Origin of the sequence: Pseudomonas sp. QTF5, from assembly GCF_000512695.2 — a bacterium.
GTDB lineage: Bacteria > Pseudomonadota > Gammaproteobacteria > Pseudomonadales > Pseudomonadaceae > Aquipseudomonas.
The window spans coordinates 1-115343 of the sequence record NZ_AZRW02000007.1 but is presented as its reverse complement, the minus strand read 5'-3'; the positions used below and the strand labels follow the sequence as shown (position 1 = coordinate 115343).

Genomic DNA, 115343 nt, shown 5'->3' with positions numbered 1-115343 from the left:
AGGCGTTCTGGAGAAGTTCGGCGTAGAGATGATCGGCGCCAACGCGGACACCATCGACAAGGCTGAAGACCGTTCGCGCTTCGACAAGGCGATGAAATCCATCGGTCTGGACTGCCCGCGTTCGGGTATCGCCCATAGCATGGAAGAGGCCAACGCCGTTCTCGAACGCCTGGGCTTCCCGTGCATCATCCGTCCGTCCTTCACCATGGGCGGCACGGGTGGCGGTATCGCTTACAACCGTGAAGAGTTCGAAGAGATCTGCGCTCGCGGTCTGGATTTGTCGCCGACCAAAGAGCTGCTGATCGACGAATCGCTGATCGGCTGGAAAGAGTACGAGATGGAGGTTGTCCGCGATAAGAAGGACAACTGCATCATCGTCTGCTCCATCGAAAACTTCGACCCGATGGGCGTGCACACCGGTGACTCGATCACCGTTGCGCCGGCGCAAACCCTGACGGACAAGGAATACCAGATCATGCGTAACGCCTCGTTGGCGGTACTGCGTGAGATCGGCGTGGAAACCGGCGGCTCCAACGTTCAGTTTGGCATCTGCCCGGACACTGGCCGTATGGTCGTGATCGAGATGAACCCGCGTGTATCCCGCTCTTCGGCACTGGCCTCGAAAGCCACTGGTTTCCCGATTGCGCGTATCGCTGCCAAACTGGCGATCGGCTACACCCTGGACGAGCTGCAGAACGAAATCACCGGCGGCGCTACTCCTGCATCCTTCGAGCCGTCCATCGACTACGTCGTCACCAAGCTGCCACGCTTCGCCTTCGAGAAATTCCCGAAAGCCGACGCGCGCCTGACCACTCAAATGAAGTCGGTCGGTGAAGTCATGGCCATCGGCCGGACCTTCCAGGAATCCCTGCAGAAAGCCCTGCGCGGTCTGGAAGTGGGCGTTTGCGGCCTGGACGAGAAGCTCGACCTGAGCAACCCGGAAAGCATGAGCATCCTCAAGCGCGAACTGACCGTGCCTGGCGCCGAGCGTATCTGGTACGTCGCTGACGCGTTCCGCGCCGGCCTGTCGGTCGAAGATATTTTCGGCATGAACATGATCGACCCGTGGTTCCTGGTGCAGATCGAAGATCTGATCAAGGAAGAAGAGAAGGTCAAAACCTTGGGTCTGGCCAGCATCGACCACGACTTGATGTTCCGCCTCAAGCGCAAGGGTTTCTCCGACATGCGTCTGGCCAAGCTGCTGGGCGTGACCGAGAAGGCTCTGCGTCGCCACCGTCACAAGCTGGAAATCTTCCCGGTCTACAAGCGCGTTGACACCTGCGCGGCCGAGTTCGCCACCGACACCGCTTACCTCTACTCGACGTACGAGGAAGAGTGCGAAGCCGCTCCGTCGGGCCGCGACAAGATCATGATCCTCGGCGGCGGTCCAAACCGTATCGGCCAGGGTATCGAGTTCGACTATTGCTGCGTGCACGCGGCACTGGCCCTGCGCGAAGACGGTTATGAGACCATCATGGTCAACTGCAACCCGGAAACCGTTTCCACCGACTACGACACCTCCGATCGCCTGTACTTCGAACCAGTGACCCTGGAAGACGTGCTGGAAATCGTCCGTGTCGAGAAGCCGAAAGGCGTGATCGTCCAGTACGGCGGCCAAACCCCGCTGAAACTGGCGCGTGCCCTGGAAGAAGCCGGCGTGCCAATCATCGGCACCAGCCCTGACGCCATCGACCGTGCCGAAGACCGTGAGCGCTTCCAGCAAATGGTTGAGCGTCTGAACCTGCGTCAGCCGCCAAACGCCACCGTGCGCAGCGAAGACGAAGCGATTCGTGCCGCCGCCAAGATCGGTTATCCGCTGGTGGTTCGTCCGTCCTACGTACTGGGCGGCCGCGCGATGGAAATCGTCTACGAAGAAGAAGAACTCAAGCGCTACCTGCGTGATGCGGTGAAAGTGTCCAACGACAGCCCGGTGTTGCTCGATCACTTCCTCAATTGCGCCATCGAAATGGACGTGGATGCGGTCTGCGACGGCACCGACGTGGTGATCGGCGCGATCATGCAGCACATCGAGCAGGCCGGTGTTCACTCCGGTGACTCCGCGTGCTCCCTGCCGCCGTACTCGCTGCCTGCTCACATCCAGGACGAGATGCGCGAACAGGTCAAGAAAATGGCCCTGGAACTGGGCGTTGTCGGCCTGATGAACGTTCAGTTGGCGCTGCAAGGCGAAGACATCTACGTCATCGAAGTCAACCCGCGCGCTTCCCGTACCGTACCGTTCGTGTCCAAGTGCATCGGTGTTTCCCTGGCAATGATCGCGGCTCGCGTGATGGCCGGTAAAACCCTGAAGGAAATCGGCTTCACCAAAGAAATCATTCCGAACTTCTACAGCGTGAAAGAGGCGGTGTTCCCATTCGCCAAATTCCCTGGCGTGGACCCGATCCTGGGCCCTGAGATGAAGTCCACCGGTGAAGTGATGGGCGTGGGCGACACCTTCGGCGAAGCCTTTGCCAAAGCCCAGATGGGTGCCAGCGAAGTGCTGCCGACTGGCGGCACCGCGTTCATCAGCGTGCGTGACGATGACAAGCCACTGGTTGCAGGCGTGGCCCGTGATCTGATCAACTTGGGCTTCGAAGTGGTCGCCACTGCCGGTACTGCCAAGCTGATCGAAGCCGCAGGCCTGAAAGTGCGTCGTGTGAACAAGGTGACCGAGGGGCGTCCGCACGTGGTCGACATGATCAAGAATGACGAAGTCACCCTGATTATCAACACCACCGAAGGTCGCCAGTCGATCGCCGATTCCTACTCCATTCGTCGTAATGCCTTGCAGCACAAGATCTACTGCACCACTACCATTGCTGCTGGCGAAGCTATCTGTGAAGCGCTGAAGTTCGGTCCCGAGAAGACCGTGCGCCGCTTGCAGGATCTACACGCAGGATTGAAGGCATGATCAAATACCCAATGACCGTCCAGGGCGCGAAAGCCCTGGAAGAAGAGCACGCTCATCTGACCAAGGTCGTCCGTCCGAAGCTCAGCCAGGACATCGGTACGGCCCGCGAGTTGGGTGATTTGAAAGAAAACGCCGAATACCACGCTGCTCGCGAGCAGCAGGGTATGGTCGAGGCGCGGATTCGTGATATCGAGGGCCGGATTCAGAATCAGGTGATCATCGATGTCACGACCATTCCTCACACCGGCAAAGTGATTTTCGGCACCACCGTTGAAATTGCCAACGTCGAGACTGATGAAAGCGTCACTTACCACATCGTGGGTGAGGATGAGGCTGACTTCAAACTCGGCAAGATTTCGGTGGGTTCGCCACTAGCCCGCGCCTTGATTGCCAAGGAAGAGGGTGATGTGGTCGCCGTGAAAACGCCAGGTGGCGTTATCGAGTATGAGATTGTCGAAGTTCGCCACATCTGAAAGAAGGCGCCCGCTACGTGCGGGCGCCATGCTTTGGCAGCTGACCCAAATGTTGTGGGTTGGCGGCCTGTGGCTGTTGCATATCGGTCTGCTGCCGGTGCTAGGGCGAATAGGCCTGGCGCCGCTGCTGATCGACGAAATTGCAGGCATGCTGAATACACTGATGGTGGGATTTGCCGCGGTGTGTGTGATTTTTCAGGCTTTGGTGCTGGTTCAGGCCGAGGGCCGTGCCAGTCTATGGCGCGATATTCGCGGGCAACTGCTGATGATGGCGCTGTATGGGGGCGCGATGTATTTCGCGGTCCGCGTCGGCTGGCCGCAGGCGGCGCATTGGCAGCTGTTCAGCTATCTTGTTCTGGGATTTTCCGGGCTGGTGTTGGTGATGCAACCGGTACCGGGATGGAGTGTCAGGGCGCGCGAAGCACACCCTTGACCCTTGTCATCACTTGAAGCGATGGACGTTCGACAGCTGCTTGTTGACGCTGAAGTTCTTGCGGTAAATCAGTGCCATCTTGCCGATGACCTGAACCAGATCGGCTTTGCCGGCCTTGCAGAGTTCTGCAATGGCTGCCAGGCGCGATTCGCGATCGAGGATGTTGAGCTTGATTTTGATCAGCTCGTGATCCGCCAACGCGCGTTCAAGTTCGGCTAACACACCTTCAGTCAAACCGTTGTCAGCCACAATCAAAACTGGTTTCAGATGGTGGCCAATGGATTTGTACTGTTTCTTCTGCTCTTGAGTGAGCGGCATAATCTGACCCCTGCGTCTGATCTTGTAAAAAGCGGCGGCCAGTTTACCCGAGCGAGTCCGGGACCGCCCAGTTAATCACGACCCGTTTTATTTTCGAGGTGGCCCGTGGCCCGTTCCAAGACAAGTCTTAAATGGCTCCAAGAGCATTTCAACGACCCATTCGTGAAAATGGCGCAAAAAGACGGGTATCGCTCCCGTGCCAGCTACAAACTGCTGGAGATTCAGGAAAGGGATCGTTTGATCCGTCCAGGCATGAGCGTGATCGACTTGGGCGCCGCCCCGGGTGGCTGGTCCCAGGTGACCAGTCGTCTGATTGGTGGGCAAGGCACGCTGATCGCTTCCGACATTCTGGAAATGGACAGCATCCCGGATGTGACCTTCATTCAGGGCGACTTCACCGAGGACGCGGTACTGGCGCAGATCCTTGAAGCGGTCGGAAAAAACGAGGTGGACCTTGTGATTTCCGATATGGCCCCCAATATGAGTGGATTGGCGTCTGTTGATATGCCGCGATCGATGTTCCTGTGCGAGTTGGCACTGGATCTTGCGACTCGGGTGTTGAAGCCAGGTGGTGATTTTTTGATCAAGGTCTTCCAGGGTGAAGGTTTCGACGAATACCACAAGAGCGTGCGCAAGCAGTTCGAGAAGGTGACGACGCGCAAGCCGAAATCGTCGCGCGATCGCTCCCGTGAGCAGTACTTGCTGGGCCGTGGTTTCCGCGGCCGCAGTGAGGAATAAGAGGTTTTTCGACCGGGGCGATAGGTTTTTCGTATTTCGTCCCGCGAGCATTAGCGAATACTGTGTAGAAAGTGTTTCACAAAGGGTTACAGACGGCGCCTGCCAGAGCCGTAGGTAATGTAGTAAGTTAGGCCGGTGAATATCATGCGAAGCACGCGCCATTAGCGGAGCTTGCTTCAGAGGGTAGTTAATTGAACGATATGGCAAAGAATCTGATCCTGTGGTTGATCATCGCGGCTGTCCTGGTGACGGTGATGAACAACTTCTCCAGCCCTAACGAGCCGCAGACCCTCAACTATTCCGACTTCATCCAGCAGGTCAAGGATGGCAAGGTCGAGCGCGTAGCGGTTGATGGCTACGTGATTACCGGCAAGCGCAACGATGGCGACAGCTTTAAGACCATTCGTCCGGCAATCCAGGACAATGGCCTGATCGGCGACCTCGTGGATAACCACGTGGTAGTTGAAGGCAAGCAGCCTGAGCAGCAAAGCATCTGGACTCAACTCCTGGTCGCAAGCTTCCCGATCTTGGTGATCATCGCTGTCTTCATGTTCTTCATGCGGCAGATGCAGGGTGGTGCCGGTGGCAAGGGTGGGCCGATGAGCTTCGGCAAGAGCAAGGCGCGCCTGCTCTCCGAAGATCAGGTGAAAACCACTTTGGCTGACGTTGCCGGTTGCGACGAAGCCAAGGAGGAAGTTGGCGAGCTGGTCGAATTCCTGCGTGATCCGGGCAAGTTCCAGCGTTTGGGCGGTCGCATTCCTCGTGGCGTGCTGATGGTCGGTCCTCCTGGTACTGGTAAAACCTTGATTGCCAAGGCGATTGCCGGCGAAGCCAAAGTGCCGTTCTTCACCATTTCCGGTTCCGATTTCGTCGAAATGTTCGTCGGTGTCGGTGCCAGTCGTGTTCGTGACATGTTCGAGCAGGCGAAGAAACACGCGCCATGCATCATCTTCATCGATGAAATCGACGCCGTCGGTCGCCACCGTGGTGCCGGCATGGGCGGCGGTCATGACGAGCGCGAACAGACACTCAACCAGTTGCTGGTAGAGATGGACGGCTTCGAAATGAATGACGGCATCATCGTCATCGCAGCGACCAACCGTCCCGACGTGCTGGACCCTGCATTGCTGCGCCCGGGCCGTTTCGACCGTCAGGTCGTGGTCGGTCTGCCGGATATCCGTGGTCGCGAGCAAATTCTCAAAGTCCACATGCGCAAAGTGCCAATGGGTGACGACGTCGCTCCGGCCGTGATCGCACGTGGTACTCCTGGTTTCTCCGGTGCCGACCTGGCCAACCTGGTGAACGAAGCGTCGTTGTTCGCGGCTCGTGCTGGCAAGCGCATCGTCGAGATGAAAGAGTTCGAGTTGGCCAAAGACAAGATCATGATGGGTGCCGAGCGCAAATCCATGGTCATGTCCGAGAAAGAGAAGCAGAACACTGCTTATCACGAAGCTGGCCACGCTATTGTCGGTCGCGTCGTGCCTGAGCATGATCCGGTCTACAAAGTGTCGATCATCCCGCGCGGTCGCGCTCTCGGTGTGACCATGTTTCTGCCGGAAGAAGATCGCTATAGCCTGTCCAAGCGTGCGCTGATCAGTCAGATCTGCTCGCTGTACGGCGGTCGTATCGCTGAAGAGATGACCCTGGGCTTCGATGGTGTCACCACCGGTGCATCCAACGACATCATGCGTGCCAGCCAGATTGCACGAAACATGGTGACCAAGTGGGGTCTGTCGGAAAAACTTGGTCCGTTGATGTACGCCGAAGAAGAGGGCGAAGTGTTCCTTGGTCGTGGCGGCGGTGGTCAACATGCCAGCTTCTCCGGCGAGACAGCCAAGCTGATCGATTCCGAAGTGCGCAGCATCATTGACCAGTGCTACGGCACGGCCAAACAGATCCTCACGGATAACCGTGACAAGCTTGACGCCATGGCGGATGCCTTGATGAAGTACGAGACGATCGATGCTGATCAGATCGATGACATCATGGCAGGGCGTGCGCCTCGCGAACCTCGCGACTGGTCTGGCGGAAGTGATACTTCTGGTACGCCTCCGGCGGTGCAGGATGGGCGTCCGGAAACACCAATCGGTGGCCCGGCTGCTGATGTATAAGGTTTGAAATGACTTCTGTTCAGTCCTCGACCCGGTTGCCTTGCGGCAACCGGGTTCTTGATTTGGCCCAGACGCATGTCATGGGCATTCTCAATGTCACTCCCGACTCCTTTTCCGATGGCGGCCAATTCAGCCAGCTGGATGCGGCGCTGCGCCACGCCGAGGCGATGGTGGCGGCTGGCGCAACGCTGATCGACGTTGGTGGCGAATCGACCCGGCCCGGTGCCAGGGCGGTTTCGCCGCTTGAAGAGCTCGAGCGTGTAGCGCCTATCGTTGAGCGTATCAGTCGTGAACTCGATGTGATTATCTCGGTCGATACCTCCACACCGGCGGTCATGCGTGAAACCGCGAGGCTGGGGGCGGGTTTGATCAATGATGTGCGTTCGTTGCGTCGAGATGGCGCCCTGGATGCGGCGGCGGCCACCGGTTTGCCGGTGTGTCTGATGCATATGCTCGGTGAGCCGGGCGACATGCAGGACAATCCGCAGTACCAGAATGTAACTAAAGAGGTCGGCGAGTTTCTCGCTGAACGCATGGTTCAATGCGCGTCGGTGGGCATTCCCGCTGAGCGGATTATTCTCGATCCGGGCTTCGGCTTCGCGAAAACCTTGCAGCACAACCTGAGCTTGTTTAAGCATATGGAAGCCTTGCATGTCTTGGGACGACCCCTGTTGGTCGGGGTTTCGCGAAAGAGCATGATCGGGCAGGCCTTGAATCGGCCGGTGGGAGAGCGCCTGCATGGTGGTTTGGCGCTCGCGGCACTGGCTTCGGTCAAGGGGGCGCGTATATTGCGCGTCCATGATGTGGCTGAAACGGTCGACGTAGTGCGAATGATTGCCGCAGTAGAATCAGCCGAATAAGAATGATGGAGTACTTATGAGTAAAAAATACTTTGGCACCGACGGCATTCGTGGTCGGGTCGGTCAATACCCGATAACTCCTGATTTCATGCTCAAGCTTGGCTGGGCAGCAGGCATGGCATTTCGCAGCATGGGTGCCTGCAAGGTGCTGGTGGGCAAGGACACCCGGATCTCCGGTTACATGTTCGAGTCGGCGCTTGAGGCTGGGCTGACCTCGGCAGGTGCTGATGTGATGCTCCTGGGGCCGATGCCGACGCCGGCCATCGCCTATCTGACACGTACCTTTCATGCCGAAGCCGGCATCGTGATCAGCGCTTCGCACAACCCTCATGACGACAACGGCATCAAATTTTTCTCCGGGAAGGGCACCAAGCTTCCGGATGAAGTTGAGTTGATGATCGAAGAGTTGCTCGATACCCCGATGACCGTGGTTGAATCGAGCAAAATCGGCAAGGTATCGCGAATCAACGACGCCTCGGGTCGTTATATCGAATTCTGCAAGAGCAGCGTTCCGACCGGCACCAGTTTCGCTGGGCTGAAGATCGTGATCGACTGTGCCCACGGTGCGACCTATAAAGTGGCGCCTAGTGTGTTCCGTGAGTTGGGGGCCGATGTCGTTGTGCTTTCTGCTCATCCTAATGGCCTGAACATCAATGAGAATTGCGGTTCGACCCATATGGAGCCGCTGCAAGCTGCCGTATTGGCCGAGCAGGCCGATTTGGGTATCGCCTTTGACGGTGATGGTGATCGGGTCCAGATGGTTGATCACACTGGTGCTGTCGTCGACGGCGACGAGTTGTTGTTCATCATTGCTCGCGATCTGCAAGAGCGCGGCAAGTTGCAGGGCGGCGTGGTCGGTACGCTGATGAGTAACCTGGGGCTGGAATTGGCCCTGGCGGATCTGGCGATTCCTTTTGTGCGGGCTAACGTTGGCGACCGTTACGTGATCTCCGAGTTGCTGGAGCGCGATTGGCAGGTGGGTGGGGAGAACTCGGGGCACATTGTCTGCTTCAGTCATACCACCACTGGTGATGCGATCATTGCTGCGCTGCAGGTGTTGATGGCTCTAAAGAGACGCACAGAAGGCTTGGCTCAGTCCCGTCAGGCGCTGCGCAAGTGCCCTCAGGTGTTGATCAATGTCCGGTTTGGCGGTGGTGCGAATCCACTCGAGCATCCGACCGTCAAGGAGGCCCGCGACCGTGTTACTCAGGCGATGGCTGGTCGTGGGCGCGTGTTGTTGCGCAAGTCCGGGACAGAGCCGCTGGTGCGGGTCATGGTCGAGGGCGAGGACGAAACGCAGGTTCGCGGTTACGCCGAAGAGCTGGCAAAGCTGGTAACTGAAGTTTCTGTCTGATTTCGGCTTGCCAGCCATGATTGTGTTGGGTAACATCTGCGCCCACTTTGACCGACGAGGTACAGCATGCGTCGCCCTATGGTAGCTGGTAACTGGAAGATGCACGGTACCCGCGCCAGCGTCGCTGAGCTGATCAACGGCCTTAGTCATCTGGCCTTGCCGAGCGGTGTTGATGTCGCGGTATTCCCGCCTTGCTTGCATATCAGTCAAGTGATTGATGGCTTGAAAGGCAAGTCGGTTTCGGTCGGCGCGCAGAATTCTGCAGTGGAATCTATGCAAGGTGCATTGACCGGTGAAATTGCGCCGAGTCAGTTGGTGGATGCAGGTTGTTCCCTGGTGCTTGTCGGGCACTCCGAGCGCCGCCAGATAATGGGCGAGCAGGATGGAATGCTGATTCGCAAGTTCGCAGCGGCGCAGGCATGTGGCTTGATTCCGGTGTTGTGCGTAGGGGAGACCCTCGAAGAGCGCGAAGCCGGGAAAACTCTTGAGGTTGTCGGGCGTCAGCTGGGCAGTATCATCGAGGAGCTGGGTGTAGGCGTCTTTGCAAAGGCAGTAATCGCTTACGAGCCGGTCTGGGCCATTGGCACCGGGCTGACTGCTTCGCCGCAACAGGCGCAGGATGTGCATGCAGCCATTCGCGCTCAGTTGGCGGCAGAAAATTCTGAGGTTGCACGAGGTGTGCGGCTTCTATACGGCGGCAGCGTGAAGGCGGCCAATGCGGTCGAACTGTTCGGCATGCCGGATATCGATGGGGGGCTCATTGGTGGGGCTTCCCTGAATGCAGATGAGTTCGGTGCGATTTGTCGCGCCGCGGGAAACTGAAAAAATGCTGGAAACAGTCGTAGTCGTTTTTCATCTGCTGGGTGCATTGGGCGTAGTTGCTCTGGTTTTGCTGCAGCAGGGTAAAGGTGCGGATGCTGGCGCGTCTTTCGGAGCAGGTGCTTCAAATACTGTGTTCGGAAGCCAAGGTTCCTCTACCTTTCTTAGTAAGTTTACTGCTATACTTGCCGCCGGTTTCTTCATAACCAGCTTAGGGTTAGGTTACTTTGCTAAAGAGAAGGCTCATGAGCTGACTCAAGTAGGTTTGCCAAATCCAGCAGTGTTGGAAGTTCCAAAGCAACAACCGGCTTCTGATGATGTCCCGGTGCTTCAAGAGCAAAAGTCGGCTACTCCAGCGACTGACGTGCCTCCAGCTCAAGAGCAGAAGTAAGAAGGGTTTCAAACGTAGTATTGCCGAGGTGGTGGAATTGGTAGACACGCAACCTTGAGGTGGTTGTGCCCATAGGGTGTAGGGGTTCGAGTCCCCTTCTCGGTACCAATTATCAGGAGAGCCCGCTGTTGCGGGCTTTCTTGTAGGTGGAAGGTTACATTGACCCTGTCAGGGATCGGTCGTATACTTCCGCCCCAGCTTTGTCGCGGGGTGGAGCAGTCTGGTAGCTCGTCGGGCTCATAACCCGAAGGTCGTCGGTTCAAATCCGGCCCCCGCAACCAGTTTAAGGAGCCCCTTTTCAGGGGCTTTTTGTTAGCTGGACACTTTCAACGCCGCTGTTCAACGGCGTTTCAAGGATGGGCGTTTCGCCCATTTTTTTATTTTGCACAGCATGCACATACATGCACGAGGGGGTTCAGGTGTCGAGCAAGCTAGAAGAGTTGCAGGCCTTGCTGGCCCCGGTGGTCGTGGCCCTAGGCTATGAATGCTGGGGTATTGAGTTTTCGGCTCAAGGTCGCCACTCAATGTTGCGCGTTTATATTGATAAAGAGGGCGGCGTGCTGGTGGACGATTGTGCCATCGTCAGCCGTCAGATCAGCGGTGTATTGGATGTTGAAGATCCGATCGCCGTTGAATACACCCTTGAAGTTTCCTCGCCTGGCATGGAACGCCCACTGTTCACTATTGAGCAGTTTGCAAAATTTGCCGGTGAACAAGTGAAGATCAAGCTGCGCTCGCCTTTTGAAGGTCGGCGCAACTTTCAGGGCCTTCTGCGCGGTGTAGAAGAGCAGGACGTCGTGGTGCAGGTTGAAGACCATGAGTTCCTGTTGCCGATCGATATGATCGACAAGGCCAACATTATTCCCAGTTTTGACTGAGACGCGGATCCCGCGGATCCAATGGCTTGCGAAAGGCGAGGCGTACGATGAGCAAAGAAGTACTGCTGGTTGTTGAGTCGGTATCCAATGAAAAGGGCGTACCGGCAAACGTAATTTTTGAAGCGCTGGAGCTGGCTCTGGCCACTGCTACCAAAAAGCGTTTTGAGGACGAAGTCGATCTGCGTGTGGAAATCAATCGCCACACCGGTGCTTACGAGACATTCCGTCGCTGGACGGTCGTCGAAGAAGCAGATCTGGACGATCCGGCCATCGAAACCTGGCCGAGCAAGGTTGCAGAAACGCATCCTGGTGCCAAGGTCGGTGACGTTGTCGAAGAAAAGATCGAGTCCATCGAGTTCGGCCGCATTGCTGCACAGACTGCCAAGCAAGTCATCGTGCAGAAAGTTCGCGAAGCCGAGCGTGCTCAAGTCGTTGACGCCTATCGCGAGCGCCTGGGGGAAATCATCTCCGGCACCGTGAAGAAAGTCACCCGCGACAACGTGATCGTCGATCTGGGCAATAACGCTGAAGCGTTGCTGGCCCGTGAAGACATCATTTCTCGCGAAACCTTCCGGGTTGGCGTGCGTCTGCGTGCGCTGCTCAAGGAAATCCGCACCGAGAACCGCGGCCCTCAGCTGATCCTGTCGCGTACCGCGCCGGAAATGCTGATCGAGTTGTTCCGCATCGAAGTGCCGGAAATCGCTGAAGGCCTGATCGAAGTAATGGCTGCGTCCCGCGACCCGGGTTCGCGCGCCAAGATCGCGGTCCGCTCCAAGGACAAACGCATTGACCCGCAAGGCGCTTGCATCGGTATGCGCGGTTCGCGCGTCCAGGCAGTGTCCGGCGAGTTGGGCGGTGAGCGTGTGGACATCGTCCTGTGGGACGATAATCCGGCGCAGTTCGTGATCAATGCAATGTCGCCGGCTGAAGTGGCGGCAATTATCGTTGACGAAGATGCCCATGCAATGGACATCGCCGTTGGCGCAGACAATCTGGCTCAGGCCATCGGTCGCGGTGGTCAGAACGTGCGTCTGGCTAGCCAGTTGACTGGCTGGACCCTGAACGTGATGACCGAATCGGACATCCAGGCTAAGCAGCAAGCAGAAACCGGCGACATCCTGCGCAACTTCATCGACGAGCTGGAAGTCGACGAAGACCTGGCACAGGTGCTGGTAGATGAAGGCTTCACCAGCCTGGAAGAGATTGCCTACGTACCGTTGGAAGAAATGCTCAACATAGACGGCTTTGACGAAGAAACCGTCAACGAGCTTCGCGCTCGCGCCAAGGATCGTTTGTTGACCAAAGCCATCGCTACTGAGGAAAAGCTGGCAGACGCCCATCCGGCCGAAGACCTGCTCTCGCTTGAGGGTATGGACAAGGATTTGGCGATGGAACTGGCGGTGCGCGGCGTAATTACCCGCGAAGACCTGGCCGAGCAGTCTATTGACGATCTGCTCGACATCGACGGCATTGACGATGATCGTGCCGGCAAGTTGATCATGGCCGCCCGAGCCCATTGGTTCGAGTAATTAGGCGCGGCCTGAGGAGAGAAGTGCATGACGCAAGTCACGGTGAAACAACTGGCCGATGAGGTCAAAACACCGGTGGAGCGCCTGTTGCAGCAGATGCGTGAGGCAGGTCTGCCGCACACCGCCGCCGATGAAGGTGTGAGCGATAGTGAGAAGCAGTCTTTGCTGACTCACTTGAAGAGCAGCCACAAGGCGAAAGTGGAAGAACCGCGCAAGATTACATTGCAGCGCAAAACCACCAGCACCCTGCGTGTTGCTGGCAGCAAAAGCATCAGCGTTGAAGTACGCAAGAAGAAAGTCTTCGTACAGCGCAGCCCGGAAGAAATCGAAGCCGAGCGCAAGCGCGAACTGGAAGAACGCCGCGCAGTAGAAAATGCTGCACGTCAGAAGGCTGAAGAAGAAGCCAAGCGTCGCGCCGAAGAAGCAGCGCGTCGCCAGCCTGCTGCTGCGCAATCCGCTACTAACGACGCCGTTGCAGCACCTGCTGCAGTTGCCGAGCCAGTACGTGAAAGCGCGCCGGTTGTGGCTGCTGCACCAGCGCCGTCTGCCGATGTTCGCAACAAGCAGAACGAACAGCGTCGTCCGGACAAACCACGTGCCGACGATAGCAATCGTCGTGGCAGTGGCGATGGCGAGCGCAAAAACGCTCCGCATCGTGCGTCGGTCAAGGAAAAAGCGCCTGCTCCACGTGTTGCGCCACGTACTACCGACGAAGAAAGCGATGGCTTCCGTCGTGGTGGTCGCGGCAAGGCCAAGCTGAAAAAACGCAACGCCCACGGTTTCCAGAGCCCAACCGGCCCTGTCGTGCGTGATGTGCAGATCGGCGAGACCATCACTGTTGGCGATCTCGCCAATCAGATGTCGGTCAAGGCTGCTGAAATCATCAAGTTCATGTTCAAACTGGGTACTCCAGCGACCATCAACCAGGTGCTTGATCAGGAAACTGCTCAACTGGTAGCCGAAGAACTGGGCCACAAAGTGACCCTGGTCAGCGACACCGCCCTGGAAGATTCCCTGGCCGAGTCCCTGAAGTTTGAAGGTGAGACGTTCTCCCGTGCGCCAGTCGTAACCGTAATGGGCCACGTCGACCACGGTAAGACCTCGCTGCTCGACTATATCCGTCGTGCCAAGGTAGCTGCTGGCGAAGCCGGCGGTATCACCCAGCACATCGGTGCGTACCACGTTGAAACTGATCGCGGCATGGTCACTTTCCTCGATACTCCGGGTCACGCCGCGTTTACCGCAATGCGTGCCCGTGGTGCCAAGGCGACTGACATCGTGATCCTGGTCGTTGCAGCGGACGACGGCGTAATGCCGCAGACCATTGAAGCGGTCCAGCACGCCAAGGCTGCCGGTGTTCCGCTGGTTGTTGCAGTGAACAAAATCGACAAGCCGGGCGCTGATCTCGATCGCATCCGTAGCGAACTGTCGGTTCACGGCGTGACTTCGGAAGAGTGGGGCGGCGACACCCCGTTCGTATCGGTTTCGGCGAAAGTCGGTACTGGCGTGGACGAGTTGCTCGAAGCTGTTCTGCTGCAAGCTGAAGTTCTGGAACTGAAAGCGACCCCTTCGGCTCCTGGCCGCGGCGTTGTGGTTGAATCGCGTCTCGACAAAGGTCGTGGCCCGGTTGCAACCGTTCTGGTTCAAGACGGTACCCTGCGCCAAGGCGACATGGTGCTGGTCGGTTCGAACTATGGCCGCGTACGTGCCATGCTCGACGAGAACGGCAAGCCAATCAAGGAAGCCGGTCCTTCCATCCCTGTCGAGATCCTCGGCCTGGACGGTACCCCGGACGCTGGCGACGAGATGAGCGTGCTGTCGGACGAGAAGAAAGCCCGTGAAGTGGCTCTGTTCCGTCAAGGCAAGTTCCGCGAAGTCAAACTGGCTCGCGCTCACGCCGGCAAGCTGGAAAACATCTTCGAAAACATGGGTCAGGCAGAGAAGAAGACGCTCAACATCGTCCTCAAATCCGACGTCCGTGGTTCGTTGGAAGCGTTGAACGGTGCCTTGAACGGCCTGGGTAACGACGAAGTGCAAGTGCGTGTCGTCGGTGGCGGTGTCGGTGGTATCACCGAATCCGACGCCAACCTGGCACTGGCCTCCAACGCTGTACTGTTTGGCTTCAACGTGCGTGCCGATGCTGGCGCTCGCAAGATCGTCGAGCAGGAAGGTCTGGATATGCGTTACTACAACGTGATCTACGACATCATCGAAGACGTCAAGAAAGCCCTCACCGGTATGCTGGGCAGCGATGTTCGCGAGAACATCCTGGGTACCGCTGAAGTGCGGGACGTGTTCCGTTCGCCGAAGTTTGGCGCGATCGCCGGTTGCATGGTTATCGAAGGTGTTGTTCACCGTAACCGTCCAATCCGTGTACTGCGTGAAGACATCGTTATCTTCGAAGGCGAGCTGGAATCCCTGCGCCGCTTCAAGGATGACGCTTCTGAAGTACGTGCCGGCATGGAATGCGGTATTGGCGTGAAGAGCTACAACGACGTCAAAGTCGGCGACAAGATCGAAGTCTTCGAGAAGGTTCAGGTTGCTCGCAGCCTCTAACTCGCGCACTTCAAGGGCCACGATGAGCCGCAGCATGCAGATGCGCGGCGCAACGTCCGGACTCTAAACGCAACGCCCGGTCTGGCTTTTGTCAGGCCGGGCGTTTGCCGCTTTCAGACCCCTCGGGTTTCACCGTGGGGCAGTAACAGGTAACAAGACATGGCAAAAGAATACAGCCGTACCCAACGTATCGGCGATCAGATGCAGCGTGAGCTGGCACAGCTGATCCGTCGTGAAGTCAAAGATCCGCGCGTCGGTTTGGTCACCATTACCGCTGTTGAAGTCAGCCGTGACGTCGGTCACGCCAAGATATTCATCACCGTGATGGGGCAGGACAGCGCTGAAGATATCGCGCAAAGCATCAAGGTGCTCAACTCCGCCGCCGGTTTCCTGCGTATGCAGTTGGCTCGCGAAATGAAGTTGCGCAGCGTTCCGCAGTTGCACTTCCATTACGACGAAAGCGTCGTGCGTGGCGCGCACCTGTCGGCCCTGATCGAGCGTGCGGTGGCTGAAGACAATCAGCACCCGGTGGCGGCAGAACCCGAAGACGCCAAGGAGTAATCGGTGGCTCAGGTCAAACGTATCCGTCGTAACGTCAGCGGCATCATCCTGCTCGACAAGCCGCTGGGATTCACCTCCAACGCGGCGTTGCAGAAGGTCCGCTGGTTGCTCAATGCCGAGAAGGCCGGGCACACCGGCAGTCTCGATCCGCTGGCCACTGGCGTGCTGCCGTTGTGCTTCGGCGAGGCCACCAAGTTCTCGCAATACCTGCTCGATTCCGACAAGGCTTATGAAACCCTGGCGCAACTGGGCAAGACCACCACCACGGCCGATGCCGAAGGTGAAGTTTTGCTGGAGCGTCCGGTGACCGTTGGTCGCGTCGATATCGAAGCTGTGCTGCCGAAATTTCGTGGGCAAATCAGTCAGATACCGCCGATGTACTCGGCGCTCAAGCGTGATGGGCAGCCGCTGTACAAGCTGGCCCGTGCAGGCGAAGTAGTGGAGCGCGAACCGCGTTCTGTTACTATTGCGCGCTTGGAATTACTGGCCTTTGAGGGTGATACTGCGCGGCTTGCAGTGGATTGCAGCAAAGGCACCTATATCCGCACCCTGGTGGAGGATATCGGTGAGCAACTCGGTTGTGGCGCTTACGTGGCTGAATTGCGACGTACCCAGGCCGGGCCTTTCACGCTTGCACAGACCGTCACTCTGGAAGAGCTGGAAGCAGTACATGCCGAAGGCGGCAACGAAGCGGTCGACCGCTTCCTGATGCCATCGGACAGCGGCCTGCTGGACTGGCCACTGTTGCATTTCTCGGAACACAGTGCGTTCTACTGGCTTAACGGCCAACCGGTACGCGCCCCGGATGCACCGAAGTTCGGCATGGTACGGGTACAGGATCACAACGGTCGCTTCATCGGTATCGGTGAAGTGAGCGAAGACGGGCGTATCGCGCCGCGTCGACTGATTCGGTCAGAATGACCGGAACCGGCCTGTGTAACAGCAGGCCGGCGAGTGTGGCTGTTAACAGGCATGGTCACTACTCATTTATAGATACAGGGATTTGTCCCTGGCCTGTTGAAGCTGTTTCTTTGAAACAGTTTCCTGATAAAAGGATTGCCTCATGGCTCTCGACGTTCAAGAAAAAGCTCAAATCGTAGCTGACTACCAGCAAGCTGTTGGTGACACTGGTTCGCCAGAAGTGCAAGTTGCACTGCTGACCCACAACATCAACAAACTGCAAGGTCACTTCAAGGCCAACGGTAAAGATCACCACTCCCGTCGTGGTCTGATCCGCATGGTAAACCAGCGTCGTAAGCTGCTGGACTACCTGAAAGGCAAGGACGTGAGCCGTTACAGCGCTCTGATCGCTCGCCTGGGTCTGCGTCGCTAATAAGCGATTGCGCTAGAGGTTGGTTGTCTGTCGTGCGTCAGTGGATTTCCCGCTGGCGCATGGCAGGCTCCCAGCCTCAAGTTTTATCTGGATATACGTTTTACCCTGGACAGGCGTTGGGCCGATTCCCGACATTGCCCAAGAATTTCGCAAGAAGACAAGTTCCCCAAGAGCCACAAAAGAAGGTAGGACACCGTGAACCCGGTAATCAAAAAATTCCAGTTCGGTCAGTCGACCGTTACCCTCGAGACTGGCCGTATCGCCCGTCAGGCCTCCGGCGCAGTATTGGTCACCGTTGACGACGACGTCAGCGTATTGGTGACCGTTGTCGGTGCCAAGCAAGCCGATCCAGGCAAGGGCTTCTTCCCTCTGTCTGTTCACTACCAGGAAAAAACTTACGCTGCCGGTAAGATCCCTGGCGGTTTCTTCAAGCGTGAAGGCCGTCCTTCCGAGAAAGAAACCCTGACTTCCCGACTGATCGACCGTCCGATCCGTCCGCTGTTCCCAGAAGGCTTCATGAACGAAGTGCAGGTTGTCTGCACCGTCGTTTCCACCAGCAAAAAGACCGATCCGGACATCGCTGCGATGATCGGTACCTCGGCTGCCCTGGCCATTTCCGGCATTCCTTTCGATGGCCCGATCGGCGCTGCCCGCGTTGCGTTCCACGAAAGCACCGGTTACCTGCTGAACCCGACTTACGAACAACTGAAAGCCTCGAGCCTGGACATGGTTGTTGCCGGTACTTCGGAAGCCGTGTTGATGGTTGAATCGGAAGCCAAAGAGCTGACCGAAGACCAGATGCTGGGCGCTGTACTGTTTGCTCACGACGAGTTCCAGGTGGTGATCAACGCCGTCAAGGAACTGGCCGCCGAAGCAGCCAAGCCAACCTGGACCTGGGCTCCACAGCCAGAAGCCACCGCTCTGTTGGGTGCTATCCGTGCCGAGTTCGGCGACGCGATCTCCCAGGCTTACACCATCACTATCAAAGCCGACCGTTATGCACGTCTGGGGGAGCTGAAAGACCTGGTGGTTGCCAAGCTGTCCGGTGAAGAAGGTCAACCGACTTCCGCTGAAGTCAAAGCGGCTTTCGGTGAAATCGAATACCGCACCGTTCGCGAAAACATCGTTAACGGCAAGCCACGTATCGACGGTCGCGACACCAAGACCGTACGTCCGCTGAACATCGAAGTCGGCGTTCTGCCGAAGACCCACGGTTCGGCCCTGTTCACCCGTGGCGAAACCCAGGCCCTGGTAGTCGCGACTCTGGGTACTGCCCGTGACGCACAGCTGCTGGACACCCTGGAAGGCGAGAAAAAAGACCCGTTCATGCTGCACTACAACTTCCCTCCGTTCTCGGTAGGTGAGTGTGGTCGCATGGGTGGCGCTGGTCGTCGCGAAATCGGTCACGGCCGTCTGGCCCGTCGTTCGGTTCAGGCCATGCTGCCTGCTGCCGACGTGTTCCCGTACACCATTCGTGTTGTGTCGGAAATCACCGAGTCCAACGGTTCGAGCTCCATGGCTTCGGTCTGCGGCGCTTCCCTGGCTCTGATGGATGCCGGCGTTCCGATGAAGGCACCGGTTGCCGGTATCGCCATGGGTCTGGTTAAAGAAGGCGAGAAATTCGCTGTCCTGACCGACATCCTGGGTGACGAAGATCACCTCGGCGACATGGACTTCAAAGTAGCCGGTACCGCCAAAGGTGTTACCGCGCTGCAGATGGACATCAAGATCAAGGGCATCACCGAAGAAATCATGGAAATCGCTCTGGGCCAAGCCCTGGAAGCGCGCCTGAACATCCTCGGTCAGATGAACCAGATCATTGGCCAGTCGCGTACCGAGCTGTCGGAAAACGCTCCGACCATGATCGCGATGAAAATCGACACCGACAAAATCCGTGATGTCATCGGTAAAGGCGGCGCGACCATTCGTGCGATCTGTGAGGAAACCAAGGCTTCGATCGACATCGAAGACGACGGTTCGATCAAGATCTTCGGCGAAACCAAGGAAGCGGCTGAAGCGGCACGTCAGCGCGTTCTGGGCATCACCGCAGAAGCTGAAATCGGCAAGATCTACGTCGGCAAGGTTGAGCGCATCGTCGACTTCGGCGCATTCGTCAACATCCTGCCGGGCAAGGACGGTCTGGTTCACATCTCCATGCTGAGCGATGCTCGCGTCGAGAAAGTGACCGACATCCTGAAAGAAGGCCAGGAAGTGGAAGTGCTGGTACTGGACGTGGACAACCGCGGCCGTATCAAACTGTCCATCAAAGACGTAGCAGCAGCCAAGGCTTCGGGCGTTTAATCACCCCCTTCGCCTGACCGCTTCAACGTTGTAGAAATGCCCCGCAGTGGACGCTGCGGGGTATTTTTTTGCCTGCGAAAAATTGAGACGCGTCGCGAAGTTGCCTGACCCTGAAGTCGGTGCTAGGTTTAGCCCACCGCCCGTGTAGCTCAGTCGGTAGAGCAGCGCACTCGTAACGCGAAGGTCGCAGGTTCGATTCCTGTCTCGGGCACCAGCGACACTTTGTTTTCAGATGATCCCGAATGGTTCTGAAGGCCAGACAAACCGGGCTTAAAACGGTTTTTTTGCGTCAGAGAGATCCTTGATGATCCAGATCCATCTTCCATTCCCCAGATCAGCGAGAACGCCATGACCGTTAAAGAATTGACCCAAGAAGCCAGACACGAAGAAGCCCTGAAAAAGTACGTGCTGGACGCACCCCAGTTGCTGGAAGAGATCAAGGACTTGCCCGCCGACGATCAGAAAGACCAGATCCAGTGGGCGTTCGAGGATGAGGCGGAAGCTCAGGGCTTGCAGCCGTGGGAGTTGACGCTCAAATACACCACAACTCCGGAAGAGTTCGAGGCTGCGCGCCTGGCGCTGCACAAGGAGGCGGCCGAGGTATTGGGCGTCGAGTGGGAAGAGTACTGCGAGATGAATAATCTGGTGGTCTAAAAAAAATGCCAGCCTTTATCAGGCTGGCATTTTTTATTATCAAAGGCGTGATCAGAGACTCAGTCGCATCGACAGGTCCACAGCCTTCACATCCTTGGTCATCGCACCAATCGAAATATAATCCACCCCGGTTTCGGCGATGGGCAGCAGCGTGCTTTCGTTGATGCCGCCGCTGGCCTCCAGTTTTGCCTTGCCGGCGTTCAGGCGCACGGCTTCGCGCATGTCGTCCAGGCTCAGCTCATCGAGCATGATGATGTCCGCACCCGCAGCCAGGGCTTCCTTGAGCTCCGCCAGGTTTTCCACTTCGATCTCCACCGGTTTGCCCGGGGCGATCTTGTGCGCGGCAGCGATAGCCTCAGGGATTCCACCGCAGGCAGCAATATGGTTTTCCTTGATCAGGAAGGCGTCATACAGGCCGATGCGGTGGTTGTGGCAACCGCCGGAGGTTACCGCGTATTTCTGGGCCAGACGCAGCCCTGGCAGGGTTTTGCGAGTGTCGAGCAACTTCACCTGAGTCTTGGCGACGAAATCGGCCAGGTACTGTGCGCGAGTGGCTACACCTGACAGCAATTGCAGGAAATTAAGAGCACTGCGTTCGCCGGTGAGTAGCGAGCGTGCCGGGCCCTCGAGGTGGAATAGCACCTGATTGGGTTTCACTCGCTCGCCGTCGCTCACCTGCCAGTGCACGGCGACCCGCGGATCCAGTTGCCGAAACACGGCATCGACCCACGCGGTTCCGCTGATAACGGCGGCATCACGGGTGATGATGGTGGCTTTGGCCAGGCGTTCGGCCGGGATCAGTTGCGCGGTAATGTCGCCGCTGCCGATGTCCTCGAGCAACGCACGGCGCACGTTGGCTTCGATTTCGGCGGTCAAATCGGCGAGACGTAGATTCGGCATAACGGGCTCCACAAACAAAGTGGCCCGATTATAGGGCCATGCTGCGAGGCAACCCAAGGTATCAACGGCCATTCCCTCGTTCGCAAACCTGCATTTGGTCGATTCGCGCGAGCAATCAGTGCCAGGGGGCGTTCTCAATTAGTTTCCCGGGAAGCGCAGAGTCCGCTGGTACAAGGAAGGTCTTTTGCAGATAATCCGCCTTTCATTTGACGTCATGGCTTTGACGTAATTTTGGATTCCGAATGACAACGGTGACGAGTGTCTCTGTTGAGCGCCGGCTGTGGGGTCTGCGCGCTCGATCTTTCTTACCGAATCGAAGCATCACCGTCTCAGGAGGCCTGGATGCACAACGACGGGAATGTAGTGCCTTTACTCAAGGCGACTACCGACCAGGCGATTCACTCGCCGCTCGCCCGCCTGCCCGTGATTCTGCTTCAGGTTCGCGACAAGGCCGCTCAACAGCTCAAGCAAGGTTTGCAGGAGCTGTTCGATAACGCCGACGACACCCTGTTCGAAATGGCCGACCGGGCCCGAAATAATGTCGAGCAAAACATCTTCTTCGAGGCCATGCGCGATTTGCGCCTCAAGCGCAAAAGCATCGAACGCGGATTTCTCGAGCAATTCTTCGAGGCCTTCGTCAGCCTTGCGCAGTACGACATTTCCCAAGCTGCCTTACCCCGGGCATTGGCTTTCGATGCCTGCGCGTCGATGCCTAATGACGACATGGAGCGCAACGTGGCGGTAGAGGCCATGGTCGGCAAAGTGCTGAATCGCGACGGTTTCGCCCTCGACCAGCTCACCGCTCGACTCAGCACACTGCTGAGCAAGACGCTGGTCGAACAGCACAACCCCCTGGGGCCGACGCTGCTCTGCGAGTATTTTTTGCAGGCCGGGCGCAACCTGGGCATGGAGATCAAGGTCAAGCTGATCATCCTCAAACTGTTCGAGCGTTATGTGCTCAGCAATGCTGATCAGCTCTACGCCGAAGCCAATCAATTGCTGATCGCTACTGGCGTACTGCCGGATCTCAAGCCCGCCCCGGCGCGGCGTGCCATTGATCGGGCGGTGGCGAGTGTTCATGCCGCCCCCGTCGAAGCTGGGGGGCGCTCCGGCAATCCTCAGATAGACGATGGCGTGCAGGAGGTCTTCGCCGCATTGCAGGAATTGCTGCTCCATGTGCGTGGCAGCGTTGCGCCGACCCTGGAAGTCAGTGCCCAGACCCAGCCCATTTCCACCCGCGACCTGCTGCGCCTGCTCTCGCACTTGCAACAATACGTGCCGGCGCTGGCGGCTCAGGATGACTTCGATCTGCGTAACCAGCTCGAACTACTGCTGACCCGGGTCAGCGTCAAAAGCGGCAGATCCCGCGTGGTGGGGGTGGCCGACGAAGATGTGATCAACCTGATCGCCATGCTCTTCGAATGCATCCTCGATGACCGCAACCTGCCGGACTCCCTCAAGGCGTTGATCGGCCGTTTGCAGATACCGATGCTGAAAGTCGCGGTGCTCGACAAGAGCTTTTTCAGCCGCAATAGCCATCCAGCCCGGCGTTTGCTCAACGAAATCGCCGCTGCGGCCATGGGCTGGGGCGAATGCGATGACCATGAGCGCGACAGCCTGTACCTGCGCATCGAGCAAGTGGTGCAGCGCTTGTTAAACGATTTTGTCGATGACCCGGCGATCTTTTCCGAATTGCTGGCGGATTTTCTCGCCTTCACCAGTGACGAGCGCCGTCGTAGCGAATTACTCGAGCAGCGCACCCGTGACGCCGAAGAAGGCCGCGCGAGGACCGAACTGGCACGTCAGCGCGTCGAGCAGGCGCTGAACCAGGCGTTGGTGGGCAAGGTGTTGCCGCCCAGCGTGGTGGCGTTTGTCCAGGAGGCCTGGAGCAAAGTGCTGTTGCTGACCGGCCTCAAGCACGGTGATCAGTCCGCCGAATGGCATGCCGATGTGCAGACCATGGAACAATTGATCTGGAGCGTGCAGCGTCATGACGAACCCGATGCGAGCCTGCGCTTGTTGGCGCTGGTGCCGGGGTTGCTCAAGTCGTTGCGCGATGGGTTGAACAGCTCGGCATTCGACCCGTTCGCCACCGGCGAGTTTTTCAGCGAGCTGGAAGCGTTGCACGTTCAGCTGTTCGAACGCCCGGGCCAGAACAGTACGCCTGTTGGCGGACCGATGATGATCCAGGTGCAGCAGGAAATCGTGCTTCGCACCGCTGATGAAGGCCCGGTCGAGAAGGTCTCGGTGTGTTTGCCGGAGGGCGACGTCGCACTGCTTCAAGTCGATCAACTGCACCCGGGCTGCTGGGTCGAGTTTCAGGACGACGAGGAAAACACCCTGCGCTGCAAGCTGGCGGCGATCATTGAAGCCACCGGCAAGTACATCTTCGTCAGCCGTACCGGGATGAAAGTGCTGGAGCACAGCCGTACCGGGCTGGCCCTGCAGTTCCGGCGTGGCGCGGTGCGAACGCTGGACGACACCTTGCTGTTCGACCGGGCGCTGGAGTCGGTGCTGGGCAACCTGCGGCGTCTCAATCGCGGCAAGTGATCGCGCGCCGAGGGTCTATCGCGGCATACTGGGCACCAACACAGTCGTCGTTGAAGGAACCTGTATGCAGTTGGACCCCGCGAGCGGTTGGTGTCAGGGCGTGCGCATATGCCCCTCGCCCAACTTCAATGCGCGCCCCGAGGGCGAAATTTCCCTGCTGGTGATCCACAACATCAGTCTGCCGCCCGCGCAGTTTCTGACCGGCAAGGTGCAGGAATTTTTTCAGAATCGTCTGGATGTCACGGAACATCCCTACTTTGCAGGAATCGCCGATCTGCGGGTGTCTGCACACTTTTTGATCGAACGTGACGGCACCGTCACTCAGTTTGTCTCTTGTCTTGAGCGCGCCTGGCACGCTGGCGTCTCGTGTTTCGAAGGACGGGAAACCTGTAACGATTTTTCCGTGGGCATTGAACTCGAAGGCACGGATGATCTGCCGTTCACCGACGCCCAATATCAAGCGTTGACGGCCCTGACCCGACAGCTGCAAAGCGCCTTCACAGGTATCACCACGCGACGCATCTGCGGGCATAGCGACATCGCACCCGGGCGCAAGACTGATCCGGGACCGGCATTTGACTGGGCACGCTATCGTGCGGCTCTGGCAAAAGCTGCTCTGGAAAAAAAGGAGTAACAATGAGTTTTCTGGTGCTGCTGTTGGCGGTGTGGATCGAGAAGTTCTCGGCCCTGCGCCATCGGGTTCAACGTGATGGCGGTTGGGTGCGTGAGCTGCACAAGCTTGAAGCCAACCCACGCATGACAAACCGTCCGTGGCTGATACTGGTGGTGCTGGTGTTGTTGCCGGTGGCGCTGCTGGGTTTGCTGTTGGTGGTGCTGGACCCGGTGGCCTACGGTTTGCTGGCGTTACCGGTGCACCTGCTGGTGGTGATTTACAGTTTGGGCCGTGGTGATCTGCTGGCCCGCCTCGGGCCGTTCCGCGATGCCTGGCGCCGGGAAGACCTGCAAGCCGCCGCCCATGTGGCTAAACGTGATCTGAATATTTGCGCTGATAGTGGCGAGCAACTGCTAGAGCGAGTTGAAGGGCATCTGCTGTGGCAGGCCTATCAGAGCTTTTTCGCGGTGATCTTCTGGTACTTCCTGCTGGGCCCGGTTGCAGCGTTGAGCTATCGACTGCTGGCGCTGGCCGAGGAGCATGGGCAGAACCCGGCCGTGGTCGAGCGAGCGGCACAGCTGCGTCATGCGTTCGATTGGGTGCCGGTGCGCCTGCTGGCGGCGAGCTTCGCGCTGGTCGGCAACTTTGTCGCGGTCGGCCGGGTGATGCTGCACGAACTGCTGAACTGGAACATCAGCGCCGCCCAACTGATCGAGAAGGTCGGGTTGGTGGCTGGTGAAATTCCGGCACCGATGGTCGGGCCGGACGGCATCAACAGCCTCGACCGGATCTGGGAACTGCTGCTGCGTGCGGCAGTGCTTTGGTATGCCGGTTTTGCGTTGTGGACTGTTTTGTCCTAACCACGATACATCTCAAGTGAATATCATTGTGGCGAGGGAGCTTGCTCCCGCTGGGGCGCGAAGCGGCCCCCCAGCACCCTTTCAGACAGACCGGGTTGCCCGGATTTACGACTGCTTCGCAGCCGAGCGGGACGGTGCGGCGTTCCGACAAGCTCCCTCGCCACAGGGGGCTCATCCGCTCCAACAACGGCACCCTGTCGTTAACCTTAAGTTACAAAACCCTCCGCCGATTTAGGCTATACAGAGATAGCGCCAATAGTGGCTATCTGCTGTCTCTGCGCGCCTGCCATAAAAATAAGAATTCAAAGGGAGACTTCACAGTGAAGAGCTTGCTCTATCCCGCCGTCGCGCTAATGAACCGCCTGAGCTTCGGCATGAAGTTCAGCCTGATCAGCGTGCTATTCCTCGTGCCGATGCTGGTGACCAACTTCTATCTGGTGCGCGATTCCTATCGCGAATTCCAGGGCACACGGGTCGAGCTGCAGAGCCTCGACCTGTTGGGCAGCGGCCTGAGCCTGCGCCGGGACCTGGAAACCCTGAACAACCTGGTGCAGATCAATGTCACCCTCGGCCAGTCCGGCAAGGCCGGCAATATCGAATCGAATATCAGCGCCCTGGAGCAAAGTGTTCTGAGCCGTTTGCAAGGGCTGGCGGCGATGACCACTGACCCGGAGCAAATCGCCTTTTTCGATGGCAAGCGCGATGAAATGATCGCCGCGTTCAAGGCCCAGCAAACGGAAAACTCCTTGCAAAGCAAAAGTGCGCTGATCGGCAAGTTGCTCGGCAACGCGCAGATTTTCAGCCAGATCATCACCAGTCAGGCAGGCCTGAGCCGCGACAGCCAGAGCGACATGCGTCAGCTGAGCGAGCTCATTACCAACGTCACGCCAGCCGTCACCCAGACGCTCGGCGAAGGCCGGGCGATGGGTTCTTACTCGTTGGGGCAGGGCTTTCTCAATTCGGCGTCGAGCACCCGTTTCGATGAGTTGCTGGCGCAGATCGAAAAGCTTCAGGCCGAATACGGCCTGAAGCTGCAGGACGCTCTGGGCTCCAGTAAAGCGGCGCACGAAACCCTGGCTGCTCAGGCCGAACGCAGTAAGGCCTCGCTGAAAAAGGCCAGTGAACTGTTCGAAGAACAAGTGGTGATGGCTGACACCCTCGATGCACCGTGGCAGACCTTTTACGATCAGGTCACGGGCCTGATCGACCAGACTTACCAGCTCAATGAAGCCACCCTGAAATTTCTCGGTACCCAGTTGCAGCAGCGGCTGGAGCAGCACCGCACTCACATGATCCTGCAGGCAGTGGCGCTGGCGCTGGTGTTTGTGTTGATTTTTTACCTCTACGGCGGTTTCTATGCCTCGACCCGCACCACCCTCAAGCGTCTTGGCGCGGTGATGGACAAGGTGGCGGCCGGGGACATGACCGTGACCTTCAGCGCCAACAGCCGTGATGAACTGGGCGAGTTGGGCGAGGTATTCACCGGCACCGTGAAGAAAATCCATGATCTGATCGAGCGGGTGGGCCAGACCGTCAGTGAGGTCGAGCGCCAGGCCGGCCAGGTCGAAAACGTGTCCGCCCAGAGCAATCAGGCGGTGGCGGGGCAGCGTACGCAGATCGAGCAGGTCGCCACCGCGATGAACCAGATGTCAGCCACTTCTCTGGAGGTGGCGCGCAGTGCCGCGGCGGCCGTCAGCAGCGCCCACAGCGTCAACGACGAGACCATTAGCGGGCGCGGGCTGGTAGAGTCCCAGCAGGGCAGCATCGCTGCACTGGCCAGTGAGATCGATCAGTCGGCGCGGGTGATCAATCAACTGGCCAGCGACAGCCAGTCCATCAGTCGTGTGCTGGAAGTGATCAAAAGCATTGCCGAACAGACCAACCTGCTGGCCCTCAACGCGGCCATCGAAGCTGCACGCGCGGGCGAGCAGGGCCGTGGTTTTGCGGTGGTGGCGGACGAGGTCCGGACCCTGGCCAAACGCACCCAGCAATCGACCGAAGAAATCGAGCAGATGATCGCCAAGCTGCACAGCGGTGTCGGTGCGGCGGTCAAGGCGATGGGCACCAGCCATCAGATGGCCAACGGCACGGTCGGGCAGTCGGAAAAGGTCCAGCAGGCGCTGGAAAACATCCTCGGCGCCGTCGGTATGATCGTCGACCAGAACCAGCAGATCGCCGCTGCGGTAGAGCAGCAGACTGCGGTGGCTCACGACATCGACCAGAACATCGTCGAGATCAACCGCGCCGGTGAGCGCACCGCCGAAGGCGCGCACCAGACTGAAAATGCCAGTCGTGCGTTGTCGGCTCAGGTAGTGGAACTCAAGCAATTGATCAGCGCGTTCCGGGTTTGACGCGACACAGCAGATCCAATGTGGGAGCGGGCTTGCTCGCGAAAGCGGTCTATCAGTCACATCAATTTTGAATGTGACGGCCTCTTCGCGAGCAAGCCCGCTCCCACAGGGGATGTATGTGGCGACTGATTACCAGTTGAACAGCTCACACGCATTGGCCGTGCTGGCAGCAGCCAATCGTTCGGGGCTGATCGCCATGAGGGCGGACAGTGCCTCGCAGATTGCCGGCAAATGAGCCGGGCTGTTACGTTGGCCGGGAAACATGGCGGGGGCCATGTCCGGTGAATCGGTTTCCAGTACCACCGATTCAACGGGCAAACCGGCGAGCACGCGGTGCATGCGCAGGGCCTGCGGCCAGGTCGCGGCACCGCCGAGGCCGAGTTTGAAACCCAGCTTGATGTATTCGCGAGCCTCTTCCTGGCTACCGGCGAAGGCATGAATGATCCCCGCGCGCTTCAAGCGAAATCGTTTGAGCGTGGCAATCACCGTCGCATGGCTGCGTCGCACATGAATCAGAGCCGGCAGATTGAAGTCCGCCGCCAGTTGTAATTGAGCGTTGAACAGCGCCTGCTGACGTTCGCGATCCAGGGTTTCGATGAAGTAATCCAGGCCGATCTCGCCCACCGCGCACAACTGCCGATGGCCCGCCAGACGCGTCAGCCAGTCACCGAGTTCGGTCAAATCCTGAGGGCGATGGTCATCCAGATACACCGGGTGCAAACCGAACGCCGCGTGCAGATCGGGATCGCTCTGCACCAAGTCCCAGACCCGCTGCCAATTGGCCTGATAAACCCCCAGCACCACCATTCGTCGCACGCCGAGGGCGCGGCTCTCGGTTAGCAGCGCCTGACGATCCACGTCGAAATCCGGGAAATCCAGATGAGTGTGGGTGTCGATCAGTTCCACGGCTCAGTCCTGATGAATTCGCTGCTTGAAGGTCCGCGCGATGGCCTGCACGCCGGGTTGGTAATCGGCCTGTTCAATGGCCGCCAGCGCCAGTTGCAGCGCCTTATCGGCGATCAGCTGATGCTGCTGGGACATGGCGTTGACCGGCAGTGGCAGGAAGTCCAGCAACTGCGTATCACCGAAGGTACCCAGGCGTAGCGGACGGGTTTTCAGCGGGAAGTCGTGCAAGGCATCGAACACGCCCTGAAGCAGCACGTAGGACGTGGTCACCAGCGCATCCGGTAAATGGCCCAGGCGCTGAAGCAACTCTTCCATCAATTGTTTACCGCATTCACGGCTGAACGACTCACCGTGTTCGATCAGCGCCTCGCCTTTGAAGCCGTTCAGCGCTTCCTTGAAACCCGCCGCTCGTTCCTGGCTGATACTCAATTCGGGACGGGCACCGATCAGCGCGATCTGCTTGGGCAACGGGTCCAGCAGGCTGCGGGTAAGCTGCAGACTGGCTTCACGGTCGTCACTGATCACCGAGCAAAAGTGCTCAGGCTCCATCACCCGGTCGATGGCGATGATCGGAATGCCTTTGGCCTGCAACTGGCGATAACTGTCGTCGCCGGCCGGCAGGCAACTGGCGACGATCAGTGCATCGCAGCGGCGGGCGCGGAACAGTTGCAGCAATTGCCGTTCGCTGTCCGGCGCATCGTCGGAGCTGGCGATCAGCAGCTGATAGCCGCGAGCCCGGGCGCCTTGTTCCAGCAGTTTGGCAATGCGTGCGTAACTGGGGTTTTCCAGGTCCGGCAGAATGAAGCCCAGGGTGCGGGTGTGCCGACTGCGCAACCCGGCAGCCTGAGGGTTGGGTGTGAAGCCATGTTGTTCGACCACCGCACGCACGCGTTCGACGGTGGCACTGCTGATGCGTTGCTGTTCAGCCTTGCCATTGATGACATAACTGGCGGTAGTCACGGAGACGCCGGCCAACTGTGCAATATCACTGAGTTTCAACCCGGGTTTTCCTTATTTGTTCGAGCTTGCCCGACATTTTCGCCAATCCTACCCGATTCGGGCAGGCGACCATTGTCGCAGCAGATCCGACAATTGGACTTCAAGGATGAGACATTATCGAGTAACGTGCCTAACATTCTAGATTAAACGTTTCAGCAGGCGTATTTTCTACGTTACAGGTCGCTTTGGACGGTTCTGCCGCGAAACCGCCAAAACTGCCCCTGAAAAGGTGCTCCCAAGGGCCTAAGCTGAATCAATCAAAACAATACCTGGCGTCACACGGCGCCAAAAAGGAGAAAGCATGCTCGAGCTCACCATAGAGCAGATATCCATGGGCCAGTCGGCTATGGATAAAGCCACCGCCTTGCAATTGCTCGCTGACCGACTCGTGACCGATGGCTTGGTGGCCGACGGTTACCTTGCGGGCTTGCAGGCCCGGGAAACCCAGGGCTCGACCTTTCTCGGCCAAGGTATTGCCATCCCCCACGGCACCCCGGAAACCCGCGATCAGGTGTTCGCCACTGGCGTGCGGCTGATGCAGTTCCCGGACGGCGTGGACTGGGGCGATGGCCAGATCGTTTATCTGGCGATTGGTATCGCCGCCAAATCCGATGAACACCTGCGCCTGCTGCAACTGCTGACCCGCGCCCTCGGTGAAACCGATCTGGGCCAGGCTCTGCGCCGCGCCAGTTCCGCCGAAGCCTTGCTGAAACTGCTGCAAGGCGCGCCGCAAGAACTGGCGCTGGACGCACAGATGATCGGCCTCAGTGTTTCCGCCGATGACTTTGAAGAACTGGTCTGGCGCGGTGCCCGTTTGTTGCGGCAGGCCGATTGCGTGAGCAATGGTTTTGCCGGCGTTTTACAGCAGGTCGAAGCGCTGCCCCTGGGCGATGGCCTGTGGTGGCTGCACAGCGAACAAACGGTGAAGCGTCCGGGCCTGGCCTTCGTCACCCCGGATAAACCCATACGTTACCTCGGTCAGCCGTTGAGCGGTCTGTTCTGCCTGGCCAGCCTCGGTGAAGCCCATCAGGCGCTGCTCGAACGCCTTTGCGCGTTGCTGATCGAAGGCCGGGGTCATGAATTGGGCCGTGCCACCAGCAGTCGCGCGGTGCTGGAAGTCCTCGGCGGTGAAGTGCCGGCGGATTGGCCGAGCGTACGCATTGCCTTGGCCAACGCCCACGGTTTGCATGCGCGCCCGGCGAAGATCCTCGCGCAACTGGCGAAAAGCTTTGAAGGCGAAATCCGCGTGCGCATTGTCGATGGCCATGACAGCGCGGTATCGGTGAAGAGTTTGAGCAAACTGCTCAGCCTTGGCGCCCGTCGCGGTCAGGTGCTGGAATTCATCGCCGAACCGACTATCGCCGCCGACGCCTTGCCAGCCTTGTTGGCGGCCATCGAAGAAGGCCTCGGTGAAGAAGTCGAGCCACTGCCGGCCGTGAGCCAACAGCGCGAAGTGCTCGCCGAAGTCGTCGAAGTGCTGCTCGCGCCAAAGTCCGGCAGCCTGGTTCAGGCGATTGCCGCCGCACCGGGGATTGCCATCGGCCCGGCGCATATTCAAGTGCTGCAAATCATTGATTACCCGCTGCGCGGTGAGTCCGCCGCCATCGAGCGTGAACGTCTCAAGCAAGCGCTGGCGGATGTGCGTCGCGACATCGAAGCCCTGATCGAGCGCAGCAAGGCCAAGGCGATTCGCGAGATTTTCATCACCCATCAGGAAATGCTCGACGACCCGGAACTGACCGACGAAGTCGACACTCGCCTCAAGCAAGGCGAAAGCGCCGAAGCGGCATGGATGGCGGTGATTGAAGCGGCCGCCAAACAACAGGAATCGCTGCAGGACGCCTTGCTCGCCGAGCGTGCCGCTGACTTGCGCGATATTGGCCGTCGGGTGCTGGCGCAATTGAGTGGCGTCGAAACACCGGCCGAGCCCGCGCAGCCGTACATTTTGGTGATGGACGAAGTCGGTCCGTCCGATGTGGCGCGTCTCGATCCGACGCGCGTAGCCGGCATCCTCACCGCTCGCGGTGGTGCCACGGCCCACAGCGCCATCGTCGCCCGTGCCCTCGGTATTCCGGCGCTGGTGGGCGCCGGTGCCGCCGTGTTGCTGCTGAAGCCGGGCACACCGCTGTTGATCGATGGCCAACGCGGTCGCCTGCACGTGGACGCTGATGCCGCAACCTTGCAACGCGCCACCGAAGAGCGGGATACCCGCGAACTGCGCTTGAAAGCCGCCGCTGAACAACGCCATCAACCGGCGCTGACCACCGATGGTCACGCGGTGGAAGTGTTCGCCAACATCGGTGAAAGCGCCGGTGTCACCAGCGCGGTGGAGCAGGGCGCCGAAGGCATTGGCCTGCTGCGCACCGAACTGATCTTCATGGCCCACCCGCAAGCGCCGGACGAGGCGACTCAGGAAGTCGAATACCGTCGCGTACTCGATGGCTTGGCCGGTCGACCGCTGGTGGTGCGCACCCTCGACGTCGGTGGTGACAAACCGCTGCCGTACTGGCCGATCGCGAAAGAAGAAAACCCGTTCCTCGGTGTGCGTGGCATTCGCTTGACCCTGCAACGCCCGCAGGTCATGGAAGCGCAGTTGCGCGCCTTGCTGCGAGCGGCTGACAACCGTCCATTGCGGATCATGTTCCCGATGGTCGGCAGCGTCGATGAGTGGCGTCAGGCTCGGGACATGACCGAACGTCTGCGCCTGGAGATCCCGGTTGCGGACCTGCAACTGGGGATCATGATCGAAGTACCGTCGGCCGCCTTGCTGGCGCCGGTGCTGGCCAAAGAGGTGGACTTTTTCAGCGTCGGCACCAACGACCTGACGCAATACACCCTGGCCATCGACCGTGGTCATCCCACCTTGTCGGCCCAGGCTGACGGCTTGCATCCAGCGGTGCTGCAACTGATCGACATCACCGTGCGTGCGGCTCATGCTCATGGCAAGTGGGTCGGCGTGTGCGGTGAACTGGCGGCCGATCCGCTGGCGGTGCCGGTGCTGGTGGGCCTGGGTGTGGATGAGTTGAGCGTGTCGGGCCGCAGCATTGCCGAGGTCAAGGCACGTATTCGTGAACTCAGCCTGACCCAGACTCAAACCCTTGCCCAACAGGCCCTGGCCGTGGGCAGCGCGAACGAAGTCCGCGCATTAGTGGAGGCCCTGTAATGGCCAAGATTTTAACCCTGACCCTTAACCCGGCGCTGGACCTCACCGTTCAGTTGCCGCATCTGATACCCGGTCAGGTCAACCGCAGCGACGAAATGCACACCCACGCCGCCGGCAAAGGGGTGAATGTGGCCCAAGTGCTGGCCGACCTCGGTCATCAGCTGACCGTCAGCGGTTTTCTCGGGGAAGACAACCTTCAGGCGTTCGAAACCCTATTCGCCAAACGCGGCTTTACCGATGCATTCGTCCGCGTCCCGGGCGAGACCCGCAGCAATATCAAACTGGCGGAAAGCGATGGGCGCATCACCGATATCAACGGTCCGGGGCCGAGGGTCAGTGAAGCGGCGCAGCAGGCTTTGCTCGATCGTCTCGACCAGATTGCTCCAGGGCATGACGCAGTTGTCGTGGCCGGTAGTTTGCCCCGTGGTGTGAATCCTCAGTGGTTGCGCGAGTTGATCCAGCGCTTGAAAAAGCGTGGTCTGAAAGTGGCGCTCGACACCAGCGGTGAAGCCTTGCGCGCAGGTCTGACGGCCGGCCCATGGCTGATCAAACCCAATACCGAAGAACTGGCTGAGGCGCTGGATTGCGAGGTGGTTTGCGTGACCGCCCAAGCCGAAGCGGCGAGCCGCTTGCATGCCCATGGCATCGAGCACGTGGTGATTTCCCATGGTGCCGACGGAGTGAACTGGTTCAGTGTCGGCTCGGCCATGCACGCCACGCCGCCCAAGGTCAGCGTGGTCAGCACTGTCGGTGCGGGGGATTCGTTGCTGGCGGGCATGCTGCATGGGTTGCTCAGCGCCGATACGCCCGAACAAACCTTGCGCACCGCCACCGCGATTGCCGCCATGGCCGTCACCCAGATCGGTTTTGGTATCGGCGATGCCGCGCAACTGGCGCGGCTTGAACAGGGCGTGCGCGTGCGCCCCCTGACAGAACAATAAGAGGGTTTGACATGAAGTTAGCCATTGTTACGGCCTGCCCGAACGGCATGGTCACCAGTGTGCTGTGTGCTCGTCTGCTTGATGCAGCCGCCCAGCGTCAGGGCTGGAGCACCAGTGTCGAAGTGGTTGATGCGGCCCATCCGGAACGTCAACTGTCGGCCTCGACCCTTGAAGCCGCTGAGTGGGTGTTGCTGGTCACCAGCGGGCCAGTGGATATGTCGCGGTTCGTCGGCAAACGCGTGTTCCAGAGCACCCCGGCCCAGGCCTTGCAAGATGTCGAAGCACTGCTGCGTCGCGGGGTAGAAGAGGCCGAGGTTTACGTCGCGCCCGAAGCCACCGCCGAGCCTGCTGCGGTGGTTAAAAATGCACCGCGCCTGGTGGCCGTCACCGCATGCCCGACCGGCGTCGCCCACACCTTCATGGCCGCCGAAGCTTTGCAGCAAGCGGCCAAACGCCTGGGTTACGACTTGCAAGTGGAAACGCAGGGTTCGGTCGGCGCACGCAATCCACTCAGCGCAGAGGCGATTGCCGATGCTGACGTGGTGCTGCTGGCGGCAGACATCGAAGTCGCCACCGAGCGTTTCGCCGGCAAGAAAATCTACCGCTGTGGCACCGGCATCGCCCTGAAACAGGCCGAAGCAACGCTGAACAAAGCCCTTGCCGAAGGCAGGCAGGAAAGCGCTTCGACGGGCGCCAAAGGCCCGGCCAAACAAGAGAAGACCGGCCTCTACAAACACCTGCTGACCGGTGTGTCGTACATGCTGCCGATGGTGGTGGCGGGCGGTCTGATGATCGCCTTGTCCTTCGTGTTCGGCATCACCGCGTTCAAGGAGGAAGGCACGCTCGCGGCGGCGCTGATGCAGATCGGCGGCGAGACCGCGTTCAAGCTGATGGTGCCGCTGCTGGCGGGGTACATCGCCTACTCGATCGCCGACCGCCCGGGCCTGGCGCCGGGGATGATCGGTGGTTTGCTGGCGAGCACCCTGGGCGCCGGTTTCATCGGCGGGATCATTGCCGGTTTCATCGCCGGCTATGCGGCCCAGGCGATCAACCGCTACGCGCGCTTGCCGCAGAGCCTTGAGGCACTGAAACCGATCCTGATCATTCCGTTGCTGGCGAGCCTGTTCACCGGTCTGGTGATGATCTACGTGGTCGGCAAACCGGTGGCCGGGATGCTCGCGGGGCTCACGCACTTCCTCGACAGCATGGGCACCACCAACGCCATCCTGCTCGGTGTGCTGCTGGGCGGCATGATGTGCGTCGACCTCGGCGGGCCGATCAACAAGGCGGCTTACGCGTTTTCGGTAGGGCTGCTGGCGTCGCAAAGTTATGCACCGATGGCCGCAACCATGGCCGCTGGCATGGTGCCGCCGATTGGCCTGGGCATCGCCACGTTCATTGCCCGGCGCAAGTTCGCCCAGACTGAACGCGAGGCCGGTAAAGCGGCGCTGGTATTGGGGTTGTGCTTTATCTCCGAGGGGGCGATTCCGTTTGCGGCGAAAGACCCGCTGCGGGTGATTCCGGCGAGCATCGCTGGCGGCGCGCTGACCGGCGCGTTGTCGATGTATTTCGGCTGCAAACTCATGGCGCCGCACGGTGGGTTGTTCGTGATGCTGATTCCGAATGCGATCAACCATGCGCTGTTGTATCTGCTGGCGATCGTGGCCGGGAGTTTGCTGACGGCGGTGACGTATTCGGTGCTCAAACGGCCTGAGACGGTGGAATTGGTGCTGGAACCGGTCAAGGCTTAAAAGCAAAAGATCGCAGCCTTCGGCAGCTCCCAGGATTGTGTTCGACCACGATATTGCGGCGTACATCGAATCTGGAGTTGTCGAAGGCTGCGATCTTTTTAATTGTCACCCCGATATCGAATCAGGTCGGCGACGTCGTTTGCTCATGGGGACGGCTTCAGTTTTCAGGATCAGTTCTGAAACCTGGCAGACCCTGAGTTGAACGCCATTTCTTTACAGTCTGTGTGATGCCTTCTGCCGAATCATCAGCATCATCTTCCGGGTAGAAGATCAAATCAGAGCCTGCTGGGTGTTCACTTATGGTGTTGAAGTGATGCACAAGCCTGTTTTCCTCCTCTTCGTTTTCCTCGTTTCCTATGATGCGTTGAAGCAGCCTGATGAATTCTTCTGTGTAATCTGAAACGCTGCTTTTCAGAGTCATTGCCTGTCCTCCCTGTGAATCTCTGCGTGTCGTTCGGCGTAACTATTGCGAGGTGGTTAACCTGCAAGTTGTCGACGACAAAACAGGCCGCGCTGGCGTCGCTGAAAGCAAGTTGATTCAAGCTCAGTAAGCGTCTGGGCAGCTCCTGCGCCAAGTGCGGGGGGCTGTCCCGTTCACTGAACCTGTACCGACATGCTCAATCTCGGCCAAATTTGCCACTTGGGATCACTCGCTTTTGAATCCCGGCAGGCCCTGAGCTGCACGCCACTCCTTCACAGTCTGTGTGATGCCTTCATTTGAGTTGTCTGCACCTTCTTCGGGATAGTAAATGAGGTCGGTTCCGTCAGGATGCCCTGTAATCTTGCAAAATTGTTTTAGCAAAGGATCGAGAATCTCGTCCGGTACATTCTTGTTCGCGGCCCGGATTTCCTGCATGAGTTGAATAAACTCTTCTTCGGCGTAGTCACTGAATCTGCTTTGCATTTTTTTGCTTATTTGCGGGTGGTTGAGTACGACTTCAGTTCTCTGGATCAGTCCCTGAAACCTGGCAAGCCTTTGGACGCGCAATAGTCTTCGATTGTCTGCACGACTCCTTCCGGCGAGTCATCTGCTCCATCCTCTGGATAGAACAGCAAGTCGCTCCCTGCTGGATGCGGCACGATGTTGTTGAAGTGCTCCACCAGCTTCCCCCGGTCTTCCTCTATTTCGGCATCGCCGATAGCGCCAATCAGCGCTATGAATTCCTGTTTTGTGTACTCGGCAAGATTGCTCTTCAAATCCATTATTCAGCCCTTCTGTGTATGTCGATATGGCGCCTTGGCGTGACAGCTCGCAGATTGTCAGCATCGTATACGGCGCCACCATCCTTGATTGGTTCCACGTGGTGCAATTCGAATGCAATTCGTTTTCCTACATGCTCGATTTTTGGGGCTGCAGGGGCCAAGCCTTTCGCCATGCCGGACAGGTTGCGTGAATTGAATTGCTGACTTAGCTCTACGTCATTGGCTACGGCTATCCAGAACGCTTTCCTGAATGCGTCGAAGCTATTGAACTGTTGGCCACGAAGCTGACCAACAATCCGCGTTGGAACGGGAGCGCCTAACCCGGTGCCAGCCCCAGCAAGCCAAACCCCCGCCACATCCTCGCCCACCCCCGTAACCCCTCCGGGTTCAAACCGGGCATTGAGCACGATGTAGATCGGCTCAAGCCCCGCATCCGCAGGAAACCAGATAATCGCGTCCTGATAATCGGGTGGATGCTCCGGGTTCACCAAAGCCTTGTTGGCTTGCTCGGTGGGCGGGTACACCCATATCGTCGGCAGTGGCGGGGCGCCTTCGAGGGCCGGGATGCGTGGTATATCGTCGGGGTTCGCCGCAGGCGTCCAGATCAGGCCGATGCCGTTGCCGAGGTCGGCGACAAACTGTTCGCCTTCCTGGGTGGCCTTGATGACCGGGACAAATTCCCAGTCTTTTTTCCCGCCGGTGTAGAAGCCGTAAGCGTTGACGGAGCCGTCCGGCAAGGTCTTCACGTTGAGGCGCACACGGGTTCGCCCGGTATTCAGTTCCGCGTACTGTTCTTTCTTGTAGAAGGCGCTGTCGAGGGAAAGGCGGGTATTCGGCATCAGGAGTGCCACGGTCCCGAGCGCTGCGCCGGCGGCCACAACCGTGGAGCCTGATAGCAGACCGAGTGCAAGAGAGCCTCCGAGACGTTGGGCGATGGCGCCGGCCGTGGCTGAGCCTCTCACCAGTTTCAGGGGGACCCCGGCGGCTGTGATCGGCGCACCGGTGTCGAGCACGGCCCATAATCCGTAGTCGGCCAATTTCTCTACGGGGACAAATCCGGCCGGGTGGCTGTGATTGATGACGCCGTCAGGGAGGTTGCAGCTCTTGGCGAACACGCAACCCTGCGAATCGGGCTGAGTGTTGAGTGCGTCCTGTTGTTTTTTCTGATGCATCTCCCAGCGGGCGTTGGCGTCCAGTTCATTCTTTCGGTTAATGGCGGCTACCGCTGCGCCGGCGTCCTGGAAGGCTTGTATCTGCGCCTGGGTGGGTTGTTGTGTTGGGGCGGGCAGAAAATCCGGGGTGTCCGGGAAACCGAGCTTTTTCATTAGCGCTTCTTGTTCGTCTGGGTTCACCTCGAACCAACTGAAAGGCTCAGAGGCTGGCGTTAGGACGTTTCCCAAAAGCGGCGCTGAAATTTCCTATTTCATGTTGTTACTGGAGGCCGATGAGCAATGGCGCTGGTTCGGCTGTGGCCCGCAGCTCTCGGAGGTGAACATCGACGGGCAAAGGGGGGAGATGAGTGTGGTGCTGCGGGGGTGTTTGAGCGCAAGTTGCAGCCGGTGTGAGGGCCGCATGATCGTTCCCACGCTCTGCGTGGGAATGCCTCAACGGACGCTCCGCGTTCGGCTTGAAAGGGACGCGGAGCGTCCCGGGCTGCATTCCCACGCGGAGCGTGGGAACGATCAACAGTCCGCAATCGCGGGCAAGCCCGCTCCCACAGGGATCAATGGTGTCAGTAGACGTCGCGGCGGTAGCGGCCTTGTTCGATCAGGCGGTCGACCTCTTCAATGCCCAGCAATTCGTTGAGCGCGTGATCCACCCCTGAAGCCATCCCCTGCAAACTGCCGCAGATGTAAATCACGGCGCCATCGGCCAGCCATTTTTTCAGCTCGGCGGCGGATTCGCGCAGGCGATCCTGCACATAGACCTTGTGCGTCTGATCTCGGGAAAACGCCAGATCCAGACGCGCCAGGTCGCCGTTGATCAACCATTCCTCAAGCTCTGCGCGACACAGGTAATCGTGTTCCCGATTACGCTCGCCGAACAGCAGCCACTGACGCTGCTGCCCGTCGGCAATCCGTGCCTTGAGCAAACTGCGCAACCCGGCCAGTCCGGTGCCGTTGCCCAGCAGGATCATTGGAACTGGTTCGTTCGGTAGATGGAAGCCACTGTTGCGTCGCACCCGCAAACTGATGCCGCTACCCACGGGCGCATGCTCGGTCAACCAGCCGGAACCGACGCCCAAGGTGCCGTCGGAATGCAGTTCCTGACGCACAATCAATTCCAGCACGCCGTCGGCGGCTATCGAGGCGATGGAGTATTCGCGCATGGCCAACGGCACCAAGGCGTCCGCCAGCGCTTGCGCGTGCAGGCCGACCAGATGAGCGCGATTCTCGGGCAGTTGGCGGCTGGCCAGGGCTTGTTCCAGCGTTTGCGACAGGCCATCGAACTCAACCGTGGCTCGACCGTCAATCCCCAGGCCGTCGAGGAAATGCTCGATGTCCCACGGACAATTGCGCGGCAGCACTTCCACCAGGTCACCGGCCAGCCAGCTGCTGGTGGTAGGGGCGGTGAGGCCGAGCAAGTACACAGGCGAACCGCTGCTGTCCGGGTTCATCAATTCGCGGCGGGTCAGGGTCCAGTTGTCGTAGCTGGGTGCTTGCCAGGTATCCACCGGCGCCTGGCCCGTCAGCAGGCCGAGTTGTTGTTGCCAGTGACGCAAGGCGTAAGGATCACCGCTGTCGACTTCCACCGGGGCGAACAAGGTCTTGCCGCCGTGCTCGCCCAGCCAGGTGTGCAAGCGGCGGGCGAAGCCGCAGAAGTGTTGATACTGGCGGTCACCGAGGCCGAGTACGGCATAGTTAAGGCTGTCGAAACTCAGCGCTCGACCCAACACTTTGCGTTCGAATCCTCGGGCGCTGTCCGGTGCTTCACCGTCGCCGAAGGTGCTGACCACAAACAGCGCGTTGCTGGAATCCTGCAGGTCCTGTTCACTGACATTCGCCAACGGTTGAACCTTCACCGGTAACCCGGCGGCCTGCAATTGTCCGGCGGTCTGCCAGGCCAGTTGCTCCGCGAATCCGCTCTGGCTGGCGAAGCCGATCAGCCATGCGGGCGCGTCGCTGCCCCGTTGCGCGAGGCCTTTGCGGGCATTCTTGATTTGACGTTTCTTGCGTCGACGGTCCAGGTACAGCAACCAGCCAGTGACGAAAAACAGCGGCATGGCCAGCGCAGCAATCGTCAGGATTATCCGACCGACCATCCCGAAATAACTGCCGACGTGCAGCGCATAAATACTGGTCAGCAACTGTGCCTTGAGGCTCTTGTCGCTGTAGCGGTCATGACGGCTGACGATGCCGGTCGCCGGATCGAGGGTGATCTGGTTCAGTGCGCGGTCGTGGGGTGAATTCTTCAGCAGATAGAACACAGTTGCCGGTTGCCCGGCCACGGGCGGCATACGCACGTTGTAGGATGAAAGATCAGGGCCAGCGGCACTGTAGATGCTGCTCCATATGGCGGCGTAATCGGCAGTGGGAGCCGGACCGCTTGGTGCAGGGCCGCGACCACTGCGCACTCGTTCGTTCTGCGGCGAATCGGAAAGCAGCCGGGTCAGGCCTTTGTTGTACCACTCGTACGACCAGGACAGCCCGGTCAGCGCCGCCAGAAGGTAGAACACCAGGCACCAGGTACCGGCCACCGAGTGCAGATCCCAGTTGAAGCTACGACCCTTTTTATTCCAGTCCAGGGTCAGCCAGGCGCGCCAGCTTTTCCACTGGCGCGGCCAGCGCAGGTACAGGCCGGACAGACAGAAGAACAGCAGAATCAGCGTACAGGCGCCGGTGATCTGCCGACCGATATCGCCCATGGCCAAGACCCGATGCAGTTGCAGCATCAGGCCAAAGAAGTCCTGGCCCGTGACGTCACCCATGAATTCGGCGGTGTACGGGTCGAAGTAACGCATCGCCCCGCGGCGTTCGCCTGGCGGCGCGGTGAAGATTACCCGCGCGGCGTTACCGCTGTCGGTCTCGACCCAGAGCATCGAGACTTTCTTGCCCGAGGCACCTTCGATTTTCTCCACCAGCTCGGCAGGCGGCAGCACGCCGGCGATCTGCTTTTCGACGTGCAGCACAGAGGGGTTCAGCGCGCGCAGGATTTCATCCTGAAACGATACCGCCGCCCCGGTAATGCCCATCAGGGCCAGGACCAGTCCGGCACTGATGCCGAAAAACCAGTGCAACTGGAACAGGGATTTCTTCAACACGTCGCTCGCCTTGTTCGTTCAAAAGTCATCATCACGGCGCGCATTATGCCGTGAGTTGTCGAGAAGGATTCTTTTTTACACACAAAAGCCCCGTTCACTTCGATGAACGGGGCTTTGGCCTAATGCCAGTCAGTTACGCCGCGGAACCTGTGGGAGTGGGCTTGCTCGCGAAAGCGATTTAACATTCAACAAAGATGTTGGCTGTCAGACCGCCTTCGCGAGCAAGCCCGCTCCCACAGGGATTTTCGCTTAACTGTCGGGCATTAGGGCTTTGGCCTTCACGCTTCTGTTATCAGAAGTGGAAGTTGGCACTCAGCAGGGCGGTACGGCCCGCCGCCACGTGGGCGTAGTGGTTCTGGAGTATCTGGTCGAAGTAACGCTTGTCGGTCAGGTTCTGTACGTTGAGTTGCAGGTCGACGTTCTTGGTCAGACGGTAGCTGGCCATCGCGTCGTAACGCCAGTAGGACGGGATTTCCACCGAGTTGGCGACGTTGCCGAACTGAGAGTCGACGAAGGTCGCACCGGCACCGACGGTCAACTTGTCCGGCACCAGGTCGTAGGTCGACCAGAACGTGAAGTTATTCCGTGGGGTGCTTGGCATGTGGTTGCCTTCATCGGCGGCGAGGGTGGTTTTGACCACTTCGCTGTCCATGTAGGTGTAGCCGCCGAAGACTCTCCAGTTATGGGTCAGCTTGCCGGTGTAGGTCAGTTCCAGGCCATTGACCTGCTGTTCGCCGTCCAGCACTTGAGTGGTGCCGCCGTCCGGATCGTTGATTCGCGCGTTGGTTTTCTCGGTGCGGAACAGCGCGGCGGTCAGCGACAGATCGTCACCGAAGAAGTCCCACTTGGTACCGATCTCGTAGTTGCGATTTTTTTCCGGCTCCAGAGTGCTGTTGTTCGCTGCCAGCTCCAGGCCACCGTTGCCGCTGGTTTCGCCGGCGGGGTTGCTGGAAGTGGAGTAGGCCACGTAGACGCTGCCATTAGGTGCCGGGTTGTAGACCACGCCGATCTGGTAGTTCACCAGGTCGCTGGTGTTCTCACGGGAGAAACTGCCCGCTGGGGCTGTGCTGCCAGCGTTGGCGAAGCCGCTGGATTCGACCTGGAAGTTGTCGTAACGCAGGCCCAGATTCAGGGACCATTGCTCGTTGAACTTCAGGGTATCGAACACGTAGGCCGCGGCGGTTTTGGTGTCGGTATCGGTGAAGGCTTTGCTGTCGGTGATTGTGCCGCTCCAGTTACCCCCAGGCGTCGGGTTGTACAGACTGGTGCAGTCGCCGGAAGTGAACAGGGCGCTGTTACACCGGGTTCCGCTGGCGGTGGAGGTCAAGAGGTACGGGCGGTTGTGGGTATCCTGATAGGAAAACTCCAGGCCGGTCACCAGGCTATGCTCGATGGCGCCAGTGTTGAATTTGGCGCTCAGGTCGGTCTGGCTGACCCAGCCGCTGGACGTCGAGTTACGGCTCTTCGCGCCACGATAAACGCTGCCATTGACCACGTTGCCCTTGCTGTCGTCCGGGTTGCTGACGATGTAGTCCAGGGTCGAACGGGACATACGGAAGCTGTTCGACACGGTCAGGTCTTCATTCAGATCGTGTTCGATCTTGATGGTGCCGCTGTCATTGGTGGTTTCGCGAAAGTCGCGACCGGTGAGGCCGTAGAAGTTGTCGCGATCGACATTCACAGGTTTATCGACGTTGTGCTTGCTGCGGTTGGGGCTCAAGGTCAACGGGATGCCATAGTCGGGCATGTCGTCGGTTTCGACGTGGTAGTAGCCGACGGTCAAGCGGGTATCGGTGCCCAGTCCGAAAGCGAAGGACGGCGCCACGCCCCAGCGACTGACGTCCACGGCATCACGGCCGGCGACGTTGGCTTCGTGCTTCATCAGGTTCAGACGCACGGCCGAGGTATCGGTCATCTGTTGGTTCAGATCGAGAGTGGTGCGCTTGGTCTGATCCGAACCCCAAGTGAAGCCACCGTTGTAGGCGTTGCCCAGTTTGGCGGTCTTGCTCACCAGGTTCAGGCTGCCACCGGTGGAACCGGCGCCGGTGAAGGCTGAACCCGGGCCTTTGCTGACTTCGATCGATTCGACGTTGAAGATCTCGCGGCTCTGGGACGCCGGGTCGCGCATGCCGTCGACGAACGTGTCGCTTTCGGCGTTGAAGCCACGAATGATCGGACGATCGCCCGCCGGGTTGCCACCTTCCCCGGCACCGAAGGTGATGCCCGGAGTCGTGCGCAGGGCGTCGACCAGGCTGGTGGCGCCGGTGTCGCGAATCACCTGTTGCGGGATCACAGTGACGCTTTTCGGCGTCTCGCGCAGTGGCGCGGTGTACTTCTTGGAGGCCGAAGTATCGGTCTTGTAGGAGGCGTCATCCTGCTCGCCCACAACGCTGGTCGCGTCCAGGGAAATCGCATTGTTCAGTGCTTTTTCGCCGGTCTTCTCGGCCGCGAAAACCATGTGGCCCGCAGAGCCGGCAGTGATCGCCATGCCAATTGCAGAGGCGAGCAAACGCGGTGAACTGACCGTTAATTGTAGTTGTTGGCGTGACATGTGAGTTCCCCTCCCCAAGGATTTGAGGCCGCGGAATATAGGGTAAACACGTATCTGTATCAATTGCGAAACGTTGCTATTCGCGATTAATTTACATTCTTTACAATTGACCTTTACGGTTTTTGCCGTTTCATTCGTCACCCGGGTTTTACACAGGCAATAAGAATCAATACCATTGACGCCCCTTTGCCTTCAGGTGTCTTTTCATGTTGCTGCACATTCCCGGCGTGTTCGCGAAAGAAGAAGTGCAGCGCATTCGCGAGGCCCTGAAGCAGGCGGATTGGGCCGATGGCAAAATCACCGCCGGTTACCAGTCGGCCAAGGCCAAGCACAATCTGCAATTGCCCGAAGGGCATCCGCTGGCCAAGGAAATCGGTGCGGCGATGCTCGAACGGTTGTGGAAAAATCCGCAGTTCATGTCGGCGGCATTACCGCACAAGGTCTTCCCTCCGTTACTGAACGGTTACACGGCTGGCGGCAGTTTCGACTTTCACATCGACAACGCCGTGCGTCAGCCCAAGGGCAGCATCGAGCGGGTGCGCACCGACCTGTCGGCGACGCTGTTCTTCAGCGAACCGGAGGACTACGACGGCGGCGAACTGGAAATCCAGGACACCTTTGGTACCCAGCGCGTGAAGTTGCCGGCCGGCGACATGGTGCTGTATCCGGGCACCAGCCTGCACAAAGTCAACGCCGTTACGCGTGGCACCCGTTACGCCTCGTTTTTCTGGACGCAAAGCCTGGTGCGTGAAGACAGCCAGCGTGCCTTGCTGTTCGAGATGGACGGGGCGATTCAACAGCTGACCCAAGACATGCCCGACCACCCTTCATTGATCCGCCTGACCGGCACCTATCACAACCTGTTGCGTCGCTGGGTCGAGGTGTAAGTGACGGATTTTCGGTTGCGCCGCGAGGAAATCCTCGATGGCGACCGCCTCAAATGGATGCTCGAGGAAAGCCCCGCACGGGCGGCTCAGGCAATTCTGATCGCCGCCCGTGAAGACGTTCTCGATGCTCAGGCGTTGCTCGGGCAGATCCTGCTGGACGGGCGAGGGATTGAGCAGGATCAGCCGCTGGCCTTGTGCTGGTTCGAGATTGCCGCTCAGCGTGGACATCTGATGGCGCGCAACATGCTCGGTCGGTGTCATGAACATGGCTGGGGTTGCACCGCCGACGCCACGATCGCCGCGGGGCATTATCGCGTCGCCGCTGAAGCCGGACTGGATTGGGCGATGTACAACTACGCCAATCTGCTGGCCACTGGACGCGGGGTGATCGAGGATCAGGTGCAAGCACTGAATCTGTATCGCCGAGCCGCTGAATTGGGCCACGCAAAGTCGATGAATTTGCTGGGGCGTTATCTGGAAGAGGGCCGGGTTTGCCCGGCGGATCCGCAAGCTGCCCGCGACTGGTATCGACGCTCGGCGGTGGGCGGGGATTTTCGTGGGCAATTCAGTTATGCCGCCGTTCTCGCGGATGAAGGGAACATCGACGAGGCGTTGGTCTGGTTGCGCAAGGCACTGGATGGCGGGAATCTGAATTTCTTGCGAGTGGCGAGCAAGGCGTTGTTGAACGCAGTGAATCCGCGCATTCGGGAATTTGCGGGCCTCTACCATCAACGCTTCGTTCAGCTGAACGATGAGCGGAGCGAATGAGGGGTTGTTGTCGTCTGTGGCATGTGCGGGACGACCGGTAGCAACTACTTAGGCAGCCTGGATTGTCAGACACAAAAAAGCCCATGACACGTCATGGGCTTTTTGATTTCTGCGTGTAGTTTTACACGTAGAAGGACTTCAGCGGCGGGAAGCCATTGAACTCAACAGCGCTGTAGCTGGTGGTGTAAGCACCGGTCGACAACCAGTACAAACGGTCACCGATCGCCAGGTTCAGCGGCAGACCGTACTTGTAGTTTTCGTACATGATGTCGGCGCTGTCGCAGGTTGGGCCGGCGATGACCACTTCTTCCATCTCGCCTTTCTTCTCGGTCCAGATCGGGAACTTGATGGCTTCGTCCATGGTTTCGATCAGGCCGGAGAACTTGCCCACATCCGTGTACACCCATCGCTCGACGGCGGTACGGGATTTACGCGCCACCAGCACCACTTCACTGACCAGAATGCCGGCGTTGGCGATCAGCGAACGGCCCGGTTCCAGGATGATTTCCGGCAGGTCGTCGCCGAAGTCTTCCTTGAGGAAGCGGATGATTTCTTCGGCATAGGTTTCCAGGCTGTTGGTGCGGGTGATGTAGTTGGCCGGGAAGCCACCGCCCATGTTGATCAGCTTCAGGTGGATGCCGTCTTCTTCTTTCAGACGCTCGAAGATCACTTTGACCTTGGCGATCGCCGCGTCCCAGACGCTGATGTCACGCTGTTGCGAGCCCACGTGGAACGAGATGCCGTACGGCACCAGGCCCAGGTCTCGGGCGAGGATCAGCAGGTCCATGGCCATGTCGGTCTGGCAACCGAATTTGCGCGACAACGGCCAGTCGGCGGTGGTCGAGCCTTCGGTCAGGATGCGCACGTAGACTTTCGAACCCGGTGCAGCCTTGGCGATGTTGCGCAGGTCGGCTTCGGAGTCGGTGGAGAACAGGCGCACGCCCTTCTCGTAGAAGTAGCGGATGTCCTTGGATTTCTTGATGGTGTTGCCGTAGCTGATACGGTCGGCGCTGACGCCGCGATCCATCACTTTGTCCAGCTCGTAGATCGAGGCGATGTCGAAGCTCGAGCCTTTGTCTTTGAGCAAGTCGATGATTTCCACGGCCGGGTTGGCCTTGACCGCGTAGTAGACCTTGGCGAATTCGAAACCGGCGCGCAGGTCATCGTAGGCCTGGCTGATCATCGCGGTGTCGATCACCACGAACGGGGTTTCTTGTTTGTCGGCGAAGGCCTTCATTTTCTGGAAGGTATCACGCGCGAAATAGTCTTCGACATTGATCGACATGCTGGGAACTCCTACTGGCAAACTGAAATTATCAATGGGTGCGAGGGTGTGTCATCAATGAGTTCACTCGTGAACTCATTGATGACACACCCTCCTGAACGCCCTCCGTATCCCCACTTTGGTTCGCCTACTTCCCAAGGCATGTCGCCGAAAGCAAAAAGGCCATGGGAGGCGGTGCTTACCCTTGGCCTTGCTGTCTCGTCGTCAGTACTTGAGCCGGATGGATCGTTTCCAGCATGGACGTTCGGCGCGAACTTTAGGGCGTGAGGGGCTTGAGATCAACAAAAAATGTCGCGTTTTTGCACGCTTCCGTCGTGCGGTCCCGGACAGCTACTGATGTAACCGACCTGCATGACAGTGTGATGTTCCCCGAATGAGGAATTTTGGAGGGATTTGCATTGCCTGATCGTTCCCACGCTCTGCGTGGGAATGCCGCCCCGGACGCTCTGCGTCCAGCCGTTGAGACGCAGAGCGTCTCTGGATGCATTCCCACGCGGAGCGTGGGAACGATCAGTAGAAAGGGATCAGGCTAACGCAGCTTCCGCTGGCGAAACAATACTCGTCTTGCCCCCACGGGACTTGCCGGAGCTCAAATACTCGGCAATCGATTCCTGGGTCACTTCCCCCAGGAACACTCGCTCCGCGTCCATCACCGGCAGCCACGAGCGATTGAACTCGTACATGCGCGACAACAGGATGCGCAAATGCTCGTCGTACGCCGCGATGGCGTTGAACTCGCGCAGGTATTGCGTGCACGTGCCGGTCTGGCGGTGCAGGTCGCGACGGCGCACGTAGCCCAAGGCCTTGTTCTCGGCGCAGGTAACCACCACGTAGCGACGGTCTAGTTCGTCCATCAACTCCAGCGCTTCGGCCACCGGCGTTCCCGGGCTCACCGATGGCGCGTTGTCCGCCGCGTCTTCGGCTTTCACCAGCAGCAGACGCTTGAGGGTGCTGTCCTGGCCGACGAAGTTGCTGACAAAGTCATCCGCCGGGTGCGCGAGCAGGGTGTCCGGGTGGTCGATCTGCAGCAGTTTACCGGCACGGAAAATCGCGATCTTGTCGCCCAGCTTGATGGCTTCGTCGATGTCGTGGCTGACCATGATCACGGTTTTGTTCAGCGCCCGTTGCATCTCGAAGAACTCGTTCTGAATCATCTCGCGGTTGATCGGGTCGACCGCGCCGAACGGTTCGTCCATCAACAGCAACGGTGCATCCGCCGCCAGCGCACGAATCACGCCGATCCGCTGCTGCTGGCCGCCGGACAGTTCTCGCGGATAACGATGCAAATATTGCTTGGGTTCGAGCTTGATCATGCTCATCAACTCGCGGGCGCGGTCGTGGCATTTCTGTTTGTCCCAGCCGAGCAGGCGCGGAACGATGGTGATGTTTTCCTCGATGGTCATGTTCGGGAACAGACCGATTTGCTGGATCACATAACCGATGTTGCGCCGCAGGGTCACTTCGTCGAGGCCGGTGGTGTCTTCGCCGTTGATCAGGATCTTGCCGGAGGTCGGTTTGATCAACCGGTTAATCATCTTCAGCGTAGTGCTTTTGCCGCAGCCCGATGGCCCGAGGAACACGCAGATTTCGCCTTCATTGACGGTCAGGCTTACCGAGTCCACGGCTTTCACATCTTTGCCGTTGCTTTGGAAGGTCTTGCTGAGGTTTTGAAGTTCGATCATTTGAGTAATCCTTTTGGCGTCAGCATGCGTTGCAGCCATTGCAGAAGCAGGTCGGCGAAGATGGCCAGGAGACTGACCAGCACGGCGCCGACAATCAGCATCGACATGTCGCTGCGGCTGATGGAAGCGAGAATGAGTACACCGAGGCCACCGGCGCCGATGGTCGCGGCGATGGTCATCACGCCGATGTTCATCACCACGGCGGTGCGCACACCGGCGAGGATCACCGGCACGGCGATCGGCAGTTCGACCATGCGCAGGCGCTGGCCGAAGGTCATGCCGATGCCACGCGCCGCTTCGCGAATGCCCGGTTCGACGCCGGTCAGGGCGAGGTAGGTGTTACGCATGATCGGCAGCAACGAGTACAGAAACACCGCGGTGATTGCCGGCATCGGGCCGAGGCCCTGGCCGAATTTCGAATAGAACGGCAGCAGCAGGCCGAACAGCGCAATCGACGGCACGGTCAGCAGCACCGTGGCGCTGGCTTGCAAGGGGGCGGCGAGGGTCGGGAACCGCGTCATCAGGATGCCCAGCGGCACGCCGGCCAGAATCGCCAGGGTCACGGCGATGCCGACCAGGGTGATGTGCTGCCAGGTCAGGTGCAAAACCTGCGGCCAATCGAGATGGGAAAAGGCGTTCAAAAATTCCATGGCTTTTCCTCCTCAGTTGATGGGGTGCTGGCGCAGGAAATCTGCAGCAACGGATGAAGGGCTTTCGTGATCGACATCGACCCGTGCGTTGAGCTGACGCATGGTGGCGTCGTCGAACAGTTCGGCCAGCGGCTTGAGCTCTTCGGAGAGTTTCGGGTGGGCGTCGAGGTAAACCTGACGCACCACCGGCGCGGCGGTGTAGTCCGGGAAGTAATGCTTGTCGTCTTCCAGCAACTTGAGCTTGAAGGCGTTCAAACGACCGTCGGTGGTGTAGACCAGACCGGCAAACACCTGGCCATTGCGAAGGGCGGTGTAGACCAGCCCGGCGTCCATCTGACGGATGTTGTTGCGGGTCAGGTTCATGCCGTAGAGGTCGACCATGCCATCGAGACCGTCGGAACGGTTGGCAAACTCGGTGTCCAAGGCGACGAGGTGATTGGTCTTCGCCTCAGCCTGCAGCACTGTGTTCAGCTCACTGATGGTGTTGATCTGCGGATAAGCCTTCGCGGTGTTTTCCGGCAGTGCCAGGGCGTAGGTGTTGCTGAATTTCGACGGGGTGAGCCAGACCAGGCCTTTTTTCGCGTCGAGTTCTTTTACTCGGGCGTAGGACTGTTCGCTGTCGAGTTTTTCTGTGACATGGTTGTAGGCCACGAGCGAAACGCCGGTGTATTCCCACATCAAATCCAATTGACCACTTTCGTGGGCGCTGCGGGCCAGGTTGCTACCCAGACCGCCCGTCACTTGGGTGTCGTAACCCTTGGTGCGCAGGTATTGGGAAGTGATTTCCGCCAGCAGGGTTTGTTCGGTGAACACCCGGGCGCCGATGCGGATCAGCGGTTTTTCAGCGGCTTGGGCAAATCCTGCGAACAGCAGAACGCAGCCCAGTAATAGGCTTAGCTTTTTCATAAATATTCCTTTGCCGAGGCTTAAGACGGGCGCAAGCCGCGTTCGAGCCAGAGGCGGCTGGCGAGTGTCACCAGTCCGTCGAGCAGCAAGGCCAGCAGGGCGGTGCATGCCGCGCCGAGCAGCAGTTGCGGCTGATTGTTCAGGGCAATGCCGGGGAAAATCAGGCTGCCCAGGCTATTGGCGCCAATCAGGAACGCCAGCGGTGCAGTCCCGACGTTGATCGCCAGCGCCACGCGCACGCCGCCAATGATGATTGGCATGGCGTTCGGCAGTTCGACCCGCCACAGCACCTGAGTCGGTGTCATGCCGATGCCGACGGCCGCTTCCTTGAGTGAACCCTGGACGTTTTTCAGCCCTTCGTAGGTGTTGCGCACAATCGGCAACAGTGAGGCGAGGAACAAGGCGAAGATCGCGGGGCCGCTGCCGATGCCGAGGATACCCAGGGCGATGGCCAGTACGGCGAGAGGCGGCACGGTGTTGCCGATGTTGAAGATCTGCATGAAGCGTTCGGCGCGTCCAACCATGGTCGGGCGGCTGAGGAAGATACCGGCAGGGATGCCCACAGCGAGGGCGGCCAGCATGGAAGCGAGGACGAGAACCAGATGAGCTTGCAGGTAAAACAACAAATCGTCGCGGTACTGTTCGATCGTGTTGATGCCGATCCAGTGGATCAGCAGGGCCAGAAGGGCGATTACCAGCGCGCCTCCTATCAGCCCTTTGCCATAGTGGATAGCCACAGGCGGACTCCTTTTTTCAGTCGGCGAACACTCTTTCGTGTGGCAAGGCCTTTCTTGGCTGCCGAAAAAATGATCGCGAGAAGCAGCTCGTTCATGCCGGCAAAGCAGCATGCAATCAAGCCATGAGCACAGCCTCGTCAGGCCGAATTGCAGGTGTTTCAGGCCCCCGACGAGTGGTCGTTACGGGGGAGTGGACGTCTCCATGCTTTAAAAGGTTCCCATCTGCGGCAGCATTTGGCCACCCCTAATGTGCTCAACGGTTCGGTTATTGACTCAAGTTGGGCTATAATCTGCGCCCTTTTTTTGAATCACCTGCCAGGCGATTTCCCATGACCAAACAGGCCGCCGAAGTCGCGAAACGCCGCACTTTCGCCATTATTTCCCACCCCGATGCCGGTAAAACCACCATCACCGAGAAACTCTTGCTGATGGGCAAGGCGATTGCGGTTGCCGGCACGGTGAAATCTCGCAAGTCCGACCGCCATGCCACCTCCGACTGGATGGAAATGGAAAAACAACGGGGTATTTCGATTACCACGTCGGTCATGCAGTTTCCATATCGCGAGCACATGATCAATCTGCTCGACACCCCGGGCCACGAAGACTTCTCCGAAGATACCTACCGCACTCTGACAGCGGTGGACTCGGCCTTGATGGTCCTCGACGGCGGTAAGGGTGTAGAGCCACGGACCATCGCGCTGATGGACGTCTGCCGTCTGCGTGACACGCCGATCGTCAGCTTCATCAACAAACTCGACCGCGACATCCGCGACCCGATCGAACTGCTCGACGAAATCGAAGCGGTCCTGAAGATCAAGGCTGCGCCGATCACCTGGCCGATCGGTTGCTACCGCGATTTCAAGGGTGTTTACCACCTCGCCGACGACTACATCATCGTCTACACCGCTGGCCACGGTCACGAGCGCACCGATGTGAAAATCATCGAGAAGCTCGACTCCGATGAAGCCCGCGCGCACTTGGGCGACGAATACGATCGCTTCGTTGATCAGCTGGAACTGGTGCAGGGCGCCTGCCACGAATTCAATCAACAGGAATTCCTCGACGGCCAACTGACACCAGTGTTCTTCGGTACTGCACTGGGCAACTTCGGTGTCGATCACGTGCTCGACGCCGTGGTCAACTGGGCGCCGAAACCGCTGGCCCGTGTCGCCAACGAGCGCACCGTGGAACCGGTCGAAGAGAAATTCGCCGGCTTCGTGTTCAAGATCCAGGCGAACATGGACCCGAAACACCGCGACCGCATCGCCTTCATGCGGATCTGCTCCGGCAAATACGAAAAAGGCATGAAAATGCGCCACGTGCGCACCGGCAAAGACGTGCGGATCGGCGATGCGCTGACGTTCTTCTCCTCCGAGCGTGAGCAGCTGGAAGAAGCGTTTGCCGGCGACATCATCGGCCTGCACAACCACGGCACCATCCAGATCGGCGACACCTTCACCGAAGGCGAAGTCCTGGGTTTCACCGGCATCCCGCACTTCGCCCCGGAACTGTTCCGTCGCGTGCGTCTGCGTGATCCGCTGAAATCCAAGCAACTGCGCCAGGGCTTGCAGCAACTGGCCGAAGAAGGCGCCACTCAGGTGTTCTTCCCCGAGCGCAGCAACGACATCATCCTCGGCGCCGTCGGTGTGCTGCAGTTCGATGTGGTCGCCAGCCGTTTGAAAGAGGAATACAAGGTTGAATGCTCTTACGAGCCGATCACTGTTTATTCCGCGCGCTGGGTCGAATGCAGCGACAAGAAGAAGCTTGAGGAATTCTCCAACAAAGCGGTGGAAAACCTCGCGCTGGACGGTGGCGGTCACTTGACCTACCTGGCCCCGACCCGGGTCAACCTGGCGCTGATGGAAGAGCGCTGGCCGGATGTGAAATTCCGTGCGACGCGTGAGCATCATTAAGCGCTGAGCCGTAACACCCAAAGCCCCGATGCGTAAGCTGCGGGGCTTTTTTGTAGCTGGCGCATTCCATTGTAGGAGCGAGCTTGCTCGCGATGATCTCAAGGGCGTCACATTTATTCAGGAAGGGCGCATTATCGTTGGCCTCCATCGCGAGCAAGCTCGCTCCTACAAAAAAATGTTCCCTGATGAAACACCATCTGCCATTGCTCGTCCTGCTTACGCCAGATTGAACTACGCAGGCTGTTGGTGGCGGCAGTCCGACATTGATAGGTCACCAGGGCGGTGTGTTTTGATAGTGGCTTGACCGCGAATTTGCTGATGGTGCGTTGGGTGAAGGTTTCGTCCGGCAATTGCTCGACCAAGTCCGCTTTGGTCCAGATGTTACCGCTGGCACCGAACTCGATGAATTCGTCGGCGATCAGGTTAGAAATTTCTCCGGCATCGTGGCGGGTAGCCTGGGATAAGAGGCGTTGTTCGAGTTCCAGTAGTATTCGTGACAGTTCCATGGTACTGGCCTTTGTCTGAGTCGTTTGGTCTTACGTTAGCGCGGTCGATCAGCCAATGCCGATCTCTTCCTTGAACTGGTCCAAAAATCCTTTCAAGCGTTCATGGCGAATCTGCGCCAGGACATTGTCCTCGGTGGTCTGGAAACAGTCTGCCAAGTGCAGCAATTTGGTCTGGAAATGGTCAAGGCAAAAGCGCTGGTAGTCGTAAGCGCGTTCATTCGCTTCGGGATCCAGCGGGTCGTCAAGCGAACGGCCTAAACGTCCGCCAACGTAGAACATGCGTGCAGCGCCGAGCATACCCAAAGCGTCCAGGTGGTCGGCATCCTGCAGGATTTTCGCTTCCAGTGAGATTGGAGTGATGTTGGCGGAAAAGCTATGGGCTTCGATGGCATGGGCGACGGCGGCGATTTTGGCGTTGGGCCAAGCCATGTCTGCCAACACTCGTGACGCTTTCTGTGCTGCTAGCGTTGAGGCCTGCGAACACAACGGCGAGCTCTTTTCCACTGCCACACAGTCGTGCAACAGCACGGCTGCCAATAGCACCTCAAGATCGCCACCCTCTTGCGTATGTAGCAAGCGCACGCTGTGCCATACCCGTTGCAGGTGAGACAGATCGTGGCTCCATCCTCCTAGGGTTCCAGTGCATGAGGCAGCAGCGAATTGGCGAGTGATTGCATGGGGGCGAAAGCGCTGGAAGTCATCCTGTGTCCCTTGATCAAAACGTGCCTTCTGTCCAGACGTCCTGCTCTGTGCAGGTCGTCCAATCCTGCGAGGGATTTTCATGGTGCGCAATCATTAAGCGGTGATTTTGGTGTTTGATCTTTTCGGCATAACACCTATTCGAAACCAATCTCCCCGCCAACGGCATTTTCTGCTACCCGGTAGCGTCCTGTCTGGAGAACCCGGTCAATCGGAACTAAATTTCATTCAGTACCTTTCAGGCATCCATGCGTCACCCACAAAGGATGGAATCGGCTATGAGCATTTTTCAACGCATTGTGTTGTTGCTTAAGGTTTTGGTGATGCTGTCCCTCGGCACGTCGGCGGTGGCGTGGGCAGAATGTGAGGACCATGAAAAACAGGCCTTGAACGGGCAAGGCGTGCATAGCGAGCTGATGATCGCTGCGACTGAATCAGACGAAGACGACCCAGACGCCGATGAGGAGGACGAGGAAGACACGCAAACGTAAATGTCGGACAAAAGAAAACCCCTCTCCACGACTGATGCGCAATCGGAATAAAAGGGGTTGGTGAACAGGTCAAGTATCTCTGTGGGAGCGGGCTTGCTCGCGAAGGCGTCATGCCAGTCAATAGCAATGTCGACTGACAGACCGCTTTCGCGAGCAAGCCCGCTCCCACATTTTACGCCGCGCCGTCGAGGAATTGCTCGGCGTAGTGGCAAGCCACCTGACGGGTATCGACCAGGCGCAGGAGCGGTTCTTCCGTGGTGCAGCGCTCGGTCGCGTACGGGCAGCGCTTGTGGAAGGCGCAGCCGGACGGCGGGTTCAGCGGGTTGGGCAATTCGCCGACGATCTTGATTTTCGGCTTGTCCGGATCCGGGTGGATGGTCGGAGTGGCCGACAACAGCGCCTGGGTATACGGGTGCAGAGGGCGGGTGTAGATGTCCTCTTTCGGGCCCATTTCCACCGGGCGTCCGAGGTACATCACCATCACGTGATCGGCGACGTGACGCACCACCGCCAGGTTGTGGGAGATGAACACGTAGGCGGTGTTGAACTCTTGCTGCAAATCCATGAACAGGTTGAGTACCTGCGCCTGAATAGATACGTCCAGGGCCGAGGTCGGTTCGTCCGCGACCAGCACTTTCGGGTGCAGCATCATCGCGCGGGCCAGGGCAATCCGTTGGCGCTGACCGCCGGAGAACATGTGCGGGTAGCGCTGGTAGTGCTCGGGACGCAAGCCCACCTGTTTCATCATGGCCTGGACTTTGTCGCGACGTTCCGAGGCGCTGAGGTTGGTGTTGATCAGCAGCGGCTCGGCGAGTTGATCACCGATTTTCTGCCGTGGGTTCAAGGACGCGTACGGGCTCTGGAACACCATCTGCACATCTTTGCGCAGCTGCTTGCGCTGAGCCTTGTCGGCGCCGGCGACTTCCTGTCCGGCGATTTTCAAGGAGCCGGAGGAGGGCTCCTCGATCAGTGTCAGGGCGCGGGCCAGGGTGGATTTGCCGCAACCCGATTCGCCCACAACGGCGAGGGTTTTGCCGGCTTCCAGTTCGAACGACACACCGTTAAGGGCGCGCACGGTCGCATGACCCTTGAACAGGCCGCGGGACACTTCGTAGTGACGGGTCAAGTTGCGGGCGGTAAGTACGACGGCCATTACGCCACCTCCTGATTCAGCGGGTAGAAGCAGCGGGCGAGGCTGTTGCTTTTCGGGTCAAGGGTTGGCCGCTGCACGCGGCAGTTGTCCTGCACGTACGGGCAGCGTGGCGACAGCAGGCAGCCTTGTGGGCGGTCGTAACGACCGGGAACGATGCCCGGCAGTGTCGACAGGCGTGCGGCACCCAGGCTGTGTTCCGGAATGGCCTTGAGCAGTGCTTCGCTGTAGGGGTGCGCCGGCATGTCGAACAGCTGTGGCACCTGGCCGACTTCAACAGCCTGGCCGGCATACATCACGCACACGCGCTGGGCGGTTTCGGCTACGACCGCGAGGTCGTGGGTGATCAACACCAGGCCCATGTTCTGCTCTTTTTGCAGGGCCAGCAGCAGGTCCATGATCTGCGCCTGAATCGTTACGTCCAGCGCAGTAGTCGGTTCGTCGGCGATCAGCAGTTTCGGTTCGCCGGCAATCGCCATGGCAATTGCCACACGCTGGCTCATGCCGCCGGAGAGTTGATGCGGGTAGGCGTCCATACGGCTGGCGGCGCCCGGGATTTCCACTTTTTCCAGCAGTTCGATGGCGCGCTTGCGGGCGTCCTTTCTGGACATTTTCAGGTGCAGACGCAGCACTTCTTCGATCTGGAAGCCGACGGTGTAGCTCGGGTTCAGCGCGGTCATCGGGTCCTGGAAAACCATGGCCAGGTCTTTGCCGACGATTTGCCGACGCTGACGGTTGCTGAGCTTGAGCATGTTCTTGCCGTCGAAATTCAGGGCGTCGGCGGTGACGATCCCCGGATGCTCGATCAGGCCCATCAGCGCCATCATGGTCACGGACTTGCCGGAACCCGATTCGCCGACGATGGCCAGCACTTCACCTTTGTCCACGGAAATGTCGAGACCGTCGACGACCGGAACAGCGTTGGCGTCGCCGAAGCGAACGTTGAGATTCTTGATTTCTAACAGTGACATTTGAATCTCCTCAGGCGGCGTTCTTGAGTTTCGGGTCCAGCGCATCGCGCAGGCCGTCGCCCATCAAGTTGATTGCCAGCACGCTGAGCAAAATGGTCAAACCAGGCAGACTCACCACCCACCAGGCGCGTTCGATGTAGTCGCGAGCCGAAGCCAGCATGGTGCCCCACTCCGGGGTCGGCGGTTGTACGCCAAGGCCGAGGAAGCCCAGCGCTGCGGCATCGAGAATCGCCGAAGAGAAGCTCAAGGTGGCCTGAACGATCAGCGGCGCCATGCAGTTGGGCAGCACGGTGATGAACATCAGGCGGGGCAGACCGGCACCGGCCAGACGCGCGGCGGTAACGTAGTCGCGGTTCAGTTCGCCCATCACCGCGGCGCGGGTCAGACGAACATAGGACGGCAACGAAACCACGGCGATGGCGATAATGGTGTTGATCAGGCCAGGGCCGAGGATGGCGACAATCGCCACGGCCAGCAGCAAGGACGGCAGGGCCAGCATGATGTCCATCAGACGCATGATGGTCGGGCCGAGCACGCGCGGGAAGAACCCGGCGAACAGACCCAGCAGGATCCCCGGAATCAGCGACATGACCACCGACGACAAGCCGATCAGCAAGGACAGGCGCGAACCGTGAATCAAACGCGACAGCAGGTCGCGACCGAGCTCATCGGTACCCAGCAGGAACTGGATCTGCCCGCCTTCCAGCCAGGCTGGCGGCGTCAGCAGGAAGTCGCGGTATTGCTCGCTTGGGTTATGCGGCGCGACCCAAGGGGCGAACAGTGCGCAGAAAATCACCAGCAGCATGAACATCAGGCCGGCGACGGCGCCTTTGTTCTTGGAGAACGCTTGCCAGAATTCTTTGTATGGAGACGGGTACAGCAGGCTTTGATCGACTGCTACCGCTGGAATTGAAGTGGTCATGGTCATAATGATCTCAGCGCTGGTGACGAATGCGTGGGTTGGCAAAGCCGTAGAGGATGTCCACCACGAAGTTGACCAGAATTACCAGGCAGGCGATTAACAGGATGCCGTTCTGCACCACGGGATAGTCCCGTGCGCCAATGGCTTCGATCAGCCATTTGCCGATGCCGGGCCAGGAGAAAATGGTTTCGGTCAGGACTGCACCGGCCAGCAACGTGCCGACTTGCAGGCCGACCACGGTCAGGACCGGAATCAATGCGTTACGCAGGCCGTGAACGAACACCACGCGCGCCGGCGACAGGCCTTTGGCGCGGGCGGTACGGATGTAGTCTTCACGCAGCACTTCGAGCATCGACGAACGGGTCATCCGCGCGATGACCGCCAGCGGAATGGTGCCGAGCACGATGGCCGGAAGGATCAGGTGATGCAGGGCATCGAAGAACGCCCCGACGTCATTGGCCAGCAACGTATCGATCAGCATGAAGCCGGTGCGCGGCTCGATGTCGTAGAGCAGGTCGATCCGCCCGGACACCGGGGTCCAGCCCAGGCTCACCGAGAAGAACATGATCAGGATCAGGCCCCACCAGAAGATCGGCATCGAGTATCCCGCCAGGGAGATGCCCATCACCCCATGGTCGAACAGGGATCCTCGCTTGAGTGCCGCGATCACCCCGGCCAGAAGGCCCAGGATACCGGCGAACAACAGGGCGGCCATGGACAGTTCCAGGGTCGCGGGGAATAGAGAGCTGAACTCGGTCCAGACGCTTTCCCGGGTACGCAGGGATTCGCCAAGATCGCCGTGGGCCAGTTTGCCGATGTAATCCAGGTACTGGGCATACAGGGGTTTATTCAGACCCAGGCGTTCCATTGCCTGGGCATGCATTTCGGGGTCGACTCGACGTTCGCCCATCATCACTTCCACGGGGTCGCCAGGAATCATGCGAATCAACGCGAAAGTCAGCAAGGTGATGCCGAAGAACGTGGGGATCAGTAACCCCAGTCGGCGGGCAATAAAACTAAACATCGTAAGGTGTACCTCATCAGCCGGTTAGGCGTGCCCGGCAGCGCTGGGGTCAGCGATGCCGAGCGTTTCTTATCTACTTCACCTGGGTGGTGGCGAAGTTATTCGTGGTGAGGGGGCTAATGTGATAACCCTCTACGTTGCTGCGCATTGCCGTGAACATCCGGGTGTGCGCCAGGCTGATCCACGGCTGGTCCTGATTGAAAATGGCCTGGGCCTGTTCGTAGAGCGCGGCGCGTTCGGCCGGATCCACTTTGGCCCGTGCCTGGTCGAGCAGTGCCTGGAATTTCTCGTTGCACCAGCGTGCATAGTTTTCGCCGTTTTTGGCGGCCTCACAACTGAGCATAGGCGTCAGGAAGTTATCCGGGTCACCGTTATCGCCAGCCCATCCAGCGGCCACCATATCGTGCTCGCCGTTTTTCGCGCGCTTGAGCATTTCGCCCCATTCCATGACACGAATATCGACCTTGATCCCGATCTTCGCCAGGTCAGCCTGCATCATCTGCGCGGCGAGCATCGGGTTCGGGTTGGTTGCACCCCCACCGTTGCGGGTGAACAGGGTAAACACCGTGCCTTCCGGCACACCGGCTTCCTTGATCAGGGCGCGAGCCTTGTCCAGGTCGCGGGGCGGGTTGGTCAATGTGTGGTTGTAGCCCAGCAAGGTATCTGGGTACGGGTTGACCGCCACGGTGGCATTGCCTTTGCCGAACAGGGCGTTGACCGCCGCTTCTTTGTCGAAGGCGATGTCGATCGCTTTGCGCACCCGTACATCACTCATGTACTTGCGAGTGGTGTTCATGGCGATATAGGAGACGGTCATCGCGTTCAGCTCATCGACCTTCAGCTTGTCGTCTTTCTTGATGCTCGGGATGTCATCCGGTTTCGGATACAGCGCGATCTGGCACTCGTTGGCCTTGAGCTTTTGCAGGCGCACGTTGTTATCGGTGGCGATCGCCAGGACCAACGCGTCAGCCGGTGGCTTGCCAAGGAAGTAGTCCGGGTTGGCCTTGAAGCGAACCTGAGCATCCTTGGCGTAACGCTGGAAGACAAACGGGCCGGTGCCGACCGGCTTGTTGTTCAGGTCGCCCATCTTGTCGGCCTTGAGCAACTGTTCGGCGTACTCGGCGGAGTAGATCGAGGAGAACGCCATGGCGATGTCGGCCAGGAACGGCGCTTCACGGCGAGTCAGAGTGAACTTGACCGTGTTGTCGTCGACCTTCTCGACGCTCTTGAGTAGCTCTTTGAAGCCCATACTTTCAAAGTACGGGAAGCCCACGCTCGACTGCTTGTGCCACGGATGATTCGGGTCCAGCTGACGCTGGAAACTCCAGACCACATCGTCGGCAATCAAGTCGCGGGTCGGCTTGAAGTAGTCGGTGGTGTGAAACTTGACGCCCTTGCGCAGGTGGAACGTGTAGGTCAGACCGTCGTCGCTGATGTCCCACGACTCGGCCAATGACGGAATCACTTCGGTGGTACCGGGCTTGAAACCCACCAGACGGTTGAAGATGGTTTCGGACACTGCATCGCCTGTGACTGCAGTCGTGTACTGGACCATGTCGAAGCCTTCCGGGCTGTTTTCGGTACAGACCACCAAGGGTTTGGCCGAGACGCCGACGGCGACACTCAGCAACGCGGCAGCGATGGCCGCTCGTAGGGGAAGCATTTTCATCTAGAGCCCTCTGCAATCGGTTGAACAGAAAAGCCAGACGGCCGACTCATCATGAGTCAGCCGCAGGCATGCGTTTTACAAAATGTTGAACGGGATGGTGGTCACGAGACGGAACTCGTTGATGCTGCCATCCGCCTGGTTTTCGCTGGCGCGGTGCGCGGTGTAGGTCGCGCGAATGGCGGTGGCCTTGAGTGGACCGCTCTGCACGGCGTACGAAGCACCGATGCCGTATTCATAGTGGTGTTCGCCATCCTGGGCCTGGATGCCGTCGTAGCCCTTGCCTGCCACGCCGCCGTTGCCGGTGTAGTGGGTGCCGTCGATGCCCCAGCCGCGAGCCTGGTAGATGTTGAACTTCAGGCCTGGTACGCCGTATTCGGCCATGTTCAGACCGTAGGCGATCTGGAAGGATTTCTCGTTCGGGCCGTTGAAGTCCGACAGCAGGGAGTTGGCCAGGTAGATGCCGTTGGTTTCGTGCAGGTAGTCGAAGTACTCGTTACCGTTCACTTCCTGATAAGAGAAGGTCAGGCTGTGAGCCTGGTGGGTCAGGCCGAACGACAGGGAGTAGGTGTCGTTGTCGATCTCGCCCAGTTTGGCCGAACCCGAATCAACGGTTTTGTAGTAGTTCAGGCCGGTGGTCAGGCTCAGGATGGAACTGTCACCCAGTACATGACTGGCGCCGAAGTAGTACTGGTTCCACAGGTCTTCAGCCTGGGTGCCCCACAGACTGGTGGTCAGGCTGGCGAATGGTGTGTAGGTGATGCCTGCGGTGTTGACGTGATCGGTCTCGGCATCCGAGTTGCCGTATTCGGAGCGGAACTTGCTCAGGCTTTCTTCGGTACGCGGCGATACGCGGTCGAAGGTCCCTACGTCGAAGGACAGGTTGTTCAGCTCTTCGCTGTGGATCGCCACACCTTGGAAGCTCGAAGGCAATGGACGGTTGCCGATCACATCGACCTGCGGGCTGCTGAAGTTCATGCGGCCAGCGGTCAGGGTGGTGTTGGAGACACGGGCCTTGATGTTGGCCAAGCCGATTTTGCTCCACTGACCTTGAGCGTCGCCGCCTTCTTTGGTCAGGGTACGGTTGTTGCCCGCGCCCGGACGAGTGCCCGGTGCGCCACCGTTGTTGGATGCCAGGTTCTCACGATCACGTTCCAGGGCAATGGCGTTGTAGGCCGCCACTTCTGTGCTGAAACCCACGGTGCCTTCGGTGAAGCCCGAGTTGTACTTGATGATGGTGCCTTGGACCCAGTTGATACGACGATCAGTCGGGGTCGAAACGCCATCCTTCTTATAGGCGAACTTGGCACCACGTTTCAGTTGTTCGTTGGCGTACCAGTTACGCGTGCTGCCGGTGACCGATTGGCCTTCGACAAAGCCGGTTGCTTGGGCTTGAGCGCTTTTGGTGTTGACCGTAACCGGGGTGAAAGCCTGGCTCTGGGATTCAGCGTAAGCCGTGGCGGTCACGCTGCTGATGGCCAAGGCCAATAACGCGGTGCTGCTCAGTTTCATGGGTGAAGCTCCTTACTTTCTTTTTTTAATGCCGGTCTTTTTTGGTGATCCGGCTATTTGGTTTGTAACTCACGCAGGCATCGCAAACGTTTGCTATAGGCCAGATTGGCGAATTACGGCAATACGCTTGCGTGAGGGCGGAATCCGCCCCCAGCGTTCTGACTCATCGGTTATTGGTCGATACTGACGCCCGAGAAAACGTTACGACCGAACGGACTCACCTTGAATCCTTCGATTTTGGCGCTCAACGGCTGGTTAACCGTTGAATGGGCGACCGGCGTGATCGGCACCTGCTGCTTGAGGTACTGTTGCGCCTGTTTGTAGAGCACGCTGCGCTGATCGCGATCGGTCACGACCTTGGCCTGCTTGATCAGCTTGTCGTAAGCCGGATCGCACCACATGGAGTAGTTGTTGCCGCCAATGGCATCACAGCTGTACAGCGTGCCGAGCCAGTTGTCCGGGTCGCCATTGTCACCGGTCCAGCCGATCAGGCTGATGTCGTGCTCGCCGTTCTTGGTGCGCTTGATGTACTCGCCCCATTCGTAGCTGACGATCTTCACTTTGAGGCCGATTTTTGCCCAGTCAGCCTGGAGCATTTCGGCCATCAGCTTGGCGTTGGGGTTGTATGGACGTTGAACCGGCATGGCCCAGAGAGTGATTTCGGTGCCTTCCTTGACGCCGGCAGCCTTGAGCAGTTCCTTGGCTTTTTCCGGGTTGTAGGCGGCGTCTTTAATCGTTTCGTCGTAGGACCACTGGGTCGGTGGCATGGCGTTGACCGCCAGTTGGCCGGCGCCTTGATAGACGGCGTTGAGAATGCCTTGCTTGTTCACCGCCATGTCCAGTGCCTGGCGCACTTCGAGCTGATCGAACGGTTTGTGCCGCACGTTATAGGCGATGTAACCGAGGTTGAACCCGGGTTTCTCGATCAGTTGCAGTTTCGGATCATTCTTCAGCGCGGTTACGTCGGCCGGGCGCGGGTGCAGGGTGATCTGGCATTCGTTGGCCTTGAGTTTCTGTACACGCACCGAGGCGTCGGTGTTGATGGCGAAAATCAGGTTGTCGAGCTTGACCCGGCTCGGGTCCCAGTACTGCTTGTTGCCGCTGTAACGGATATTGGAATCTTTCTGGTAGCTCTTGAACACGAACGGACCAGTGCCGATCGGCTTCTGGTTGATGTCGCTCGGCTTACCGGATGCCAGCAACTGGTCGGCGTATTCGGCGGAAAGGATCGCGGCGAAGCTCATGGCGATGTTCTGGATGAATGCGGCGTCGACGCTGTTGAGCGTCATCACCACGGTCAGCGGCCCGGTCTTCTCGACCTTGGCGATGTTCTTGTTGAGGCTCATCCCGTTGAAATACGGGAACTCGGTCGGATAAGCCTTACGGAAGGGTTGCTGCGGATCGAGCATGCGATTGAAGGTGAACAGCACGTCATCGGCATTAAAATCGCGGGTTGGCGTGAAGTACTTGGTTGTATGAAATTTCACCCCTTCGCGCAGGTGAAAGGTGTACTTGAGACCGTCCTCGGAAATATCCCAGCTCGTTGCCAAGCCCGGTACGACGTTGGTGGCGCCTTTTTCAAACTCTGCCAATCGGTTGTACAGCGGCTCGGCGGCGTCGTTATCGGTCGCCGTGGTGTATTGCGCGGTGTCGAAACCGGCGGGGCTGCCTTCGGAGCAGAACACCAGGCTGTTATTGGCGGCCTGGCTGATGGAAGTGACGGCCAGCAGGCCGGTGCCCAGCAATGCGGATAAAACCAAGGTATGGCGCATGACGCTCCCTCTTTTTGTAGTGTTATTCAATACGCCGCAATCCCGTCCGGGGACGTTGTGGCTGCATTGAGCTCAAACCAATACGGGCAGCAAACCGATAGCCCACACAGTCACTGGTCAGAACCCGACGGTAGGGACCGTGGGTCTGGCAGTAAATGCGCTGAGTCCTAAAGACTCGTAGGAAAAGGCAACGCGTCCTAACCCCTAGCTGCGTCAGGCAGCGGATTTGGATGTAGGCAAATTCCTAGATTCTCGGCAGAAAAAAACAGCGGCGACGCTGAAAACGTCGCCGCTACCTTTTCTTATTTGCTGACGCTGACGCCGTAGAAGGAGTTCAAGCCGAATGGGCTGATCTTGAAGTCCTGCACGTTGGCGCGCATGGGTTGGAACACCGTCGAGTGAGCGATAGGTGTCATTGGAACTGCATCTTTGAGGACGTGTTGCGCCTGTTTGTACAGTTCAGTGCGCTTGGCCTGGTCGGTCGTGCGCTTGGCTTCCTTGACAATGCCGTCGAACTTCTTGTCGCACCACTTGGAGAAGTTGTTGCCGCTCAGAGAGTCGCAACCGAACAGCACGTTCAGCCAGTTGTCCGGGTCACCATTGTCGCCACTCCAGCCGATGATCATCGCCTGGTTTTCGCCGCCCTTGGAACGCTTGATGTACTCGCCCCATTCGTAGCTGGTGATCTTGACGTTCAGGCCGATCTTCTTCCAGTCGGACTGGAGCATTTCAGCCATCAGCTTGGCGTTCGGGTTGTACGGACGCTGTACCGGCATCGCCCACAGAACGATTTCGGTACCTTCCTTGACGCCGGCTTCCTTGAGCAGCGCCTTGGCTTTCTCAGGATCGTACTTGGCATCCTTGATGGTGGTGTCGTAGGACCATTGGGTTGGCGGCATGGCGTTGACGGCCAGTTGGCCCGCGCCCTGATAAACCGAGTCGATGATCTGCGGCTTGTTGACTGCCATGTCCAGCGCCTGACGAACTCGCAAGTCGGCCAGCGGGTTCGGCTCGTTGCTGCCCTTGACCTTGTCCATCACGTTGTAGGCGATGTAGCCCAGGTTGAAACCAGCCTGGTCAGGCATTTTCAGTGCCGGGTCTGCTTTCAGTGCCTGCAGGTCAGCCGGACGCGGGAACAGAGTGATCTGACATTCGTTCTTTTTCAGCTTCTGAATACGTACCGACGGATCGGTGGTGATGGCGAAGATCAGGTTGTCGATCTTCACTTCATCAGGCTTCCAGTAGTCCTTGTTCCCGGTGTAGCGGATGTTGGAGTCTTTCTGGTAGCTCTTGAACACGAACGGGCCAGTACCGACCGGCTTCTGGTTGATGTCGGCAGGCTTGCCTTCCTTGAGCAGCTGGGCAGCGTACTCGGCAGACTGGACCGAGGCGAAACTCATGGCCATGTTCTGAATGAACGCGGCATCAACTTCTTTGAGGGTGAACTTGACGGTGTGGTCGTCGACTTTATCGATCTTGGTGATGTTGGTGTCCATCCCCATGTCGGTGAAGTACGGGAATTCGGTCGGGTACGCTTTGCGGAACGGGTCATCCTTGTTAATCATGCGATTAAAGGTGAACAGCACGTCGTCGGCGTTGAACTCACGAGTCGGCTTGAAGTACGGGGTGGTGTGGAACTTGACGCCTTCACGCAGGTGGAAGGTGTAAGTCAGGCCATCATCGGAAATGTCCCACTTGGTCGCCAGGCCAGGAATAACGGCGGTGCCGCCACGCTCGAACTGTGTCAGGCGGTTGAACATGGTTTCTGCAGAGGCGTCGAAGTCGGTTCCGGTGGTGTACTGACCAGGATCGAAACCGGCCGGGCTCCCTTCGGAGCAAAACACCAGGTTAGTCGCCGCGGCGGCGAAAGGTGCGCTGGCTAACAAGCCTGCGCCGACTAAAAACGGAATGACCGCGTGTTTAAGCATGTTGGCCTCATGATTTGTTGTCATTTTTGGATTTTGAGGTACGACCTCGTGAGTCGTTCCTGCGGATACTTATGCAGGGGCCATACCCAATGCAAGGTCCCGAATGGTCACAAGCCTTAAACAGTGGTACGAACGTACCTTAATGTCGCATTTGTATAAATGCTGAGGTATTTGACCGTTTGCGCAGGTTTTTTACGGTGCAAATCGCGCACCGATAGGGGGCGATAAGGACTTCTGGCGCACCCAGTTAGAGCCTGGTGTTACTTATTTATACCCACTCCATAGAGGGTGAGAGGCCGAACGGGTTGATCTTGAAGTCGGTCTCTTCCATGCCAGTGGCTGGAACACCGTCAAGTTCGCAAAGCGGAGCTGGCGGTGAACCGAGCGTTGGATAACGTCGATCCGGCGTAGACACACCGCAAACAATGTGGGAGCGGGCTTGCTCGCGAAGACGGCGGTACATCCAGCATCGCAGTGACTGACACACCGCTTTCTCGAGCAAGCCCGCTCCCACAGGATTCGTGCTGATTTGAAATTGGAATGACCTTGTGGGAGCGGCGGTGCGACTTGCCCGCGATTGACGGCAGATCAATCAAAAGGCCTGACGGACAAACTCCATTTCTTCAGGGCACAAAAAAACCGGCGATCACTTATTGATCGCCGGTTTTTGTTCAACCCTTACCCAATCACTGCATCAACACTTCAATCGCCCCATCCGCCGTCATGCTGACCTGGCTGGTGCCCGCTTCAACCTCGGGCGTTACCGGCGCTGAATCCATGGCCGCGGCTTTCATCATCATCGGCCCGCGCATGTACGGTTGTGGATAACCGTTGCTGTTGAGGTTCAGGTTGACGATTTTGTAGCTCTTGCCGCCCAGGGCATCGGTGGCCAGTTGGGCGCGGGACTTGAAGGCGGTCACGGCTTCTTTGAGCAGGGCGTCTTCGCTGGCCTTGCGGGTTGGGGTGGCGATGGCAAAGTCCATGCCGCCCATTTTCAGGTCGGTGAGCAGTTCGCCGGTGAGCTTGGAGAGGGCGGCGAAGTCCGAGCTTTCCAGGCGCAGTTCCGCGCGTTCACGCCAGCCGGTGATTTTCTGGCCTTTGGTGTCGTAGATCGGGTAGCTGTTGCGGCTGCCCTGGCGCAGGGTGATGTCTTTGACTTCTTTAGCCTGGGCCAATGCTTTGTTCATGGTGGTGCTGACGTCGGCGGCGAGTTTGGCCGGGTCGGTGTTTTGCTCTTCGGTGTAGAGGGTCACGATCATCAGGTCGCGGGCCACTTCCTGGCTGACTTCGGCGCGCAGGGATATCTGGTTGTAATGCAGCTCGTCGACGGCCAGGGCCGGGAGGCTGGCGACGGTGCCAACGCTTAAGGCAAGAAGGGCGGCGCTGCGGCGCAATGTGTGCATGAAAAGCTCCTTGGACGGTGCGCAGGGGTTAAGGTCCGAACCTGCGTGAAACCATCTGACTCTAGCTTCAATGGTCCGGTTCGCACAGTTACAACTTCTATACAGTCTCAAATGGTGCCAGGGCTTTTGTGGCGAGGGAGTCCGCTCCCGCTGGACTGCGAAGCGGGCCCCAACCTTTCGACCGGGTGAATCTGACAAACCGTGCATACCGATTTTACGACTGCTTCGCAGCCGAGCGGGAGCAAGCTCCCTCGCCCCAGGGAAACTCATCGCTGAAGGTAAATCCACGTGCAGTAACTGTGGTCGTTTGCCGCACTTTCGCCTCTCAGGCCCGCGGCTTGGTTATACTCCGTGCGATCCGCCTGGAGCGCTCATCAGGAGAGCTCATGCTCGCCCCCGTTCAAATCACTTCCGCCACTCGCCAGAATCTCTGGCGGCTCACGTTCATTCGCACGTTGGTGCTGGCCGCTCAGGCCGGTTCCGTGGGGCTGGCCTACTGGTTCGACCTGCTGCCGTTGCCATGGGTGCAACTGGCAATGACCCTCGGTTGCTCGATCCTGCTCTGCGTGTTCACCGCCGTCCGCCTGCGTACCTCCTGGCCAGTCACCGAGCTTGAATACGCGCTGCAATTGGCCTGCGACCTGTTTATCCACAGTGCCTTGCTGTACTTCTCCGGCGGTTCGACCAACCCGTTCGTCTCTTATTATCTGGTGCCGCTGACCATCGCCGCCGTGACGTTGCCGTGGCGCTATTCGGTAATTTTGTCCGGTATCGCCCTGGCGCTTTATACGTTGCTGCTGGCGCGGTTCTATCCGCTGGAAACGTTCCCGATCGCCCGCGAAAACTTGCAGATCTACGGCATGTGGCTGAGCTTCGCTCTGGCGGCAGCGGTGATCACGTTCTTCGCAGCCCGCATGGCCGAAGAGCTGCGTCGTCAGGAAGAACTGCGCGCCATTCGTCGCGAAGAAGGCCTGCGCGATCAGCAACTGCTGGCCGTCGCGACCCAGGCTGCCGGCGCCGCCCATGAACTGGGCACGCCGCTGGCGACCATGAGCGTGCTGCTCAAGGAAATGCGCCAGGACCATCCCGACCCGCTGTTGCAGGACGATTTGAGCGTGCTGCAGGATCAGGTCAAACTCTGCAAAGAGACCTTGCAGCAGTTGGTTCGGGCGGCGGAAGCCAATCGTCGCTTGGCGGTGGAGATGCAGGACGTCACCGACTGGCTCGACGAAGCCCTGAATCGCTGGCATCTGATGCGTCCGGAAGCCAGTTACCGCTTCCAGCGCCTTGGCCAGGGGACCGTGCCGCGCATGGCGCCGCCGCCGGACCTGACCCAGGCCCTGCTGAATTTGCTGAACAACGCCGCCGATGCTTGCCCTGAAGGCTTGCAAGTGACCCTGGACTGGAATGCCGAGGACTTGACCATCAGCATTCGCGACCATGGCGCCGGCGTGCCACTGGCCATTGCCGAGCAGATTGGCAAACCGTTTTTTACCACCAAGGGCAAAGGTTTCGGCCTAGGCCTGTTTTTGAGCAAGGCCAGCGTGACACGCGCCGGCGGCTCAGTGAAACTCTACAGTCATGAGGAAGGTGGCACGCTTACCGAGCTGCGCCTGCCCCGTGTCGCCCGAGGAGACGAACATGAGTGACGAGATCCAAGTCGAAGGCGAAGAACTGCCGCATTTGCTGCTGGTAGACGACGACGCAACCTTCACCCGCGTGATGGCCCGCGCCATGGCCCGCCGCGGTTTTCGCGTCAGCACAGCAGGTTCCGCCGAAGAAGGCTTGACCATCGCCCAGGCCGACATTCCGGATTACGCCGCCCTTGATCTGAAAATGGACGGCGACTCGGGCCTGGTGTTGCTGCCCAAGCTGCTCGAACTCGATCCGGAAATGCGCGTGGTGATCCTCACCGGTTACTCGAGCATTGCCACCGCCGTCGAGGCGATCAAGCGCGGTGCCTGCAATTACCTGTGCAAACCGGCGGACGCCGATGACGTACTGGCCGCGCTGCTCTCCGAGCACGCCGACCTCGACACGCTGGTGCCGGAAAATCCGATGTCCGTGGACCGTCTCCAGTGGGAGCACATCCAGCGCGTATTGACCGAACACGAAGGCAACATCTCCGCTACTGCCCGCGCCTTGGGCATGCACCGCCGCACGCTGCAGCGCAAACTGCAGAAGCGCCCGGTCCGTCGCTGAACGGACGCTGAACGATTATCGCCAGCCCTCGCGATAACACGAACCGATCATTTATGATCGGTTCGTGTGTGTTCTTTTCTTTATCGAGCCTTATCCATGAATCAGAACGCTGAATATTCCGCGGTCAACGATGCTGTGCGCGGGCAGTTTTTTCGCAAAGTCTGGGCGATGATCACGCCTTACTGGCGCAGCGAAGAGAAGGGCAAGGCCTGGACGTTATTGATCGCAGTGATCGCGCTGTCGTTGTTCAGTGTGGCGATTTCGGTGTGGATCAACAGTTGGTACAAGGATTTCTACAACGCCCTGCAGAAGAAGGACGAAGCGGCGTTCTGGCAGTTGATTCTGTATTTCTGCGGCATCGCGGCCGTGGCGATTCTCGGCGCGGTGTACCGGCTCTACCTGACCCAGATGCTGACCATTCGCTGGCGGGCCTGGCTCACCGAGAAACACTTCGCCCGCTGGCTCGGCAACAAGAATTACTACCAGCTGGAGCAGGGCGGTTACACCGATAACCCCGACCAGCGGATTTCCGAAGACCTCAACAAGTTCACCACCAACACCTTGGGCCTGGGCTTGGGCTTGATCCGTAACGTCGTCAGCCTGGTGTCGTTCTCGATCATTCTGTGGGGCGTGTCGGGCAGTATCGAAGTGCTTGGCTTCACCATCCCCGGCTACATGTTCTGGTGCGCACTGGTTTACGCCGCTGTCGGCAGTTGGCTGACGCATGTGATCGGTCGTCGCTTGATCGGCCTCAACAACAACCAGCAACGGTTCGAAGCCGACCTGCGTTTCTCCATGGTGCGTGTCCGCGAGAATGCCGAAAGCATTGCGCTGTACAACGGCGAACCGAACGAGAACCGCCGTCTGAGCAGCCGCTTCAGCCTGGTCTGGCACAACTTCTGGGACATCATGAAAGTGTCCAAGCGCCTGACCTTCTTCACCTCCGGTTATGCGCAGATCGCAATCATCTTCCCGTTCATGGTCGCGGCGCCGCGTTACTTCGCCGGCAAGATCGAGCTTGGTGAACTGATGCAAATCAACTCCGCGTTCGGCAATGTGCAGGAGAACTTCAGCTGGTTCATCAGCGCGTACCAGGACCTCGCTGAGTGGCGTGCCACTTGTGATCGTCTGCTGAGTTTCCGTCAGGCCATGACCGACAACGAAGAACGCGCACCGGCCATCGATGTACAGAGTCAGGGCACGGCGTTGAAGGTGCATAACCTTGGCCTCGACCTCGCTGACGGTCGTCATCTGCTGACCAACGCCGACATGACCGTGGAGGAGGGCGAACGCGTCATGCTCAGCGGTCGTTCCGGCAGCGGCAAATCGACGTTGCTGCGGGCGATGGGACACCTTTGGCCGGCCGGCCACGGCAGCATCCGTCTGCCGACGGGGCGTTATCTGTTCCTGCCGCAAAAACCCTATCTGCCGATTGGCAGCCTGCGCGAGGCCCTGAGTTATCCACAGCCGGGCGATACCTACCCGCACGAGCGCTACGTCCACGTGCTGGAAACCTGCCGCTTGCCGCACCTGATTTCGCGTCTGGACGAAGCCAATCACTGGCAGCGCATGCTTTCGCCGGGTGAGCAGCAACGTCTGGCCTTCGCCCGTGCGCTGCTTTATGCACCGCAATGGCTGTACATGGACGAAGCCACTTCGGCGATGGACGAAGAAGATGAGGCGTCGCTGTATCAGGCGTTGATCGACGAGTTGCCGGGTTTGAGCATCGTCAGCGTCGGCCATCGCAGCAGCCTGAAGCGTTTCCATCCACGGCATGTGCGTATCGAGAATGGGCATCTGGTGGACCAGACCGTCACCGCCTGAACACCGCAATCCCCTTGTGGGAGCGGGCTTGCTCGCGAAAGCGGTCTGACATCCAATATTGAGGTGTCTGACACACCGTCTTCGCGAGCAAGCCCGCTCCCACAGGGGATAGTGGATGCTGACGGTGATCGTACAACTCGCATGCGCTATGATGCGGGCTCAGCCGAATTTTTGAGACAAACGTTCACCATGGAAAACCCGATCGACGCACCTCGCCTCCCTCGCAAGCGCCGCAGCCTCGCTCAGGAACTGGTGACGGTGTTGTCCGAGCAGATCCGCGACGGTCACCTCAAACGTGGCGACAAGTTGCCCACCGAGTCGGCGATCATGGAGGCCCATGGCGTCAGCCGCACCGTGGTGCGCGAAGCGATTTCCCGTTTGCAGGCCGCCGGCCAGGTGGAAACCCGCCACGGCATCGGCACCTTCGTGCTCGACACCCCGAGCCCGAGCGGTTTCCGTATCGACCCGGCCACCGTGGTGACCTTGCGCGACGTATTGGCGATTCTGGAATTGCGTATCAGCCTGGAAGTGGAGTCCGCCGGCCTTGCCGCGCAACGTCGCAGCCCTGAGCAGCTGGCGTTGATGCGAGCGGCGCTGGACGCGCTGAATGAAAGCGTCTCCCACGCCAGCGATGCAGTGGCTTCGGATTTCCAGTTCCACCTGCAGATTGCCCTGGCCACCGGTAACCGCTACTTCACCGACATCATGACCCACCTGGGCACCAGCATTATTCCACGCACACGCCTGAACTCCGCGCGCCTGGCCCACGATGACCAGCAGCACTACATGAGTCGCCTGAGCCGCGAGCACGAGGAAATCTACGAGGCGATCGCGCGACAGGATTCCGATGCGGCGCGCGCAGCGATGCGCTTGCATCTGACCAACAGTCGTGAGCGGTTGCGCCTGGCGCATGAAGAGGCGCAGGCGCAGCGGGGCTGAGCGTCGCCAGAAAGGACGCCATCGCGGGCAAGCCCTAAATGCCAGCAGTTAAGCGCAATCCATGTGGGAGCGGGCTTGCTCGCGAAGACGGCGGCATAGTCAACATTGATGTCGCCTGACACACCGCTTTCGCGAGCAAGCCCGCTCCCACAGGTATCGCACCTTAACTGACTGGCATTAGGGCAAGCCCGGCTCCCACAGTGTTTTGTGTGTTCATACTGTCGTGATCGACACAAAACCTGTGGGAGCCGGGCTTGCTCGCGATGGGGCCAGTAGCCTTCAATTTATCTTTCAGATTGTCTTCAAAATTCCCCGATCCACTCTCACCGCCAACTCAGCAGCCCAGGTTTGGCATCGAAAACCGCATGCCCTCGTTCATCCACAAGCGCCCGGGCAATCGGCAAGCCTTTCGACAGCAACTCCAGCGGCGCGCCTTTCAGCGATTGGCCCGAAGCCAGTTCCAGTTTCAATTTGATAGTCATCAGTGATCTCCTTATCAGGCATTGGCCGCTGAATTCAGCACGCCGGTTGGTTGGTAGTCCTTGAGCAGCAGATAAGTGCTCCAGCCCCACCAGTCGTCGCCCGCGATGAAATGCAGTTGACGGTTGTATTTTAAGTTGTACGATGACCTACAACTTCGGCAAAGGCTGAACGGTTTTCTCACACAACGTTGCTACCCAGGGTGTTCGAATAAATGAATCCACAAGAACTGAAGTCCATCCTCTCTTCCGGCCTGCTGTCGTTCCCGGTCACCGACTTCAATGCTCAGGGCGATTTCCATCGCGCGGGCTATATCAAACGTCTCGAATGGCTGGCCCCATACGGCGCCTCGGCATTGTTCGCCGCGGGCGGCACCGGTGAGTTTTTCTCTCTGGCGGCCAGCGAATATTCGGAAATCATCAAGACTGCCGTCGACACTTGCGAAACCAGCGTGCCGATCCTGGCCGGTGTCGGCGGTTCGACTCGTCAAGCCATCGAATACGCTCAGGAAGCCGAGCGTCTGGGCGCCAAAGGCCTGTTGCTGCTGCCGCACTACCTGACCGAAGCCAGCCAGGACGGTGTTGCCGACCACGTTGAAGCGGTATGCAAATCGGTAAAAATCGGCGTGGTGGTCTACAACCGTAACGTCTGCCGCCTGACCGCACCTTTGCTGGAACGTCTGGCCGAGCGTTGCCCGAACCTGATCGGTTACAAGGATGGTCTGGGTGATATCGAGTTGATGGTGTCGATCCGTCGCCGCCTCGGTGATCGCTTCAGCTACCTGGGCGGTTTGCCGACCGCCGAAGTCTACGCCGCGGCCTACAAGGCACTGGGCGTGCCGGTTTACTCGTCGGCGGTGTTCAACTTCATCCCGAAAACCGCGATGGACTTCTACCACGCCATTGCTCGCGAAGATCACGCCACGGTTGGCAAGATCATCGACGACTTCTTCCTGCCGTACCTGGACATCCGCAACCGCAAGGCCGGTTACGCCGTGAGCATCGTCAAGGCCGGGGCGAAAATCGCAGGCTTCGACGCAGGCCCTGTGCGGGCACCGCTGACTGATCTGACGGGCGAAGAGTACGAAATGCTTGCCGCGCTGATCGACAAGCAAGGTGCGCAGTAACACTCGATAAAACCAAGGCCGCTGAGCAATCAGCGGCTTATTGCGTGAGGACTTCTTTTAAAAGGGGCAGCCCGTGACAGATACAAAGCGTTTCGATAACTACATCAACGGCGAATGGGTGGCGGGCAGTGATTACTGCGCCAACATCAACCCGTCCGAGCTGACCGATACCATCGGCGACTACGCCAAGGCTGATCTGGCTCAGGTCCACGCCGCCATCGACGCCGCTCGCGCCGCGTTCCCGGCCTGGTCTACTTCGGGCATTCAGGCACGTCACGATTCACTGGATAAAGTTGGCAGCGAGATCCTCGCCCGTCGCGAAGAGTTAGGCACTTTGCTGGCCCGGGAAGAGGGCAAGACCCTGCCCGAAGCAATCGGCGAAGTGACTCGCGCCGGCAACATCTTCAAGTTCTTCGCCGGCGAATGTCTGCGCCTGTCCGGCGACTATTTGCCGTCGGTGCGTCCGGGCGTCAACGTCGAAGTCACTCGCGAAGCGCTCGGTGTGGTCGGCTTGATCACCCCGTGGAACTTCCCGATTGCGATCCCTGCGTGGAAAATTGCTCCGGCCCTGGCTTACGGCAACTGCGTCGTGCTGAAGCCTGCTGATCTGGTACCGGGTTGTGCCTGGGCGCTGGCGGAAATCATCTCCCGCGCAGGCTTCCCGGTGGGCGTGTTCAACCTGGTGATGGGCAGCGGTCGCGTGGTTGGCGATGCGCTGGTGCAGAGCCCGAAAGTTGATGGCATCAGCTTCACCGGTTCCGTGGGCGTGGGTCGCCAGATCGCTGTTAGCTGCGTCTCGCGCCAAGCCAAGGTTCAGCTGGAAATGGGCGGCAAGAACCCGCAGATCATTCTGGATGACGCCGACCTCAAGCAAGCGGTCGAGCTGTCGGTACAGAGCGCGTTCTACTCCACCGGCCAGCGTTGCACCGCCTCGAGCCGCTTCATCGTCACCGCCGGGATTCACGACAAATTCGTCGAAGCCATGGCCGAGCGCATGAAGTCGATCAAGGTCGGTCACGCGCTGAAAACCGGGACCGATATCGGTCCGGTAGTCTCCCAGGCTCAGCTTGAACAAGACATGAAGTACATCGACATCGGCCAGTCCGAAGGTGCGCGTCTGGTCAGCGGCGGTGGTCTGGTGACGTGCGAGACCGAAGGTTACTTTCTCGCCCCGACGCTGTTTGCCGACAGCACAGCTGCGATGCGTATCAGCCGCGAAGAGATTTTCGGCCCGGTGGCCAATATCGTTCGCGTGGCCGATTACGACGCTGCGCTGGAAATGGCCAACGACACCGAATTCGGCCTGTCGGCGGGCATCGCCACCACATCGCTGAAGTACGCCAACCACTTCAAACGTCATTCCCAGGCCGGGATGGTGATGGTCAACCTGCCGACCGCCGGCGTGGATTACCACGTTCCGTTCGGTGGGCGTAAAGGTTCATCCTATGGATCACGTGAGCAAGGTCGCTATGCGCAAGAGTTTTATACGGTCGTGAAGACCAGCTACATCGGTTCGTAACGCAACACCCACTGTGGGAGCGAGCCTGCTCGCGAAGGTCTTGAGGACGCGGCGGTAAACTTGATGCCCCGCGTCATCGTTGACCACCATCGCGAGCAGGCTCGCTCCCACAGAAAAACCAAAGATTCACCCGCGCATAAAAATAATCAGTGGGAGTACATCTACAATGCAATCGACCAAGCCGACTCACGTCCGCTATTTGATCCTGCTCATGCTGTTTCTGGTGACCACGATCAACTACGCCGACCGGGCTACCATCGCAATCGCCGGCTCCAGCCTGCAAAAAGACCTCGGCATCGACGCGGTCACCCTCGGTTATATCTTTTCGGCATTCGGTTGGGCCTACGTGGCCGGGCAAATTCCCGGTGGCTGGCTGCTGGACCGTTTCGGTTCGAAAAAAATCTACGCGCTGAGCATTTTCACCTGGTCGCTGTTCACCGTGCTGCAGGGCTATGTCGGTGAGTTCGGCATGTCCACGGCGGTGGTTGCGCTGTTCATGCTGCGCTTTTTGGTGGGCCTGGCCGAAGCGCCATCCTTCCCCGGCAACGCACGTATCGTGGCGGCCTGGTTCCCGACCGCTGAACGCGGTACGGCGTCTGCGATCTTCAACTCGGCGCAATACTTTGCCACCGTGTTGTTTGCACCGCTCATGGGCTGGATCGTTTACTCCTTCGGCTGGCAGCATGTGTTCATCGTCATGGGCGTGATCGGTATCGTCTTCTCGGGGATCTGGCTGAAGGTGATCTACAGCCCGCGCCAACACCCGATGATCAACGACGCCGAGTTCAAGCACATCGCCGACAACGGCGGCATGGTCGACATGGACCAGGACAAAGGCAAAGGCAAAAAGGGCGACGGTCCGAAGTGGGACTACATCCGCCAACTGCTGACCAACCGCATGATGCTCGGTGTGTATCTGGGCCAGTACTGCATCAACGGCATCACTTACTTCTTCCTCACCTGGTTCCCGGTGTATCTGGTGCAGGAACGCGGCATGACCATCCTCAAGGCTGGTTTCATTGCCTCGCTGCCGGCGATCTGCGGGTTTATCGGTGGTGTGCTCGGGGGGGTGATTTCCGATTACCTGCTGCGCAAAGGTCACTCGCTGACGTTCGCCCGCAAGGCGCCGATCATCGCCGGCCTGCTGGTTTCCAGCAGCATCGTGGCTTGCAACTATGTGGACGTGGAATGGATGGTCGTCGGCTTCATGGCCCTGGCGTTCTTCGGCAAAGGCGTCGGTGCGTTGGGCTGGGCCGTGGTGTCCGACACCTCGCCGAAACAGATCGCCGGTCTCAGCGGTGGTCTGTTCAATACCTTCGGCAATATCGCGTCGATCACCACGCCGATCGTTATCGGCTACATCATCAGCTCCACCGGTTCGTTCAAATGGGCGCTGGTGTTCGTCGGTTGCAACGCACTGGTGGCGGTGTTCAGCTATCTGGTGATCGTTGGCCCGATCAAGCGTGTGGTGCTCAAAGAGCCGCCTGTCAGCGGTCCTGAAACGAACAGCAAATTATCTGAAGCGCATTCCTGAGGAGCGGCGTCATGCAGTTGATTGAACATTCCGACTCGCCGCGCTACATCCGTCTGCACGAGCGGGACAATGTGGTGATCGTGGTCAACGATCAGGGCGTGCCGGCCGGCACTGAATTCCCCGATGGCCTGGTCACCGTGGATTTCGTGCCGCAGAGCCACAAGGTCACTCTTGAGGACATCCCTGAGGGCGGCCAGGTGATTCGTTACGGACAGACCATTGGGTATGCGTTGCAGCCGATTCCTCGCGGCAGCTGGGTCAAGGAAGATCAATTGCGCATGCCGACTGCGCCACCGCTGGACAGCCTGCCGCTGTCCACCGAAGTGCCGGCCGCGCAGGCACCGCTGGAAGGCTTCACTTTCGAGGGTTACCGCAACGCCGACGGCACCGTCGGCACGCGCAACATTCTCGGCATCACCACCACTGTGCAATGCGTCACCGGGGTGTTGGACCATGCGGTCAAGCGCATCAAGGATGAACTGCTGCCCAAATACCCGAACGTCGATGACGTGGTGGCGCTGACCCACAGTTACGGCTGTGGCGTGGCGATCACCGCCACCGATGCGTACATCCCGATCCGCACCGTGCGCAATCTGGCGCGCAACCCGAACCTGGGGGGCGAGGCGCTGGTGATCAGCCTGGGCTGCGAGAAATTGCAGGCCGGGCAGGTGATGCACGAGAACGACAGTTCGGTGGATTTAAGCGAGCCGTGGTTATACCGCTTGCAGGATTCCAGTCACGGTTTTACCGAGATGATCGAGCAGATCATGGCGCTGGCCGAGACTCGTTTGAAGAAGCTCGATCTGCGTCGTCGGGAAACCGTGCCGGCGTCCGAGCTGATCCTCGGCATGCAGTGCGGCGGCAGTGATGCGTTCTCTGGCATCACTGCCAACCCGGCGCTTGGCTATGCCTCGGACCTGTTGTTGCGGGCGGGGGCGACGGTGATGTTTTCCGAAGTCACCGAGGTGCGCGATGCGATCTACCTGCTGACCTCTCGCGCCGAAACTGAGGAAGTTGCTCAGGAACTGGTTCGGGAAATGGACTGGTACGACCGTTACCTGGCCAAGGGCGAAGCGGATCGCAGTGCCAACACCACGCCGGGGAACAAGAAGGGCGGATTGTCGAACATTGTCGAGAAGTCTCTGGGCTCGATCGTCAAATCCGGCAGCAGCGCGATCAACGGGGTGCTTGGCCCTGGTGAACGGTTCAAGCGCAAAGGGCTGATTTTCTGTGCGACCCCGGCCAGTGATTTTGTCTGCGGGACGCTGCAGTTGGCGGCGGGGATGAACCTGCATGTGTTCACTACCGGGCGGGGTACGCCTTATGGGTTGGCGATGGCGCCGGTGGTGAAGGTGTCGACCCGCACAGAACTGGCGCAACGCTGGCCGGACCTGATCGACATCGATGCCGGGCGGATTGCTACCGGGCGGGCGTCGATTGAAGACCTTGGCTGGGAGTTGTTCCACTACTACCTGGACGTGGCCAGCGGCAAGAAACAGACGTGGGCGGAGCAGCATAAGCTGCATAACGACATTACCTTGTTCAACCCTGCGCCGATTACCTGAGACTGTGGCGAGGGAGCTTGCTCCCGCTGGACTGCGTAGCAGTCCCATCTTTTGGGGCCGCTTCGCGACCCAGCGGGAGCAAGCTCCCTCGCCACAGGTTACTCGTTGCCTGCCCGCGATGGCGGTCTACCTGACGCCGGTGTCCTTGGTGGCTTATCATTAGCCCCCTAACGACGCCCACCCAAGGTTCCCCCGGCATGCTGGCTATTTTCCTCGAAACCCTGAACATCACCGCACCGGTGTTTGCCATGCTGTTTCTGGGGGCGCTGCTCAAGCGCATCGACTGGATCAACGACAATTTCATTCATACCGCGTCGGCCCTGGTGTTCAACGTCACCATGCCGGCGTTGCTGTTTCTGGGCATCTTGCATGCCGACCTGCATGCCGCGCTGCAACCGGCGCTGCTGATCTACTTCTCGGTCGCGACCCTGGCGTGCTTTGCGATTGCCTGGGTCTGGGCGATCTGGAAATGCCCGCGGGAAGACCGGGGCATCTACACCCAAGGCGCGTTTCGCGGTAACAACGGCGTTATCGGCCTGGCACTGGCGGCGAGCATGTACGGCGACTACGGGATTTCCCTCGGGGCAATCCTCGCGGCGCTGGTGATCCTGTTCTACAACACGCTTTCGACCATCGTGCTGGCGGTCTACAGCCCGGTGATCAAGTCTGACCCGTGGAGTATCTGCAAAAGCGTGATGGTCAACCCGTTGATCATCAGCGTGTTTGCGGCGGCGCCATTTGCCTATTTCGAAATCGGTTTGCCGGGGTGGCTGGAAAAGTCCGGCCAGTACCTGGCACAAACCACCTTGCCGTTGGCGTTGATCTGCATCGGTGGCACGTTGTCGCTGGCGGCGATGCGCAAAAGCGGCACGATGGCGCTGAGTTCCAGCCTGGTGAAGATGATCGGTCTGCCGGTGCTGGCGACGCTTGGTGCCTGGCTCTGGGGTTTTCGCGGGGCGGAGTTGGGGATTCTGTTTCTGTACTTCGGCAGCCCGACTGCCGCGGCCAGTTTCGTCATGGCTCGGCAAGCTAATGGTAATCATGAACTGGCGGCAGCGATCATTGTGATTACCACGCTGATGGCGGCGGTCACCACCAACGTCGGGATCTTTTTGTTGCAGTGGGGGGGGGGGATTTAGCTTCAGGATTTGTGGTGTTTTTTAGATCCATTCGATTTGCTCGCGAAGACGGCTGAACAGCCACCAGAAATGTCAGCGACTCACTCCGGCTTCTGGTAGGTATCAATCACTTCCTGCGCCGCCCGAAACGCATCGATCGCCGCCGGCACGCCGGCATACACCGCGCAATGCAGCAGCGCCTCGCGAATTTCTTCCACGGTGCAGCCGTTGTTCAGTGCACCGCGCACATGGCCTTTCAATTCTTGCGGGCACTTCAACGCGGTTAGCGCGGCGAGGGTGATCAAGCTGCGGGTTTTCAGCGGCAAACCTTCACGGTTCCACACTCCGCCCCAAGCGTGTTCATTGACGAAGTCCTGCAACGGCTGGGTGAACTCGGTGGCGTTACCCAAGGCGCGGTCGACGAACGCGTCGCCCATCACTTGGCGGCGGACTTCAACGCCGGGCTTTTTATCAGTGCTCATGGCAATTCCCTCTTGTGGTGTTGGCGACGCCAGGCGCGCAGCGACGTGAACAGCAAAAACGCCCCCAGCGCTGGCAGGACGAAAAACAGCATTAGATGTTCAAGCTTGCCGGCCAGCGGCATTCCCGTGGTAAACGACACCACGTGCAGCCCATAGGCCAGGTACAAACCCAAAAACAGCAGGCCTTCGGCGCGAGTCACCCGGTAGCCGGAATAGAACACCGGCAGGCACAGCACCGCGACACCGAGCATCACCGGCAAATCGAAATCCAGTGCGTTGGGTGAAACCGACAGCGGCGACGGCGCGATCAATGCGGTAAGCCCGAGGACGCCCAAGAGGTTGAGCAGGTTGCTGCCGATCACGTTGCCCACCGCGATGTCCCGCTGACCGCGCAACGCAGCGATCAACGAAGTGGCCAGCTCCGGCAGTGACGTGCTGACGGCGACGATGGTCAGGCCGATGATCCGCTCCGACAACCCCAGGTCGGTCGCGACCGCCACCGCGGCGCCGAGCAGCAAATGTCCGGCGAACACCAGCATCGCCAGCCCGGCGACAATCAGCAGCAAGCTGCTGAACCACGGTGCCTGTGGCGCTTCGTGAGCCCCCGATGGCGGACGGGCCGAGTGTCGCGACTGGCGCAGCAGCAAACCCAGGTACAGCACCAGCGCGCCCAGCAGAATAATCCCGTCTGTGCGGTTCAGTTCTTCGTTCCACGCCAGTACGAACACCAACAGGCTGGCGCCGATCATCAGCGGAATATCCAGGCGCACCAATTGCCGCGAAACCCGCAGCGGAATAATCAGCGCCGAGAGCCCGAGGGTGACGAGGATGTTGAAGATGCTGCTGCCGATCACGCTGCCGACGGCGATGTCGGCGTTTTGCGCCAGGGTGGCTTGCAAGCTGACCGCCATCTGCGGCGCGCTGCTGCCGAGGGCCACGATGGTCAGGCCGATGATCAGCGGCCGCACATGCAGTCGTGCGGCCAGGCGCACGGCGGCGCGCACCATCAGTTCGGCGCCTACGATCAGTAAAAACAGACCGCTGAACAATTCAATCACGCTGATCAGGGGTAAATCGGCAAGTCCGAAAATAGTCAGCGCTCCGTCTATCAGTCGTCGAGGGCTTGCACGCGAACCTTCGCGGTACCGCTGCGCAGCATGCCCAACTGTTCGGCCGCTTCACGTGATATATCGATCAGACGCCCACGAGAGTATGGCCCGCGGTCGTTGATGCGCACTACACAGGACTTGTCGTTGTTCAGGTTGGTGACCTTCACCCGCGTACCGAACGGCAACTGGCGATGGGCGGCGGTCAGGCCGTGCTGGTTAAAACGCTCGCCGCTGGCGGTGCGTTTGCCATGGTGTTTGGCGCCGTAATACGAAGCCATGCCGGTCTTGTCGTAGCCGTGTGGATCGACGGTATCGGTACTGGCGCAACCGGCCAGCAAAGAGAGCAGGGCGCAGGCACTGAACAGACGCTTCATAAAAGGTATCCCGGAAACAAATGTGGGAGCGGGCTTGCTCGCGAATGCATTCTGACAGTCAACCTTGTGTTGAGTGCCGAACCGCTTTCGCGAGCAAGCCCGCTCCCACAGGCAATGGAGCCAGGTTTGAATGCTGGCTCCATTCTCATCAGCCTTCGAGCTTGCTTTTAAGCAGTTCGTTGACCTGTTGCGGGTTGGCCTTGCCTTTGGAGGCTTTCATGGCCTGGCCGACGAAGAAGCCGAACATTTTGCCGCGTTTGGCTTCATCTGCCGCGCGGTATTGTTCGACCTGCTCGGCATTGGCCGCGAGCATTTCGTCCAGCACCGCCGAGATCGCACCGGTGTCGGTCACTTGCTTGAGGCCGCGCTTGTCGATGATCTCGTCTGCGCTGCCTTCGCCGTTGGCCATGGCTTCAAAGACCACCTTGGCGATCTTGCCGGAGATGGTGTTGTCCTTGATGCGCAGCAGCATGCCGCCCAATTGCTCGGCCGAAACCGGCGACTGGTCGATGTCCAGGCCTTGCTTGTTCAACAGGCTGCCCAGTTCAACCATCACCCAGTTCGCCGCCAGTTTGGCGTCGCCGCTGATGCTCACGACTTTCTCGAAGTAATCGGCTTGCTCGCGGCTGGTGGCCAGGACGCTGGCGTCGTAGACCGACAGACCGAACTGTTCCTGGAAGCGCTCGCGTTTCTGCGGTGGCAGTTCCGGCAGGGTGGCGCGCACATCGTCGAGGAACGAGTCCTCGATGACCACCGGTAGCAGGTCCGGATCGGGGAAGTAACGGTAGTCGTTGGCTTCCTCTTTGCTGCGCATCGGACGGGTTTCGTCCTTGTTCGGATCGTACAGACGGGTCTGTTGGATCACCTTGCCGCCGTCTTCGATCAACTCGATCTGACGCTGCACTTCGCTATTGATCGCTTTCTCGATGAAGCGGAACGAGTTGACGTTCTTGATCTCGCAGCGTGTACCGAATTCAACCTGGCCTTTCGGACGGATCGACACGTTGCAGTCGCAACGCAGCGAGCCTTCTGCCATGTTGCCGTCGCAGATGCCGAGGTAACGCACCAGCGCGTGGACAGCCTTGACGTAAGCCACGGCTTCCTTGGCGCTGCGCATGTCCGGCTCGGAAACGATCTCCAGCAACGGTGTGCCAGCGCGGTTCAGGTCAATGCCGGTGGCGCCGCTGAATTCTTCGTGCAGGCTTTTACCGGCGTCTTCTTCCAGGTGCGCGCGGGTGATGCCTACGCGTTTGACCGTGCCGTCTTCCAGGGCGATATCCAGGTGACCCTTGCCGACGATCGGCAATTCCATCTGGCTGATCTGGTAGCCCTTGGGCAGGTCCGGGTAGAAATAGTTTTTACGGGCGAACACGTTGTGCTGACCGATCTCGGCATCGATGGCCAGACCGAACATCACCGCCATGCGCACCGCTTCCTGGTTCAGCACCGGCAATACGCCGGGCATGCCCAGGTCAACCAGGCTGGCCTGGGTGTTCGGCTCGGAACCGAAGGTGGTGGAACTACCGGAAAAGATTTTCGACCGGGTGGTGAGCTGGGTATGAATCTCCAGCCCGATCACGACTTCCCATTGCATGTGTTTCTCCTCAGAAGCCGGTTGGGGTGCGGGTGTGCCAGTCAGTGTTCAACTGATACTGATGGGCAACGTTCAACAGGCGACCTTCCTGGAAATACGGGGCGAGCAACTGCACGCCGACCGGCAGGCCATCGACAAAACCTGCAGGCATGGACAAGCCCGGCAGACCGGCGAGGTTGGCGGTGATGGTGTAGACGTCTTCCAGGTACGCAGCGACCGGGTCGCTGTTCTTGGCGCCGAGCTTCCAGGCCGGGTTCGGCGTGGTTGGGCCGAGGATGATGTCGACCTCATTGAAGGCAGCCATGAAGTCGTTCTTGATCAGACGACGAATCTTCTGCGCCTTCAAATAGTAGGCGTCGTAGTAACCGGCCGACAGCGCGTAGGCACCGACCATGATCCGGCGCTGCACTTCCGGGCCGAAACCTTCGCCACGGGAACGCTTGTACAGGTCTTCCAGGTTTTTCGGGTCTTCGCAGCGATAGCCGAAACGCACGCCGTCGAAACGCGACAGGTTGGAAGATGCTTCCGCCGGGGCGATCACGTAGTACGCAGGGATTGCGTGCTGCATGTTCGGCAGGCTGATTTCCTTGACCACGGCGCCGAGCTTTTTCAGCTCTTCAACGCTGGCCATGACCAGGTCGGCGATACGCGGGTCGAGACCTGCGCTGAAATACTCTTTAGGTACGCCGATGCGCAGGCCCTGCAGTGAACCGTTGAGGCTGGCACTGTAATCCGGCACCGGCTCATCAATGCTGGTGGAGTCGTTTGGATCGAAACCGGCCATGCCTTGCAGCAGGATCGCGCAGTCTTCGGCGGTGCGGGCCAATGGACCGCCCTGATCGAGGCTGGACGCGTAAGCGATCATGCCCCAGCGCGAAACGCGACCGTACGTCGGTTTCAGGCCGGTGAGGTTGGTCAGCGCAGCGGGCTGACGAATCGAACCGCCGGTGTCGGTGCCCGTCGCCGCTGGCAACAGACGAGCGGCCACCGCAGCAGCCGAACCGCCAGACGAGCCGCCCGGAACGCAGTCCAGGTTCCACGGGTTTTTCACCGCGCCGTAATAGCTCGACTCGTTGGCCGACCCCATGGCGAATTCGTCCATGTTGGTCTTGCCCAGGGTCACGGCCCCGGCAGCGGCCAGTTTGGCGACCACGGTGGCGTCGTACGGTGCTTTGAAGTTGTCGAGCATCTTCGAGCCGCAGCTGGTGCGGATGCCTTGGGTGCAGAACAGGTCTTTGTGGGCGATCGGCGCGCCGAGCAGGGCGCCGCTCTCACCGTTGGCCCGACGAGCGTCAGCGGCTTTCGCCTGCGTGAGCGCCAGGTCTTCGGTGAGGCTGATGAAACTGTTGAGCTGCGGATCGAGCTGGGCGATGCGCGCCAGCAGGACTTTGGTCAGCTCTTCGGAAGAAAACTTTTTATCGGCGAGTCCGCGGGCGATCTCGGCCAGAGTCAATTGATGCATTGCAGGCTCTTTCCCTTTAGTCGATGACTTTCGGAACCAGATACAGGCCGTTTTCGACCGCTGGTGCGATGGACTGATAGGCCTCGCGATGATTGGTTTCGGTCACGACGTCTGCACGCAGGCGCTGGCTCGCTTCCAATGGGTGGGCCAGCGGCTCGATACCGTCGGTATCGACCGCTTGCATTTCGTCGACCAGCCCGAGAATGCTGTTCAGGGCCGAAGTGATGTGTGGAAGATCGGCATCATTGAGGCCAAGGCAGGCCAGATGAGCGATTTTTTCCACGTCGGAGCGTTCAAGCGCCATGGGATTCTCCAGTGGAAAACAAAACGGACCGCGTCCGTGTGTTAGATTGTCGGAACACTACCGCATATCTACGGTCTCAAGGCCGCGATTGTGGTGCTTGGTGCACAGAAAAGCGGCCAATTTAACATATTGGCGCCTTGCCCAAAATCCCTGTCGTTGTTAGAGTTTGCCGCACTTTTTTACCCACGCGTTGCCTAGGGTCCCTTTCCCATGTTCAAGAAACTGCGTGGCATGTTTTCCAGCGATCTTTCCATTGACCTGGGCACTGCCAACACCCTTATTTACGTGCGCGAGCGCGGTATTGTCCTGAATGAGCCCTCCGTTGTGGCTATTCGGACACACGGTAATCAGAAAAGTGTCGTTGCTGTCGGCACCGAGGCCAAGCGCATGCTCGGCCGTACGCCGGGCAACATTGCTGCCATTCGTCCGATGAAGGACGGTGTGATCGCCGACTTCAGCGTCTGCGAAAAAATGCTGCAGTACTTTATCAACAAGGTTCACGAAAACAGCTTTCTGCAGCCTAGCCCTCGTGTGCTGATCTGCGTTCCATGCAAATCCACCCAGGTTGAGCGTCGTGCCATCCGTGAATCGGCCCTTGGTGCCGGTGCCCGTGAAGTATTCCTGATCGAAGAGCCGATGGCTGCTGCAATCGGTGCGGGTTTGCCGGTTGAAGAAGCACGCGGTTCGATGGTGGTCGATATCGGTGGCGGTACCACTGAAATCGCGCTGATCTCCCTCAACGGTGTGGTCTATGCCGAATCCGTACGGGTTGGCGGCGACCGCTTCGACGAAGCGATCATCACCTACGTGCGTCGCAACTATGGCAGCCTGATCGGCGAGTCCACCGCCGAGCGCATCAAACAGGAAATCGGTACGGCCTACCCGGGCGGCGAAGTTCGTGAAGTCGACGTTCGTGGCCGTAACCTGGCCGAAGGCGTTCCACGCGCATTCACCCTGAACTCCAACGAAGTGCTGGAAGCTCTGCAAGAGTCCCTGGCTACCATCGTTCAGGCTGTGAAAAGTGCGCTGGAGCAATCGCCTCCGGAGCTGGCATCGGATATCGCCGAACGTGGTCTGGTACTGACCGGTGGTGGTGCCTTGCTGCGCGACCTCGACAAGTTGCTGGCCCAGGAAACCGGTCTGCCGGTGATCGTCGCCGAAGACCCGCTGACCTGCGTTGCTCGCGGCGGTGGCCGTGCATTGGAAATGATGGATAAACACACCATGGACCTGCTTTCCAGCGAATAAGTCGCCGGATCGCCTCTATGCTGTTGAGCGCGCGCAGGCAGCACTTTGCAGTGCTGCCTGTTGGCGTTTATCTTCTGTCAGTCTGCATCCAGGCCGGTTTGATGCCGTATGAATAAAGAGAACATTTGCCTGGGAGGAGCGGCTTATTAAACCGCTTTTCACCAAAGGCCCCTCACTGGGCGTGCGCTTGTTGGTGCTGGTCGTGCTATCGGTCGCGCTGATGGTGGTCGATGCTCGCTTCACACTGCTCAAGCCAGTGCGTAGCCAAATGTCGCTGGTGCTGATGCAGTCTTACTGGATCACCGACTTGCCGCAGCGGTTATGGCAGGGTGTGGCCAGCCAATTTGGCAGCCGGACCGAACTGGTCGCCGAAAACGAAAAACTCAAAACCGAAAACCTGCTGTTGCAGGGGCGCATGCAAAAGCTTGCTGCCCTGACCGAGCAGAACGTTCGGCTGCGCGAGTTGCTCAACTCTTCCGCGCTGGTCAACGAGAAGGTCGAAGTGGCCGAGTTGATCGGCATGGACCCCAACCCCTTTACCCATCGCATCATCATCAATAAAGGTGAGCGCGACGGTGTGGTCCTCGGTCAGCCGGTGCTCGATGCCCGCGGCCTGATGGGGCAGGTGGTCGAGTTGATGCCGTACACGTCCCGCGTCCTGTTGCTGACTGACACCACCCACAGCATTCCAGTGCAGGTGAACCGTAACGGTCTGCGGGCGATTGCCAGCGGCACCGGTAACCCGGAACGCCTTGAGCTGCGTCATGTGGCCGATACCGCCGACATTAAAGAAGGCGATCTGCTGGTCAGTTCCGGCCTCGGTCAGCGTTTCCCGGCGGGTTACCCGGTGGCGACGGTCAAGGAAGTGATCCACGATTCCGGCCAGCCGTTCGCCATCGTCCGTGCCGTGCCGACCGCCGCATTGAACCGCAGCCGTTATCTGTTGTTGGTATTCAGTGACGGACGCACCGCCGAGGAACGCGCCAACGACGCCGCCCAGGCTCAGGAAGCACTGGACCAGCACGGCGGTGGGCCGATCATTCCTGCGACTGTGCCGAAACCGGCCGTGTCGGTGATACCGGCTACCGTCGCTGCTCCGGCTGCTCCGGCTGCTCCGGCGACGACACCTGCTGCCGCGACCCCGGCAAAACCTGCCGCTGCCCATGCTGCCAGCAAGCCACCCGCGTCGGCACCAGCCGCCGCCAAACCACCGACGATCCAGCCCGCCGCCGTGAAGCCTGCTGCCAAACCGCCTGTCTCCGCGCCGGCCACCACTGGGGGAAGAGAATAATGGGCGGTACTACTTCATCCCAAAACGGCTGGATGGTCTGGCTGACCTTCGCCATCGGCATGCTGCTCAGCGTTTCGCCGCTGCCGCAATTCATGGAAATCCTGCGTCCTCTGTGGCTGGCCTTGCTGTTGGCGTTCTGGGCGTTGGCCCTGCCGCAGAAAGTCGGCATGGTGACCGCCTGGTGTCTGGGGTTGGCCGAAGACGTGCTGTATGGCACGTTGCTGGGCCAGAACGCGTTGATCCTCACGCTCATTACCTTCCTGGTGCTGTCGTTGCAACAGCGCCTGCGCATGTTCCCGATGTGGCAACAGAGCCTGGTGATCCTGGTGATCTTCGGCCTCGCCCAACTGGTTCAGTTGTGGCTGAGCGCCCTGACCGGCAATCGTCAGCCAACCCTGGCACTGGTGTTGCCGGCACTGGTCAGCGCGTTGCTCTGGCCATGGATCAGCTACGGTTTGCGCGGTTTGCGTCGACGCTACAAAATCAATTAATTCGGTCAGGCATGTGCCCGCACCTGGTGCTCTGTCTCGCCGAAAAGGAACAGTATTTGTGAGACAGGGCGCTAGCAGGGAGATGTCTTGATGAAACAGCTGTACCTCGCCTCAGGTTCGCCGCGTCGGCGTGAACTGCTCACGCAGATCGGCGTGTCGTTCTCCGTCATCAGCGCGGACATCGATGAAACCCCTTTACCTGAAGAATCCCCATCGGCCTATGTCGAGCGTCTGGCGCGCGGCAAGGCCGAAGCCGGGCACGGCACGGTCGTGTCCGACGCGGATTTCTGCGTGCTGGGTGCCGACACCGCCGTGGTGCTGGACGGGAAAATTCTCGGTAAGCCGGTGGACGAAGCCGACGCATGCGCCATGCTGATGCTGTTGTCCGGGAGTGAGCATGAAGTGCTGACAGCGATTGCGCTGCGCGATGGCGAGCGCTGCGAGTCTTTGGTGGTGCGCAGTCTGGTGCGTTTTCGCACCATCGACCGCGACGAAGCGGCGGTCTACTGGGCCAGCGGCGAACCCCGGGACAAGGCTGGCGGCTACGGAATCCAAGGACTGGGTGCGGTGTTCGTCGCCGGGCTCAATGGCAGCTACTCGGCGGTAGTCGGATTGCCGCTGTGCGAAACCTTCGAGCTACTCGGCCATTTCGGCATACCCTGTTGGCAAACCCTTAACGCGCGCTGAGCGTCGTACTGACAAGATGCGGCCATTATCGTGAACATGCCTGAACGAGACCCTGCCATGAGTGAAGAGATCCTGATCAACATCACGCCGATGGAATCGCGCGTGGCGGTGGTCGAAAACGGTGTCCTGCAAGAGGTCCACGTCGAGCGCACGCAAAAGCGCGGGATCGTCGGCAACATCTATAAAGGCAAGGTCGTGCGGGTATTGCCGGGCATGCAGGCCGCCTTCGTCGACATCGGCCTGGACCGTGCAGCGTTCATTCATGCCTCGGAAATTTCCCTGCGCGAAGGCCCGGCGGTGGAGAGCATCAGTGCCCTGGTTCATGAAGGTCAGAGCCTGGTGGTGCAAGTCACCAAGGATCCGATTGGCTCCAAAGGCGCACGCTTGACGACGCAACTGTCGATTCCGTCGCGCTATCTGGTGTACATGCCGCGCACCGCCCACGTCGGCATTTCCCTGAAGATCGAAGACGAAGCCGAGCGCGACCGCCTCAAGCAAGTGGTCACCGACTGCGTGGCCACAGAAGGCATCAAGGAAGCCGGCGGTTTCATTCTGCGCACCGCTGCCGAAGGGGCCGGGGCCGATGAAATCCTCATGGACATCCGCTACCTGCGCAGGCTCTGGGACCAGATCAACGAACAGATCAAGACCATCAGCGCGCCGAGTGTGATCTACGAAGACCTCGGCCTGGCGCTGCGTACCTTGCGTGACCTGGTGAGCCCGAAGATCGAGAAGATCCGCATCGACTCGCGGGAAACCTTCCAGAAAACCACGCAGTTCGTCGCCGAACTGATGCCGGAAATCGCCGACCGCCTGGAGCATTACCCGGGCGAACGGCCGATCTTCGACTTATATGGCGTCGAAGACGAAATCCAGAAAGCCCTGGAACGCAAGGTGCCGCTCAAGTCCGGCGGCTATCTGGTGGTCGATCCGGCAGAAGCCATGAGCACCATCGACGTCAATACCGGGGCCTTTGTCGGTCATCGCAACCTCGAAGAAACCATCTTCAAGACCAACCTCGAAGCCGCCACCGCCATTGCCCGTCAGCTGCGCCTGCGTAACCTGGGCGGGATCATCATCATCGACTTCATCGACATGGAAGATGAAGAGCATCAGCGCCAGGTGTTGCGTACCCTCGAGAAGCAACTGGAGCGCGATCACGCCAAGACCAACATCATCGGCATCACCGAGTTGGGCCTGGTGCAGATGACCCGCAAGCGCACCCGCGAAAGTCTTGAGCAAGTGCTGTGCGAACCGTGCAACAGTTGCCAGGGTCGCGGCAAACTCAAGACTCCGGAAACCGTGTGCTACGAGATCTTCCGTGAAATCCTGCGTGAGGCCCGGGCCTATCAGGCTGAAGGTTATCGGGTGCTGGCGAACCAGAAAGTGGTCGACCGTTTGCTCGACGAAGAGTCGGGCAACGTCGCAGAGCTCGAAGGCTTTATCGGGCGCACCATTCGTTTCCAGGTGGAAACCATGTATTCCCAGGAACAATACGACGTGGTGTTGCTCTGAATCGTTGGGTTTCAACTCCACTAGAGCGGCTGGCCTCAGCTCTTTGCAGTATTTTTGCCATGGGAGCCAACTGACATGGAGCGTCTGACACGCATTTTGGCCGCACTGACCCGCTGGGGCCTGGGCCTGTGCGCGTTGGTTTTAGTGTTGACGGCGCTGTTCGTCAGCCTCGGCCGGGAGTTGACGCCGCTGGTGGCCGAGTACCGTGCCGACGTCGAAGACAAAGCCAGCGATGCCTTGGGCATGCCCCTGCAAATCGGCAAGCTGGAAGGCAACTGGAGCGGCCTCGCCCCGGTTCTGCTGGCCCATGACGTGATGGTCGGCGAGGGTTCCAATGCCTTGCGCCTGGATCAGGTGCGCGCGGTGCCGGATCTCTGGGCCAGCCTGCTGGCGCGCGAAGTGCGCATCGCACACCTGGAACTCAACGGCCTGAAGATCAGCCTCAAGGAAGGTGAGGACGGTCATTGGGCGCTGGAAGGTTTACCGGTGCAGCAAGACCAGCCGCTGAATCCGGAGCAACTGCTCAATCGTATGCAGATGATCCAGCAGCTGTCGGTGCTCGACAGCCAGGTCACCTTGCAGCCATTGGGGGAGTCGCCGCTGACCCTGACGTACGTCGGCCTTAATCTGAAAACCGGTCCATCCCGCCAGAGGCTCGATGCCCGTTTGACCCTTCCCGACGGCCAGCCGGTTGCGATGAGCCTGCGCACCCGTTTGCGCGCAGCCCAATGGAAGGACGGTGAAGCGGACGCTTACCTGAGCCTGCCGCAGAGTGATTGGTCGAAATGGTTGCCCGAGCGCCTGACCCAGCAATGGAATTTTTCCGAGATCAAGGCCGGTGGCGAGTTCTGGATTAACTGGAGCAAGGGCACCGTGCAACGCGCCGCGATTCGTTTGAACGCGCCGCAACTCAAGGGCGCCTATGCCGAGCGCAAGCCGATCCAGATCAATAATCTGGCGCTGAACGGGTATTTCCAGCGCAGTTCCACAGGCGTTCTGGTGACCCTGGATTCTCTGGCGATGAGCCTGGGCGACAGCCGCTGGGAATCGAAACTGCAATTTCAACAAACGGCCGCGACAGACAAGGTGCCAGAGCTCTTGCACCTGCAAGCCGACCGTCTCGATCTCACACCGCTCACTCCGCTGCTGAACGCACTGGGCCCACTGCCCGAAGGTGTCGCCACGGCGGTCGAGCGGCTCAAGGTCACCGGGGTTTTACGCAACGTGCTGATCGACTTCCGCCCAGCCGCTACCGATGACAACAAATTCAGCTTTGCCGCCAATCTGGAAAAGGTCGGCTTCGACGCTTATCGCGGTGCACCGGCGGTGCGAAATGTCAGTGGCAGCATCAGCGGCGATCTCGGGCAGGGCGAGCTGCGCATGGACAGCAAGGATTTTTCCCTGCATTTGGACCCGATTTTCGCCAAGCCATGGCAGTACATTCAGGCCAACGCCCGGTTGACCTGGAAACTCGACAAAGAAGCTTTCACCCTGATCGCGCCGTACCTGAAGGTGCTGGGCGAGGAGGGCAAGATTGCCGGCGACTTCCTGATTCGCCTGCATTTCGATCACACCCAGGAAGACTACATGGACCTGCGGGTCGGCCTGGTCGACGGCGACGGTCGCTACACCGCCAAGTACCTGCCGACGGTTCTCAGCCCGGGGCTGGACGAGTGGCTGCGCACCGCGATTCTCAAAGGCGCGGTGGATGAAGGCTTCTTCCAGTATCAGGGTTCGCTGAACCACGGTGCCGCCGATACGGCTCGCAGCATCAGCCTGTTTTTCAAGGTTCACGATGCCGAGCTGGCGTTTCAGCCGGGCTGGCCGCATGTCAGCAAGGTCAGCGGCGATGTGTTCATCGAAGACAGCGGTGTGCGGATCCTCGCGAGCAAGGGCCAATTGCTCGACACTCAGGTCAGCGACGTCTACGTCAATATTCCCCGTGTACCGGCCGGGCAGAGCACTCATCTGTTCCTCGACGGCGCATTCGCTGGCGGGTTGGGCGATGGCCTGAAGATTCTGCAGGAGGCGCCCATCGGCACCGCCGACACGTTCGCTGGTTGGGAAGGCGAGGGCGATCTGCAAGGCAAGCTCAAACTCGATATCCCGCTGGTCAAAGGCGAGCGGCCGAAAATCCTTGTCGACTTCAAGACCGACAAAGCCCGTTTGAAGCTCCGCGAGCCCACCCTGGAGCTGACGCAACTCAAGGGCGATTTCCGTTTCGACAGCACCAAGGGATTGAGCGGGCAAAAGATCACGGCGCGAGCGTTCGACAAGCCAGTGACCGCACAGATATTCGCTGAAGGCAGTCCTGGCAAGCTCAACACTCGGGTTGCCGCATCGGGTGAGGTCGAGGTCAAGAAACTCACCGATTGGCTGAATGTCACTCAGCCGTTGCCCGTAACGGGGATGATCCCTTATCAGTTGCAGCTGAACCTTGATGGTGCCGACAGTCAATTGATGGTCAGCTCCAACCTCAAAGGCGTGGCGGTGGATTTGCCGGCGCCGTTCGGCATGGCGGCCGATGTCGGGCGCGATACCGTGTTCCGCATGACCCTGCAAGGGCCGGAACGGCGTTACTGGGCCACCTATGGTGAACTGGCGAGCTTCACGTTTGCGGCACCGACCGGTAATTTCGCCGACGGTCGCGGCGAGTTGTTTCTCGGTGGCGGCAGTGCCGTGTTGCCTGGCGCCAAAGGTTTGCGCGTGCGCGGTGTACTGTCCGAGCTGGATGTCGCCCCCTGGCAGAATCTGGTGAGCAAGTATGCCGGCCAGGATCCGGGCGGCAGTGCCAAACAGCTGCTCAGTAGTGTGGATTTGAAGGTTGGAAAACTCAGTGGTTTCGGCACCACCCTCGATCAGGCGTCGGTGCAGTTGACGCGTAAACCGGCCGCGTGGGCCTTGCAACTCGACAGTCAGCAGGCCAAGGGCAGCGTCGGAATTCCCGATGCGAAAGCCGCACCGATTGCGGTCAATCTGCAATACGTACGTTTGCCGGCGCCAGCCCCGACAGTGCTGACTGACGAAAATTCGCCGGATCCGCTGGCCACCGTGGATCCGACGAAGATCCCGGCGCTGGATGTCACCATCAATCAGCTGTTCCAGGGGCAGGATCTGGTGGGCGCGTGGCATCTGAAAGTCCGGCCGACCGCCAAGGGCATTGCCTTCAATACCCTGGATCTGGGTCTCAAGGGCATCCTCTTGCAGGGCAGCGGTAGCTGGGAAGGCACGCCGGGTAAATCCAGCAGTTGGTACAAGGGCCGGGTCAGTGGCAAGAACCTCGCCGACGTGCTCAAGGGCTGGGGTTTTGCGCCGAGCGTCACCAGCGAAGAGTTTCACATGGATGTCGACGGTCGCTGGCCTGGGTCACCGGCGTGGCTGGCGACCAAACGTTTTTCCGGCAGCCTTGATGCGTCACTGAAAAAAGGTCAGTTCGTTGAAGTTGAGGGCAGCGCTCAGGCGCTGCGGGTATTTGGTCTGCTCAACTTCAACTCCATCGGCCGCCGCCTGCGCCTGGATTTTTCCGACCTGTTCGGCAAAGGCTTGAGCTATGACCGGGTCAAAGGCCTGCTGGTCGCGAGTAACGGGGTCTACGTGACCCGTAAGCCGATCTTGCTGACAGGCCCCTCGAGCAATCTGGAGCTCAACGGCACACTGGACCTGGTAGCAGATCAAGTCGATGCGAAGTTGCTGGTGACCTTGCCGGTGACCAACAATCTGCCGATTGCCGCGCTGATCGTCGGTGCACCGGCCGTCGGCGGGGCGCTGTTCCTGATCGATAAGCTGATCGGTGACCGCGTGGCGCGCTTTGCCAGCGTCAAATACACCGTCAAAGGCCCGTGGAAAGAACCGAAAATCACCTTCGACAAGCCTTTTTGAATTCTTTTGAAAAAGCACTCTTCGGGCCTATGGAGTAGCATGACCGTACGTTCGAATGCGCCGACGCTCCTACAGGTATGCGTAGATTTCACATAGGGAATAGGCCATGTCTGTAGCGGTGATTCAAATGGTCAGCCAGAGCGACGTGCTGGCCAATCTGGCCCATGCCCGTCGTCTGCTTGAGCAGGCGGCGACCGGTGGCGCGCGGCTTGCCGTGCTGCCGGAAAATTTCGCCGCCATGGGCCGTCGCGACATTGCCGAGATCGGCCGCGCCGAAGCCTTGGGTGAAGGCCCGATCCTGCCATGGTTGAAACAGACCGCCCGCGACCTCAAGTTATGGATAGTGGCCGGTACATTGCCGTTGCCGCCGGTGGATCAACCGACGGCCAAAGTGCATGCGTGCTCATTGTTGGTGGATGACCAAGGCGAAACCGTTGCACGGTATGACAAGCTGCACCTGTTCGACGTAGACGTGGCGGACAATCGCGGGCGTTATCGCGAATCCGATGACTATGCTTATGGCAGTGGTGTGGTCATTGCCGACACTCCGGTCGGTCGAGTCGGTCTGACGGTGTGTTATGACCTGCGTTTTCCGGAGCTGTACAGCGAATTGCGTGCGGCCGGCGCGGAGTTGATTACCGCACCGTCGGCCTTTACCGCGGTGACCGGCGCGGCCCATTGGGATGTGCTGATTCGTGCGCGGGCCATTGAGACTCAGTGTTACATGCTCGCGGCCGCCCAGGGTGGGACGCATCCGGGGCCACGAGAAACCTTTGGTCATGCCGCCATCGTCGACCCATGGGGGCGTGTGCTGGCACAACAGGATCAAGGCGAGGCCGTGCTGCTGGCCGAACGCGACAGCAGCGAACAGGCGTCCATCAGGGCGCGGATGCCGGTGTCCACTCACCGGCGCTTTTTCTCGCAGGGCGCCCAGCGACCTGCATCAGAACGACGAATTTAAGGCGTAAAGCATATGAGCGAGTTGTTGTCCTCCGTCAGTGAACACCTCCTGGCGCCCGGCGGCGTAACGATCGAAAGCCTGCAAGGTGTACTCGGCGATCTGGCCGGCCCGGGCATCGATGCCGCCGACCTGTATTTCCAGGGGCAGATTTCCGAATCCTGGGCACTGGAAGACGGGATCGTCAAGGAAGGCAGCTTCAACCTCGACCAAGGTGTCGGCGTGCGTGCGCAATCGGGCGAAAAAACCGGTTTCGCCTACAGCAATGCAATCACCCTCGAAGCCTTGGGCGCGGCGGCCCGTGCGGCCCGTTCGATTTCCCGGGCCGGGCAGAACGGCACCGTGCAGGCGTTCACCACCCAGGATGTCGCCCAGTTGTACGGGCCGGATAATCCGCTGGAAGTGCTGACCCGTGCCGAGAAAGTCGAGCTGCTCAAGCGTATCGACGTGGCGACCCGCGCCCTCGACCCGCGTATCCAGCAAGTCACCGTGAGCATGGCCGGGGTCTGGGAACGGATTTTGATTGCTTCCACCGACGGCGGGCTGGCGGCGGATGTGCGACCGCTGGTGCGTTTCAACGTCAGCGTGATCGTCGAGCAGAACGGTCGTCGTGAACGCGGTGGTCATGGCGGTGGCGGTCGTACCGATTACCGCTATTTCCTCAGTGATGACCGCGCCATGGGTTATGCCCGCGAAGCGTTGCGTCAGGCGCTGGTGAATCTGGAAGCGATCCCGGCTCCGGCCGGTACGTTGCCGGTGGTATTGGGTTCGGGTTGGTCCGGCGTGTTGCTGCACGAAGCCGTCGGCCATGGTCTGGAAGGCGATTTCAACCGCAAGGGCAGTTCGGCCTACAGCGGGCGCATGGGCGAGATGGTTGCGTCGAAGCTCTGCACCATCGTCGATGACGGCACCCTCGCCGGGCGCCGTGGTTCGCTGAGCGTCGACGACGAAGGCACGCCGACCGAGTGCACCACACTGATCGAAAACGGCGTCCTCAAAGGTTATATGCAGGACAAGCTCAATGCGCGCCTGATGGGCGTGGCCCGCACCGGTAACGGTCGTCGCGAATCCTACGCGCACTTGCCGATGCCGCGCATGACCAACACCTACATGCTGGCTGGCGAAAGCGACCCGGCGGAAATCATCGCCTCGGTGAAAAAAGGCATCTACTGCGCCAACCTCGGCGGCGGTCAGGTGGACATCACCAGTGGCAAGTTCGTGTTCTCCACCAGCGAGGCATACCTGATCGAAGACGGCAAGATTACTGCCCCGGTCAAAGGCGCGACGTTGATCGGCAACGGGCCGGAAGCCATGAGCAAGGTGTCGATGGTCGGTAATGATCTGGCGCTGGACAGCGGTGTGGGAACGTGTGGCAAGGATGGGCAGTCGGTGCCGGTGGGTGTCGGCCAGCCAACGCTGAAAATCGATGCAATCACTGTGGGCGGCACAGGATCGTAAGGGGCTCTTGAAAAAGTGAAGCTTCGGGTGAGTTGCGAGGCAACTCACCCGAGAAGGGACTTAACGCAAACCGCGTTGAGTCTCGTCCAGCTCACGGATGTACTTGAAGATTTTACGGCTCGAAGCCGGTGGCTTGTTGGTCGCCAGTTCGTGCTGGGCCTGACGGATCAGGGAGCGCAATTGCTGACGATCAGCTTCCGGGTAGTCGAGCACGAACTTCTCCAGGACTGCATCGTCGCCCGCGATCAAGCGATCGCGCCAGCGTTCCAGGCCATGGAAACGTTCGTTGTACTGCCGAGTGGAGGCATCGAGTTGATCGAGCAGAATCAGAATGGCGTCAGTGTCCTGATCGCGCATCAGTTTGCCGATGAACATAAGGTGCCGTTTACGCGCGATATTCGCGGTGTGCTTGGGCGCATCGGCCAGGGCCCGGCGCATAGCGTCGGTCAACGGCAGTTTTGCCAGCAAGTCAGGCTTGAGCGTTGTAAGGCGCTCGCCGAGGTCAACCAGAGCATGAAGCTCTCGTTTAACCTGGGATTTGCTTTTTTCTCCCGTATCGAGGGAGTCGTCGTAAGAATCAACCATGGTGGCCGTCCGCAAAGAAACGCCGCCATGATAACCAGTCGGGGGCCGCTTGTCCGGCCCGGTCGCTCGAAGGCCCTAGCCGAAAGCAGAATTTGAGTGGAGAACAGCATGAGTGCAGTTGAAAGCGTCGGCCCACAAGCGTTGCCGGCACTGCAAGAACAAGTCGAGCAGATCATCGCTGAAGCCAAGCGCCAGGGTGCCAGTGCCTGTGAAGTGGCGGTGTCGCTGGAGCAGGGCCTGTCGACCACGGTGCGTCAACGGGAAGTCGAAACCGTTGAGTTCAATCGCGATCAGGGCTTTGGCATCACCTTGTATGTGGGGCAGCGCAAAGGCTCGGCCAGCACCTCGGCCAGCGGTTCGGACGCGATTCGCGAAACCGTCGCCGCTGCGCTGGCCATTGCCAAGCACACCTCCGAAGACGAAGCCTCGGGCCTGGCGGATGCCGCGTTGATGGCCAAGGATCTGCAGGATTTCGACCTGTTCCATCAATGGGACATTACCCCGGAGCAAGCCATCGAGCAGGCCCTGGCCTGTGAAGCGGCGGCGTTTGCCACCGACAGCCGGATCAAGAATGCCGACGGCACCACCCTCAGCACTCACCAAGGCTGCCGGGTTTACGGTAACAGCCACGGTTTTATCGGCGGTTACGCGTCGACTCGCCACAGCCTCAGCTGCGTGATGATTGCCGAAGCCGACGGCCAGATGCAGCGCGATTACTGGTACGACGTAAACCGTCAGGGCAATTTGCTGGCCTCTGCGGAGAGTATCGGCCAACGTGCCGCTCAACGGGCGGCGAGCCGTCTGGGCGCGCGTCCGGTGCCGACCTGCGAAGTGCCGGTGCTGTTTTCCGCGGAACTGGCCGGTGGCTTGTTCGGCAGTTTCCTCTCGGCGATCTCTGGCGGCAGTCTGTACCGCAAATCGTCGTTCCTCGAGGGCACCCTGGGGCAGAAGCTGTTCCCGGAATGGCTGACCCTTGATGAGCGTCCGCACTTGATGCGCGCCCTGGGCAGTTCGGCTTTCGACGGCGATGGCCTGGCGACCTACGCCAAGCCGTTCGTGGAGAAGGGCGAGTTGGTGTCCTACGTGCTCGGCACCTACTCCGGTCGCAAACTAGGCATGCCGAGCACCGCCAACGCCGGCGGCGTACACAACCTGTTCGTCACCCATGGCGATGAAGATCAGGCAGCCTTGCTGCGCCGCATGGGCCGTGGCCTGCTGGTCACCGAACTGATGGGGCAGGGCCTGAACATGGTCACCGGCGATTACTCCCGTGGTGCGGCGGGTTTCTGGGTCGAGAACGGTGAAATCCAGTTCGCGGTGCAGGAAGTGACCATCGCCGGCAACATGCGCGACATGTTCAAGCAGATCATCGCGGTCGGTAATGACCTGGAACTGCGCAGCAACATTCGCACCGGTTCGGTGTTGATTGAGCGGATGACGGTGGCGGGTAGCTAACCTCCGACCGCTGCACAAAAAGGCGCGCCATCTATCGGATGGCGCGCTTTTTTTTAGAGTTGGAAAAAGATCCCCTGTGGGAGCGGGCTTGCTCGCGAAGAGGCCATTACATTCGACATCTGCGTCGGCTGGTACACCGCTTTCGCGAGCAAGCCCGCTCCCACAATAAATCTCCATGGATGGTCACGCTTGTTTTGTTTCTCATTATCATTTAATAATAAATCTCATTACCGAATGAGCCCGGATCATGAGTTCTGCCTTGCACGAGCAGCCTTACCTCGAAAGCTGGCGCTGGATGAGTCGCCAGATCCGTTGCGCCATGGACCCTGACGAGCCGCGCCTTATCGAGCATTATCTGGCCGAAGGCCGGTATCTGGCGTGTTGCACGGCCACCTCTCCCTGGACCATCGCCGAAACCTCTTTCCGCTTATTGCTCGACACCGCCGCCGATGTCGCACTGCCCTGGCACTGGCGCAGCCTGTGTCTCGACCAGGCCTGGCGGCCGTTGCGCGATCTCGAACGACAATCACTCTGCGGCTGCCGCCTCAAGCGCTGGCAAAGCTATGCCTGGCAACTGGCGACCTGCGAGTTGCAACCTTCGATTCCTCTCATAGAACTGGTGCAAGGATCTCCTGATGAATAACACACGTATCGAACGCGACAGCATGGGCGAGCTGCAAGTCCCGATAGACGCCCTTTACGGCGCACAAACCCAGCGCGCGGTGGATAACTTCCCGATCAGCGGCAAACCGATGCCCGTGCAGTTCATCCGCGCGCTGATTCTGGCCAAGGCCGCCGCCGCCCGAGCCAACGTCGAGCTCAAGCAGATCAGCGAATCCCAGGGCAAGGCCATCGTCGATGCGGCTCAAGGCCTGCTCGAAGGCGACTTCATGCAGCACTTCCCGGTGGATATCTTCCAGACCGGTTCCGGCACCAGTTCCAATATGAACGCCAACGAAGTGATCGCCACCCTGGCCGGCCGCTTGTTGGGCGAGGCGGTGAATCCCAACGATCACGTCAATTGCGGTCAGAGCAGCAACGACATCATCCCGACCACCATCCATGTCAGCGCCGCATTGAGCTTGCATGAGCAGTTGCTGCCGGCGCTGGTGCATCTGGTGCAGGTGATCGAGCGCAAGGCCGAGCAGGTTCATCCGTTCGTCAAAACCGGGCGTACCCATTTGATGGACGCCATGCCGGTGCGCATGAGTCAGGTGCTCAATGGTTGGGTGCAACAGCTCAAGGCCAATATCGGTCACTTGCAGGATCTGCTGCCGAGCCTGCAATCGCTGGCCCAGGGCGGCACGGCGGTGGGTACCGGAATCAATGCCCATCCAGAGTTTTCGGCGCGTTTCAGCCAGCAACTCAGCCAACTGACCCAGGTGCGGTTCACGCCGGGCAAGGACCTGTTTGCGCTGATCGGCTCGCAGGACACGGCGGTCAGCGTTTCAGGGCAGCTCAAGGCCACGGCGGTGTCCTTGATGAAAATCGCCAACGACCTGCGCTGGATGAATTCCGGCCCGTTAGCCGGGCTCGGTGAAATCGAGCTAGAAGCCTTGCAGCCCGGCTCGTCGATCATGCCCGGCAAGGTCAACCCGGTGATCCCGGAAGCTACCGCGATGGTCGCTGCTCAGGTGATCGGCAACGACACGGTGATCACCGTCGCCGGTCAGTCGGGCAACTTTGAGCTGAACGTCATGCTGCCGATCATCGCCCAGAACCTGCTGAGCAGTATCGAGTTGCTGGCTAATGTCAGCCGTCTGCTGGGCGACAAGGCTATTGCCAGCTTCAAGGTCAACGAGGCACGGCTCAAGGAAGCGCTGTCGCGCAATCCGATTCTGGTCACTGCACTCAACCCGATCATTGGTTACCAAAAAGCCGCTGAGATTGCCAAGAAGGCTTATCAGCAGGGTCGGCCGGTGATCGATGTCGCCCTGGAGCATACCGACCTGACGCGCAGCCAACTGGAAGAATTGCTCAACCCAGAGAAGCTCACCGCAGGCGGCGTGTAATCACTGCCTATGAGCACTGAAACGCTGGCGGTCAGAAGTGGACGAATGTTTCGTTATGCACTGGGATCGTTGTTATTGCTGGCGGGCATGACGTTATTGGCTGTTCAAGGGCTGAGCTGGCTGGACCTCGAACCGAAACTGCAACGCGCCCTGCAAGGCGGGGCGATTTGCGCCTTGGGTACGGCTTTGGGCGCGGTGCCTGTGCTGGTGATTCGGCAGATGCCTCAGGTAGTCAGCGACATATTGCTCGGTTTCGGAGCCAGGGTGATGCTCGCCGCGACGGCGTTTCCGCTGATCGTGCCGGGCATTGCCGCGGCCGAAAACCTCGGGCTGACCCTTGGGGCTGCTGATCGGGTTTTGTCTGATGATGGTGATGGATTCGGCGTTGGCTTGAGGTGTGCCGGCTTAGTGAAAAGGTGCTTTTGTGGCGAGGAGCTTGCTCCCGCTCGGCTGCGGAGCAGTCGTAAAATCAGCGAATGCGGTTATGTTTGGTGTACAGGGGGGGCAATTTTTGGGCCGCTTCGCAGCCCAGCGGGAGCAAGCTCCCTCGCCACAAGAGCCCGCGCTGTTTATTCGCCTTCGTCGAAGTAGTTGTTGATCAGCGCCACCAGTGCATCCAGCGCTTCCTGCTCCTGTTCGCCTTCGGTACTCAGGTGGATTTTGGTGCCCTTGCCAGCGGCCAGCATCATCATGGCCATGATGCTTTTGCCGTCTACCACGGATTCTGGCGTGCGTCCTACCCTGATCGTGCAATCCTTGAACTGACCAGCGACGCCAACGAATTTTGCAGACGCGCGGGCGTGCAGGCCCAGCTTGTTGATGATTTCGATTTCCAGAGCAGGCATCGCGATGTGAATCCTTTAGCTGAGGTCGCGGTGGCGGACCTGGACGTTCTTCAGGGTTTTTTGCAGGACCTGACCCAGACGTTCGGTCAGGTAGACTGAGCGGTGATGCCCGCCGGTGCAGCCAATGGCAATGGTGACATAGGCGCGGTTGCTGGCGGCAAAACGGGGCAGCCACTTGAGCAGGTAGGAGGAAATGTCCTGGAACATCTCTTCGACGTCCGGCTGTGCCGCCAGGTACTCGGCCACCGGTTGATCGAGCCCGGACTGCGCTCGTAACTCCGGTTTCCAGTAAGGGTTGGGCAGGCAGCGCACGTCGAACACCAGATCGGCGTCCACCGGCATGCCCCGCTTGAACCCGAAAGATTCCACCAGGAACGCAGTACCGGGCTCCGGCTGATTCAACAGGCGCAGCTTGATGGTATCGCGTAGCTGATACAGGTTCAGATTGGTGGTGTTGACCTTGAGGTCGGCCAGATCTGCGATAGGCCCCAGCAGATTGGTTTCGTCCTGTATCGCCTCCGCCAGCGAGCGATTGGCGCTGCTCAGCGGGTGACGACGGCGAGTTTCCGAAAAGCGTTTGAGCAAGGTTTCTTCGTCGGCGTCCAGGTACAGCACATCGCACTGGATATGCCGGCCGCGGACTTCTTCCAGCAGTTCGGGAAACCGTGACAGGTGGCTCGGCAAGTTGCGTGCATCGATGGACACGGCCACCAGCGGTTGTGCCAGTTCGGTGTGAATCAGCGCGCGTTCCGCCAGTTCCGGCAGCAAGCCGGCAGGCAGGTTGTCGATGCAGTAATAGCCGTTGTCCTCGAGCACATCGAGGGCGGTGCTTTTACCTGAGCCGGAGCGGCCGCTGACGATGATCAGGCGCATGATTAGTGACCGTTTTGCTCGTCCAGGACAACCTGATACAAGGCTTCGTTGCTCGGGGCGCTGCGCAGTTTTTCACGCACTTCCTTGCGATCAAGCATGCTGGCGATCTGGCGGAGCAATTCCAGGTGTGCATCGGTGGCAGCTTCCGGGACCAGCAGCACGAACAGCAGGTCAACCGGGGCACCGTCGATGGCGTCGAAATCGATAGGGGCTTCCAGGTGCAGCAGCGCACTGATTGGCGAGTTGCAACCTTTGAGCCGGCAATGGGGGATGGCGATGCCGTTGCCGAAACCGGTAGAACCGAGTTTCTCACGGGCAATCAGAGCCTCGAAGACGTCCTGCATTTCCAGATCCGGCACTTCGCGGTGGATAAGGTTGGCAATTTGCTCGAGGGCTTTCTTTTTACTGCCACCCGGCGCGTTCACTTGGGAACGGCCGGGGGTCAGGATGGTTTCTAGTCGGATCATGGGTTGGGAGTGTTAACGACCGGTCGCGCCCTGGAGGAGGCTCTGGGTCTTTTCCTTATGCTTTTTGAGTTGGCGATCCAGCTTGTCGGTCAGCAGGTCGATGGCGGCATACATGTCCGTATGCTCGGCATTGGCGACCACTTCTCCGCCGGGAATATGCAGCGTGGCTTCGATCTTCTGCAGCAGTTTTTCGACGTTCATCGTGACTTGCACATTGGTGATCTTGTCGAAATGCCTCTCCAATCGGTCGAGTTTTTCGCCGATGTAGGTGCGCAGGGGTTCGGTCACTTCCAGTTGGTGTCCACTGATGTTGACTTGCATACAGCTTCTCCTTCGTTGCCAGTGCATAAAGCGGCAGGCAGAAGCGCCTGCCACTGGAACGCTGTGGCGAGCCCGGCGGCTACATCAACCGCTTCCGTTCGCTGGAAGGCGCGATCCCCAGGGATTCGCGGTACTTGGCGACGGTGCGACGGGCTACCTGAATGCCTTGTGCCTCCAGTAAACCAGCGATCTTGCTGTCACTCAACGGCTTTTTCTGATTTTCCGCGGCAACCAGTTTTTTGATGATCGCGCGGATCGCCGTGGACGAGCATTCACCGCCTTCGGAGGTACTGACGTGGCTGGAAAAAAAGTATTTCAGTTCATAGATGCCCCGTGGGGTATGCATGAACTTTTGCGTGGTCACCCGTGAAATCGTCGATTCGTGCATGCCCACCGCTTCGGCGATGTCGTGCAGTACCAGCGGTTTCATGGCTTCGTCGCCGTATTCAAGAAAGCCGCGCTGATGCTCGACAATCTGGGTAGCCACTTTCATCAGGGTTTCGTTGCGGCTTTGCAGGCTCTTGATGAACCAGCGAGCTTCCTGCAGCTGATTGCGCATGAAGGTGTTATCAGCGCTGGTATCGGCGCGGCGCACAAAACCGGCGTATTGGGCGTTGACCCGCAGGCGTGGCACCGACTCCTGGTTCAATTCCACCAGCCAGCGCTCGTTGTCCTTGCGCACGATCACGTCGGGAACGACGTATTCGGCTTCAGTGGACTCGATCTGTGAGCCCGGGCGGGGGTTGAGGCTCTGGACCAGTTCGATGACCTGGCGCAGTTCGTCTTCCTTGAGTTTCATGCGGCGCATCAGCTGGCTGTAGTCGCGGCTGCCGAGCAGGTCGATGTAATCGGTGACCAGGCGCTTGGCTTCGGCCAGCCAAGGGGTCTTGGCGGGCAGTTGACGCAGTTGCAGCAGCAGGCATTCACCAAGGTTGCGGGCGCCGATGCCCGCGGGTTCGAATTGCTGGATGCGGTGCAGGACGGCTTCGATTTCGTCCAGTTCGATGTCCAGTTCCGGATCGAACGCATCGAGGATTTCCTCGAGGGTTTCGTCCAGGTAGCCCTGATTATTGATGCAATCGATCAGGGTCACGGCGATCAGGCGATCGGTGTCAGACATCGGTGCCAGGTTCAGTTGCCAGAGCAAATGGCTTTGCAGGCTTTCACCGACCGATGTGCGGGTGGTGAAATCCCACTCGTCGTCATCGTTGCTCGGCAGGCTGCTGGCGCTGGTCTGGTAGACGTCTTCCCAGGCCGTGTCGACGGGCAATTCGTTGGGAATGCGCTCGTTCCAGTCGCCTTCCTCGAGGTTATCCACCGTCGGGGCGGTTTCCTGGTAGGAGGGTTCCTGAATGTCGGCGTTGGGTTTCTGTTCGGCGCTATCGGCCAAGGGGTCGGCGTTATCGAAGTCGTCGCCTTCTTCCTGGCGTTCGAGCATCGGATTGGACTCCAGGGCCTCCTGGATTTCCTGTTGCAGGTCCAGGGTCGACAATTGGAGCAGGCGGATGGCCTGTTGCAGCTGCGGTGTCATCGTCAGCTGCTGGCCCATTCTCAAGACTAGCGATGGTTTCATGGCAGGGGCTTAACACCTTAATTCGCCGGCGCACATGCGCCATCCACTACAGGGCGCCGAAGCGCCAAACATAAGCAAATTATATGCCTGAAACTGAAGTGTTTGCCTAGAGTGCTGTAACAATAAAAACTTATTGATTTTTTACTATTACAGCGCTGTGGGCGACTGGGCCAGGCACCTCAGCGCTTACAGCCGGAACTCATGGCCCAGATACACTTCCTTGACCAGTTCGTTGGCCAGGATGGTGGCGGAGTCACCTTCGGCGATCAACTGGCCGTCGTTGACGATGTAAGCGGTTTCACAGATATCCAGGGTTTCGCGGACGTTGTGGTCCGTGATCAGCACACCAATGCCTTTGGCCTTGAGGTGATGGATGATCTGCTTGATGTCGCCCACCGAAATCGGGTCTACGCCGGCGAAGGGTTCATCGAGGAGGATGAATTTCGGGTTGGTAGCCAGGGCCCGGGCGATTTCCACACGGCGGCGTTCACCACCGGACAGGCTCATGCCGAGGTTGTCGCGGATGTGGTGGATGTGAAATTCCTGCAGCAGGCTTTCCAGTTCTTGGCGACGGCCGGCCTTGTCGAGTTCCTTGCGGGTCTCGAGGATGGCCATGATGTTGTCGGCCACCGACAGTTTGCGGAAGATCGACGCTTCTTGCGGAAGATAGCCGATACCCGCCTTCGCACGACCGTGCATCGGCTGGTGGCTGACGTCCAGGTCATCGATCAGTACGCGGCCCTGATCGGCCTGTACCAGGCCGACAATCATGTAGAAACAGGTGGTTTTACCGGCGCCGTTAGGGCCAAGCAAGCCGACGATCTGACCGCTGTCGATGGACAGGCTGACGTCGCGCACGACCTGACGGCTCTTGTAGCTCTTGGCCAGATGCTGAGCTTTCAGAGTTGCCATTACTGGGCCTTTTGCTCGTCGGTTTTCTTCTTCGGCTGGATCACCATGTCGATGCGAGGACGCGCCTCGGTGACCTTGTTACCTGTGGCGCGACCGGCGCTCGCAAGCTTTTTGACCGTGTCGTAAACGATTTTCTCGCCTTGGGTGACGTTGTTGTCTTTGTCGATGACTTTGGCGCGATCGATCAGAACGACACGGTTTTGCGAGGCGTGGTACTGGATAGTGACGCCGTAGCCCTGAACCGGCTTGGTATCGCCTGCCGTTTGCAGTTGCTCGAAGTAGGCGAGGTTGCCCACCGAAGTCACCACGTCGATGTCGCCGGCCGGAGTGCGGGTGATGGTCACGGTGTTGCCGGTGACCTTCATCGAGCCCTGGGTGATGATCACGTCACCTTTATAGGTGGCAACGCCATTCTTGTCGTCCAGTTGGGCATCGTCGGCCTGAATGCGGATAGGCTGCTCTTGATCGTTCGGCAGAGCCCAGGCGCTCACGCTTCCCAGTGCTGCGCCCAGACTGAGCAAAATAGGGAGAGTTTTAACGAGCCTCATACTGTCCTCTTACGTTCGATAGCAGGTGTATCCTGCTTTCTTTCAAGTACGCTTTCATTCCGTTGCCTGTCGATACACCGCCAGCGCCATCGATTCTAACGGGTTGATCGGTTTGCGCATATTGCTGCTGCGGGAACACTGTCATACGGGTGGTGGTAATCAGGGTCTTGCGGTTTTTTTCGTCGAAACGCGTGATACGTACCGAGTCAATCAGCTCGACCTGAGTGCCATCCGGGTTGACTTCGCCGCGCTCGCTCTGAACGTGCCAGGGGAATTCGGTGCCACGGAACAAGTTCAGGTCAGGATTGGTCAGCAGCGTCACTTCAGTGGCTTTCAGGTGTTCGACCTTGTCCGACGTCATCTCGTATTGCAGTTTGCCGTCGGGCAGGTATTGCACGCTGTGGGCGTTGACGGCGTAATAGTCGATCGCGCTTTCATCGACCTTCACCACCGGCTTGTCGAGGAAGCGTTCCGGGCTGATGTTCCAGTAGCCGACCGCTGCAAAAATCGCTGCGATGCAACCAAACACCAGGATGTTGCGAATTTTTTTGCTCAGCATGATGGGCTCACAGGTACGCGGCGTTGGCCGCATCGAGGCGGCCCTGGGCGCGCAGGATCAATTCGCAGAATTCGCGAGCGGCACCCTCGCCACCGCGAGCCTGGGTGATGCCGTGGGCGTGTTCGCGCACGAAACTGGCAGCGCTGGCCACCGCCATGCCAAGGCCGACGCGGCGAATCACCGGCAGGTCTGGCAGGTCGTCGCCGAGGTAAGCCACTTGTTCATAACTCAGGTTGAGTTGGGCAAGAAGCCCGTCGAGCACTACCAGTTTGTCTTCTCGGCCCTGGAACAGATGTGGAATGCCGAGGTTCTTCGCGCGCCGTTCGACCACCGGCGTTTTGCGGCCGCTGATGATCGCGGTTTGCACACCGGCAGCCATCAACATCTTGATGCCCTGGCCATCGAGGGTGTTGAAAGTCTTGAATTCGCTACCGTCTTCAAGGAAGTACAAACGCCCGTCGGTCAGTACGCCATCGACGTCGAATACCGCCAGTTTGATCTGTTTGCCACGTTGCAGCAGGTCCGTGCTCATTTAGATTACTCCCGCACGCAGCAAGTCGTGCATGTTCAAGGCGCCGACCGGGCGATCTTCGCTGTCGACCACTACCAGTGCATTGATCTTGTGGTCTTCCATGATTTTGAGCGCCTCGGCGGCGAGCATTTCGGCGCGGGCGGTCTTGCCATGGGCGGTCATGACTTCGTCAATGGTCGTGCTGTGAATATCAATGGTGCGGTCCAGAGTGCGTCGCAGGTCGCCGTCGGTGAAGATCCCGGCGAGTTTCCCATCCGTGCTCAGTACGACGGTCATGCCCAACCCCTTGCGGGTCATTTCCATCAAGGCATCCTTGAGCAGCGTGCCGCACGTCACTTGCGGCAACTCGGTGCCGGCATGCATGACGTTTTCCACTTTCAGTAGCAAGCGGCGGCCAAGGGCACCACCCGGGTGGGAAAAAGCGAAGTCTTCAGCGGTAAAACCGCGAGCTTCAAGCAAGGCAACGGCGAGAGCATCACCCATGACCAGCGCAGCGGTGGTCGACGAAGTAGGTGCCAGATTCAGCGGGCAGGCTTCGTGTTCGACGCTTACATTGAGGTTGACTTCCGCGGCCTTGGCCAGCGGCGACTCGGGGTTGCCAGTCAGGCTGATCATTTGAATGCCCTGGCGCTTGATCAGCGGTAGCAAGGTGACGATTTCGTTGGTGGACCCGGAGTTCGACAGCGCCAGAATGATGTCATCGCGGGTGATCATGCCCATGTCGCCATGGCTGGCCTCGGCCGGGTGCACGAAGAAAGCCGTGGTGCCGGTGCTGGCCAGGGTGGCGGCAATCTTGTTGCCGATATGCCCCGATTTGCCCATGCCGACCACGACCACGCGGCCTTTGCTGGCCAGAATCATCTCGCAAGCACGTACGAAATCTGCATCGATATGGGGCAGCAAGCCTTGTACGGCTTCCAGTTCGAGGCGGATGGTACGTTGTGCTGATTGAATCAGGTCGCTGGATTGGTTCATGTCGGAAATCGAATAGCCTGATGAAAAGGCGGCGATTATAACGGTAATGATCAAAACCCTCACGCAAGTTCGTCGCGGTTTGTCATTCCTTGTTACCGAATCTCTCTAAATAGATGATTTCAGGCGGTCATGATGCTGAACGTGCCCAGCTTGGGCCTTGGGCGCTTGGCCTTTGCAGTGATATAGTTCGCCGCCAGTTCGGCCTGCCCGGGGAGGTATGTGCTTTCGCCAGAAAGCCAGGCGTCCGAGTGAGAGGCTGCATCGCAAGGAGTTTAGATGAGCGCCGATAACGCCTACGCGGTCGAGCTGAAGGGACTGACCTTCAAGCGCGGTACGCGCAGCATTTTCAATAACGTCGATATTCGCATCCCGCGCGGCAAGGTCACCGGCATCATGGGGCCTTCCGGGTGTGGCAAGACCACGCTGTTGCGGCTGATAGGCGCACAACTGCGCCCCACCAGCGGCGAAGTCTGGGTCAACGGCCAGAACCTGCCAAGGTTGTCGCGCAGCGATCTGTTCGATGCGCGCAAGCACATGGGTGTGTTGTTTCAAAGCGGCGCGCTGTTTACCGATCTTGATGTGTTCGAGAACGTTGCCTTTCCGCTGCGTGTTCATACCGGGCTGCCGGAAGAAATGATCCGCGACATTGTCCTGCTCAAGTTGCAGGCTGTGGGCCTGCGTGGTGCCATCGACCTGATGCCTGACGAATTGTCTGGCGGCATGAAGCGTCGCGTCGCGCTGGCCCGGGCAATTGCTCTCGATCCGCAAATCCTCATGTACGACGAGCCCTTTGTCGGCCAGGACCCGATCGCCATGGGCGTGCTGGTACGCCTGATCCGCCTGCTCAACGATGCGCTGGGCATCACCAGTATCGTGGTCTCCCACGATTTGGCCGAAACAGCGAGTATCGCCGACTACCTCATTGTGGTGGGCGACGGGCAAGTGTTGGGCCAGGGCGCGCCCAAGGATTTGATGAAATCGGATGAGCCACGTATTCGTCAGTTCTTGACAGGCGAACCCGATGGTCCGGTCGCATACCACTTTCCAGCGCCGGATTACCGCGCAGATCTTCTGGGGAAGCGCTGATGCGCAAGATTTCACTGATAGAAAGAGTGCGCCGCTTCGGCTACGCCGGCATCGATGTGCTGGCGGTATTCGGGCGTTCGGCGTTGTTCCTGTTTCATGCCTTGCTCGGTCGTGGCGGCATCGGCGGCGGTTTTGGCCTGCTGGTCAAGCAACTGCATTCGGTAGGCGTGATGTCCCTGGTGATTATCGTCGTCTCCGGGGTATTCATCGGCATGGTGCTGGCCCTGCAGGGCTTCAACATTCTGTCCAGCTACGGTTCGGAGCAGGCCGTCGGGCAGATGGTTGCGCTGACGCTGCTGCGTGAACTGGGCCCGGTGGTCACGGCCTTGCTGTTCGCCGGGCGCGCTGGTTCGGCGCTGACCGCCGAAATCGGCAACATGAAGTCCACCGAGCAATTGTCCAGCCTGGAAATGATTGGGGTCGACCCGCTCAAATACATCATTGCCCCGCGCCTGTGGGCCGGCTTCATTTCCCTGCCGGTGCTGGCGATGATTTTCAGCGTGGTGGGTATCTGGGGCGGTTCGTGGGTGGCCGTCGACTGGCTGGGTGTCTATGAAGGCTCCTACTGGTCGAACATGCAAAACAGCGTGACGTTTGTCGACGATGTGCTCAACGGCATTATCAAAAGCATCGTTTTTGCCTTCGTCGTGACCTGGATCGCCGTATTCCAAGGCTATGACTGCGAGCCCACTTCCGAGGGGATCAGTCGTGCCACTACCAAGACCGTGGTGTATGCCTCTTTGGCTGTACTCGGCCTGGACTTTATTCTGACCGCCTTGATGTTTGGAGATTTCTGATGCAAAACCGCACCCTGGAAATCGGTGTCGGCCTTTTCTTGCTGGCTGGCATCCTGGCTTTGCTGTTGCTTGCGTTGCGGGTTAGTGGTCTGTCCCCGAGCGCAACCACCGAAACTTATAAACTTTATGCGTATTTCGACAATATCGCCGGTTTGACGGTCAGAGCTAAAGTGACCATGGCCGGTGTGACCATTGGCAAGGTCACGGCGATCGATCTGGACCGCGACAGCTTCACCGGTCGGGTGACCATGCAACTGGAAAAGCGTGTAGATAATCTGCCGACTGACTCCACTGCATCTATCCTGACCGCTGGCCTGTTGGGTGAGAAATACATCGGTATCAGCGTGGGCGGGGAAGAAACCCTGCTCAAGGAGGGTGGAACCATCCACGACACGCAGTCGTCGCTGGTGCTCGAGGACCTGATCGGTAAATTTCTGCTCAATACCGTTAGCAAAGACGCTAAATGAGGAGCTTTTGAATGATCTCTATATTGCGACGTGGCCTGTTGGTAATACTCGCGGCCTTGCCGTTGATGGCTAACGCCGTAGCGGCGCCTTCCGCGCATGATCTGATACAGGACACCACCAATCGGATGTTGGCGGATCTTGCCGCCAACAAAGAAAGGTACAAGCAGGACCCGCAGGACTTTTATACGGCGCTGAATACCATCGTCGGGCCTGTGGTGGATGCCGAAGGTATTTCCAAAAGCATCATGACGGTCAAGTATTCACGCAAGGCCACACCCGAGCAGATGCAGAAGTTTGTCGAAAACTTCAAAAGGGGTCTGTTCCAGTTCTATGGCAATGCCCTGCTGGAGTACGACAACGAGAGGATTGACGTTGACCCTCCCAAGGACGAATCGGGAGACCGTACCAGCGTTGGCATGAGGGTAAAAAGCAGCAGTGGCGCGGTCTACCCTGTGTCTTACACGCTCGAAAAGATCAATGGCGAGTGGAAACTGCGCAACGTGATCATCAATGGCATCAATATTGGCAAGCTGTTCCGCGATCAGTTCGCTGATGCAATGCAGCGCAATGGCAACGATCTGGACAAAACCATCAACGGTTGGGCCGGGGAAGTCGCCAAAGCCAAGGAAGCCACCGAAAAATCTACCGAGAACCAAACCCAATGATTGAGTCGGCCATTCGCATGAGCGAAGCCGGCGAGCTGCTGCTCAGTGGCGTGCTGGATTACCGCACAGGCCCGAATCTGCGCGAGCAGGGGCAGGCGCTGATCAAGTCCAGTAACGCGGCAGCGCTGGTGGTCGATTGCTCCGCAGTGGAGAAGTCCAGCAGCGTCGGCTTGTCGCTGTTGCTGTGCTTCATGCGCGATGCTCAGGCGGCCGGCAAGGCTCTGAGCATTCGTGCGATGCCCGAAGATATGCGTGAAATCGCTCAGGTCAGCGAACTGACCGAGCTGTTGGCGCATCCCTGAACCGCATCTATAAAGAAGCCCCCCGTCAGAGTCCTGCCTCGCGGGGTTCGCAGGCGCGGGGCTTTTTTGTATGATGTCCGACCCGCGCGCACAGGGCGCCGATTGAGGTTGAGCATGCAGGCCGTAGAAGTGAAGAGCTTCCTTGAAGGAAAGCTGCCCGGAACGTTGGTAGAAGTTGAGGGCGAAGGCTGCAATTTCCAGCTGAACGTGATTAGCGATGAACTGGCGACGTTGAGCCCGGTGAAGCGCCAGCAGCAGATCTATGCCCATTTGAACCCATGGATCACCGATGGCAGCATCCATGCGGTCACTATGAAATTTTTCAGCAGCGCGGCCTGGGCCGAGCGCACCTGAGCCCAAGGGCGTCGAGATTCTTATGGATAAATTGATTATTACCGGTGGCGCTCGTCTTGATGGCGAGATCCGCATCTCCGGGGCAAAGAACTCTGCCCTGCCGATCCTGGCTGCAACCCTGCTGTGCGATGGTCCGGTTACCGTTGCCAACCTGCCGCACCTGCACGACATCACCACCATGATCGAGCTGTTCGGTCGTATGGGCATTGAGCCGGTGATCGACGAGAAGCTCAGCGTCGAAATCGACCCACGCACCATCAAGACCCTGATCGCGCCGTACGAACTGGTGAAAACCATGCGTGCCTCGATCCTGGTGCTGGGCCCGATGGTTGCCCGTTTCGGCGAAGCCGAAGTCGCACTGCCTGGCGGTTGCGCCATCGGTTCGCGTCCGGTCGACCTGCACATCCGTGGCCTTGAAGCCATGGGCGCGGTGATCGATGTCGAAGGCGGCTACATCAAGGCCAAGGCCCCTGAGGGCGGCCTGCGCGGTGCGCACTTCTTCTTCGACACCGTCAGCGTGACCGGTACCGAGAACATCATGATGGCAGCCGCTCTGGCCAAGGGCCGCAGCGTGCTGGCCAACGCCGCCCGCGAGCCTGAAGTCGTCGACCTGGCGAATTTCCTGAACGCCATGGGCGCCAAGGTTTCCGGTGCTGGCACCGACACTATCACCATCGATGGCGTCGAGCGTCTGCACACCACCACTTACAAAGTGATGCCTGACCGTATCGAGACCGGCACCTACCTGGTGGCGGCAGCGGTCACCGGCGGGCGTGTGAAGGTCAAGGACACCGATCCGACCATCCTTGAAGCCGTCCTGGAAAAGCTCCGCGAGTCGGGCGCTGAAATTACCTGCGGCGAAGACTGGATCGAGCTGAACATGCACGGCAAGCGGCCGAAAGCCGTCAACGTGCGGACCGCTCCGTACCCGGCGTTCCCGACTGACATGCAGGCGCAGTTCATCTCCCTCAACGCCATTGCCGAAGGCACTGGTGCGGTGATCGAGACAATCTTCGAAAACCGCTTCATGCACGTTTACGAACTGCACCGCATGGGCGCTCACATCCAGGTCGAAGGCAACACCGCCATCGTCACCGGCATCGAAAAGCTCAAGGGCGCGCCAGTGATGGCCACCGACCTGCGTGCTTCGGCCAGCCTGGTGATTTCGGCGCTGATCGCTGAAGGCGATACCCTGATCGACCGCATCTACCACATCGACCGTGGTTACGAGTGCATCGAAGAGAAACTGCAGATGCTCGGCGCCAAGATCCGCCGCGTACCGGGCTAGTTTCTGCTGCATGGGCACAGGGACGTGTCCGTTGATTTGTTGAAGTCGAGCCTGTTTCAGGCTCGATGTGTGTCCGGCGCCATTTGCGACCGGGCATGAGTACCTTGATAAGGACTGACGTTTCCCATGTTGACCATCGCACTGTCCAAGGGCCGCATCCTTGACGACACCCTGCCGCTTCTGGCTGAAGCGGGCATCGTGCCGACCGAGAATCCGGACAAGAGCCGCAAGCTGATCATCCCCACGACCCAGGCCGATGTGCGCTTGCTGATCGTGCGTGCCACCGATGTGCCGACCTATGTCGAGCATGGTGCCGCCGACCTGGGCGTCGCCGGTAAAGACGTGCTGATGGAATACGGCGGCCAGGGGCTGTACGAACCGCTGGATCTGCGAATTGCCCTCTGCAAGCTGATGACCGCCGGCCGTGTCGGCGATGTCGAGCCCAAGGGCCGTCTGCGGGTGGCGACCAAATTCGTCAACGTCGCCAAGCGTTACTACGCCGAGCAGGGCCGTCAGGTCGACATCATCAAGCTCTACGGCTCGATGGAGCTGGCGCCGCTGATCGGTCTGGCGGACAAGATCATCGACGTGGTCGACACCGGGAACACCCTGCGTGCCAATGGCCTGGAACCCCAGGATTTCATTGCCGACATCAGCTCCCGGCTGATCGTCAACAAAGCTTCGATGAAAATGCAGCACGCCCGTATCCAGGCGTTGATCGACACCCTGCGCAAGGCAGTGGAGTCTCGACACCGCGGCTGATTTACCTGCGCGACCTTGAGTCGCGCCGTCTATCCGCCTCATAGCCAGAATTCTCAGGTGCCCAAGCGGATCGGACAGTAGCTTCGGGCGCCTGAGTTTTTGCCATTCCTATGAGGCTCTCGCTATGACCGCACCGACTGCAATTCGCCGACTCAACGCTGCTGACCCGGATTTCGCACATCATCTGGATCATCTGCTGAGCTGGGAAAGTGTGTCTGACGACTCGGTCAATCAGCGGGTGCTGGACATCATCAAGGCTGTACGCGAGCGTGGCGACGCGGCGCTGGTGGAATTCACCCAGAAGTTCGACGGCCTGCAAGTCGCCTCCATGGCAGACCTGATCCTGCCACGTGAACGCCTGGAACTGGCATTGACCCGGATTACCGTGCCTCAGCGTGAAGCCCTGGAAAAAGCCGCGGCCCGCGTGCGCAGCTACCACGAAAAACAGAAACAGGATTCCTGGAGCTACACCGAAGCTGATGGCACGGTGCTGGGCCAGAAGGTCACGCCACTGGATCGCGCCGGTCTGTATGTGCCGGGCGGCAAGGCGTCGTACCCGTCTTCGGTGCTCATGAACGCGATTCCGGCCAAGGTGGCGGGCGTGACCGAAGTGGTCATGGTCGTGCCGACGCCGCGCGGCGAAATCAACGAGCTGGTGCTGGCCGCGGCCTGCATTGCCGGGGTTGACCGGGTGTTCACCATCGGCGGCGCCCAGGCAGTTGCGGCGCTGGCTTACGGCACCGAAAGCGTGCCGAAGGTCGATAAGGTTGTCGGCCCGGGCAACATCTATGTCGCCACCGCCAAGCGCCACGTGTTCGGTCAGGTCGGCATCGACATGATCGCTGGCCCGTCGGAGATCCTCGTCGTGTGTGACGGCCAGACCGATCCGGACTGGATTGCCATGGACCTGTTCTCCCAAGCCGAGCATGACGAAGACGCCCAAGCGATTCTGGTCAGCCCGGACGCCGAGTTCCTCGACAAGGTCGCAGCGAGCATCGCTAAATTGCTGCCAACCATGGAGCGCGCCGAGATCATCGAAACTTCGATCAATGGTCGCGGTGCGTTGATCAAGGTTCGCGACATGGAACAAGCCATCGAAGTCGCCAACCGTATCGCGCCAGAACACCTGGAGTTGTCGGTTGCCGATCCGCAGGCCTGGTTGCCGCAGATTCGTCATGCCGGCGCGATCTTCATGGGCCGTCACACGTCCGAAGCTTTGGGCGATTACTGCGCTGGCCCGAACCACGTGCTGCCAACCTCCGGCACCGCGCGTTTCTCTTCGCCGCTGGGTGTTTACGACTTCCAGAAACGCTCGTCGATTATCTTCTGCTCCGAGCAGGGTGCCTCCGAACTGGGCAAAACCGCTTCTGTGCTGGCCCGTGGCGAGTCGCTGACCGCTCACGCGCGGAGCGCCGAATACCGCATCGTTGACGAAGACTTTTTTCAAGGGCAGGGCAACTGAGCATGAGTAAATTCTGGAGTCCCTTCGTCAAGAGTCTGGTGCCTTACGTGCCGGGTGAGCAGCCGAAGCTGGCGAAACTGGTGAAGCTCAACACCAACGAAAACCCATACGGTCCATCGCCCAAAGCATTGGCCGCGATGCAGACCGAACTGAATGATAACCTGCGTCTGTACCCGGACCCGAACAGTGACCTGCTCAAGCAGGCTGTTGCCAATTACTACGGTGTGCAGGGCAATCAGGTGTTCCTCGGCAACGGTTCCGATGAAGTCCTGGCACACATTTTCCACGGTTTGCTGCAACACGATCAGCCGCTGCTATTCCCGGATATCAGCTACAGCTTCTACCCGGTTTACTGCGGGTTGTATGGCATTGAGTTCGACGCGGTGCCGCTGGATGAACAGTTCCAGATCAATCCGGCGGACTACGCCAAGCCGAACGGCGGGATTATTTTCCCTAACCCGAACGCGCCGACCGGTTGCCTGTTGGCGCTGGACGCGGTTGAGCAAATCCTCAAGGCCAGCCCGGATTCTGTGGTCGTGGTGGATGAGGCTTACATTGATTTCGGTGGTGAAACGGCGATCGCGCTGGTGGACCGTTATCCGAACCTGTTGGTGACTCAGACCCTGTCCAAGTCCCGCTCGCTGGCAGGCCTGCGGGTTGGTCTGGCGGTCGGGCATCCGGACCTGATCGAGGCGCTGGAGCGGATCAAGAACAGCTTCAACTCTTATCCGCTGGATCGTCTGGCGATTGTCGGGGCAGCGGCGGCGTTCGAGGATCGCGAGTATTTCGACAAGACCTGCCGGTTGGTCATCGAGAGTCGCGAGAAGGTGGTCGCGCAGCTGGAAGCGAAAGGGTTTGAGGTGTTGCCATCGGCGGCGAACTTCATTTTCGCGCGTCACCCGAAGCACGATGCGGCAGGGCTGGCGGCGAAGTTGCGCGAACAGGGCGTCATCGTTCGGCACTTCAAGCAAGAGCGGATTGCCCAATTCCTGCGGATTTCCATCGGCGCGCCGGAGCAGAATCAGGCACTGATCGACGGCCTCGGCAACCTCTAACACCCCCCGGCCTGATCGTTCCCATGCTCCGCGTGGGAATGCATCCCGTGACGCTCCGCGTCACAGTGGACGCAGAGCGTCCATGGCGGCATTCCCACGCAGAGCGTCACTAGTGTCCGGTAAAAACCGAAGGGGGAGCTTGCTCCCCCTT

The 115343-nt window shown here is 59.2% G+C and carries 100 protein-coding genes, 3 tRNA genes and 4 pseudogenes (1 of these 107 running past the window's edge); 63 read left to right on the top strand and 44 right to left on the bottom strand.

Annotation, left to right across the window (positions count from 1 at the left end; all coding sequences use genetic code 11):
- The 3 genes in view from carB to IC37_RS08110 are tightly spaced (at most 28 nt apart) and all read left to right on the top strand, a layout consistent with a single transcriptional unit that may run on beyond the window.
- On the top strand, window positions 1-2908 hold the 3' portion of the coding sequence (gene carB, locus IC37_RS08120) for a carbamoyl-phosphate synthase large subunit (protein ID WP_030128085.1). Its footprint begins 314 nt before the window's first position; 2908 of the gene's 3222 nt are visible here — the last part of the coding sequence; the start codon falls outside the window, past its left edge; its stop codon occupies window positions 2906-2908.
- Window positions 2905-3381, top strand: coding sequence for a transcription elongation factor GreA (greA, locus tag IC37_RS08115; protein ID WP_010463507.1), 477 nt, complete (start codon window positions 2905-2907; stop codon window positions 3379-3381). The genes carB and greA overlap by 4 nt, the downstream gene beginning before the upstream one ends.
- 28 nt (window positions 3382-3409) lie before the next feature.
- Entirely contained in the window at window positions 3410-3814 is a 405-nt protein-coding gene (locus IC37_RS08110; protein WP_030128084.1) for a hypothetical protein, read from the top strand.
- Window positions 3815-3823: 9 nt separating this feature from the next.
- Here the strand turns inward: IC37_RS08110 and IC37_RS08105 are convergent, their stop codons facing one another.
- Complete coding sequence (locus tag IC37_RS08105) at window positions 3824-4132, bottom strand: YhbY family RNA-binding protein (RefSeq protein ID WP_007900503.1); 309 nt, start codon at window positions 4130-4132, stop codon at window positions 3824-3826.
- 105 nt (window positions 4133-4237) lie between these two features.
- Between IC37_RS08105 and rlmE the strand changes: the two genes are divergently transcribed.
- The 17 genes from rlmE to IC37_RS08020 all read left to right on the top strand — a co-directional run bounded on the left by rlmE (window position 4238) and on the right by IC37_RS08020 (window position 20217).
- Window positions 4238-4870: a 23S rRNA (uridine(2552)-2'-O)-methyltransferase RlmE gene (gene rlmE, locus IC37_RS08100; RefSeq protein WP_003177853.1), complete on the top strand. Its 633-nt coding sequence runs from the start codon at window positions 4238-4240 to the stop codon at window positions 4868-4870.
- Window positions 4871-5070: 200 nt separating this feature from the next.
- The gene (ftsH, locus tag IC37_RS08095) at window positions 5071-6981 is read left to right on the top strand and encodes an ATP-dependent zinc metalloprotease FtsH (protein ID WP_030128083.1); all 1911 of its coding nucleotides are present in this window, start codon (window positions 5071-5073) and stop codon (window positions 6979-6981) included.
- A gap of 8 nt (window positions 6982-6989) precedes the next feature.
- Window positions 6990-7841, top strand: a complete 852-nt coding sequence (gene folP / locus IC37_RS08090; protein WP_030128082.1) for a dihydropteroate synthase — start codon at window positions 6990-6992, stop codon at window positions 7839-7841.
- Window positions 7842-7857: 16 nt separating this feature from the next.
- A complete protein-coding gene (glmM, locus tag IC37_RS08085) occupies window positions 7858-9195 on the top strand; it encodes a phosphoglucosamine mutase (RefSeq protein WP_030128081.1) in 1338 nt (445 codons plus the stop codon).
- A gap of 66 nt (window positions 9196-9261) precedes the next feature.
- The gene (gene tpiA, locus IC37_RS08080; protein WP_030128080.1) at window positions 9262-10017 is read left to right on the top strand and encodes a triose-phosphate isomerase; all 756 of its coding nucleotides are present in this window, start codon (window positions 9262-9264) and stop codon (window positions 10015-10017) included.
- Window positions 10018-10021: 4 nt separating this feature from the next.
- Entirely contained in the window at window positions 10022-10405 is a 384-nt protein-coding gene (gene secG, locus IC37_RS08075; RefSeq protein ID WP_030128079.1) for a preprotein translocase subunit SecG, read from the top strand.
- Window positions 10406-10427: 22 nt separating this feature from the next.
- Window positions 10428-10513, top strand: a tRNA-Leu gene (locus IC37_RS08070).
- A gap of 96 nt (window positions 10514-10609) precedes the next feature.
- Window positions 10610-10686 (top strand) — tRNA-Met (locus tag IC37_RS08065).
- A gap of 138 nt (window positions 10687-10824) precedes the next feature.
- On the top strand, window positions 10825-11283 hold the full coding sequence (gene rimP / locus IC37_RS08060) for a ribosome maturation factor RimP (RefSeq protein WP_010463487.1): 459 nt from the start codon (window positions 10825-10827) through the stop codon (window positions 11281-11283).
- Between the two features lie 47 nt (window positions 11284-11330).
- Window positions 11331-12812, top strand: coding sequence for a transcription termination factor NusA (gene nusA / locus IC37_RS08055; RefSeq protein WP_007900474.1), 1482 nt, complete (start codon window positions 11331-11333; stop codon window positions 12810-12812).
- A 27-nt stretch (window positions 12813-12839) separates the two neighbouring features.
- Window positions 12840-15368, top strand: coding sequence for a translation initiation factor IF-2 (gene infB, locus IC37_RS08050; protein ID WP_030128078.1), 2529 nt, complete (start codon window positions 12840-12842; stop codon window positions 15366-15368).
- Window positions 15369-15527: 159 nt separating this feature from the next.
- A complete protein-coding gene (rbfA, locus tag IC37_RS08045; RefSeq protein ID WP_030128077.1) occupies window positions 15528-15929 on the top strand; it encodes a 30S ribosome-binding factor RbfA in 402 nt (133 codons plus the stop codon).
- 3 nt (window positions 15930-15932) lie between these two features.
- A complete protein-coding gene (truB, locus tag IC37_RS08040) occupies window positions 15933-16850 on the top strand; it encodes a tRNA pseudouridine(55) synthase TruB (RefSeq protein ID WP_030128076.1) in 918 nt (305 codons plus the stop codon).
- A gap of 142 nt (window positions 16851-16992) precedes the next feature.
- Window positions 16993-17262 (top strand): 30S ribosomal protein S15, encoded by a 270-nt coding sequence (rpsO, locus tag IC37_RS08035; protein WP_003197723.1) that lies wholly within the window; start codon window positions 16993-16995, stop codon window positions 17260-17262.
- Window positions 17263-17457: 195 nt separating this feature from the next.
- Complete coding sequence (pnp, locus tag IC37_RS08030) at window positions 17458-19563, top strand: polyribonucleotide nucleotidyltransferase (protein ID WP_030128075.1); 2106 nt, start codon at window positions 17458-17460, stop codon at window positions 19561-19563.
- Between the two features lie 138 nt (window positions 19564-19701).
- Window positions 19702-19777, top strand: a tRNA-Thr gene (locus IC37_RS08025).
- Window positions 19778-19911: 134 nt separating this feature from the next.
- Window positions 19912-20217: a DUF6388 family protein gene (locus tag IC37_RS08020; protein WP_030128074.1), complete on the top strand. Its 306-nt coding sequence runs from the start codon at window positions 19912-19914 to the stop codon at window positions 20215-20217.
- A gap of 51 nt (window positions 20218-20268) precedes the next feature.
- Here IC37_RS08020 and nadC read toward each other — a convergent pair whose 3' ends face one another.
- Window positions 20269-21117: a carboxylating nicotinate-nucleotide diphosphorylase gene (gene nadC, locus IC37_RS08015; RefSeq protein WP_030128073.1), complete on the bottom strand. Its 849-nt coding sequence runs from the start codon at window positions 21115-21117 to the stop codon at window positions 20269-20271.
- Between the two features lie 342 nt (window positions 21118-21459).
- On the opposite strand from nadC, the gene IC37_RS08010 reads away from it, so the two are divergent.
- The 5 genes and pseudogenes from IC37_RS08010 (at window position 21460) to IC37_RS30890 (ending at window position 27491) form a co-directional block, all read left to right on the top strand.
- Window positions 21460-23667: a DUF1631 domain-containing protein gene (locus tag IC37_RS08010; RefSeq protein WP_030128072.1), complete on the top strand. Its 2208-nt coding sequence runs from the start codon at window positions 21460-21462 to the stop codon at window positions 23665-23667.
- Between the two features lie 64 nt (window positions 23668-23731).
- The gene (gene ampD / locus IC37_RS08005) at window positions 23732-24301 is read left to right on the top strand and encodes a 1,6-anhydro-N-acetylmuramyl-L-alanine amidase AmpD (protein ID WP_030128071.1); all 570 of its coding nucleotides are present in this window, start codon (window positions 23732-23734) and stop codon (window positions 24299-24301) included.
- Window positions 24302-24303: 2 nt separating this feature from the next.
- Window positions 24304-25140, top strand: a complete 837-nt coding sequence (ampE, locus tag IC37_RS08000) for a regulatory signaling modulator protein AmpE (RefSeq protein WP_030128070.1) — start codon at window positions 24304-24306, stop codon at window positions 25138-25140.
- A gap of 353 nt (window positions 25141-25493) precedes the next feature.
- Window positions 25494-26585: pseudogene (locus IC37_RS30895) on the top strand (methyl-accepting chemotaxis protein); the annotation flags it as partial.
- Window positions 26562-27491: a methyl-accepting chemotaxis protein gene (locus IC37_RS30890; RefSeq protein ID WP_371916313.1), complete on the top strand. Its 930-nt coding sequence runs from the start codon at window positions 26562-26564 to the stop codon at window positions 27489-27491. The pseudogene IC37_RS30895 and the gene IC37_RS30890, both read left to right, overlap by 24 nt.
- 129 nt (window positions 27492-27620) lie before the next feature.
- On the opposite strand, the gene IC37_RS07990 is transcribed toward IC37_RS30890, so the two are convergent.
- Window positions 27621-28397 carry a TatD family hydrolase gene (locus IC37_RS07990; protein WP_030128068.1) on the bottom strand — a complete coding sequence of 259 codons (777 nt, stop codon included), beginning with the start codon at window positions 28395-28397 and terminating at the stop codon, window positions 27621-27623.
- 3 nt (window positions 28398-28400) lie between these two features.
- On the bottom strand, window positions 28401-29396 hold the full coding sequence (cra, locus tag IC37_RS07985; RefSeq protein WP_007900424.1) for a catabolite repressor/activator: 996 nt from the start codon (window positions 29394-29396) through the stop codon (window positions 28401-28403).
- A gap of 301 nt (window positions 29397-29697) precedes the next feature.
- Here cra and ptsP point away from each other — a divergent pair, with 301 nt between their 5' ends.
- The 3 genes from ptsP to IC37_RS07970 are packed head-to-tail and all read left to right on the top strand — an operon-like array spanning window position 29698 to window position 35251.
- Window positions 29698-32559, top strand: coding sequence for a phosphoenolpyruvate--protein phosphotransferase (gene ptsP / locus IC37_RS07980; protein WP_030128067.1), 2862 nt, complete (start codon window positions 29698-29700; stop codon window positions 32557-32559).
- The gene (pfkB, locus tag IC37_RS07975; protein ID WP_030128066.1) at window positions 32559-33500 is read left to right on the top strand and encodes a 1-phosphofructokinase; all 942 of its coding nucleotides are present in this window, start codon (window positions 32559-32561) and stop codon (window positions 33498-33500) included. Before ptsP ends, pfkB begins: the two co-directional genes overlap by 1 nt.
- 11 nt (window positions 33501-33511) lie before the next feature.
- Window positions 33512-35251, top strand: coding sequence for a PTS fructose-like transporter subunit IIB (locus IC37_RS07970; RefSeq protein WP_030128065.1), 1740 nt, complete (start codon window positions 33512-33514; stop codon window positions 35249-35251).
- A gap of 157 nt (window positions 35252-35408) precedes the next feature.
- Here IC37_RS07970 and IC37_RS07965 read toward each other — a convergent pair whose 3' ends face one another.
- From IC37_RS07965 to IC37_RS07935, 6 genes are all read right to left on the bottom strand, one after another.
- On the bottom strand, window positions 35409-35672 hold the full coding sequence (locus tag IC37_RS07965) for a bacteriocin immunity protein (RefSeq protein ID WP_030128064.1): 264 nt from the start codon (window positions 35670-35672) through the stop codon (window positions 35409-35411).
- A gap of 225 nt (window positions 35673-35897) precedes the next feature.
- Window positions 35898-36155 carry a bacteriocin immunity protein gene (locus tag IC37_RS07960; protein WP_030128063.1) on the bottom strand — a complete coding sequence of 86 codons (258 nt, stop codon included), beginning with the start codon at window positions 36153-36155 and terminating at the stop codon, window positions 35898-35900.
- 47 nt (window positions 36156-36202) lie between these two features.
- Window positions 36203-36454, bottom strand: coding sequence for a bacteriocin immunity protein (locus tag IC37_RS07955; protein ID WP_030128062.1), 252 nt, complete (start codon window positions 36452-36454; stop codon window positions 36203-36205).
- On the bottom strand, window positions 36454-37779 hold the full coding sequence (locus IC37_RS07950; RefSeq protein ID WP_095920345.1) for an S-type pyocin domain-containing protein: 1326 nt from the start codon (window positions 37777-37779) through the stop codon (window positions 36454-36456). The genes IC37_RS07955 and IC37_RS07950 overlap by 1 nt, the downstream gene beginning before the upstream one ends.
- Window positions 37780-38186: 407 nt before the next feature.
- On the bottom strand, window positions 38187-40715 hold the full coding sequence (locus tag IC37_RS07940) for a sulfite reductase flavoprotein subunit alpha (RefSeq protein WP_030128060.1): 2529 nt from the start codon (window positions 40713-40715) through the stop codon (window positions 38187-38189).
- A gap of 292 nt (window positions 40716-41007) precedes the next feature.
- Window positions 41008-43266 carry a TonB-dependent siderophore receptor gene (locus IC37_RS07935; RefSeq protein ID WP_030128059.1) on the bottom strand — a complete coding sequence of 753 codons (2259 nt, stop codon included), beginning with the start codon at window positions 43264-43266 and terminating at the stop codon, window positions 41008-41010.
- A gap of 206 nt (window positions 43267-43472) precedes the next feature.
- On the opposite strand from IC37_RS07935, the gene IC37_RS07930 reads away from it, so the two are divergent.
- Window positions 43473-44153, top strand: a complete 681-nt coding sequence (locus IC37_RS07930) for a Fe2+-dependent dioxygenase (RefSeq protein ID WP_030128058.1) — start codon at window positions 43473-43475, stop codon at window positions 44151-44153.
- 57 nt (window positions 44154-44210) lie between these two features.
- Window positions 44211-44921, top strand: a complete 711-nt coding sequence (locus IC37_RS07925) for a tetratricopeptide repeat protein (RefSeq protein ID WP_051414783.1) — start codon at window positions 44211-44213, stop codon at window positions 44919-44921.
- Between the two features lie 121 nt (window positions 44922-45042).
- Here the strand turns inward: IC37_RS07925 and IC37_RS07920 are convergent, their stop codons facing one another.
- The 5 genes from IC37_RS07920 to IC37_RS07900 form a co-directional block, all read right to left on the bottom strand.
- Window positions 45043-46206, bottom strand: a complete 1164-nt coding sequence (locus tag IC37_RS07920) for a type III PLP-dependent enzyme (RefSeq protein WP_030128056.1) — start codon at window positions 46204-46206, stop codon at window positions 45043-45045.
- Window positions 46207-46730: 524 nt separating this feature from the next.
- Window positions 46731-47888 carry a betaine/proline/choline family ABC transporter ATP-binding protein gene (locus IC37_RS07915; protein WP_030128055.1) on the bottom strand — a complete coding sequence of 386 codons (1158 nt, stop codon included), beginning with the start codon at window positions 47886-47888 and terminating at the stop codon, window positions 46731-46733.
- On the bottom strand, window positions 47885-48538 hold the full coding sequence (locus IC37_RS07910; RefSeq protein WP_030128054.1) for an ABC transporter permease: 654 nt from the start codon (window positions 48536-48538) through the stop codon (window positions 47885-47887). The genes IC37_RS07915 and IC37_RS07910 overlap by 4 nt, the downstream gene beginning before the upstream one ends.
- 12 nt (window positions 48539-48550) lie before the next feature.
- Window positions 48551-49444: a glycine betaine ABC transporter substrate-binding protein gene (locus tag IC37_RS07905; protein ID WP_030128053.1), complete on the bottom strand. Its 894-nt coding sequence runs from the start codon at window positions 49442-49444 to the stop codon at window positions 48551-48553.
- A 20-nt stretch (window positions 49445-49464) separates the two neighbouring features.
- Entirely contained in the window at window positions 49465-50181 is a 717-nt protein-coding gene (locus IC37_RS07900) for an ABC transporter permease (RefSeq protein ID WP_030128052.1), read from the bottom strand.
- Window positions 50182-50510: 329 nt separating this feature from the next.
- Between IC37_RS07900 and IC37_RS07895 the strand changes: the two genes are divergently transcribed.
- Window positions 50511-52094 carry a peptide chain release factor 3 gene (locus IC37_RS07895; protein WP_030128051.1) on the top strand — a complete coding sequence of 528 codons (1584 nt, stop codon included), beginning with the start codon at window positions 50511-50513 and terminating at the stop codon, window positions 52092-52094.
- A gap of 131 nt (window positions 52095-52225) precedes the next feature.
- Here IC37_RS07895 and IC37_RS07890 read toward each other — a convergent pair whose 3' ends face one another.
- Together IC37_RS07890 and IC37_RS07885 are read right to left on the bottom strand one after the other, a co-directional pair.
- The gene (locus tag IC37_RS07890) at window positions 52226-52600 is read right to left on the bottom strand and encodes a DUF4440 domain-containing protein (protein ID WP_030128050.1); all 375 of its coding nucleotides are present in this window, start codon (window positions 52598-52600) and stop codon (window positions 52226-52228) included.
- A gap of 48 nt (window positions 52601-52648) precedes the next feature.
- Window positions 52649-53301 (bottom strand): annotated as a pseudogene (locus tag IC37_RS07885) (HD domain-containing protein).
- A 276-nt stretch (window positions 53302-53577) separates the two neighbouring features.
- On the opposite strand from IC37_RS07885, the gene IC37_RS07880 reads away from it, so the two are divergent.
- On the top strand, window positions 53578-53790 hold the full coding sequence (locus IC37_RS07880; RefSeq protein WP_030128049.1) for a hypothetical protein: 213 nt from the start codon (window positions 53578-53580) through the stop codon (window positions 53788-53790).
- A gap of 172 nt (window positions 53791-53962) precedes the next feature.
- Here IC37_RS07880 and IC37_RS07875 read toward each other — a convergent pair whose 3' ends face one another.
- From IC37_RS07875 to IC37_RS07835, 9 genes are all read right to left on the bottom strand, one after another.
- A complete protein-coding gene (locus tag IC37_RS07875) occupies window positions 53963-54943 on the bottom strand; it encodes a peptide ABC transporter ATP-binding protein (RefSeq protein ID WP_030128048.1) in 981 nt (326 codons plus the stop codon).
- Window positions 54943-55911 (bottom strand): ABC transporter ATP-binding protein, encoded by a 969-nt coding sequence (locus tag IC37_RS07870; RefSeq protein ID WP_030128047.1) that lies wholly within the window; start codon window positions 55909-55911, stop codon window positions 54943-54945. The genes IC37_RS07875 and IC37_RS07870 overlap by 1 nt, the downstream gene beginning before the upstream one ends.
- Window positions 55912-55921: 10 nt before the next feature.
- A complete protein-coding gene (locus IC37_RS07865; protein ID WP_030128046.1) occupies window positions 55922-56833 on the bottom strand; it encodes an ABC transporter permease subunit in 912 nt (303 codons plus the stop codon).
- A gap of 13 nt (window positions 56834-56846) precedes the next feature.
- The gene (locus IC37_RS07860) at window positions 56847-57857 is read right to left on the bottom strand and encodes an ABC transporter permease subunit (protein WP_030128045.1); all 1011 of its coding nucleotides are present in this window, start codon (window positions 57855-57857) and stop codon (window positions 56847-56849) included.
- A 73-nt stretch (window positions 57858-57930) separates the two neighbouring features.
- Window positions 57931-59526 (bottom strand): ABC transporter substrate-binding protein, encoded by a 1596-nt coding sequence (locus IC37_RS07855; RefSeq protein ID WP_030128044.1) that lies wholly within the window; start codon window positions 59524-59526, stop codon window positions 57931-57933.
- Between the two features lie 75 nt (window positions 59527-59601).
- Window positions 59602-61035: an OprD family porin gene (locus tag IC37_RS07850; RefSeq protein WP_030128043.1), complete on the bottom strand. Its 1434-nt coding sequence runs from the start codon at window positions 61033-61035 to the stop codon at window positions 59602-59604.
- Window positions 61036-61205: 170 nt separating this feature from the next.
- On the bottom strand, window positions 61206-62807 hold the full coding sequence (locus tag IC37_RS07845) for an ABC transporter substrate-binding protein (protein WP_030128042.1): 1602 nt from the start codon (window positions 62805-62807) through the stop codon (window positions 61206-61208).
- 302 nt (window positions 62808-63109) lie between these two features.
- Window positions 63110-64735 carry an ABC transporter substrate-binding protein gene (locus IC37_RS07840; RefSeq protein ID WP_030128041.1) on the bottom strand — a complete coding sequence of 542 codons (1626 nt, stop codon included), beginning with the start codon at window positions 64733-64735 and terminating at the stop codon, window positions 63110-63112.
- Window positions 64736-65421: 686 nt separating this feature from the next.
- Window positions 65422-66138, bottom strand: a complete 717-nt coding sequence (locus IC37_RS07835; protein WP_030128040.1) for an SIMPL domain-containing protein — start codon at window positions 66136-66138, stop codon at window positions 65422-65424.
- A 386-nt stretch (window positions 66139-66524) separates the two neighbouring features.
- Here IC37_RS07835 and IC37_RS07830 point away from each other — a divergent pair, with 386 nt between their 5' ends.
- From IC37_RS07830 to IC37_RS07815, 4 genes are all read left to right on the top strand, one after another.
- Window positions 66525-67787 carry an ATP-binding protein gene (locus IC37_RS07830; RefSeq protein ID WP_030128039.1) on the top strand — a complete coding sequence of 421 codons (1263 nt, stop codon included), beginning with the start codon at window positions 66525-66527 and terminating at the stop codon, window positions 67785-67787.
- Window positions 67780-68340, top strand: coding sequence for a response regulator transcription factor (locus tag IC37_RS07825; protein WP_007901386.1), 561 nt, complete (start codon window positions 67780-67782; stop codon window positions 68338-68340). Before IC37_RS07830 ends, IC37_RS07825 begins: the two co-directional genes overlap by 8 nt.
- Before the next feature lie 96 nt (window positions 68341-68436).
- Window positions 68437-70164: an ABC transporter ATP-binding protein/permease gene (locus IC37_RS07820; RefSeq protein WP_030128038.1), complete on the top strand. Its 1728-nt coding sequence runs from the start codon at window positions 68437-68439 to the stop codon at window positions 70162-70164.
- Between the two features lie 189 nt (window positions 70165-70353).
- The gene (locus tag IC37_RS07815; RefSeq protein WP_030128037.1) at window positions 70354-71103 is read left to right on the top strand and encodes a FadR/GntR family transcriptional regulator; all 750 of its coding nucleotides are present in this window, start codon (window positions 70354-70356) and stop codon (window positions 71101-71103) included.
- A 291-nt stretch (window positions 71104-71394) separates the two neighbouring features.
- Here IC37_RS07815 and IC37_RS07810 read toward each other — a convergent pair.
- A pseudogene (locus tag IC37_RS07810) lies at window positions 71395-71585 on the bottom strand (hypothetical protein).
- A 212-nt stretch (window positions 71586-71797) separates the two neighbouring features.
- Here IC37_RS07810 and kdgD point away from each other — a divergent pair.
- The 5 genes from kdgD to IC37_RS07780 all read left to right on the top strand — a co-directional run bounded on the left by kdgD (window position 71798) and on the right by IC37_RS07780 (window position 78466).
- Window positions 71798-72709 carry a 5-dehydro-4-deoxyglucarate dehydratase gene (gene kdgD, locus IC37_RS07805; protein WP_030128036.1) on the top strand — a complete coding sequence of 304 codons (912 nt, stop codon included), beginning with the start codon at window positions 71798-71800 and terminating at the stop codon, window positions 72707-72709.
- Window positions 72710-72782: 73 nt separating this feature from the next.
- On the top strand, window positions 72783-74228 hold the full coding sequence (locus IC37_RS07800) for an aldehyde dehydrogenase family protein (protein WP_030128035.1): 1446 nt from the start codon (window positions 72783-72785) through the stop codon (window positions 74226-74228).
- A 166-nt stretch (window positions 74229-74394) separates the two neighbouring features.
- On the top strand, window positions 74395-75762 hold the full coding sequence (locus IC37_RS07795; protein ID WP_030128034.1) for an MFS transporter: 1368 nt from the start codon (window positions 74395-74397) through the stop codon (window positions 75760-75762).
- Window positions 75763-75773: 11 nt separating this feature from the next.
- Entirely contained in the window at window positions 75774-77327 is a 1554-nt protein-coding gene (gene garD, locus IC37_RS07790) for a galactarate dehydratase (protein WP_030128033.1), read from the top strand.
- Window positions 77328-77524: 197 nt separating this feature from the next.
- Window positions 77525-78466 (top strand): AEC family transporter, encoded by a 942-nt coding sequence (locus tag IC37_RS07780; RefSeq protein WP_095920344.1) that lies wholly within the window; start codon window positions 77525-77527, stop codon window positions 78464-78466.
- An 80-nt stretch (window positions 78467-78546) separates the two neighbouring features.
- Here the strand turns inward: IC37_RS07780 and IC37_RS07775 are convergent, their stop codons facing one another.
- The 6 genes from IC37_RS07775 to gatC all read right to left on the bottom strand — a co-directional run bounded on the left by IC37_RS07775 (window position 78547) and on the right by gatC (window position 83770).
- Window positions 78547-78927, bottom strand: a complete 381-nt coding sequence (locus IC37_RS07775; RefSeq protein WP_030128031.1) for a carboxymuconolactone decarboxylase family protein — start codon at window positions 78925-78927, stop codon at window positions 78547-78549.
- Complete coding sequence (locus tag IC37_RS07770; RefSeq protein WP_030128030.1) at window positions 78924-79985, bottom strand: calcium/sodium antiporter; 1062 nt, start codon at window positions 79983-79985, stop codon at window positions 78924-78926. The genes IC37_RS07775 and IC37_RS07770 overlap by 4 nt, the downstream gene beginning before the upstream one ends.
- A 50-nt stretch (window positions 79986-80035) precedes the next feature.
- Window positions 80036-80410 (bottom strand): septal ring lytic transglycosylase RlpA family protein, encoded by a 375-nt coding sequence (locus tag IC37_RS07765; RefSeq protein WP_030128029.1) that lies wholly within the window; start codon window positions 80408-80410, stop codon window positions 80036-80038.
- Between the two features lie 148 nt (window positions 80411-80558).
- Window positions 80559-82004, bottom strand: a complete 1446-nt coding sequence (gene gatB, locus IC37_RS07760; RefSeq protein WP_030128028.1) for an Asp-tRNA(Asn)/Glu-tRNA(Gln) amidotransferase subunit GatB — start codon at window positions 82002-82004, stop codon at window positions 80559-80561.
- Between the two features lie 10 nt (window positions 82005-82014).
- Window positions 82015-83466 (bottom strand): Asp-tRNA(Asn)/Glu-tRNA(Gln) amidotransferase subunit GatA, encoded by a 1452-nt coding sequence (gatA, locus tag IC37_RS07755; RefSeq protein ID WP_030128027.1) that lies wholly within the window; start codon window positions 83464-83466, stop codon window positions 82015-82017.
- 16 nt (window positions 83467-83482) lie between these two features.
- Window positions 83483-83770 carry an Asp-tRNA(Asn)/Glu-tRNA(Gln) amidotransferase subunit GatC gene (gene gatC, locus IC37_RS07750; RefSeq protein WP_003221657.1) on the bottom strand — a complete coding sequence of 96 codons (288 nt, stop codon included), beginning with the start codon at window positions 83768-83770 and terminating at the stop codon, window positions 83483-83485.
- A gap of 210 nt (window positions 83771-83980) precedes the next feature.
- Between gatC and mreB the strand changes: the two genes are divergently transcribed.
- From mreB to tldD, 8 genes are all read left to right on the top strand, one after another.
- A complete protein-coding gene (gene mreB / locus IC37_RS07745) occupies window positions 83981-85018 on the top strand; it encodes a rod shape-determining protein MreB (RefSeq protein ID WP_002555108.1) in 1038 nt (345 codons plus the stop codon).
- A 145-nt stretch (window positions 85019-85163) separates the two neighbouring features.
- Window positions 85164-86309 carry a rod shape-determining protein MreC gene (gene mreC / locus IC37_RS07740; RefSeq protein ID WP_081729244.1) on the top strand — a complete coding sequence of 382 codons (1146 nt, stop codon included), beginning with the start codon at window positions 85164-85166 and terminating at the stop codon, window positions 86307-86309.
- Window positions 86309-86800 (top strand): rod shape-determining protein MreD, encoded by a 492-nt coding sequence (mreD, locus tag IC37_RS07735; RefSeq protein ID WP_030128025.1) that lies wholly within the window; start codon window positions 86309-86311, stop codon window positions 86798-86800. The genes mreC and mreD overlap by 1 nt, the downstream gene beginning before the upstream one ends.
- 90 nt (window positions 86801-86890) lie before the next feature.
- Window positions 86891-87487, top strand: coding sequence for a nucleoside triphosphate pyrophosphatase (locus tag IC37_RS07730; protein ID WP_030128024.1), 597 nt, complete (start codon window positions 86891-86893; stop codon window positions 87485-87487).
- A gap of 57 nt (window positions 87488-87544) precedes the next feature.
- The gene (gene rng / locus IC37_RS07725; RefSeq protein WP_030128023.1) at window positions 87545-89002 is read left to right on the top strand and encodes a ribonuclease G; all 1458 of its coding nucleotides are present in this window, start codon (window positions 87545-87547) and stop codon (window positions 89000-89002) included.
- 75 nt (window positions 89003-89077) lie between these two features.
- Complete coding sequence (locus IC37_RS07720) at window positions 89078-92881, top strand: YhdP family protein (protein ID WP_030128022.1); 3804 nt, start codon at window positions 89078-89080, stop codon at window positions 92879-92881.
- A gap of 106 nt (window positions 92882-92987) precedes the next feature.
- Window positions 92988-93842, top strand: a complete 855-nt coding sequence (locus tag IC37_RS07715; protein ID WP_030128021.1) for a carbon-nitrogen hydrolase family protein — start codon at window positions 92988-92990, stop codon at window positions 93840-93842.
- A gap of 12 nt (window positions 93843-93854) precedes the next feature.
- A complete protein-coding gene (gene tldD, locus IC37_RS07710) occupies window positions 93855-95297 on the top strand; it encodes a metalloprotease TldD (protein ID WP_030128020.1) in 1443 nt (480 codons plus the stop codon).
- A gap of 60 nt (window positions 95298-95357) precedes the next feature.
- Here the strand turns inward: tldD and yjgA are convergent, their stop codons facing one another.
- Window positions 95358-95882 (bottom strand): ribosome biogenesis factor YjgA, encoded by a 525-nt coding sequence (gene yjgA / locus IC37_RS07705; RefSeq protein WP_030128019.1) that lies wholly within the window; start codon window positions 95880-95882, stop codon window positions 95358-95360.
- A gap of 108 nt (window positions 95883-95990) precedes the next feature.
- Between yjgA and pmbA the strand changes: the two genes are divergently transcribed.
- The 4 genes and pseudogenes from pmbA to IC37_RS07685 all read left to right on the top strand — a co-directional run.
- Window positions 95991-97337, top strand: a complete 1347-nt coding sequence (gene pmbA / locus IC37_RS07700) for a metalloprotease PmbA (RefSeq protein WP_030128018.1) — start codon at window positions 95991-95993, stop codon at window positions 97335-97337.
- A gap of 247 nt (window positions 97338-97584) precedes the next feature.
- Window positions 97585-97980, top strand: coding sequence for a hypothetical protein (locus IC37_RS07695; RefSeq protein ID WP_030128017.1), 396 nt, complete (start codon window positions 97585-97587; stop codon window positions 97978-97980).
- Window positions 97973-99349: an aspartate ammonia-lyase gene (locus IC37_RS07690; RefSeq protein WP_030128016.1), complete on the top strand. Its 1377-nt coding sequence runs from the start codon at window positions 97973-97975 to the stop codon at window positions 99347-99349. The genes IC37_RS07695 and IC37_RS07690 overlap by 8 nt, the downstream gene beginning before the upstream one ends.
- 9 nt (window positions 99350-99358) lie before the next feature.
- A pseudogene (locus IC37_RS07685) lies at window positions 99359-99689 on the top strand (ZIP family metal transporter); the annotation flags it as partial.
- 229 nt (window positions 99690-99918) lie between these two features.
- Here the strand turns inward: IC37_RS07685 and IC37_RS07680 are convergent.
- From IC37_RS07680 to IC37_RS07635, 10 genes are all read right to left on the bottom strand, one after another.
- A complete protein-coding gene (locus IC37_RS07680) occupies window positions 99919-100194 on the bottom strand; it encodes an HPr family phosphocarrier protein (protein WP_030128014.1) in 276 nt (91 codons plus the stop codon).
- Window positions 100195-100209: 15 nt separating this feature from the next.
- Window positions 100210-101067: an RNase adapter RapZ gene (gene rapZ / locus IC37_RS07675; protein ID WP_007901528.1), complete on the bottom strand. Its 858-nt coding sequence runs from the start codon at window positions 101065-101067 to the stop codon at window positions 100210-100212.
- A 2-nt stretch (window positions 101068-101069) separates the two neighbouring features.
- Complete coding sequence (ptsN, locus tag IC37_RS07670; RefSeq protein WP_030128013.1) at window positions 101070-101534, bottom strand: PTS IIA-like nitrogen regulatory protein PtsN; 465 nt, start codon at window positions 101532-101534, stop codon at window positions 101070-101072.
- Window positions 101535-101546: 12 nt separating this feature from the next.
- Window positions 101547-101855 (bottom strand): ribosome hibernation-promoting factor, HPF/YfiA family, encoded by a 309-nt coding sequence (hpf, locus tag IC37_RS07665; protein ID WP_003178005.1) that lies wholly within the window; start codon window positions 101853-101855, stop codon window positions 101547-101549.
- A gap of 79 nt (window positions 101856-101934) precedes the next feature.
- Complete coding sequence (locus IC37_RS07660; RefSeq protein ID WP_030128012.1) at window positions 101935-103428, bottom strand: RNA polymerase factor sigma-54; 1494 nt, start codon at window positions 103426-103428, stop codon at window positions 101935-101937.
- Between the two features lie 186 nt (window positions 103429-103614).
- Window positions 103615-104340, bottom strand: a complete 726-nt coding sequence (gene lptB, locus IC37_RS07655) for an LPS export ABC transporter ATP-binding protein (RefSeq protein WP_030128011.1) — start codon at window positions 104338-104340, stop codon at window positions 103615-103617.
- Entirely contained in the window at window positions 104340-104888 is a 549-nt protein-coding gene (gene lptA / locus IC37_RS07650) for a lipopolysaccharide transport periplasmic protein LptA (protein WP_030128010.1), read from the bottom strand. Before lptA ends, lptB begins: the two co-directional genes overlap by 1 nt.
- Complete coding sequence (gene lptC / locus IC37_RS07645) at window positions 104875-105447, bottom strand: LPS export ABC transporter periplasmic protein LptC (protein WP_030128009.1); 573 nt, start codon at window positions 105445-105447, stop codon at window positions 104875-104877. Before lptC ends, lptA begins: the two co-directional genes overlap by 14 nt.
- Before the next feature lie 7 nt (window positions 105448-105454).
- Window positions 105455-105979 carry an HAD family hydrolase gene (locus IC37_RS07640; RefSeq protein ID WP_030128008.1) on the bottom strand — a complete coding sequence of 175 codons (525 nt, stop codon included), beginning with the start codon at window positions 105977-105979 and terminating at the stop codon, window positions 105455-105457.
- Window positions 105980-106954, bottom strand: a complete 975-nt coding sequence (locus IC37_RS07635; protein ID WP_030128007.1) for a KpsF/GutQ family sugar-phosphate isomerase — start codon at window positions 106952-106954, stop codon at window positions 105980-105982.
- A gap of 276 nt (window positions 106955-107230) precedes the next feature.
- Between IC37_RS07635 and IC37_RS07630 the strand changes: the two genes are divergently transcribed.
- The 10 genes from IC37_RS07630 (at window position 107231) to hisC (ending at window position 115192) form a co-directional block, all read left to right on the top strand.
- Complete coding sequence (locus IC37_RS07630) at window positions 107231-108040, top strand: ATP-binding cassette domain-containing protein (RefSeq protein ID WP_030128006.1); 810 nt, start codon at window positions 107231-107233, stop codon at window positions 108038-108040.
- On the top strand, window positions 108040-108837 hold the full coding sequence (mlaE, locus tag IC37_RS07625) for a lipid asymmetry maintenance ABC transporter permease subunit MlaE (protein WP_008008628.1): 798 nt from the start codon (window positions 108040-108042) through the stop codon (window positions 108835-108837). The genes IC37_RS07630 and mlaE overlap by 1 nt, the downstream gene beginning before the upstream one ends.
- Window positions 108837-109304: an outer membrane lipid asymmetry maintenance protein MlaD gene (gene mlaD / locus IC37_RS07620; protein WP_007901560.1), complete on the top strand. Its 468-nt coding sequence runs from the start codon at window positions 108837-108839 to the stop codon at window positions 109302-109304. The genes mlaE and mlaD overlap by 1 nt, the downstream gene beginning before the upstream one ends.
- 11 nt (window positions 109305-109315) lie before the next feature.
- On the top strand, window positions 109316-109969 hold the full coding sequence (locus IC37_RS07615; RefSeq protein ID WP_030128005.1) for a phospholipid-binding protein MlaC: 654 nt from the start codon (window positions 109316-109318) through the stop codon (window positions 109967-109969).
- Complete coding sequence (locus IC37_RS07610; protein ID WP_030128004.1) at window positions 109966-110271, top strand: lipid asymmetry maintenance protein MlaB; 306 nt, start codon at window positions 109966-109968, stop codon at window positions 110269-110271. Before IC37_RS07615 ends, IC37_RS07610 begins: the two co-directional genes overlap by 4 nt.
- A gap of 114 nt (window positions 110272-110385) precedes the next feature.
- Window positions 110386-110625 (top strand): BolA family protein, encoded by a 240-nt coding sequence (locus IC37_RS07605; protein WP_030128003.1) that lies wholly within the window; start codon window positions 110386-110388, stop codon window positions 110623-110625.
- Window positions 110626-110647: 22 nt separating this feature from the next.
- The gene (murA, locus tag IC37_RS07600) at window positions 110648-111913 is read left to right on the top strand and encodes a UDP-N-acetylglucosamine 1-carboxyvinyltransferase (RefSeq protein WP_008070575.1); all 1266 of its coding nucleotides are present in this window, start codon (window positions 110648-110650) and stop codon (window positions 111911-111913) included.
- A gap of 126 nt (window positions 111914-112039) precedes the next feature.
- Window positions 112040-112675, top strand: a complete 636-nt coding sequence (gene hisG, locus IC37_RS07595) for an ATP phosphoribosyltransferase (RefSeq protein WP_007901570.1) — start codon at window positions 112040-112042, stop codon at window positions 112673-112675.
- A gap of 124 nt (window positions 112676-112799) precedes the next feature.
- Window positions 112800-114137 (top strand): histidinol dehydrogenase, encoded by a 1338-nt coding sequence (gene hisD / locus IC37_RS07590; protein ID WP_030128002.1) that lies wholly within the window; start codon window positions 112800-112802, stop codon window positions 114135-114137.
- A gap of 2 nt (window positions 114138-114139) precedes the next feature.
- Complete coding sequence (gene hisC, locus IC37_RS07585) at window positions 114140-115192, top strand: histidinol-phosphate transaminase (protein WP_030128001.1); 1053 nt, start codon at window positions 114140-114142, stop codon at window positions 115190-115192.
- The last annotated feature ends 151 nt before the right edge of the window (window positions 115193-115343 follow it).

Excerpts from the sequence above, each read along its gene's own strand:
- greA (WP_010463507.1), top strand. The coding sequence starts at position 2,905 with ATGATCAAATACCCAATGACCGTCCAGGGCGCGAAAGCCCTGGAAGAA.
- IC37_RS08110 (WP_030128084.1), top strand. The coding sequence starts at position 3,410 with ATGCTTTGGCAGCTGACCCAAATGTTGTGGGTTGGCGGCCTGTGGCTG.
- IC37_RS08105 (WP_007900503.1), bottom strand. The coding sequence starts at position 4,132 with ATGCCGCTCACTCAAGAGCAGAAGAAACAGTACAAATCCATTGGCCAC.
- ftsH (WP_030128083.1), top strand. The coding sequence starts at position 5,071 with ATGGCAAAGAATCTGATCCTGTGGTTGATCATCGCGGCTGTCCTGGTG.
- folP (WP_030128082.1), top strand. The coding sequence starts at position 6,990 with ATGACTTCTGTTCAGTCCTCGACCCGGTTGCCTTGCGGCAACCGGGTT.
- glmM (WP_030128081.1), top strand. The coding sequence starts at position 7,858 with ATGAGTAAAAAATACTTTGGCACCGACGGCATTCGTGGTCGGGTCGGT.
- tpiA (WP_030128080.1), top strand. The coding sequence starts at position 9,262 with ATGCGTCGCCCTATGGTAGCTGGTAACTGGAAGATGCACGGTACCCGC.
- secG (WP_030128079.1), top strand. The coding sequence starts at position 10,022 with ATGCTGGAAACAGTCGTAGTCGTTTTTCATCTGCTGGGTGCATTGGGC.
- nusA (WP_007900474.1), top strand. The coding sequence starts at position 11,331 with ATGAGCAAAGAAGTACTGCTGGTTGTTGAGTCGGTATCCAATGAAAAG.
- infB (WP_030128078.1), top strand. The coding sequence starts at position 12,840 with ATGACGCAAGTCACGGTGAAACAACTGGCCGATGAGGTCAAAACACCG.
- rbfA (WP_030128077.1), top strand. The coding sequence starts at position 15,528 with ATGGCAAAAGAATACAGCCGTACCCAACGTATCGGCGATCAGATGCAG.
- rpsO (WP_003197723.1), top strand. The coding sequence starts at position 16,993 with ATGGCTCTCGACGTTCAAGAAAAAGCTCAAATCGTAGCTGACTACCAG.
- IC37_RS08020 (WP_030128074.1), top strand. The coding sequence starts at position 19,912 with ATGACCGTTAAAGAATTGACCCAAGAAGCCAGACACGAAGAAGCCCTG.
- nadC (WP_030128073.1), bottom strand. The coding sequence starts at position 21,117 with ATGCCGAATCTACGTCTCGCCGATTTGACCGCCGAAATCGAAGCCAAC.
- IC37_RS08010 (WP_030128072.1), top strand. The coding sequence starts at position 21,460 with ATGCACAACGACGGGAATGTAGTGCCTTTACTCAAGGCGACTACCGAC.
- ampD (WP_030128071.1), top strand. The coding sequence starts at position 23,732 with ATGCAGTTGGACCCCGCGAGCGGTTGGTGTCAGGGCGTGCGCATATGC.
- ampE (WP_030128070.1), top strand. The coding sequence starts at position 24,304 with ATGAGTTTTCTGGTGCTGCTGTTGGCGGTGTGGATCGAGAAGTTCTCG.
- IC37_RS30890 (WP_371916313.1), top strand. The coding sequence starts at position 26,562 with ATGACCGTGACCTTCAGCGCCAACAGCCGTGATGAACTGGGCGAGTTG.
- ptsP (WP_030128067.1), top strand. The coding sequence starts at position 29,698 with ATGCTCGAGCTCACCATAGAGCAGATATCCATGGGCCAGTCGGCTATG.
- pfkB (WP_030128066.1), top strand. The coding sequence starts at position 32,559 with ATGGCCAAGATTTTAACCCTGACCCTTAACCCGGCGCTGGACCTCACC.
- IC37_RS07970 (WP_030128065.1), top strand. The coding sequence starts at position 33,512 with ATGAAGTTAGCCATTGTTACGGCCTGCCCGAACGGCATGGTCACCAGT.
- IC37_RS07965 (WP_030128064.1), bottom strand. The coding sequence starts at position 35,672 with ATGACTCTGAAAAGCAGCGTTTCAGATTACACAGAAGAATTCATCAGG.
- IC37_RS07960 (WP_030128063.1), bottom strand. The coding sequence starts at position 36,155 with ATGCAAAGCAGATTCAGTGACTACGCCGAAGAAGAGTTTATTCAACTC.
- IC37_RS07955 (WP_030128062.1), bottom strand. The coding sequence starts at position 36,454 with ATGGATTTGAAGAGCAATCTTGCCGAGTACACAAAACAGGAATTCATA.
- IC37_RS07950 (WP_095920345.1), bottom strand. The coding sequence starts at position 37,779 with ATGAAAAAGCTCGGTTTCCCGGACACCCCGGATTTTCTGCCCGCCCCA.
- IC37_RS07935 (WP_030128059.1), bottom strand. The coding sequence starts at position 43,266 with ATGTCACGCCAACAACTACAATTAACGGTCAGTTCACCGCGTTTGCTC.
- IC37_RS07930 (WP_030128058.1), top strand. The coding sequence starts at position 43,473 with ATGTTGCTGCACATTCCCGGCGTGTTCGCGAAAGAAGAAGTGCAGCGC.
- IC37_RS07925 (WP_051414783.1), top strand. The coding sequence starts at position 44,211 with ATGCTCGAGGAAAGCCCCGCACGGGCGGCTCAGGCAATTCTGATCGCC.
- IC37_RS07920 (WP_030128056.1), bottom strand. The coding sequence starts at position 46,206 with ATGTCGATCAATGTCGAAGACTATTTCGCGCGTGATACCTTCCAGAAA.
- IC37_RS07915 (WP_030128055.1), bottom strand. The coding sequence starts at position 47,888 with ATGATCGAACTTCAAAACCTCAGCAAGACCTTCCAAAGCAACGGCAAA.
- IC37_RS07910 (WP_030128054.1), bottom strand. The coding sequence starts at position 48,538 with ATGGAATTTTTGAACGCCTTTTCCCATCTCGATTGGCCGCAGGTTTTG.
- IC37_RS07905 (WP_030128053.1), bottom strand. The coding sequence starts at position 49,444 with ATGAAAAAGCTAAGCCTATTACTGGGCTGCGTTCTGCTGTTCGCAGGA.
- IC37_RS07895 (WP_030128051.1), top strand. The coding sequence starts at position 50,511 with ATGACCAAACAGGCCGCCGAAGTCGCGAAACGCCGCACTTTCGCCATT.
- IC37_RS07890 (WP_030128050.1), bottom strand. The coding sequence starts at position 52,600 with ATGGAACTGTCACGAATACTACTGGAACTCGAACAACGCCTCTTATCC.
- IC37_RS07880 (WP_030128049.1), top strand. The coding sequence starts at position 53,578 with ATGAGCATTTTTCAACGCATTGTGTTGTTGCTTAAGGTTTTGGTGATG.
- IC37_RS07875 (WP_030128048.1), bottom strand. The coding sequence starts at position 54,943 with ATGGCCGTCGTACTTACCGCCCGCAACTTGACCCGTCACTACGAAGTG.
- IC37_RS07870 (WP_030128047.1), bottom strand. The coding sequence starts at position 55,911 with ATGTCACTGTTAGAAATCAAGAATCTCAACGTTCGCTTCGGCGACGCC.
- IC37_RS07865 (WP_030128046.1), bottom strand. The coding sequence starts at position 56,833 with ATGACCACTTCAATTCCAGCGGTAGCAGTCGATCAAAGCCTGCTGTAC.
- IC37_RS07860 (WP_030128045.1), bottom strand. The coding sequence starts at position 57,857 with ATGTTTAGTTTTATTGCCCGCCGACTGGGGTTACTGATCCCCACGTTC.
- IC37_RS07855 (WP_030128044.1), bottom strand. The coding sequence starts at position 59,526 with ATGAAAATGCTTCCCCTACGAGCGGCCATCGCTGCCGCGTTGCTGAGT.
- IC37_RS07850 (WP_030128043.1), bottom strand. The coding sequence starts at position 61,035 with ATGAAACTGAGCAGCACCGCGTTATTGGCCTTGGCCATCAGCAGCGTG.
- IC37_RS07845 (WP_030128042.1), bottom strand. The coding sequence starts at position 62,807 with ATGCGCCATACCTTGGTTTTATCCGCATTGCTGGGCACCGGCCTGCTG.
- IC37_RS07840 (WP_030128041.1), bottom strand. The coding sequence starts at position 64,735 with ATGCTTAAACACGCGGTCATTCCGTTTTTAGTCGGCGCAGGCTTGTTA.
- IC37_RS07835 (WP_030128040.1), bottom strand. The coding sequence starts at position 66,138 with ATGCACACATTGCGCCGCAGCGCCGCCCTTCTTGCCTTAAGCGTTGGC.
- IC37_RS07830 (WP_030128039.1), top strand. The coding sequence starts at position 66,525 with ATGCTCGCCCCCGTTCAAATCACTTCCGCCACTCGCCAGAATCTCTGG.
- IC37_RS07825 (WP_007901386.1), top strand. The coding sequence starts at position 67,780 with ATGAGTGACGAGATCCAAGTCGAAGGCGAAGAACTGCCGCATTTGCTG.
- IC37_RS07820 (WP_030128038.1), top strand. The coding sequence starts at position 68,437 with ATGAATCAGAACGCTGAATATTCCGCGGTCAACGATGCTGTGCGCGGG.
- IC37_RS07815 (WP_030128037.1), top strand. The coding sequence starts at position 70,354 with ATGGAAAACCCGATCGACGCACCTCGCCTCCCTCGCAAGCGCCGCAGC.
- kdgD (WP_030128036.1), top strand. The coding sequence starts at position 71,798 with ATGAATCCACAAGAACTGAAGTCCATCCTCTCTTCCGGCCTGCTGTCG.
- IC37_RS07795 (WP_030128034.1), top strand. The coding sequence starts at position 74,395 with ATGCAATCGACCAAGCCGACTCACGTCCGCTATTTGATCCTGCTCATG.
- garD (WP_030128033.1), top strand. The coding sequence starts at position 75,774 with ATGCAGTTGATTGAACATTCCGACTCGCCGCGCTACATCCGTCTGCAC.
- IC37_RS07780 (WP_095920344.1), top strand. The coding sequence starts at position 77,525 with ATGCTGGCTATTTTCCTCGAAACCCTGAACATCACCGCACCGGTGTTT.
- IC37_RS07775 (WP_030128031.1), bottom strand. The coding sequence starts at position 78,927 with ATGAGCACTGATAAAAAGCCCGGCGTTGAAGTCCGCCGCCAAGTGATG.
- IC37_RS07765 (WP_030128029.1), bottom strand. The coding sequence starts at position 80,410 with ATGAAGCGTCTGTTCAGTGCCTGCGCCCTGCTCTCTTTGCTGGCCGGT.
- gatB (WP_030128028.1), bottom strand. The coding sequence starts at position 82,004 with ATGCAATGGGAAGTCGTGATCGGGCTGGAGATTCATACCCAGCTCACC.
- gatA (WP_030128027.1), bottom strand. The coding sequence starts at position 83,466 with ATGCATCAATTGACTCTGGCCGAGATCGCCCGCGGACTCGCCGATAAA.
- gatC (WP_003221657.1), bottom strand. The coding sequence starts at position 83,770 with ATGGCGCTTGAACGCTCCGACGTGGAAAAAATCGCTCATCTGGCCTGC.
- mreB (WP_002555108.1), top strand. The coding sequence starts at position 83,981 with ATGTTCAAGAAACTGCGTGGCATGTTTTCCAGCGATCTTTCCATTGAC.
- mreD (WP_030128025.1), top strand. The coding sequence starts at position 86,309 with ATGGGCGGTACTACTTCATCCCAAAACGGCTGGATGGTCTGGCTGACC.
- IC37_RS07730 (WP_030128024.1), top strand. The coding sequence starts at position 86,891 with ATGAAACAGCTGTACCTCGCCTCAGGTTCGCCGCGTCGGCGTGAACTG.
- rng (WP_030128023.1), top strand. The coding sequence starts at position 87,545 with ATGAGTGAAGAGATCCTGATCAACATCACGCCGATGGAATCGCGCGTG.
- IC37_RS07720 (WP_030128022.1), top strand. The coding sequence starts at position 89,078 with ATGGAGCGTCTGACACGCATTTTGGCCGCACTGACCCGCTGGGGCCTG.
- IC37_RS07715 (WP_030128021.1), top strand. The coding sequence starts at position 92,988 with ATGTCTGTAGCGGTGATTCAAATGGTCAGCCAGAGCGACGTGCTGGCC.
- tldD (WP_030128020.1), top strand. The coding sequence starts at position 93,855 with ATGAGCGAGTTGTTGTCCTCCGTCAGTGAACACCTCCTGGCGCCCGGC.
- yjgA (WP_030128019.1), bottom strand. The coding sequence starts at position 95,882 with ATGGTTGATTCTTACGACGACTCCCTCGATACGGGAGAAAAAAGCAAA.
- pmbA (WP_030128018.1), top strand. The coding sequence starts at position 95,991 with ATGAGTGCAGTTGAAAGCGTCGGCCCACAAGCGTTGCCGGCACTGCAA.
- IC37_RS07695 (WP_030128017.1), top strand. The coding sequence starts at position 97,585 with ATGAGTTCTGCCTTGCACGAGCAGCCTTACCTCGAAAGCTGGCGCTGG.
- IC37_RS07690 (WP_030128016.1), top strand. The coding sequence starts at position 97,973 with ATGAATAACACACGTATCGAACGCGACAGCATGGGCGAGCTGCAAGTC.
- IC37_RS07680 (WP_030128014.1), bottom strand. The coding sequence starts at position 100,194 with ATGCCTGCTCTGGAAATCGAAATCATCAACAAGCTGGGCCTGCACGCC.
- rapZ (WP_007901528.1), bottom strand. The coding sequence starts at position 101,067 with ATGCGCCTGATCATCGTCAGCGGCCGCTCCGGCTCAGGTAAAAGCACC.
- ptsN (WP_030128013.1), bottom strand. The coding sequence starts at position 101,534 with ATGATCCGACTAGAAACCATCCTGACCCCCGGCCGTTCCCAAGTGAAC.
- hpf (WP_003178005.1), bottom strand. The coding sequence starts at position 101,855 with ATGCAAGTCAACATCAGTGGACACCAACTGGAAGTGACCGAACCCCTG.
- IC37_RS07660 (WP_030128012.1), bottom strand. The coding sequence starts at position 103,428 with ATGAAACCATCGCTAGTCTTGAGAATGGGCCAGCAGCTGACGATGACA.
- lptB (WP_030128011.1), bottom strand. The coding sequence starts at position 104,340 with ATGGCAACTCTGAAAGCTCAGCATCTGGCCAAGAGCTACAAGAGCCGT.
- lptA (WP_030128010.1), bottom strand. The coding sequence starts at position 104,888 with ATGAGGCTCGTTAAAACTCTCCCTATTTTGCTCAGTCTGGGCGCAGCA.
- lptC (WP_030128009.1), bottom strand. The coding sequence starts at position 105,447 with ATGCTGAGCAAAAAAATTCGCAACATCCTGGTGTTTGGTTGCATCGCA.
- IC37_RS07640 (WP_030128008.1), bottom strand. The coding sequence starts at position 105,979 with ATGAGCACGGACCTGCTGCAACGTGGCAAACAGATCAAACTGGCGGTA.
- IC37_RS07635 (WP_030128007.1), bottom strand. The coding sequence starts at position 106,954 with ATGAACCAATCCAGCGACCTGATTCAATCAGCACAACGTACCATCCGC.
- IC37_RS07630 (WP_030128006.1), top strand. The coding sequence starts at position 107,231 with ATGAGCGCCGATAACGCCTACGCGGTCGAGCTGAAGGGACTGACCTTC.
- mlaE (WP_008008628.1), top strand. The coding sequence starts at position 108,040 with ATGCGCAAGATTTCACTGATAGAAAGAGTGCGCCGCTTCGGCTACGCC.
- mlaD (WP_007901560.1), top strand. The coding sequence starts at position 108,837 with ATGCAAAACCGCACCCTGGAAATCGGTGTCGGCCTTTTCTTGCTGGCT.
- IC37_RS07615 (WP_030128005.1), top strand. The coding sequence starts at position 109,316 with ATGATCTCTATATTGCGACGTGGCCTGTTGGTAATACTCGCGGCCTTG.
- IC37_RS07610 (WP_030128004.1), top strand. The coding sequence starts at position 109,966 with ATGATTGAGTCGGCCATTCGCATGAGCGAAGCCGGCGAGCTGCTGCTC.
- IC37_RS07605 (WP_030128003.1), top strand. The coding sequence starts at position 110,386 with ATGCAGGCCGTAGAAGTGAAGAGCTTCCTTGAAGGAAAGCTGCCCGGA.
- murA (WP_008070575.1), top strand. The coding sequence starts at position 110,648 with ATGGATAAATTGATTATTACCGGTGGCGCTCGTCTTGATGGCGAGATC.
- hisG (WP_007901570.1), top strand. The coding sequence starts at position 112,040 with ATGTTGACCATCGCACTGTCCAAGGGCCGCATCCTTGACGACACCCTG.
- hisD (WP_030128002.1), top strand. The coding sequence starts at position 112,800 with ATGACCGCACCGACTGCAATTCGCCGACTCAACGCTGCTGACCCGGAT.
- hisC (WP_030128001.1), top strand. The coding sequence starts at position 114,140 with ATGAGTAAATTCTGGAGTCCCTTCGTCAAGAGTCTGGTGCCTTACGTG.